The sequence below is a fragment of the Serratia aquatilis genome (genome assembly GCF_044865145.1).
Taxonomy (GTDB): domain Bacteria; phylum Pseudomonadota; class Gammaproteobacteria; order Enterobacterales; family Enterobacteriaceae; genus Chania; species Chania aquatilis.
The window spans coordinates 230685-346027 of sequence record NZ_CP173186.1 but is presented as its reverse complement, the minus strand read 5'-3'; the positions used below and the strand labels follow the sequence as shown (position 1 = coordinate 346027).

Annotated in this window: 103 protein-coding genes and 1 pseudogene (1 of these 104 only partly in view); 37 read left to right on the top strand and 67 right to left on the bottom strand. The window is 52.3% G+C overall.

Going from position 1 to position 115343, the window contains the following annotated elements; translation table 11 throughout:
* From ubiB to udp, 9 genes are all read right to left on the bottom strand, one after another.
* Positions 1-1252 carry the 5' portion of a ubiquinone biosynthesis regulatory protein kinase UbiB gene (gene ubiB, locus SAQUA_RS01525; protein ID WP_380673667.1) on the bottom strand. 380 nt of this gene lie to the left of the window's left edge, so only the first 1252 of its 1632 coding nucleotides appear in the window; the start codon lies at positions 1250-1252; its stop codon lies beyond the left edge, outside the window.
* Complete coding sequence (locus SAQUA_RS01520) at positions 1249-1857, bottom strand: SCP2 domain-containing protein (protein WP_380673668.1); 609 nt, start codon at positions 1855-1857, stop codon at positions 1249-1251. Before SAQUA_RS01520 ends, ubiB begins: the two co-directional genes overlap by 4 nt.
* A 14-nt stretch (positions 1858-1871) precedes the next feature.
* A complete protein-coding gene (ubiE, locus tag SAQUA_RS01515) occupies positions 1872-2627 on the bottom strand; it encodes a bifunctional demethylmenaquinone methyltransferase/2-methoxy-6-polyprenyl-1,4-benzoquinol methylase UbiE (protein WP_380673669.1) in 756 nt (251 codons plus the stop codon).
* 84 nt (positions 2628-2711) lie between these two features.
* Entirely contained in the window at positions 2712-4247 is a 1536-nt protein-coding gene (rmuC, locus tag SAQUA_RS01510) for a DNA recombination protein RmuC (RefSeq protein ID WP_380673670.1), read from the bottom strand.
* Between the two features lie 141 nt (positions 4248-4388).
* Positions 4389-5702 carry an OprD family outer membrane porin gene (locus SAQUA_RS01505; RefSeq protein WP_380673671.1) on the bottom strand — a complete coding sequence of 438 codons (1314 nt, stop codon included), beginning with the start codon at positions 5700-5702 and terminating at the stop codon, positions 4389-4391.
* A gap of 102 nt (positions 5703-5804) precedes the next feature.
* Positions 5805-6587: a histidine phosphatase family protein gene (locus SAQUA_RS01500; RefSeq protein WP_380673869.1), complete on the bottom strand. Its 783-nt coding sequence runs from the start codon at positions 6585-6587 to the stop codon at positions 5805-5807.
* Positions 6588-6907: 320 nt separating this feature from the next.
* Positions 6908-7438, bottom strand: a complete 531-nt coding sequence (locus SAQUA_RS01495) for a DedA family protein (RefSeq protein ID WP_380673672.1) — start codon at positions 7436-7438, stop codon at positions 6908-6910.
* 69 nt (positions 7439-7507) lie between these two features.
* Entirely contained in the window at positions 7508-8290 is a 783-nt protein-coding gene (locus tag SAQUA_RS01490) for a tyrosine-protein phosphatase (RefSeq protein WP_380673673.1), read from the bottom strand.
* Positions 8291-8585: 295 nt separating this feature from the next.
* Positions 8586-9347 (bottom strand): uridine phosphorylase, encoded by a 762-nt coding sequence (gene udp, locus SAQUA_RS01485; protein WP_380673674.1) that lies wholly within the window; start codon positions 9345-9347, stop codon positions 8586-8588.
* 260 nt (positions 9348-9607) lie between these two features.
* Here udp and SAQUA_RS01480 point away from each other — a divergent pair, with 260 nt between their 5' ends.
* Positions 9608-10444: a dienelactone hydrolase family protein gene (locus SAQUA_RS01480; RefSeq protein ID WP_380673675.1), complete on the top strand. Its 837-nt coding sequence runs from the start codon at positions 9608-9610 to the stop codon at positions 10442-10444.
* A 37-nt stretch (positions 10445-10481) separates the two neighbouring features.
* Here the strand turns inward: SAQUA_RS01480 and fsa are convergent, their stop codons facing one another.
* Both fsa and ptsP read right to left on the bottom strand, forming a co-directional pair.
* Positions 10482-11147, bottom strand: a complete 666-nt coding sequence (fsa, locus tag SAQUA_RS01475) for a fructose-6-phosphate aldolase (protein ID WP_380673676.1) — start codon at positions 11145-11147, stop codon at positions 10482-10484.
* Between the two features lie 76 nt (positions 11148-11223).
* Positions 11224-13725 (bottom strand): phosphoenolpyruvate--protein phosphotransferase, encoded by a 2502-nt coding sequence (ptsP, locus tag SAQUA_RS01470; protein ID WP_380673677.1) that lies wholly within the window; start codon positions 13723-13725, stop codon positions 11224-11226.
* Positions 13726-14087: 362 nt separating this feature from the next.
* Here ptsP and SAQUA_RS01465 point away from each other — a divergent pair, with 362 nt between their 5' ends.
* The 5 genes from SAQUA_RS01465 (at position 14088) to SAQUA_RS01445 (ending at position 19134) form a co-directional block, all read left to right on the top strand.
* Complete coding sequence (locus tag SAQUA_RS01465; RefSeq protein ID WP_380673678.1) at positions 14088-15167, top strand: PTS fructose transporter subunit EIIC; 1080 nt, start codon at positions 14088-14090, stop codon at positions 15165-15167.
* Between the two features lie 74 nt (positions 15168-15241).
* Entirely contained in the window at positions 15242-15562 is a 321-nt protein-coding gene (locus SAQUA_RS01460) for a PTS fructose-like transporter subunit IIB (RefSeq protein WP_380673679.1), read from the top strand.
* A gap of 40 nt (positions 15563-15602) precedes the next feature.
* Positions 15603-17900, top strand: coding sequence for a formate C-acetyltransferase (locus SAQUA_RS01455; protein ID WP_380673680.1), 2298 nt, complete (start codon positions 15603-15605; stop codon positions 17898-17900).
* On the top strand, positions 17866-18762 hold the full coding sequence (locus SAQUA_RS01450) for a [formate-C-acetyltransferase]-activating enzyme (RefSeq protein WP_380673681.1): 897 nt from the start codon (positions 17866-17868) through the stop codon (positions 18760-18762). Before SAQUA_RS01455 ends, SAQUA_RS01450 begins: the two co-directional genes overlap by 35 nt.
* A 27-nt stretch (positions 18763-18789) precedes the next feature.
* A complete protein-coding gene (locus SAQUA_RS01445; RefSeq protein WP_380673682.1) occupies positions 18790-19134 on the top strand; it encodes a PTS fructose-like transporter subunit IIB in 345 nt (114 codons plus the stop codon).
* Between the two features lie 4 nt (positions 19135-19138).
* Here the strand turns inward: SAQUA_RS01445 and SAQUA_RS01440 are convergent, their stop codons facing one another.
* The gene (locus SAQUA_RS01440; RefSeq protein WP_380673683.1) at positions 19139-19999 is read right to left on the bottom strand and encodes a helix-turn-helix transcriptional regulator; all 861 of its coding nucleotides are present in this window, start codon (positions 19997-19999) and stop codon (positions 19139-19141) included.
* A gap of 165 nt (positions 20000-20164) precedes the next feature.
* On the opposite strand from SAQUA_RS01440, the gene SAQUA_RS01435 reads away from it, so the two are divergent.
* Complete coding sequence (locus SAQUA_RS01435) at positions 20165-20965, top strand: AraC family ligand binding domain-containing protein (protein ID WP_380673684.1); 801 nt, start codon at positions 20165-20167, stop codon at positions 20963-20965.
* A gap of 82 nt (positions 20966-21047) precedes the next feature.
* Positions 21048-21689 carry a B3/4 domain-containing protein gene (locus tag SAQUA_RS01430; RefSeq protein ID WP_380673685.1) on the top strand — a complete coding sequence of 214 codons (642 nt, stop codon included), beginning with the start codon at positions 21048-21050 and terminating at the stop codon, positions 21687-21689.
* A 493-nt stretch (positions 21690-22182) separates the two neighbouring features.
* Here SAQUA_RS01430 and metE read toward each other — a convergent pair whose 3' ends face one another.
* Positions 22183-24459: a 5-methyltetrahydropteroyltriglutamate--homocysteine S-methyltransferase gene (gene metE, locus SAQUA_RS01425; protein ID WP_380673686.1), complete on the bottom strand. Its 2277-nt coding sequence runs from the start codon at positions 24457-24459 to the stop codon at positions 22183-22185.
* 105 nt (positions 24460-24564) lie between these two features.
* Between metE and metR the strand changes: the two genes are divergently transcribed.
* Complete coding sequence (metR, locus tag SAQUA_RS01420) at positions 24565-25509, top strand: HTH-type transcriptional regulator MetR (RefSeq protein ID WP_380673687.1); 945 nt, start codon at positions 24565-24567, stop codon at positions 25507-25509.
* Between the two features lie 24 nt (positions 25510-25533).
* Here metR and SAQUA_RS01415 read toward each other — a convergent pair whose 3' ends face one another.
* The gene (locus tag SAQUA_RS01415) at positions 25534-26394 is read right to left on the bottom strand and encodes a carboxylate/amino acid/amine transporter (protein WP_380673688.1); all 861 of its coding nucleotides are present in this window, start codon (positions 26392-26394) and stop codon (positions 25534-25536) included.
* Positions 26395-26669: 275 nt separating this feature from the next.
* On the opposite strand from SAQUA_RS01415, the gene SAQUA_RS01410 reads away from it, so the two are divergent.
* Entirely contained in the window at positions 26670-28055 is a 1386-nt protein-coding gene (locus SAQUA_RS01410) for a DUF4459 domain-containing protein (RefSeq protein WP_380673689.1), read from the top strand.
* Between the two features lie 223 nt (positions 28056-28278).
* On the opposite strand, the gene SAQUA_RS01405 is transcribed toward SAQUA_RS01410, so the two are convergent.
* The 8 genes and pseudogenes from SAQUA_RS01405 to SAQUA_RS01370 all read right to left on the bottom strand — a co-directional run bounded on the left by SAQUA_RS01405 (position 28279) and on the right by SAQUA_RS01370 (position 36231).
* Positions 28279-28965, bottom strand: coding sequence for a hypothetical protein (locus SAQUA_RS01405; protein ID WP_380673690.1), 687 nt, complete (start codon positions 28963-28965; stop codon positions 28279-28281).
* A 164-nt stretch (positions 28966-29129) separates the two neighbouring features.
* Positions 29130-29798 (bottom strand): fimbrial protein, encoded by a 669-nt coding sequence (locus SAQUA_RS01400; RefSeq protein ID WP_404413228.1) that lies wholly within the window; start codon positions 29796-29798, stop codon positions 29130-29132.
* A gap of 18 nt (positions 29799-29816) precedes the next feature.
* Positions 29817-29933: pseudogene (locus SAQUA_RS01395) on the bottom strand (hypothetical protein); the annotation flags it as partial.
* A 244-nt stretch (positions 29934-30177) separates the two neighbouring features.
* Positions 30178-30924 (bottom strand): molecular chaperone, encoded by a 747-nt coding sequence (locus SAQUA_RS01390; protein WP_380673692.1) that lies wholly within the window; start codon positions 30922-30924, stop codon positions 30178-30180.
* 4 nt (positions 30925-30928) lie between these two features.
* Positions 30929-33301 carry a fimbria/pilus outer membrane usher protein gene (locus SAQUA_RS01385; protein ID WP_404413128.1) on the bottom strand — a complete coding sequence of 791 codons (2373 nt, stop codon included), beginning with the start codon at positions 33299-33301 and terminating at the stop codon, positions 30929-30931.
* 223 nt (positions 33302-33524) lie between these two features.
* Positions 33525-34316, bottom strand: coding sequence for a fimbria/pilus periplasmic chaperone (locus SAQUA_RS01380; protein WP_380673694.1), 792 nt, complete (start codon positions 34314-34316; stop codon positions 33525-33527).
* Positions 34313-34852 carry a fimbrial protein gene (locus SAQUA_RS01375; protein ID WP_380673695.1) on the bottom strand — a complete coding sequence of 180 codons (540 nt, stop codon included), beginning with the start codon at positions 34850-34852 and terminating at the stop codon, positions 34313-34315. The genes SAQUA_RS01380 and SAQUA_RS01375 overlap by 4 nt, the downstream gene beginning before the upstream one ends.
* Before the next feature lie 698 nt (positions 34853-35550).
* Complete coding sequence (locus SAQUA_RS01370) at positions 35551-36231, bottom strand: hypothetical protein (RefSeq protein ID WP_380673696.1); 681 nt, start codon at positions 36229-36231, stop codon at positions 35551-35553.
* Positions 36232-36636: 405 nt separating this feature from the next.
* On the opposite strand from SAQUA_RS01370, the gene SAQUA_RS01365 reads away from it, so the two are divergent.
* Together SAQUA_RS01365 and SAQUA_RS01360 are read left to right on the top strand one after the other, a co-directional pair.
* A complete protein-coding gene (locus SAQUA_RS01365) occupies positions 36637-37428 on the top strand; it encodes a transcriptional regulator (RefSeq protein ID WP_380673697.1) in 792 nt (263 codons plus the stop codon).
* Positions 37421-37888: a hypothetical protein gene (locus SAQUA_RS01360; protein WP_380673698.1), complete on the top strand. Its 468-nt coding sequence runs from the start codon at positions 37421-37423 to the stop codon at positions 37886-37888. The genes SAQUA_RS01365 and SAQUA_RS01360 overlap by 8 nt, the downstream gene beginning before the upstream one ends.
* Before the next feature lie 44 nt (positions 37889-37932).
* On the opposite strand, the gene SAQUA_RS01355 is transcribed toward SAQUA_RS01360, so the two are convergent.
* Positions 37933-39708 (bottom strand): ATP phosphoribosyltransferase regulatory subunit, encoded by a 1776-nt coding sequence (locus SAQUA_RS01355; RefSeq protein WP_380673699.1) that lies wholly within the window; start codon positions 39706-39708, stop codon positions 37933-37935.
* A gap of 515 nt (positions 39709-40223) precedes the next feature.
* On the opposite strand from SAQUA_RS01355, the gene hdcC reads away from it, so the two are divergent.
* The 4 genes from hdcC to hisS all read left to right on the top strand — a co-directional run bounded on the left by hdcC (position 40224) and on the right by hisS (position 45764).
* The gene (gene hdcC / locus SAQUA_RS01350) at positions 40224-41576 is read left to right on the top strand and encodes a histidine-histamine antiporter (protein WP_380673700.1); all 1353 of its coding nucleotides are present in this window, start codon (positions 40224-40226) and stop codon (positions 41574-41576) included.
* Positions 41577-41739: 163 nt separating this feature from the next.
* Entirely contained in the window at positions 41740-42876 is a 1137-nt protein-coding gene (locus tag SAQUA_RS01345; RefSeq protein ID WP_380673701.1) for a histidine decarboxylase, read from the top strand.
* Positions 42877-43044: 168 nt separating this feature from the next.
* Positions 43045-44481, top strand: coding sequence for an amino acid permease (locus SAQUA_RS01340; protein ID WP_380673702.1), 1437 nt, complete (start codon positions 43045-43047; stop codon positions 44479-44481).
* On the top strand, positions 44478-45764 hold the full coding sequence (gene hisS, locus SAQUA_RS01335; RefSeq protein ID WP_380673870.1) for a histidine--tRNA ligase: 1287 nt from the start codon (positions 44478-44480) through the stop codon (positions 45762-45764). The genes SAQUA_RS01340 and hisS overlap by 4 nt, the downstream gene beginning before the upstream one ends.
* Positions 45765-45820: 56 nt before the next feature.
* On the opposite strand, the gene ugpQ is transcribed toward hisS, so the two are convergent.
* The 11 genes from ugpQ to SAQUA_RS01280 all read right to left on the bottom strand — a co-directional run bounded on the left by ugpQ (position 45821) and on the right by SAQUA_RS01280 (position 57394).
* On the bottom strand, positions 45821-46558 hold the full coding sequence (gene ugpQ, locus SAQUA_RS01330; RefSeq protein ID WP_380673871.1) for a glycerophosphodiester phosphodiesterase: 738 nt from the start codon (positions 46556-46558) through the stop codon (positions 45821-45823).
* A complete protein-coding gene (locus SAQUA_RS01325; protein WP_380673703.1) occupies positions 46558-47631 on the bottom strand; it encodes a sn-glycerol-3-phosphate import ATP-binding protein UgpC in 1074 nt (357 codons plus the stop codon). Before SAQUA_RS01325 ends, ugpQ begins: the two co-directional genes overlap by 1 nt.
* Positions 47632-47645: 14 nt before the next feature.
* Positions 47646-48491 (bottom strand): sn-glycerol-3-phosphate ABC transporter permease UgpE, encoded by an 846-nt coding sequence (gene ugpE / locus SAQUA_RS01320; protein WP_380673704.1) that lies wholly within the window; start codon positions 48489-48491, stop codon positions 47646-47648.
* Positions 48488-49375 carry a sn-glycerol-3-phosphate ABC transporter permease UgpA gene (ugpA, locus tag SAQUA_RS01315; protein WP_380673705.1) on the bottom strand — a complete coding sequence of 296 codons (888 nt, stop codon included), beginning with the start codon at positions 49373-49375 and terminating at the stop codon, positions 48488-48490. The genes ugpE and ugpA overlap by 4 nt, the downstream gene beginning before the upstream one ends.
* A 139-nt stretch (positions 49376-49514) precedes the next feature.
* Positions 49515-50834 (bottom strand): sn-glycerol-3-phosphate ABC transporter substrate-binding protein UgpB, encoded by a 1320-nt coding sequence (gene ugpB, locus SAQUA_RS01310; RefSeq protein WP_380673706.1) that lies wholly within the window; start codon positions 50832-50834, stop codon positions 49515-49517.
* Between the two features lie 190 nt (positions 50835-51024).
* The gene (locus SAQUA_RS01305) at positions 51025-52212 is read right to left on the bottom strand and encodes a PLP-dependent aminotransferase family protein (RefSeq protein ID WP_380673707.1); all 1188 of its coding nucleotides are present in this window, start codon (positions 52210-52212) and stop codon (positions 51025-51027) included.
* A gap of 62 nt (positions 52213-52274) precedes the next feature.
* The gene (gene livF / locus SAQUA_RS01300) at positions 52275-52976 is read right to left on the bottom strand and encodes a high-affinity branched-chain amino acid ABC transporter ATP-binding protein LivF (protein ID WP_380673708.1); all 702 of its coding nucleotides are present in this window, start codon (positions 52974-52976) and stop codon (positions 52275-52277) included.
* Positions 52977-52991: 15 nt separating this feature from the next.
* Positions 52992-53759 (bottom strand): high-affinity branched-chain amino acid ABC transporter ATP-binding protein LivG, encoded by a 768-nt coding sequence (livG, locus tag SAQUA_RS01295; protein ID WP_380673709.1) that lies wholly within the window; start codon positions 53757-53759, stop codon positions 52992-52994.
* Positions 53756-55039 (bottom strand): high-affinity branched-chain amino acid ABC transporter permease LivM, encoded by a 1284-nt coding sequence (locus SAQUA_RS01290; protein WP_380673710.1) that lies wholly within the window; start codon positions 55037-55039, stop codon positions 53756-53758. Before SAQUA_RS01290 ends, livG begins: the two co-directional genes overlap by 4 nt.
* Entirely contained in the window at positions 55036-55962 is a 927-nt protein-coding gene (gene livH / locus SAQUA_RS01285; protein WP_380673711.1) for a high-affinity branched-chain amino acid ABC transporter permease LivH, read from the bottom strand. Before livH ends, SAQUA_RS01290 begins: the two co-directional genes overlap by 4 nt.
* Before the next feature lie 316 nt (positions 55963-56278).
* Positions 56279-57394: a branched-chain amino acid ABC transporter substrate-binding protein gene (locus SAQUA_RS01280; protein ID WP_380673712.1), complete on the bottom strand. Its 1116-nt coding sequence runs from the start codon at positions 57392-57394 to the stop codon at positions 56279-56281.
* Positions 57395-57857: 463 nt separating this feature from the next.
* Here SAQUA_RS01280 and panM point away from each other — a divergent pair, with 463 nt between their 5' ends.
* Genes panM through SAQUA_RS01265 form a run of 3 tightly spaced genes read left to right on the top strand, consistent with a single transcriptional unit; the run spans position 57858 to position 61511 of the window.
* Positions 57858-58250, top strand: coding sequence for an aspartate 1-decarboxylase autocleavage activator PanM (panM, locus tag SAQUA_RS01275; protein WP_380673713.1), 393 nt, complete (start codon positions 57858-57860; stop codon positions 58248-58250).
* Positions 58247-59458: a DUF3142 domain-containing protein gene (locus SAQUA_RS01270; RefSeq protein ID WP_380673714.1), complete on the top strand. Its 1212-nt coding sequence runs from the start codon at positions 58247-58249 to the stop codon at positions 59456-59458. Before panM ends, SAQUA_RS01270 begins: the two co-directional genes overlap by 4 nt.
* Positions 59445-61511, top strand: coding sequence for a hypothetical protein (locus SAQUA_RS01265; RefSeq protein WP_380673715.1), 2067 nt, complete (start codon positions 59445-59447; stop codon positions 61509-61511). The genes SAQUA_RS01270 and SAQUA_RS01265 overlap by 14 nt, the downstream gene beginning before the upstream one ends.
* A gap of 65 nt (positions 61512-61576) precedes the next feature.
* On the opposite strand, the gene uraH is transcribed toward SAQUA_RS01265, so the two are convergent.
* From uraH to ftsY, 6 genes are all read right to left on the bottom strand, one after another.
* Positions 61577-62017, bottom strand: a complete 441-nt coding sequence (gene uraH, locus SAQUA_RS01260) for a hydroxyisourate hydrolase (RefSeq protein ID WP_380673716.1) — start codon at positions 62015-62017, stop codon at positions 61577-61579.
* Positions 62018-62047: 30 nt separating this feature from the next.
* A complete protein-coding gene (locus SAQUA_RS01255; protein WP_380673717.1) occupies positions 62048-62872 on the bottom strand; it encodes an ankyrin repeat domain-containing protein in 825 nt (274 codons plus the stop codon).
* A 468-nt stretch (positions 62873-63340) separates the two neighbouring features.
* Positions 63341-64198 (bottom strand): RNA polymerase sigma factor RpoH, encoded by an 858-nt coding sequence (rpoH, locus tag SAQUA_RS01250; protein WP_380673718.1) that lies wholly within the window; start codon positions 64196-64198, stop codon positions 63341-63343.
* 303 nt (positions 64199-64501) lie between these two features.
* Positions 64502-65455, bottom strand: a complete 954-nt coding sequence (gene ftsX / locus SAQUA_RS01245; RefSeq protein WP_380673719.1) for a permease-like cell division protein FtsX — start codon at positions 65453-65455, stop codon at positions 64502-64504.
* On the bottom strand, positions 65445-66116 hold the full coding sequence (ftsE, locus tag SAQUA_RS01240; RefSeq protein ID WP_380673720.1) for a cell division ATP-binding protein FtsE: 672 nt from the start codon (positions 66114-66116) through the stop codon (positions 65445-65447). The genes ftsX and ftsE overlap by 11 nt, the downstream gene beginning before the upstream one ends.
* Positions 66117-66121: 5 nt before the next feature.
* Entirely contained in the window at positions 66122-67519 is a 1398-nt protein-coding gene (ftsY, locus tag SAQUA_RS01235; protein ID WP_380673721.1) for a signal recognition particle-docking protein FtsY, read from the bottom strand.
* A 245-nt stretch (positions 67520-67764) separates the two neighbouring features.
* Between ftsY and rsmD the strand changes: the two genes are divergently transcribed.
* The 4 genes from rsmD (at position 67765) to SAQUA_RS01215 (ending at position 71894) form a co-directional block, all read left to right on the top strand.
* Positions 67765-68388 carry a 16S rRNA (guanine(966)-N(2))-methyltransferase gene (rsmD, locus tag SAQUA_RS01230; RefSeq protein ID WP_380673722.1) on the top strand — a complete coding sequence of 208 codons (624 nt, stop codon included), beginning with the start codon at positions 67765-67767 and terminating at the stop codon, positions 68386-68388.
* Complete coding sequence (locus SAQUA_RS01225) at positions 68378-68650, top strand: DUF1145 family protein (RefSeq protein ID WP_380673723.1); 273 nt, start codon at positions 68378-68380, stop codon at positions 68648-68650. Before rsmD ends, SAQUA_RS01225 begins: the two co-directional genes overlap by 11 nt.
* 151 nt (positions 68651-68801) lie before the next feature.
* A complete protein-coding gene (locus tag SAQUA_RS01220) occupies positions 68802-69428 on the top strand; it encodes a lysoplasmalogenase (RefSeq protein ID WP_380673724.1) in 627 nt (208 codons plus the stop codon).
* Positions 69429-69569: 141 nt separating this feature from the next.
* Positions 69570-71894: a zinc/cadmium/mercury/lead-transporting ATPase gene (locus SAQUA_RS01215; RefSeq protein ID WP_380673725.1), complete on the top strand. Its 2325-nt coding sequence runs from the start codon at positions 69570-69572 to the stop codon at positions 71892-71894.
* A 38-nt stretch (positions 71895-71932) separates the two neighbouring features.
* On the opposite strand, the gene tusA is transcribed toward SAQUA_RS01215, so the two are convergent.
* Entirely contained in the window at positions 71933-72184 is a 252-nt protein-coding gene (gene tusA / locus SAQUA_RS01210) for a sulfurtransferase TusA (protein ID WP_380673726.1), read from the bottom strand.
* A gap of 200 nt (positions 72185-72384) precedes the next feature.
* On the opposite strand from tusA, the gene SAQUA_RS01205 reads away from it, so the two are divergent.
* Both SAQUA_RS01205 and SAQUA_RS01200 read left to right on the top strand, forming a co-directional pair.
* Complete coding sequence (locus SAQUA_RS01205; protein WP_380673727.1) at positions 72385-73050, top strand: 7-cyano-7-deazaguanine/7-aminomethyl-7-deazaguanine transporter; 666 nt, start codon at positions 72385-72387, stop codon at positions 73048-73050.
* A 121-nt stretch (positions 73051-73171) separates the two neighbouring features.
* Positions 73172-73735 carry a DcrB family lipoprotein gene (locus tag SAQUA_RS01200; RefSeq protein ID WP_380673728.1) on the top strand — a complete coding sequence of 188 codons (564 nt, stop codon included), beginning with the start codon at positions 73172-73174 and terminating at the stop codon, positions 73733-73735.
* 26 nt (positions 73736-73761) lie between these two features.
* On the opposite strand, the gene glpC is transcribed toward SAQUA_RS01200, so the two are convergent.
* From glpC to glpA, 3 genes are read right to left on the bottom strand one after another with little or no spacing between them, the layout of a single operon-like run.
* The gene (gene glpC, locus SAQUA_RS01195) at positions 73762-74961 is read right to left on the bottom strand and encodes an anaerobic glycerol-3-phosphate dehydrogenase subunit GlpC (RefSeq protein WP_380673729.1); all 1200 of its coding nucleotides are present in this window, start codon (positions 74959-74961) and stop codon (positions 73762-73764) included.
* The gene (gene glpB / locus SAQUA_RS01190) at positions 74958-76229 is read right to left on the bottom strand and encodes a glycerol-3-phosphate dehydrogenase subunit GlpB (protein WP_380673872.1); all 1272 of its coding nucleotides are present in this window, start codon (positions 76227-76229) and stop codon (positions 74958-74960) included. Before glpB ends, glpC begins: the two co-directional genes overlap by 4 nt.
* Positions 76219-77868 carry an anaerobic glycerol-3-phosphate dehydrogenase subunit A gene (gene glpA, locus SAQUA_RS01185; RefSeq protein ID WP_380673730.1) on the bottom strand — a complete coding sequence of 550 codons (1650 nt, stop codon included), beginning with the start codon at positions 77866-77868 and terminating at the stop codon, positions 76219-76221. The genes glpB and glpA overlap by 11 nt, the downstream gene beginning before the upstream one ends.
* A gap of 419 nt (positions 77869-78287) precedes the next feature.
* On the opposite strand from glpA, the gene glpT reads away from it, so the two are divergent.
* The 3 genes from glpT to SAQUA_RS01170 all read left to right on the top strand — a co-directional run bounded on the left by glpT (position 78288) and on the right by SAQUA_RS01170 (position 81802).
* Complete coding sequence (gene glpT, locus SAQUA_RS01180) at positions 78288-79640, top strand: glycerol-3-phosphate transporter (protein ID WP_380673731.1); 1353 nt, start codon at positions 78288-78290, stop codon at positions 79638-79640.
* A gap of 239 nt (positions 79641-79879) precedes the next feature.
* On the top strand, positions 79880-80959 hold the full coding sequence (gene glpQ / locus SAQUA_RS01175; protein WP_380673732.1) for a glycerophosphodiester phosphodiesterase: 1080 nt from the start codon (positions 79880-79882) through the stop codon (positions 80957-80959).
* Positions 80960-81091: 132 nt separating this feature from the next.
* The gene (locus SAQUA_RS01170; protein WP_380673733.1) at positions 81092-81802 is read left to right on the top strand and encodes a hypothetical protein; all 711 of its coding nucleotides are present in this window, start codon (positions 81092-81094) and stop codon (positions 81800-81802) included.
* Between the two features lie 5 nt (positions 81803-81807).
* On the opposite strand, the gene SAQUA_RS01165 is transcribed toward SAQUA_RS01170, so the two are convergent.
* The 10 genes from SAQUA_RS01165 to pldB form a co-directional block, all read right to left on the bottom strand.
* On the bottom strand, positions 81808-82716 hold the full coding sequence (locus tag SAQUA_RS01165) for a LysR substrate-binding domain-containing protein (RefSeq protein ID WP_380673734.1): 909 nt from the start codon (positions 82714-82716) through the stop codon (positions 81808-81810).
* Between the two features lie 120 nt (positions 82717-82836).
* Positions 82837-84081, bottom strand: coding sequence for a cytosine permease (locus tag SAQUA_RS01160; protein ID WP_380673735.1), 1245 nt, complete (start codon positions 84079-84081; stop codon positions 82837-82839).
* A gap of 84 nt (positions 84082-84165) precedes the next feature.
* A complete protein-coding gene (locus SAQUA_RS01155; RefSeq protein ID WP_380673736.1) occupies positions 84166-84558 on the bottom strand; it encodes a glutamyl-tRNA amidotransferase in 393 nt (130 codons plus the stop codon).
* A 17-nt stretch (positions 84559-84575) separates the two neighbouring features.
* Positions 84576-85535, bottom strand: coding sequence for a carbamate kinase (arcC, locus tag SAQUA_RS01150; protein WP_380673737.1), 960 nt, complete (start codon positions 85533-85535; stop codon positions 84576-84578).
* Complete coding sequence (locus SAQUA_RS01145) at positions 85532-86953, bottom strand: DUF1116 domain-containing protein (RefSeq protein ID WP_380673738.1); 1422 nt, start codon at positions 86951-86953, stop codon at positions 85532-85534. The genes arcC and SAQUA_RS01145 overlap by 4 nt, the downstream gene beginning before the upstream one ends.
* Positions 86950-88509, bottom strand: a complete 1560-nt coding sequence (gene fdrA, locus SAQUA_RS01140; RefSeq protein WP_380673739.1) for an acyl-CoA synthetase FdrA — start codon at positions 88507-88509, stop codon at positions 86950-86952. Before fdrA ends, SAQUA_RS01145 begins: the two co-directional genes overlap by 4 nt.
* Positions 88510-88609: 100 nt before the next feature.
* Positions 88610-89506, bottom strand: coding sequence for a DUF2877 domain-containing protein (locus SAQUA_RS01135; protein ID WP_380673740.1), 897 nt, complete (start codon positions 89504-89506; stop codon positions 88610-88612).
* A gap of 30 nt (positions 89507-89536) precedes the next feature.
* Complete coding sequence (locus SAQUA_RS01130) at positions 89537-90205, bottom strand: cysteine hydrolase family protein (RefSeq protein ID WP_380673741.1); 669 nt, start codon at positions 90203-90205, stop codon at positions 89537-89539.
* A gap of 276 nt (positions 90206-90481) precedes the next feature.
* Positions 90482-91282: a sugar/pyridoxal phosphate phosphatase YigL gene (gene yigL, locus SAQUA_RS01125; RefSeq protein WP_380673742.1), complete on the bottom strand. Its 801-nt coding sequence runs from the start codon at positions 91280-91282 to the stop codon at positions 90482-90484.
* 11 nt (positions 91283-91293) lie between these two features.
* Entirely contained in the window at positions 91294-92331 is a 1038-nt protein-coding gene (pldB, locus tag SAQUA_RS01120) for a lysophospholipase L2 (RefSeq protein WP_380673743.1), read from the bottom strand.
* A 205-nt stretch (positions 92332-92536) separates the two neighbouring features.
* On the opposite strand from pldB, the gene rhtB reads away from it, so the two are divergent.
* Positions 92537-93157, top strand: a complete 621-nt coding sequence (gene rhtB / locus SAQUA_RS01115; RefSeq protein ID WP_380673744.1) for a homoserine/homoserine lactone efflux protein — start codon at positions 92537-92539, stop codon at positions 93155-93157.
* Between the two features lie 12 nt (positions 93158-93169).
* Here rhtB and rhtC read toward each other — a convergent pair whose 3' ends face one another.
* The 3 genes from rhtC to pldA all read right to left on the bottom strand — a co-directional run bounded on the left by rhtC (position 93170) and on the right by pldA (position 96584).
* Entirely contained in the window at positions 93170-93796 is a 627-nt protein-coding gene (gene rhtC, locus SAQUA_RS01110; RefSeq protein WP_380673745.1) for a threonine export protein RhtC, read from the bottom strand.
* A 15-nt stretch (positions 93797-93811) separates the two neighbouring features.
* Positions 93812-95644 (bottom strand): ATP-dependent DNA helicase RecQ, encoded by a 1833-nt coding sequence (gene recQ, locus SAQUA_RS01105; protein WP_380673746.1) that lies wholly within the window; start codon positions 95642-95644, stop codon positions 93812-93814.
* 61 nt (positions 95645-95705) lie between these two features.
* Positions 95706-96584 carry a phospholipase A gene (gene pldA, locus SAQUA_RS01100; protein WP_380673747.1) on the bottom strand — a complete coding sequence of 293 codons (879 nt, stop codon included), beginning with the start codon at positions 96582-96584 and terminating at the stop codon, positions 95706-95708.
* Between the two features lie 203 nt (positions 96585-96787).
* On the opposite strand from pldA, the gene SAQUA_RS01095 reads away from it, so the two are divergent.
* A complete protein-coding gene (locus SAQUA_RS01095) occupies positions 96788-97258 on the top strand; it encodes a thioesterase family protein (RefSeq protein WP_380673748.1) in 471 nt (156 codons plus the stop codon).
* A gap of 170 nt (positions 97259-97428) precedes the next feature.
* Positions 97429-98316 carry an EamA family transporter RarD gene (gene rarD / locus SAQUA_RS01090; protein WP_380673749.1) on the top strand — a complete coding sequence of 296 codons (888 nt, stop codon included), beginning with the start codon at positions 97429-97431 and terminating at the stop codon, positions 98314-98316.
* Here the strand turns inward: rarD and SAQUA_RS01085 are convergent.
* From SAQUA_RS01085 to ysgD, 3 genes are all read right to left on the bottom strand, one after another.
* The gene (locus tag SAQUA_RS01085) at positions 98308-99369 is read right to left on the bottom strand and encodes an AbrB family transcriptional regulator (protein WP_380673750.1); all 1062 of its coding nucleotides are present in this window, start codon (positions 99367-99369) and stop codon (positions 98308-98310) included. The genes rarD and SAQUA_RS01085 overlap by 9 nt on opposite strands.
* A gap of 127 nt (positions 99370-99496) precedes the next feature.
* Positions 99497-100447, bottom strand: coding sequence for a magnesium/cobalt transporter CorA (gene corA, locus SAQUA_RS01080; protein WP_380673751.1), 951 nt, complete (start codon positions 100445-100447; stop codon positions 99497-99499).
* Between the two features lie 169 nt (positions 100448-100616).
* Complete coding sequence (gene ysgD, locus SAQUA_RS01075; RefSeq protein WP_404413227.1) at positions 100617-100688, bottom strand: YsgD/CorL family protein; 72 nt, start codon at positions 100686-100688, stop codon at positions 100617-100619.
* A gap of 198 nt (positions 100689-100886) precedes the next feature.
* Between ysgD and SAQUA_RS01070 the strand changes: the two genes are divergently transcribed.
* The gene (locus SAQUA_RS01070; RefSeq protein ID WP_380673753.1) at positions 100887-101360 is read left to right on the top strand and encodes a WbuC family cupin fold metalloprotein; all 474 of its coding nucleotides are present in this window, start codon (positions 100887-100889) and stop codon (positions 101358-101360) included.
* 164 nt (positions 101361-101524) lie between these two features.
* On the opposite strand, the gene uvrD is transcribed toward SAQUA_RS01070, so the two are convergent.
* From uvrD to SAQUA_RS01040, 6 genes are all read right to left on the bottom strand, one after another.
* On the bottom strand, positions 101525-103687 hold the full coding sequence (gene uvrD / locus SAQUA_RS01065) for a DNA helicase II (RefSeq protein WP_380673754.1): 2163 nt from the start codon (positions 103685-103687) through the stop codon (positions 101525-101527).
* Positions 103688-103765: 78 nt separating this feature from the next.
* Positions 103766-104482: a 5-amino-6-(5-phospho-D-ribitylamino)uracil phosphatase YigB gene (yigB, locus tag SAQUA_RS01060; RefSeq protein WP_380673755.1), complete on the bottom strand. Its 717-nt coding sequence runs from the start codon at positions 104480-104482 to the stop codon at positions 103766-103768.
* Complete coding sequence (gene xerC, locus SAQUA_RS01055) at positions 104482-105393, bottom strand: tyrosine recombinase XerC (RefSeq protein WP_380673756.1); 912 nt, start codon at positions 105391-105393, stop codon at positions 104482-104484. Before xerC ends, yigB begins: the two co-directional genes overlap by 1 nt.
* A complete protein-coding gene (locus SAQUA_RS01050) occupies positions 105390-106094 on the bottom strand; it encodes a DUF484 domain-containing protein (protein WP_380673757.1) in 705 nt (234 codons plus the stop codon). The genes xerC and SAQUA_RS01050 overlap by 4 nt, the downstream gene beginning before the upstream one ends.
* Positions 106091-106915 carry a diaminopimelate epimerase gene (dapF, locus tag SAQUA_RS01045; protein ID WP_380673758.1) on the bottom strand — a complete coding sequence of 275 codons (825 nt, stop codon included), beginning with the start codon at positions 106913-106915 and terminating at the stop codon, positions 106091-106093. The genes SAQUA_RS01050 and dapF overlap by 4 nt, the downstream gene beginning before the upstream one ends.
* A gap of 71 nt (positions 106916-106986) precedes the next feature.
* The gene (locus tag SAQUA_RS01040) at positions 106987-107169 is read right to left on the bottom strand and encodes a lipoprotein (RefSeq protein ID WP_380673759.1); all 183 of its coding nucleotides are present in this window, start codon (positions 107167-107169) and stop codon (positions 106987-106989) included.
* Between the two features lie 77 nt (positions 107170-107246).
* Between SAQUA_RS01040 and cyaY the strand changes: the two genes are divergently transcribed.
* Positions 107247-107567 carry an iron donor protein CyaY gene (cyaY, locus tag SAQUA_RS01035; RefSeq protein ID WP_380673760.1) on the top strand — a complete coding sequence of 107 codons (321 nt, stop codon included), beginning with the start codon at positions 107247-107249 and terminating at the stop codon, positions 107565-107567.
* A 43-nt stretch (positions 107568-107610) separates the two neighbouring features.
* Here the strand turns inward: cyaY and SAQUA_RS01030 are convergent, their stop codons facing one another.
* Complete coding sequence (locus SAQUA_RS01030) at positions 107611-110169, bottom strand: class I adenylate cyclase (protein WP_380673761.1); 2559 nt, start codon at positions 110167-110169, stop codon at positions 107611-107613.
* A gap of 311 nt (positions 110170-110480) precedes the next feature.
* Here SAQUA_RS01030 and hemC point away from each other — a divergent pair, with 311 nt between their 5' ends.
* Genes hemC through hemY form a run of 4 tightly spaced genes read left to right on the top strand, consistent with a single transcriptional unit; the run spans position 110481 to position 114503 of the window.
* Entirely contained in the window at positions 110481-111422 is a 942-nt protein-coding gene (gene hemC / locus SAQUA_RS01025) for a hydroxymethylbilane synthase (RefSeq protein ID WP_380673762.1), read from the top strand.
* Complete coding sequence (hemD, locus tag SAQUA_RS01020; protein WP_380673763.1) at positions 111419-112159, top strand: uroporphyrinogen-III synthase; 741 nt, start codon at positions 111419-111421, stop codon at positions 112157-112159. Before hemC ends, hemD begins: the two co-directional genes overlap by 4 nt.
* 22 nt (positions 112160-112181) lie before the next feature.
* Positions 112182-113306, top strand: coding sequence for a uroporphyrinogen-III C-methyltransferase (gene hemX / locus SAQUA_RS01015; RefSeq protein WP_380673764.1), 1125 nt, complete (start codon positions 112182-112184; stop codon positions 113304-113306).
* 3 nt (positions 113307-113309) lie between these two features.
* Positions 113310-114503, top strand: coding sequence for a protoheme IX biogenesis protein HemY (hemY, locus tag SAQUA_RS01010; RefSeq protein ID WP_380673765.1), 1194 nt, complete (start codon positions 113310-113312; stop codon positions 114501-114503).
* Positions 114504-115343 lie beyond the last annotated feature (840 nt).

Genomic DNA, 115343 nt, shown 5'->3' with positions numbered 1-115343 from the left:
ACTGACGGCCTAGACCTTCAACATACAGCAAGGTCTTCTGCAATAAAACCAACTGCGGCTGCACTTCCATGTTGAAGCGACGCGCAGTATTGAACAGATTCAACAACACGTAGCCAAACGAAATCTCCGCCAACGGTTTTTCAAAAATCGGCTCGCAGACGGTACGAATGGCAAACTCAAAATCTTCCACATTGGTATCGCGCGGCACCCAACCGGAATCGACATGCAGCTCAGCCACTTTACGGTAATCGCGGTTAAAGAAGGCGATAAAGTTCTCCGCGAGATAACGCTTGTCTTCCTTGTTCAGAGAACCAACGATGCCACAATCAATACCGATGTAACAGGGATCTTCCGGGTGCTCGAAGCTGACAAAGATATTGCCAGGGTGCATATCCGCATGGAAGAAGCTGTCGCGGAATACCTGGGTAAAGAACACCTGTACCCCACGCTCTGCCAACAGTTTCATATTGGTCCCCTGTTTTTCAAGGGCCTCAATATCCGACACTGGGATACCGTAAATCCGCTCCATGACCAGCACGCTTTCACGGCAGTAATCAGAGTAAACTTCGGGAACATAGAGCATTGGGCTGCCATCGAAATTGCGGCGTAGCTGAATGGCATTTGCCGCTTCGCGCAGCAGATTCAGTTCATCAAGCAGGGTTTTCTCGTACTCGCGAACCACTTCACGCGGACGCAGACGGCGGCCATCGGGCATCAGTTTTGGCACCCAACCCGCCAAGCGGTACATCAGACGTACGTCAGCCTTGATAATCGGCACAATATCCGGGCGGATCACCTTCAAAACCACTTCCTGTCCGGTGCTTTTCAGCAGTGCGGTATGCACCTGAGCGATTGAAGCCGACGCCAGCGCCTGCGGTTCAAAATCATCAAACCAGGTTTCCAACGGCCCGCCCATCGCCAGTTCGATATGTTTGCGCGCCAATGCACCATCAAACGGGGCAACCCGATCCTGCAACAGCATCAGTTGATCGGCAATATGCGGGGGAAAAAGATCGCGGCGTGTCGACATCATCTGGCCAAACTTGATCCACACCGGCCCCAATTCCTGCAGAGCCAGGCGCAGGCGCTCGCCTAACGGTTTGTCTTTATGGCGATTCGGCATCCAGAATAGCAAACGGCGGCCAAAACGCAGCGGCAGCGTCAAACGCATCTTGGGGATCAGTTCATCCAGGCCGTAGCTGAGAAAAACGCTGACGATCAGATAGAAACGACAGATTTCACCAGGGGTCATCGCTTGCCCTCCAACTTGTCCATACGGGCAAGCAACACATCGGCACTGCGGGCAGCAGCATCAACTTCTTCGTTAAACCACACCACTTCAAGTGGCCCAGGTGCCATTCGCCACTCTTCAGTCAACGTCTCCGCCACATAGCGTTGTTGGCTATGCAAACCTGACTTTACCAACCTGAGACCTTTACTGGCGATCTGACCGATCCCTTGCGCTGCAATATCGCCGAAGTAAGGCGCCAGCCACTCTGCCGGATCCCACTCTGCCAGATCGAGCAGCGCCACTAACTGCTGCAACACCTGAATATCGCCTTCGACGATCAGTTCACCACTGCGCATCATCGGCGAAAGCTGCTGACGATCGCGCAATTTCATTAGAGACGATACACCGGTTTGCAAGGTGCAATCTGCTTTGTCCTCGGACTGCCCAAGCACATCCACGCGCTGTTCACTGAAGATCAACACCAAAGGCGTGGCAAGTTCCTGCAGTTCAATTCGCAGCACCTTACCTACCAACCGTTGGCGCACAGATTTCATGCTGCGGTCGCGAAACAGCAGATTATTGAGCGAGGTTTCCAGCACACCGGTCAGTAACGGGGTTAGCAGCATCGGCATTTCCATCATCAGAACTTGTAGCCCCGGTGTAATGCGACGATACCACCGGTCAGATTGAAATAGGTGACGCTTTCGAAACCAGCCGCGCTCATCATCCCTTTAAGCGTTTCCTGGTCGGGATGCATACGGATAGACTCAGCCAGATAGCGATAGCTGTCCGGATCTTTGACCACCAGCTCACCAATTTTAGGCAGCACGTGGAAGGAATAGGCGTCGTAAGCTTTACTCAGCGGTTCCATTAACGGTTTGGAGAACTCCAGCACCAGTAGACGGCCACCCGGCTTGAGCACGCGGAACATAGAGCGCAGTGCTTTGTCTTTATCGGTAACGTTACGCAGGCCAAAAGAAATGGTAATGCAGTCAAAATAGTTATCAGGGAACGGTAGGGCCTCGGCATTTGCCTGCACATAACTGATATTGCCCACGATGCCATGATCGCGCAGTTTTTCGCGCCCCATTTTCAGCATCGAGTCATTGATATCCGCCAGTACTACCTGCCCCTGTTCCCCAACCATACGCGAGAACTTGGCAGCCAGATCGCCCGTTCCCCCAGCCAGATCCAGCACACGCTGACCACGGCGTACACCGCTGCAATCAATGGTAAAACGCTTCCAGATCCGGTGAATACCAAACGACATCAGGTCGTTCATCACGTCATACTTTGCCGCTACAGAGTGAAAAACGTTTGCCACCATGGCCTGCTTCTCGTCTCTTGCTACAGTACGAAAGCCAAAGTCGGTGGTTTCCTGCGCTTGATCTACCATTGTCCTGCCTGCTATTCAGTCAATTTAGTGTTTGGGAGTGTACCAGAAAGCGGCAAAATACCCCACCTTGCACGGGTATAACCTCTACGAGGCAGAACCAGGTTCCTCCGCGTCTTCATCGTCTTCACGCAACGCAGCACCGCCATCGTATTGCACTGCCGGATCATCATTGTCACGTTGGGTATCGGCCTGCTGGGCCAACAATGGGTTAATTGGCCGTTTAACCTCGACCCCCAGTGCCCGGAAGCCCTCAATCTGGCCGATAAGATTACCACGCCCTTCGCTCAGTTTGTTCATTGCCAGACGAAAACTGCCCTGCGCTTTATCCAGGCTTTGCCCCAGTGCCGACATGTCGTCAACAAACAGGCGCATCTTGTCGTACAGCCGCGCGGCGCGATCGGCAATACGCTGTGCGTTCTGACTCTGATGCTCATAACGCCATAGATTGCTGATAGTACGCAGAGCGACCAACAGAGTGGTAGGGCTGACCAGCATGATGTTGTGCCGCAACGCTTCACCAATCAGGTCCGGCTCGCGGTCTATCGCCAACAGAAATGCAGGCTCCACCGGGATGAACATCAACACGTAATCCAGTGAGCGTAAACCCGGCAACTGCTGATAGTCCTTGCGGCCCAACAGCCGGATATGCCCACGCAGCGAACTGATATGCTCATTCAACGCCGCCTCACGATCGCTATCATCCTCACTGTTAAAGTAACGTTCGTAGGCCACCAGCGACATCTTGGCGTCGATCACCACGTCCTTGCCCTGAGGCAAGCGCACAATCACATCGGGCTGCATACGGCTTTGATGATCCACGCGCACATTAACCTGTGTTTCATACTCGTGTCCTTCGCGCAAACCAGAAGCCTCCAGCACCCGGCTCAGAACCACTTCTCCCCAGTTGCCCTGAGTTTTGTTATCGCCTTTCAGCGCCTTGGTCAGGTTGAGTGCTTCACGCGCCATTTGCGCATTTAGTTGCTGCAGGTTTCGGATCTCATGGGTTAACGTATGCCGCTCACGGGCCTCCTGACCAAAGCTATCCTGCACCTGACGGCGAAAACCGTCCAACTGCTCGCGGAGCGGTAACAACAGACGATCCAGACTCTGTTTATTTTGCTCATCCACCTTGCGGCCACTGTTTTCAAAGATACGGTTCGCCAGATTCTCAAACTGGGTGGTCAGGCGTTGTTCACTGTTGATCAATAGCCGCTGCTTTTCTTCCGCCGCCATACGGGTCTCTTCCAGACGAATAGTCACTTCACGTAGCTCGGCTTCTTGTGCACTGATGACTTCACGCTGCGCCCGCAGTTCCTGATTCAACAGTTCGCACTCATTACGCCAGTGGTTGAGTTGCTGCAACCTCTCCTGCCCGGCAGCAAGTTGGCTATGTAACGTACGCAATTCCAGATCGTTTTGCCGCAGTTGCTGATCGCGGCGCTGTAGCTTTTCCTGGCAGGCATCGGTTTCGCTTTGTACCTGCCGCAGAGATTGTTCCAGCAAGCGCAAATCGGTTTCATGCTGAGCGCTGTTCTGCTGCGCCTTCAAGCTGGTAATCAGCCACCCCAGCAGCAGGCCTATCAACACGCCACCAATACCGTAAACCAAACTGGTATCCACCCTGCCTCCCATTAACTATGCAATTCCAGCGCATGTTGCGCCCATTGCCTGCAACGTTAAAGTGAGGCTGTATGGATGTCCAGCCTATTTTCATGCTGGAACGCGCGGTGACCGACGGGAATACCGCGCTGATATAGAGGACTAAAACAGTTTGAAGCGATACTCGGCGATAAACTCGGCCGCCAGCGAATGGGAACGGAAGTAACTCCCGTCGGATATTACTGGCGTTTTATTCACGTTCTTATAGGACCATCCTGGGCCGATCCTGCTGAAAACCGTCAGATTTTTCAGCGCCGGGTGTGAAGGAGCCCAACTGCCAAAGGCGTTGACCTCACCGGTATGCACCATCGTCCCTTGGTAATTGAACTGGCCATAGTTGCCAGCAAGCCCTGCGCTAAACTCAGGCGTAATATGGTACTCGGCCAGCACTGCCAGCATGGTTTCCCCATCACGCAGATAGTCCTCACCAACATGGGACATTGAGGTGTAAGTCCCGCGAGTGTTTCTGGTCAAGTGCCGGGGAAAAAAGCCGAGTTCTCCTTCGCCTTTCGGTGCCCGCGTGTAGGAGACACCCAACTTGATGTTCCAACGCGGCTCCTGCCATTTGGCGTCGAAGGCATAGTGATTGGCGTTACGATCAAAATTACGTCTATCCAGCGCCATTACCTTGTAATCGTCCAACGCTTGGGTGGCATAAATCTGGCTACCAAGACTGAGTTTCTGGGTTGGTTTAAGCCCCAGGCGCAGGGTCTGCCGGCGCAAGTAATTATGTGATTCCCCGTAGGTCAACTGCCCAGTAAACAGGTCGCTTTTATAACCCAACTCCCCTGTAACAAGATGATTGATATAACGCCTATCATTGGTTTGCAGACGCAGGCTGTCTGGCGAGTTGCGCTCCATGGAGCGTTCAACATAGGCACCTTGCAAAGAAAATCTCCCCCCCGTTATCCCCCCCGACCAGCCCAGGTAAGCGGTGGGTGATAAATGCGTAGAGTTGGTGATAACGCCATAGTTATGCAGGGTTTGCCAACCCCACTGCGCATTGAGCGCTGCAGCGCCAACCTCCCCTTTCAGTTTGATATAACGTTGCCCAATCTTGCTGAAACCTGTTGCATTGCTTTTACTGTTACCGGACCCATTGTTGTACAACACCCCGCGACTGTTGAAGTAGTCGCTGGCACCCAGCTTTACCGCACTGTAGTAATCAAGGTTAAAACCGAGAGTATCTGCCAGATAACCGGATTGATAACTCAGCGCCAGCCCTTGCCCCCAGGCGTTATGAACCCTTTTGGGATTCGCAGCGTCTTCCTTGAGGTATTTCCAGATATTTTTCAGTGAAATTTCCGCATGGCTATCACTGAAGATAGGTGAAGAAAATACGTTTTCCTCCGCTGCCTGAGCCGCAGCAGATAATAGTGAGACAGTAATAAAAAAACACAAGACAGACCTTTTCATTTATTGTCATCCCTGAAATAGACATAGTGAAATCCGACCGGGGAATTTACGCCCCGGAAATCAGCTTCATGAATGGTATATTTATTTATTGCACAGAAAGAATTAATGATTATTCTTTAGGGCTTCCTGACCTTTTGAAACATAACTCATGTCGCCAACATCGGTGACCGTATATTTGCCATTTTTGTAAATAATCTTCACTACTGCCGCATTTTTCAGCGGTTTATTTTTATTCGGATTATCGGTCATATCTGAAATCATCATCAATATCGATAACCCTGAGGAGACAACCAGAATATTTTTATCTCCACTCTTTAAAGCGTCCTGTACCATGGTATTGAGTGCCCGCTGCATACGCGTTTTCACCTGAACAGCATCCTCTGCTTCTTTCTTGTCATCGCTCTTGCTGATGGTATTAACCATAGTGATAAGGTCAATTTTGCCTTCAGTTATCTGCTTAAACATGGTGGCACCAGAATCCAGGCCCAGTGTTTTTGCGGAAGCGTTAGCCATCTCCTCATTTGGCAACCCTTCAAATCCGCCGAAGAACTCCTCACGTAAATCAGTCAGTTCCGTCGTTTTAGCTTGCGGCTGCCCGATTTCCTGCAGGATGGTTTGCATCGTTTCGCGTTGGCGCCCTGCATCGCTGGTGTAAAAACGATCAAATTCAATCCCTTTTAAGCCAGCCCCCAGATAGCGGGCCACTTCAACGCCAGCCGGTGTCAGTGGTGAATCTGCCCAGCCCTGTACCCGATCATAGGTATTGAGTATCGTTTTACCGTGGCGGGCAAAGTAAATGTTAACGCTATCGGTTTCAGCAGCAGAAACATTAACCACGGATAGCGAAGAGAATGAAAGTAGAGAGGCCAGCAACCATGTTTTAATTTTCATTGATTATTCCTTAGTGAAAAACATTACGCCTATACGTTAATTGGTTAATTGATTAATTATCAGCAGATCGTCACTTGGCTTAAGTACAAAAAAAAACCCAAACCCGTGACGATTTTTCGTCAATGGGTTTGGGTTTTGCCTGTTTATTCACAGTAACAATCCACTTACTGGCAAAGTAACATCACCAAAAAATAAGGGGAAGAAAAAAACTCAGATAAAGAGAAAATCGTGATCGAATTCTCACTTACCCTTAATTATAAATAAACAGGTTGCAGCAAGGGTAAATAATTAACTGAGGGCTGCGGCATCGGCCCTCAACCCATCCACTGCGTCAGCCACTTAATCCCGTATGCCCCAGGAGCCAGAATACCGAATGCCCAGATCATTGCTGAGGTAATATTGGCAATCTGGAATGACATTTGTGGCATGGCGCAGATCCCGCCAACTAGAGGCACTACCGCCCGCAGTGGCCCGAAGAAGCGGCCAAAGAAAATACCCAGCACGCCCCAACGTTCAAAAAACGCATGGCCACGCACCAACAGCTGTGGATTGCGCGACAGCGGCCACATATGGGCAACGCGATCCTGATAGTGGTATCCCACCCAGTAAGAGAGCCAATCACCAAAGAACGCCCCCGCAGCGGCAGCGGCCCAAATCGGCCATAAAGCGATACCGCTTTCGCCGATCAGTGCGCCCAAAGCAAGCAAAATGACCGTTGCTGGCAGTAGTAAAGAGAGAAAAGCCAGTGACTCGCCAAATGCCAGAAAGAAGACAATGGGCACAGCCCAGCCTTCATGCTGGCGCACTACTTCACTCACCCAATCGACAATGTCATTCAGGTTCAATCCTCTGCTCCTGTTTAGAGAAATAATCAACCGCAAGGATACGCAATATCGAACCTCACTAGCTATTCATCATTCAAGATAGAACGCCTGCAATGCTTGGCGCTGGCTTTGCCCCAGCCCGTACTCAGCTTCCAACCAACGATCGGTAGAACCATACTGCTCACGAATACAGCCCAACGCAGTCATTAGAAATTCTTCCCGAGCACTCAATACTTGGGTGAATTGAGCCAACGCAGCATCATTCAAACGCATGGAAAGTTGCTCCAGCATCTGTTGGCGAAAAGCCGCCAGCGTCGTTTCGGTCAGTAGATAATCTTCCACCACCGTAGCCTCATCTGCGCCCAGCGCAAATAGCACCAGCGCTGAACCGACACCGGTACGATCTTTGCCTACGGCACAGTGCTGCACCAGAGCGCCATCTTCCGGCTGTACCAACAGTTGAGCCAACTGGTGATATGCAGCATTGTTGAATGGCAGGCGACGGTAAAGCTCCAGCATAAATTTCTGGGCATTAAACCCGGCAAGGGTTTCACTGGTCAGTTTTTCCAGGTTGGCATTCACTTCATTACTGAGCGGATTTGCTGGAACGTGGTGATAGTCTGCTCCTTCCCATAGCACATCCGGCTTGGCTTGAACTTCATCAGCATCACGGTAATCCAGCACCGAACGCACCGGAACACCCGCCAGGAAACTACAGTCTTTCTTCGTCAGGCGTTCCAGAGAACCAGAGCGAAACAACAGCCCCCGCTTGATACGACGACCATCAGCAACGCTGTTACCACCTAAATCGCGAAAGTTGATACCACCATCAAGCGGCGCCAAGGAAGGATGTTGCAAGATCTGAACAGTCATAAACGTCCTCATGTAGATTGACTTGAGATAGACAGCCGCGCTGACCGTATGGCAGTGGACTGCATGACGCAGGTGAGTATAACCGTACCAGATTAGTGCAAAATGACGAAACGGGCCGTTGAACGGCCCGTCAGACTGCTGACAAACCCCGTTATTAGGGAGAGCGTGCCGATGGGGTCGTAACGGCGTAAGCCGTCGGAGCGCCCCTCGGTGCGCTAGACCCGGGTATCTCGGGTCGGAAGGCGACTTTGTCATCAACCTCACGGGCCGTTGAACGGCCCGTATTTGGCAGGAGCTACAGCAGGCGACGAGCGGCTTCAACCACGATCTGCACCGCCTGGCTTTCAGTTTTCTTCATGGTTTCCGCGTTGGGGATCTCTTGTTGGGTGCGATTGACTATCACACCGGCAACCATTCCCGCACGCAGTCCTTGGCTGGCACACATGGTCAGCAAGGTGGCGGACTCCATTTCATAGTTCATCACGCCCATGGATTGCCACTCGGCCATCGAACCTTTGAAACGGCTGACCACACGACCAGAATAAGTATCGTACCGCTCCTGACCGGGGTAGAAAGTATCGGAAGAAGCAGTGACACCGATATGCGTGGTTGCACCGCAAGCCTTGGCGGCTTCAACCAGCGCAGTAGTACAGGCAAAATCCGCTACTGCCGGGAATTCCATCGGGGCAAAGTGCAAACTGGCACCATCGAGGCGCACCGCTGCTGTGGTAACAAGCACATCGCCAACGTTGATATCGGCTTGAATAGCACCAGTGGTACCAATACGCAGGAAGGTGCGAATGCCCAGTTGCGCCAGTTCTTCAACGGCAATCGAAGTAGATGGGCCACCAATACCGGTTGAGCAGACGATCACCGCTTTGCCATCCAGTTCCGCACGCCAGGAGGTAAATTCGCGATGAGAGGCCAGATGCACCGGGTTTTCCATCAGCTTGGCAATTTTCTCTACACGCTGTGGATCACCGGGAACAATGGCCAGTGTAGCCCCTTGTAAATCATTCTTAGTTAGGCCAAGGTGAAAAACGTCAGACTGAGACATAGGAATACTCCTCATGGAACCCGTTTGTGGGAGGAACAAAAATGTACTCTACTGAAAATTCCAGGCAAATTTAGTGACCGTAGTCACCATATATAAAGAAACGAAAATTAACCTACATTATTTATGTGATTTGAATCACAAATAAAAATCACCAAGGGAAATGTTTTCGACAAGTTCAGGCTATACCGACCATGGCATGAAAAATAAGCGGTAATCTTGCCTATAGTTAAGCTCAGCCGCGTTATCGCATGGAGACTGTAATGAAAACCGAACCAGAAATGATACTCAACCAGGCCAAGGGGGGATTCACCCCAGCCGTTGCTCCGTTGGCGACTTCAACTATCCAGACTGATGAACACGACATACATGTTGGCGAGACCACTATCCCTTCGCAGGGGGACGATCTTCCCGCCTATATCGCCAAACCGGCCAACCATCCTGGGCCACTCCCTGTCATTCTGGTAGTGCAGGAAATCTTTGGCGTTCACGAACATATTCAGGATCTGTGCCGTCGCCTGGCAAAACAGGGCTATCTGGCCATTGCGCCAGAACTCTATTTCCGTCAGGGGGATGCCAGAGATTTCAGCGATATCGGTGAGCTGGTACAAAAACTGGTGAGTAAAGTTCCGGACAACCAGGTATTAGCCGATCTGGATCATACCGCTCACTGGGCAACGCGCCACGGTGGCGATGCCAGTAAGCTGGCGATCACCGGTTTCTGTTGGGGCGGGCGCATTACCTGGCTGTATGCCGCCCATAATCCGCAGTTGAAAGCCGCAGTAGCCTGGTATGGCAAACTGGTCGGCGAGAAGACCCTGAATTCACCGAAGCATCCGGTCGATATTGCCACCCATCTTTCAACTCCGGTACTGGGGCTATATGGCGGCCAGGATGCCAGCATTCCATTGGATACGGTGGAAACCATGCGTCAGGCAATCCGCGCGGCCAACGCCGATGCCGAGATTGTAGTTTATCCGCAGGCAGGCCATGCTTTCCATGCCGATTACCGCCCGAGTTATAATGCCGAAGCTTCAGCGGATGGCTGGCAGCGTATGTTGGCGTGGTTCATGCAGCACGGTGTCGTTGGCGTGAGGTAATTGTCAGTTCAGGGGCAACCACTGCCCCTTTTTCTCCTTAGCACAGCGTCAATGTGCCGAATGCGCTGTGCCAATCACCCTCAAACTTGTCCACTGCGGCCAGTACTGCCGGGGCGCTGATAAACTGCTCAGCCACGTCCACCGGCAAAGTAATGGCCTCACAGCCTGCCAGCAAGCACTCCAATGCCTGACGCGGTGTTTTGAAACTTGCCGCCAGCACTTTCGCCTGTGGAGCATGTAATTCAAGCAGTTGCTGTAGCTCCTTTACGGTAGCGGTCCCACTGCCCCCCTGAGCATCCACCCGGTTGACATAAGGCGCCACATACTCGGCTCCAGCCAAGGCAGACAGCAGCCCCTGAGCCGCGCCATAGACCGCAGTGCCTAGCGTCGGGATCCCCATACCATGCAATATTTTAAGCGCCGCCAATCCTTCTCCAGTAACGGGCACTTTCACCACCAGCCCAGAAACCCGCCGATTGAGCAAAAGCGCTTCTTCTACCATCAGGTCTGCCTTTGTGGCCAGCACTTGAGCAAACAGTTTGCCCTGCCCGCCTAACGCATCACGCAGAGCAGGTAATACTTCCCATAGCGAGGTGCGTGATGCGGCGACAATACTCGGGTTGGTCGTTACCCCTTGTAACGGTAAAAGGCGCGCCAGACGCTTCACCGCATTGACATCGGCAGTATCCAGATAGAGTTCCATGGTTGTACCTCAAAGCGAAAATGGAGGGCGCCGCAGCGCCCGGAATGGATTGGGCTAATTCCCTTAACGGCAAAACCTAAAGTTCTAGCTCCTGTTTCAACAATGTTTCCACCTGTTGGGCGGAAACTGCGTTCACCAATGCTTCACGGAAAGCTTCGTGCATGATGCGCCGCGCCAGTTTGGAGAAAATACGCATATGCTGATCCCCAGCGGCATGTTTATTGAGGGTCAGCATGATGACAAATTGCGCCTGCTCCTCGCCCCAGACCACCGGCTGCGCCAACTTGGCAACGCTGATTGTCGACTGCTCAATATGCTCAGATTTGGTATGTGGAATAGCGAAGCCAAAGCCCAACCCAGTGGAAAACACTGCTTCACGCGCCCATAAATCGGCGGCCAGCTTGCGTGGATAACGGCAACGGCCAGACAGCAGCAGGTTATCCGCCATGCCTTTGATCACCTCTTCTTTGCTGCGCCAATCCACCCCCAGGGCAATGCAGTCAGGGGTAATCAGCGGAGCATCGCTCTGTTCCATACGGAACTGCGCCAACAGGTGTTCCACCTCCAGTGAAGTACGGCAGGCCATCGCACGGTTCAACAACAGGCGGCATTCACGGCTATCCAACTTGGCCAGACGAGTTTTGGTTGCTGCAATAGCAGGAGCACTCATGCTGATCTCATCGAGCCCCATCCCTACCAGCAGGGGTAGCACCGAGCCTTTGGCCCCTAGCTCGCCACACAGGCCAATCCATTTTCCGTGACGGTGCACTTCGCGGACCGCGTGATCCAAACTGCGCAGGAATGCCGGGTTCAGGCTGTTGTAATGCTTGATGACTTTGGCGTTATCCCGGTCCACCGCCAGCAGATACTGCGTCAGGTCATTGCTGCCAATACTGAAGAAATCTATCTCTTCACAGCACTGATCGATGATAAACAGCACCGAAGGCACTTCCAGCATGATGCCGAGCGGGATTTTTTCATCGAATGGGATCTGACTACCGCGCAGGGATTGCTTCACCTCGGCCAGTTGATCCTTCACCCAGAGGATCTCCTCCATTGAAGAGATCATTGGGATCATGATCTTCAGCGGGCCATGTGCCGAAGCACGCAGGATCGCACGTAGCTGAGTACGGAACAGCGGCAGAAACTCCTGATAGATACGCACCGCACGGTAGCCGAGGAACGGGTTGTTCTCTGCCGGAATGTTCAGGTAATCCACCGGCTTGTCACCACCAATGTCCATGGTGCGTACGATGATCGACTTACCCGCCGCCGCCTCCACCGCCTGGCAATAAATGTTGTACAGCTCATCTTCTGAAGGGGCGGATCCACGGTCCATATACAGCATTTCCGTGCGGAACAGGCCAATCGCCTCTGCACCGCCGCTGAATGCCGCCTCAGCCTCTACCGCATGCGCAATGTTGGCCGCCACTTCCATACGAACACCGTCCGCCGTGCGCCCCGGCAGATCCAGATAGGCGCTCTGCTGGTGGCGGATCTGCTCACTCAACCACTGTTCCTGCTGGTAATAACGGCGAACCGGCTCGGTAAGATCGCAGGCGACCAGCCCCAGATCGCCATCGATCTGTATCTGCTGATGCAAATATGGCAGTAAGGCAGTAGCCTCTACCCCCACCAGCGTGGGGATGTTAAATGAACGGGCCAGGATCACCGTATGCGAAGTGCTGCCACCGCTGCCTAACAGCAAACCTTTCAGATAGCGCTTGTCCAGTTCCAAAAACTGGCTGGGGGTAAGTTCATCGGTAATGCAGATGCTGTCGCTAGTCAGCGCTTGCTGTACCGGGAAGCGATGTTCGCCGTAGATATGCTGTAGGAGTTGAAAGCTGACGTCACGAATATCCAGCTCTCGTTCGCGCAGATAGGCACTGGCAGACTGCGCCAACTGTTGGCTGAAGTGGGCAGCCGTAGCGACGATCGCCGCTGCACAGCCCACTCCGTTTAAAACGCCGTCCAGCAAGTGTTGGCGAAATGCGCCGTCACGCAGTAACGAGCTGTGTGCTTCCAGCACCGCTGTCGTTGTACCGTTACCGGCCATCAGTTGCAGATCTAACGACTTACCCAACCGTGCCAGACCATCGGCCAGCCGATCCTGCTCCTGCTCAACGCTGTTGGCTGGCGGTAGAGCCAAGGCATGCAGATCCACCCGCGCCAGATGCACCAGCTTACCGCTGGCGGTTCCCTGGCTGACCGAACGAGCACGAAACAGCGTCGGCTGCAGATTGGCAAGGGACTGAGGGATCGGCTCCAGCTCCGCATGGGCATCTACCTGGGGCAAGGCTTCGTCACAGAGTGGCAGCTCATGCTGAATAAACTGGCTCAGGCGTTCGAACGCCGCCTGCTCATCTTCACCTTCAATGGTAACCCGGCACTCATCGCCGAGCAGAATATCGGTACCGATCAACGAGAGGACACTCTTACCGTCCCCACGGATGCCACTGCGTGGGTTATGCCATTCAAAGCGTGAACGGAAACCGTTGCACAGGGTTTCGATATGGCTGGCTGGGCGCGCATGGATCCCATTGGGCAGCACGCAGGTAAACGTCACGATTTTAGCCATCACTCTTTCCTCATACCAAAGCAGCGGTGAACAGCACCGGTTTGCCACAAGGATAAAAGTGCGGTGTACACCACGGCTAGCGGATAAAAATGTCAAACACTGGACAAATGTATTCTTACCACATAAATGCGATACCGCTCACAAAGCCTATTCGAGCAATCCGCGTTTATTCCGTCTGACACTTTGAGTTTGATCGCACTTTTCTCCTGACATTACAAAAATCCAGTAAATGGCAACTTTGTCCACTGTCGGTAGCGCAGGCAGATGCCTATTGTGATAGGCAACAACCTTTCTCCATCAGGGGTTATTTCTCAGGTGGTTTTTATCTCAGAAGCACGCTGGTTGCTGCCAGGGAGTGAACGATGAAAGATCTGCTCAACATACTTAAAAATACACGCCAGCATCTGATGACTGGCGTTTCCCATATGATCCCATTTGTAGTCGCTGGCGGTATTTTGCTGGCCATCTCCGTCATGCTGTATGGCAAAGGCGCCGTGCCCGATGCGGCCACCGACCCAAACCTGAAAAAACTGTTCGACATTGGCGTAGCCGGTCTGACGCTGATGGTGCCTTTCCTGGCCGCCTACATCGGCTACTCCATCTCCGATCGTTCCGCGCTGGCTCCCTCGGCAATCGGGGCCTGGGTTGGCGCTTCTTTCGGGGCCGGGTTCTTTGGCGCGATTATCGCCGGCCTGCTGGGGGGGATTATCGTGTTCTACCTCAAGAAGATCCCGGTGCCGAAGATCCTGCGTTCGGTGATGCCGATCTTCGTGATCCCAATTGTCGGCACCCTGCTCACCGCGGGCATCATGATGTGGGGCCTGGGTGAACCGGTTGGCGCGTTGACCCACGGCCTGACCGAGTGGTTGCAGGGCATGCAGCAGGGCAGCATCGTCGTGCTGGCGATTATCCTGGGCCTGATGCTGGCCTTCGATATGGGTGGCCCGGTCAACAAGGTGGCCTATGCCTTTATGCTGATTTGCGTCGCTCAGGGTGTTTACACGGTCGTTGCCATTGCGGCAGTGGCCATCGCCACCCCACCGCTTGGCCTGGGGCTGGCCACGCTGATTGGCCGCAAATACTACACCGCCGAAGAACGCGAAGCGGGCAAAGCGGCACTGTTAATGGGCTGCGTCGGCATTACTGAAGGGGCGATCCCGTTTGCCGCTGCGGATCCGTTGCGCGTCATTCCTTCCATCATGATCGGCACCGCCTGTGCTGCAGTAACTGCGGCATTGGTCGGCGCACAATGTTATGCCGGTTGGGGCGGCCTGATTGTACTGCCAGTGGTTGAGGGCAAGCTGGGCTTCATAGCCGCGCTCTTGGTGGGCATGGTGGTCACCGCGCTGTTGGTTAACTTACTGAAAAGCTTTGCTACCAAGAAGCAGAGTGCACAAGCGGCACAGGAAAGCGATCTGGATCTGGATTTTGAAATTAACTGAACAAATACCCTTGCACGCGGTGGCCAGTCAAAGCGGTCGCTTGCAAGACAATAGGTATCATTGAGGAACTTATTATGACGACGATTATCGCGGTTACCGCTTGCCCATCCGGCGTTGCTCACACCTACATGGCTGCAGAAGCCCTTGAGCGTTCCGCCAAAGCTAAAGGTTGGCAATGCAAGGTTGAAACTCAGGGATCTATCGGCCTGGAAAACGAATTGACCGCCGAGGAAGTTGCCGCTGCCGATCTGGTGATCCTGACCAAGGACATCGGTATCAAGTTCGAAGAGCGCTTCAAAGGGAAAACCGTGGTGCGCATAGGTATCAGCGACGCGGTAAAACGTGCTGATGCCATTATGGACAAGATAGAAGCCCATCTGGCGCAGTTGGCCTGACAGGCTTACCGTTCAACCCTGCAGCAAAAAGGAACACGTGATGATCTCCCGTATCGAACGCCTGAAAGCCGCTCTGTTCTCCGCTCCACGTGAAATTTCACTGGAACGCGCACTGCTCTACACTGCCAGCCATCGGCAAACCGAGGGGGAGCCCACCATTATTCGCCGAGCCAAAGCCACGGCCTATATTCTGGATCACGTTGAAATAGCCATACGGGAAGACGAGTTGATCGCGGGCAACCGCACGGTAAAACCCCGTGCGGGGATCATGTCGCCAGAGATGGATCCTTACTGGTTGCTGAAAGAGTTAGACGCTTTCCCAACGCGCCCACAAGATCGCTTTGCCATTTCTGAAGCCGACAAACAGATTTACCGCGAACAGCTTTATCCTTACTGGGAAAAGCGTTCGATGAAGGATTTCATCAACAGCCAGATGCCGGAAGAGGTTAAAACGGCAACCCAGACCCAAATCTTCAGCATCAACCAAACGGACAAAGGCCAAGGGCATATCATTATCGATTACCCGCGCCTGCTGAACCACGGGCTGGACAACCTATTAGCCGAGTTGCAAACGCTCGCCGCACGGCAGCCGGATAATGCGTTCTACACAGCGGCACTGTTGCTGTTGCAAGCCTCACAGCGCCATATCCTGCGCTATGCCACCCTGGCACGGCGCATGGCGGCAGAATGTGGCAACGATGCCCGCAGCGCCGAGTTGCTGCGCATCGCCACGGTTTCCAGCCAGATTGCCCACCACCAACCGCAGGATTTCTATCAGGCTTGCCAGTTGTTCTGGTACATGAACATTATTCTGCAGTACGAATCCAACGCCAGCTCCCTGTCTTTGGGCCGCTTCGACCAGTACATGCTGCCGTTTTATCAGGCTTCGCTCAATCAGGGGGAAGATCCCGCTTTCCTCAAGGAGTTGCTGGAAAGCCTGTGGGTTAAGTGCAACGACATCGTACTTTTGCGTTCCACCTCCAGCGCCCGTTACTTTGCGGGCTTCCCAACTGGCTATACCATTTTGCTGGGCGGCCTGACGGAAACTGGCCGTAGCGCGGTCAACGTGCTGTCGTTCCTGTGTCTTGATGCCTACCAGAATATCCGCTTGCCGCAGCCAAACCTGGGGGTGCGGGTCAACGAATTTATTGACCGGCCATTCCTGCTGAAAACCGCCGAAACCATCCGCCTTGGCACCGGTATTCCACAAATCTTCAACGACGAAGTGGTGGTGCCGGCCTTTCTCAACCGTGGCGTTTCGCTGGAGGATGCCCGTGACTACGCGGTGGTCGGCTGTGTTGAACTCTCGATCCCAGGGCGCACCTATGGCCTGCACGACATTGCCATGTTCAACCTGCTGAAAGTGATGGAACTGACGCTGTTGGACAATGAGGGCAACAGCCCCCTCACCTACCCGCAGTTGCTGGAACAGATCCGGGAAAAAATCCGCCATTACGTCCAACTGATGGCTCAAGGCAGTAATATCTGCGATATCGGCCACCGCGACTGGGCACCGGTCCCACTCCTCTCTTCATTTATTGACGATTGCCTGCAAAACGGTAAAGACATTACCAAAGGAGGGGCTCGTTACAACTTCTCTGGGGTTCAGGGGATCGGTATCGCCAACCTGAGCGATTCACTGCATGCTCTGAAAGGCATGGTTTTCGAACAACAACGGCTGAGTTTTGACCAGCTATTGGCGACGCTGAAGGCCAACTTCGCCACCCCGGAAGGGGAAAAGATCCGCGCACGGCTGATCAACCGCTTTGACAAATACGGCAATGATATTGATGAAGTTGATTTTATCAGCGCCGATCTGCTGCGATTTTACTGCAAAGAGGTGGAAAAATACCGTAACCCGCGTGGCGGCCAGTTTACGCCGGGCTCTTACACCGTGTCTGCCCACGTCCCACTGGGTGCAGTGGTCGGCGCAACGCCAGACGGGCGCTATGCCGGTGAGCAATTGGCAGACGGTGGCCTTTCGCCGATGCTCGGCCAGGATGCCCAAGGGCCAACGGCGGTACTGAAGTCGGTGAGCAAGCTGGATAACTACCTGCTCTCCAACGGTACGCTGCTGAACGTAAAATTCACCCCAAGCACCCTGGAGGGGCAGCAAGGGTTAAACAAGCTGGCAGACTTCCTGGGTGCTTTTACCAAACTCAAGTTACAGCATGTTCAATTCAACGTGGTGAATGCCGAAACGTTGCGCGAGGCGCAGGCTCGGCCACAGGACTTTGCCGGATTGGTGGTGCGGGTCGCAGGTTATAGCGCATTCTTCGTAGAGCTGTCGAAGGAGATCCAGGATGACATCATCCGCCGCACAGCGCATCAACTATAAGCTTATTCAGCCTGGGCTACCCCAGGCTGCTAACGCTGTGCCGCAGGGGCGCATCTTCAACATTCAGCGTTATTCACTGAATGACGGTCAGGGCATCCGCACCGTGGTGTTCTTCAAAGGTTGCCCGCATACCTGCCCATGGTGCGCTAATCCAGAATCGATGTCCGGCAAGATCCACCGCGTGCGGCGCGAGGCCAAGTGCCTGCATTGCCAACCCTGCCTGAACGATGCGCAGGAGTGCCCAAGCGGCGCAATGGAGCTCATCGGCCAGAACATAACGCTGGATGCGCTGTTACAGCAAATCCTCAAAGATGAGGTGTTTTATCGCACCTCCGGCGGTGGTGTGACGCTCTCCGGTGGGGAAGTATTGATGCAGGCAGCATTTGCCACCCAGTTGGCACAACGGCTCCAGGCTCTGGGCATCAATACCGCAATAGAGACCGCTGGGGATGCACCGCTCGCCAGCCTGATGGCTTTGGCGGAACACTGCGATCAGGTGCTGTTCGATTTGAAGATCATGGATGCAGATACGGCCAAACGGCTGCTGAATATCGATCAGCCACGGGTATTGGTAAACTTTGCCGCGCTGGCACAGCGTGGAGTTCAGCTAATTCCGCGTCTGCCGCTGATCCCGGGCTACACTTTGAGCAGGGAGAATATGGAACAGGTGTTGGCATTCCTCGCGCCTTTCGAACTGCCCGAGATCCACCTGTTACCTTTTCATCAGTATGGAGAAGCCAAATATGCTCTGCTGGGGCGCGAATATGCGCTGCATAATATGGCACCTCCCTCCGAGCAGGAGATCGCCCCCATACAGGCCATGGCGCAGCAGGCCGGTTATCGGGTGGTGATTGGCGGTTGAACGCAGTTAACAGGGTAAGAGGCGCTTATGACGATCAAACTCGTGGCGGTCACCGCCTGCATCAGCGGCGTCGCCCATACCTACATGGCCGCAGAGCGGTTGGAAAAACTGTGTGCGCTGGAAAAATGGCCGGTCAAAGTCGAAACTCAGGGGGCGTTGGGGATTGAAAACGCGTTGACCGCAGAGGATCTGGCCCAGGCCGATGTGGTGCTGTTGATCAGCGATATCCTGCTGGCGGAAAGTGAACGCTTTAAGCACCACCGCTCCGTACATATTGGTATCAACACCTTTCTACGCACCCCGGAGAAAGCGCTTGGTGCAGTACGTAAAGCCGCAGCTTCACCGCAGGAAACGCATATCCGCGTGGTTTAGGGCGCTATTCCCGTTCTTTCAATTCGCTATGGTACTGACCACGATATTCCGAAGGAGAACGCTCGGTGTTTTTACGAAACAGCCGGCAGAAGTAGTTGCTGTCAACAAACCCACAGGCATGCGCCACCTCTTTCACCTTCATGTCATAACGTTTCAGCAGATGTTTTGCCTGCTCCAACCGAACGTGATTCAAATACTCATTGAACCCTACGCCACCAGCCTTTTGAAACAGGTGGGAAAGGTAGTTGGGAGAAATATAAAACGCCTGAGCAACCGATTCGCGGGTCAGCGGTTCGCGGTAATGCTCTTCCAGATGGCTGCGTACCGCATCAAACAGCGCCTGGCTGCGGGAAGCGGTCTTTACCGAGGTTCCAAACAGATCGAGCGCATGGCTTAGCAACCCTTTCACCAGAAAACGTGCGGTGACTTGATCGCTCTGATGCCAGGCCAGTTCGTTGAGTGCCTGCAGCATAAACGATCCCACGCGCGGCCCACGGCGCGCCACGTTATCCTTACCCAACGGCTGCGTATTCTCGCCATCCCATCCCAACAGGCTGTAGCCCAACTGCTGTTTGCCGAATAACAGGCTCAGCGTGGTAACAGGGCGTTGCCAGCATGGGTTATTCCAACCCTGAGCCGGGACAAACAGCACATCACCCGGCTGCAAACACTGGCGTTGCCGAGTTCCCTGGCTGCCTTCCCACTCCATCTCCTGCTCACCGTCGATCACCAATTCAAGACGCGGAAAGTTCACCTGATACGCCAGCTCAGGAGCGGGTAACTGATTACCAGCGAAGTAGACCTGGCGGATCCCCTGCACATCATCAAGCAACGGGGTCAACACAGCCGAGAGCGGGTGTTTCATCAAACAAGATCCTTCAAACCGGGTGAAAAGCCATAGCCGATAATAGCGAATAGCGGCCAGAAAAACGTAGCAACAGGGCAAAGAATAGCACTGGTGGTGGCTCTGAATAGTGGTAGGCTAAAAACTCGTGGTGCCGTCGCAAACCCCAAGGAGAGGAGATATCGAATGCCGGGCCAATTCAGTATGCCGCCCTGTTCCGTGCCGGGTATCGAGGTGGTGATCGCCGCCACCGCGCACCGCTATCCCAAACACTTTCACACCCAGTTTGGCATCGGCCTGATTACCCATGGAGCACAAAAATCACTCAGTGGCCGTGGGCTGGTGGAAGCCCGGCCAGGCGACATCATTACCGTCAATCCTGGCGAAGTGCATGATGGTCGTCCCTTGGGTGAAGGAACACGCTCATGGCGCATGCTCTATCTGGACCCTGCGCTGGTCGAAGCTGCCACCAGCGAACTTGCGGCGGGTAAATCGTCATGCAGTGAGTTTTCATCGCCAGTGCTGACCGATCACCTTGCCGCCGACGGTTTTCGCACCCTGTTTAACAGCATGATCCAACGCCAATACGGCGGGCAACTGCAGCAGGAACAATCGTTGCTCCTGTTGTTGGCCCGGCTATTTCATCAGCGAGAACCAACGGAACTTTCACCAACAATACGTGTGGCAAGGGAACGTCTTGACGATGATCCAGCCAATCCGGTTTCTCTGGCGGAGCTGGCTCAGCTCTGTGGCATCGGCCGTTATCAACTGATACGCAGTTTTCAGCGCGCCACCGGCATCACGCCCCATGCTTATCTGGTCCAGCGCCGTATCCAACTCGCCAGACAGCTTATTGCCAACGGAACCCCATTGGCGGAAAGTGCCGCAGCAGCCGGTTTTGCCGATCAGAGCCATATGACTCGCCAATTCACCCGGGCGTTAGGCGTCTCCCCCGGTCTCTATGCCAGCACGAGTAACCCGGGCTGAGCGACTGCAATTTTGTTCAAGACGCCAAGCGCAATCAGCAGCAGAGTAGCGAGACTGAACTCAACTCAAATTACGGTGGATCATGAACTTTAGCTATGCAAGCCCTCTGCGTGCCGACTTCCCTTCATTGGTTTCTTGCTGCTTGCTGGTCGAGGGTATCGATCAGCGAGTGAACGTCAGCCAGACGGTCGCCGATTTCAGTTCCCGGGCCTCAGCCAGATTAACTGCGGGTAGCGAAAGCGATTTGCCAGAAATTCAAGCCTGGCGGCGTGCGTTCGTGCAGATGGGCCTCAAGCCAACGCAGTATCGCTGTGCGGCAGAGTCTCTGCTGCGCCGCTTGCGTAAAGAGGGAGCTTTACCCGCCATTTTTCCCCTGATTGATTTATGCAATGCACTATCGGTGGCCTTCGCTATTCCTATCGCGGTTTTTGATCGTCAGAAGATCGCTGGCGATCTACAGGTACGTTATGCACAAGGCAATGAAATTTATCAGACTTTCTCTGGCAGTACCGAGTCTCCTTTACACGGTGAAGTCATATTTGTCGACGCTAGCGGTCAGGCCCATGCCAGGCGTTGGACTCATCGGCAAAGTGGTTACTCCGCCATTTCCGCACACACCACCCAGGCGCTGATTGTGGTGGAAGCCATGCACAGCACGGCAGCAACGGATGTTGCCGCCCTAATTGCCACACTGACGGAGCAGATACTAGGCTGTGTCCCTTAATTGCCCGTGGTGCCGTCGCAGACCCAAAAGCCCGTTATCAAGGCGGAGGGTGAAGGGCAGAGTGGCCCTCTGTTCAAGCCCGACAACACAGAGAACGGGCTTTTGGGGCGCGACCCTTCGGGCTGGGGCCATTTGCGCGCATTGCTGCGTTGTTCGCCGCTTATTTGGTCCACCAAACCTCGCGGCTCTCGCCTTGCCCTGTGCGCAAATGACCGCCAGCGGCGCTCGCGTGCAATTAAGGGACACAGCCTAAGCCTCTGGCCCGGCAGTTCGCTAACGCCTGTGGAATGACAAAAGGGCGCCGCAGCACCCTTCAGACTGCTGACAAACCCCGTTATTAGGGAGAGCGTGCCGATGGGGTCGTAACGGCGTAAGCCGTCGGAGCGCCCCTCGGTGCGCTAGGCCCGGGTATCTCGGGTCAGAAGGCGACTTTGTCATCAACCCCAAGGGTGCCTCAGCACCCTTGGTCAGATCCTATGCATGTCAACAGCGATCAGGCTTGCGGCTCGCGCAGACGCTGTGCCGCCAACACCATGTTAGCCAGCGACTGGCGGGTTTCCGCCCAGCCTCGGGTTTTCAGGCCGCAGTCCGGGTTAACCCACAGACGTTCCGCCGGGATATTTTGCGCCGCTTTGCGCAGTAACGCCTCGATCCATTCCACGCTGGGCACGTTAGGCGAGTGGATATCGTAGACACCCGGCCCAATTTCGTTCGGATAATCAAACTCTTTGAACACTTCCAGCAGATCCATATCAGAACGCGAGGTTTCGATGGTGATCACATCGGCATCCAGCGCGGCGATAGCATCCATGATGTCGTTAAACTCGCAGTAACACATGTGGGTATGGATCTGCGTGTCATCCTGCGCCACGGCAGCGTTGAGTTTGAACGCATCCACCGCCCAGTTGAGATAGGCCGCCCAATCGGACTGGCGCAGCGGCAAGCCTTCACGCAGTGCCGGTTCGTCGATCTGGATGATACCAATACCGGCCTGCTGCAAATCCGCGACTTCGTCACGCAGCGCCAAAGCAATCTGTTTGGCAATCACTTCGCGAGTCACATCTTCGCGTGGGAATGACCAGCAAAGAATAGTCACCGGGCCCGTCAACATGCCTTTTACCGGTTTGTCGGTCAGCGACTGAGCAAACTTGGCCCACTCAACGGTGATAGCATTCGGGCGGCTGATGTCGCCAATGATTACCGGAGGTTTCACGCAGCGGGAACCGTAGCTCTGCACCCAACCGTTTTGGGTAAACACAAAGCCATCGAGGTTTTCGCCAAAGTATTCCACCATGTCGTTACGTTCAGCCTCGCCATGAACCAACACATCCAGCCCCAAACGCTCCTGCTCGGTGATGGCCTGCTTGATGTGTTCACCAATGCTGGTGCGGTAGTTTTTGGCATCCAGGCGGCCCTGTTTGAAATCCAGACGCAAGCCACGGATCTCAGTGGTCTGTGGGAAGGAGCCGATGGTGGTGGTTGGCCATGCGGGCAGATTGAAACGATCCCGTTGAGCCTGAGCGCGCTGCACATAAGGGTGCTGACGCTCGGTATCCTTGGCCGTGATAGCCGCCAAGCGCTGTTCAACCTTGGCATTGTGCACTCGGCTTGACTGGCGACGAGCACGAATTGGGGCACTGTAGGCGTCTAGTTCCGCCAGTTTGGCTGCCTGTGGGGCATTCAGGGCACCACTGAGCAACGATAACTCGGCACACTTCTGCAAGGCGAAAGCAAACCAGCTCTTCACTTCCGGGTCCAAACGGCTTTCCACACTCAGATCGATTGGGCTATGCAGCAATGAACAGGAGCTACCAATCCAGAGCGGACGAGTATTGACCAACGGTTGCAAGCGTTCGAACCAACTGCTTAGGTCAGCACGCCAGACGTTACGGCCATTAATCACCCCCAAGGACAACAGCCACTGTTTCGGCAGTGCGTTATTCAGTGCAACAACATCATCTGAACCGGCTACCAGATCCACATGCAGCCCCTGAACCGGCAATGCCTGGATTGTATCCAGATTATGACCGATGCTATCGAAATAGGTGGTCAGCAACAGTTTCACCTGCCCCTGAAGTGCCGTATACGCCGGTTTGAAGGCATCCAGCCAGGCCTGCGGCAACTCCAGCACCAGTGCAGGCTCGTCGATCTGCACCCACTCAATACCCCGCTTGGCCAACTCCGCCAGCACTTGCTGGTAGACGGGCAAAATTTCATTGAGCAGTGATAGGCGATCAAACGGCGTGCCCTTCACTTTACCCAACCATAGATAGGTTACCGGGCCCAGCAATACCGGTTTGATTTTATGGCCCAAGGCCAACGCCTCATCGACCTCATCCAGCAGTTGAGTCCAGGTCAGTTTGAACTGCTGGCCGAGGGTAAACTCGGGCACCATGTAGTGATAGTTGGTATTAAACCATTTGGTCATTTCAGCCGCCGCCGCCGGTTCACCGGTTGGTGCACGCCCACGGCCGATGCGGAACAGTGTATCCAGATCGACAGAGTCATCTTTATTCTGGTGGCGTGCGGGAACGTTGCCCAACAGCAGGCTGGTGGTCAGCACATGATCGTACCAGGCGAAGTCACCCACCGGCAGCAAGTCCACCCCGGCCTGCTGTTGCTGCTGCCAATGGCGAGCACGCAGCTCGCGGCCTACGGCCAGCAGTTCTTCCTGCGTTGAATTTCCGGCCCAGTAACTTTCCTGTGCTTTTTTCAGTTCACGACGCAGACCAACGCGTGGAAAACCCAGTGTGTGATTCAGAACTGTCATCGTCATATTCCTCATTTAGCCATCCAGATGTTTACACATCCATAATCCGCAGGTACTGTATCAATCACAAGCGCAATATTTTCACTGTTACTGTGAAGGACTCTCATGATCGAACTGAAACACTTACGGACGTTACAGGCACTGCGTAATACCGGCTCGCTGGCGGCTGCCGCTGCGCAACTCCATCAGACACAATCTGCACTTTCACATCAGTTCAGCGATCTGGAACAACGTTTGGGCTTTAAACTGTTCGTTCGTAAAAGCCAGCCACTGCGCTTCACACCTCAGGGAGAGATCCTGTTACAGCTGGCAGAGCAGGTATTGCCGCAGATCCAGCAGGCACTCCAGGCGTGCAGACAACCGCATCAGGCCACATTACGCATTGCTATCGAATGCCATAGCTGCATTCAATGGCTAACCCCAGCGTTGGATAACTTCCGCTCAGGTTTTCCGCAAGTAGTGATGGATTTCAAATCTGGCGTAACGTTCGACCCGCAACCGGCTCTGCAGCAGGGCGAGTTGGATGTGGTACTCACCTCGGACATTCTGCCGCGCAGCGGACTGCACTATTCACCGATGTTTGATTTTGAAGTGCGGTTAATATTGGCTACAGACCATCCGTTAGCGGCCAAGCAGCACATTGAACCTGAGGATTTAAGTGACGAAACGCTGATGATTTACCCGGTACAGCGCCAACGGCTGGATATCTGGCGGCATTTTTTGCAGCCAGCGGGCGTTAGCCCGGCATTGAAAAATGTCGATAACACGCTGTTACTGATCCAGATGGTTTCCGCCCGCATGGGCATCGCGGCGCTTCCGCACTGGGTGGTAGAGAGTTTTGAACGCCAGGGATTGGTCGTCACCAAAACGCTGGGTGAAGGGCTTTGGAGCCGACTCTACGCCGCAACACGCGACGGTGAGCAGCGCCAGACGGTGACCGAAGCATTTATCCGCTCTGCGCGCCAACATGCCTGCGATCACCTGCCGTTTGTGCGTGATGCTGCCCGGCCTGACATTGCCAGCGTCAGACCGCTGGCACCGCAGGTTTAAGGCACGCAGATGCAGAGGTTGAGCTCACACGGCGCTACCGGGAGCGACCCAGCGGCGATGTACCCAAAGAGAAGCCACAATCACCGCACCGCCGATAAGAAAACTGGCCCAGTGTGGCTGTTGATGCCAAACGGCAAAGTTAACCAGCAGGCCAGCGGGCACGTGCATGTTATTCATGATACCCAGCGTGCCAGCGTCCACCTGGGTTGCCCCGTAGTTCCACATAAAATAGCCTAGCCCGGAAGCCACCACACCCAGCCAAACCAGGATCCCCCATTGCAGGTTGGTGGTCGGCAGTTGATTCGGATTCCCCCATAGGCACCAGGCGATCGCGGCTATCGCCAACGCCCCCAGATAGAACCAGGAAAATGCGGTGTGTTGGGGGATCGGATGCACTTCCATCAGCCGTTTATACCCCACCATACCGATGGCAAAGCTGATGTTTGCCGCCTGTACTAACAACAGCCCCCACCAGAAATGTTCGCTCACCTGATGGTAACGGATGATTGCCGCCCCTAGCACCGCCAGCAGCGCACTGAACAGATAACTCCAACGCAGGCGATGGCCACTGATCAGATCATAAATCAGTGTGATATAAAGCGGCGTCAGCACCGTGAATAACAGAAATTCCGCTACCGTCAGATACATAAAAGCGCGGAAGCTCAACAGATACATGATGCCAAGCTGACACGCGCCGACAGCCATATACAGCAGGATCACTTTCAGTTTGATATTGCGCCAACGCAAAAACGGCAGGAATACCAATGCCGCTAGCCCAACGCGCATTAATACCGAAAACCAGCTGTCGACATGGCCTGCCAGATATTCGCCTATCAGGCTAAAAGAAAATGCCCATAAAATGGTGGTAATAACCAGAAGCCACACGTCAAATCACCCTAAAAGATCGGAAAAGACGATTGTAGCGGAAGGCAGGAAATGAAGTGATGGAAAGTGGGTTTACGATTGATTAATTAACAGGCAAGAGGTGTTCATCTCTTTCGCCTTTAGCGCCAATCTATTTTAAGCCACTACACTAGTCGATAACGGCTACTGCGACATCACTGGCTTTAAGAAGTAACATTTCGCCAAGGATCTGCGTCTAGCCGCCGGTAGTCCTACGCTGAGGCAAGATAAATAAAGGAATATCCATAAGGAAAAGTGTGAAAAAGTCTATTTTCTTAATCTCCGCGATGCTGCTGTTCTGCCACATACAAGCCATAGCCCAATCGCCGCAGATCATTTTTTATCGTGGTCTAGCAACCGACTATCACGTTGCCGATTTTGCAATGTGGAGCAGCGATAGCGAAAACTATGCTTTCTCCGCTGACCAATGGTTGGGGATCTACGCCGACGCGGAAGGATCGCCGAGCTGGCATCGTGTTATCCCAGACGTCCGTTCGATCTCCTATGGTGCCCCTTGGTGCAGTTTGCAGAGCTATACAGAAAAAGAACAGACGTTGGAAATTTACAACCAGCACCTTGCCTGCAGGCAGATCCTGGCTGAATCTAAACGTAAAGGGGCAATCCCGGTTGGCACCAAAGGAATGCTGGCGAGTTTTGATGGGATGCTCACCTTCACGCCATTGCTGCGTAATGAGAAACTCGCCGGAAAATACCCTGAAATATCAAGAACCGGTATTCGAATGCAGTTGGAAAACCTGCTGCCAGACCAAACCTCATTGCCAGATAAACGTATTATGCTCAATGAGATATACGCACGTTACGGCTACAGATTCAAACCCGATGGCGATATGGATAAGTATTTCAGAGCACAGCCTTGGTACACACCGAGCTACGATAATGTCGATGCATTTTTAACCTATACAGAAAAGGAAAATGCGAAGCTGCTCAGAGAGTTACTATCCCCAGCAACTGAAAAGCTAAAAGCGCTGTATATACAACAGATGACGGCATTCTGCCGGGCCCTAAAAGAGAATGATATCGATTATATTAAAAACAGTACCGCAGATAGGCTGACTACCGGCGCAGATACGCCTGTGTCGTGGGAGAAGTTTAAAACGCTGCTCCCCGAATTCAGCAAGCTGATGCTAGGCAGCTATAGTAACTGCCCCAAAGATGTACCAGAGTTTATCTCCTATAATGCATATTATCCGCAGTATCCAGATATCTATAGCAATGCACATTTTGATTACGATGAGCAACGGCAAAGATATCTGCTGACCTACTTCACACTGGATGACAACTGCATCGTCGAGAATAGTAAAATAAATGTCAGGGGCACGCTGATTAATAAAGACTACATCGATATCACTCAAGGTGAAGACGATAGTGCAAAAACCAGCGTCATGGTATTAAAAACCGTGGAGATGCCTGAATGTATTAACGGTGCGGCAATCGATCAGCCTGAGTGGAATCGTTATGTACAACTGATTATCAGGCAAAATGACAGGAAGAAATTCGATGATTTGGTAGGCAAAACGGTCACGCTGAACGGTAAGGTCTTTTTAGCCGTCAGCGCCGGGCACTATACGCCGGTATTACTTGAAAACATTGTTATCAAATCGGTAGAAACAACCGATAAATAATGGTTCTGTCAAGGCAGTAAAAAGGGAGAAAAAGCACAAGGTTCGGCCAACTGCTTAGCCAAACCTTGTGTTATCACTCCATTCGAGGTGCGAGGATCGCGCCATAAAAGCCCCTTCTCTGTGTTGTCGGCCTTGAACAGAGGGCCATTCACCCTCCGCCTTGATAATGGGCTTTTGGATCTGCGACGGCACCACGGACAGTTAAGGAACACAGCCTAATACCTTATTCAGATAGCTGACCCACTATCTTTGATAGATAGCGAGAGTATTGTCTGACATTCTTACAGCCAATTTTCGCTATGGTGTTATATCGCCTGGAGTAAAAGGTTTTATACTTGCTATCAATCCGCCGTGAACTCAACGAAAGCCGGTGCTCACCTATTTCGGAAAAATAACCCCTTAACTCATCACATGACGACTTTTGTGGTTTATAACTCGCTAGTAACTCTCGTGCTTTCGCACTCAATACCACGCCATTACTGTGCCCAATAGCATACAACACGCGCAGCATAGAGAGAACTGGCTCACTTTTAAAAACAATACCGCCAGAGATAAATTTCGTCATCGAAGAAATAAAAAAACGGTCCTCAACGGAGGTATAGACAAGTACTTTTAAGTCATGTTTTTTTTGAGCGGAGAAATGCACGCTCATGGTATTAAAGAACAGCAATGGGGAGTTTTTATCCCCAGAGAATTCGATAATTGCCAGAGAGGTGTGCTGCATACAATGTGTTCCAGTAATGAACTTCATCGTTTTAGCAATACAGTCAAAACAAAACACATTACTTTCCGGATAGATTTTCTCTACAGCATCAACAATGGCATTTCTTGAAAAAAGATTCTTTTCAAAAATAACAATATTATCTGGATACCATGTTGCTGGCAAAGAATGGTCCATTCCAATATCCATCAAGATCTCCTTTCAGCAGAATTTTCAATGAATTTCAAATTTCACGGCGCGAGTGGATTATTAGTTCTTGGAGCTACTTAAGCGAACACCAAAAATTGAATAGTATTTTTCGTTAATCCTTTAACCTCACATCCCTATTTGTTACTCGTTAGCGATGGCAACACTTAGCGATATGTCATAGTAAAAGTAAGAGGAGCATGAACTACCCCGGCGACAACCGGAACCGCTGAAGTACGATACATTGCCGCCTGGAATGGGATGGTCACGGCCTGGCTCCCTGGAACAAACGAGGGGACGTGGGTAACACTGTTGAAACGTACCGGAGCCCCGTTTTGATCCATCACCTTTACGCCAACCCCTGCGGCAGCTTCAGGCTTTGAAGTTATTGCCATTACCGCCTGATTTGCATCAACAATATTGTTCAGTGGCGATAAGGTATAAGAGATAGTTGATAGCCCTTTTTCTGAACAACCCGTTAGCTCAATATTGAAACTCTTCTTCTCTGTGGTACTGCCCTGTGCCGGGAAGTCTCTCTTACTGTGTTTACCCAAATCCACCACTGGCTGAGTCGTCGATGCGCTGCAACTACTGGCAGTGATAGTGAAAGGCGCAACCCGGAGATTAAGCACGGTTAACTTATCCAGGATAAATACCGCCATTAAACTTCCGTCATAGGTGCCACTGCCGATCGGCCCGGTAGGGACAATTTCAGCCCCCCAAAAAGTATTCCCATTCTGGCTCCACCCCCACCTAAAAGCACTACTTAACCCCACCGTTCCCTGATTACCAAAACGATAAACGGTCCCGGCATTATCACGGGAAAAAAATCGCAAACCAACTCCCGGTATATTAGTAGGGAAAACATTCCTCAAACCGCCTACGGTAGACCCCGTTGCGCCTGTGACGTAATAAGAGTAGGTGTTATTTCCCAAGCAAATTGCGTAGTCTCCATTTACGCTATTAGGCATTTGCCCCGATGCAATAGTGCTACCCAAGCTGAATTGATCGCGAGCCAAAATAATATTATCGCCAATCACATTGGACGAATTTAATTTTATCAAATAGCTTTGCAGGCCATTACCATTATAAAATGAACAACTCGCCATCGCCGGACGCAGTTGAAGAAAAACCGCTAAGACAAGCGCAGTGAAATATATACTTTTCTTGTAAGCACTGGATATAGACATAACCTGTTTCCCAAAAATTTATAATTTAGTTCAGAACAATGTCTCGCTGTTGATGTATCTCGCCAAAATCATCTATCCATTGAAACTCAATACGGGCCTTTTCTGAAGGCGTTGAGCTTAACCCGTGCAAGATAAAATCTACGCTGCCTCTCGGCGCTATCATTTCACCTGCATAGCTATAACGTTTACCGATATCCGTCAGCACAACACGATTCAGAGACACATAGTAAGGGCTGCTATTAATCCCCCTTAACCTAAAACCTTTATTATCAGCAACCACTTTCCATCTGACGGACTCCCCGGCATGATTGGCGCTGTCCGCAAGAGCGACGGGCCGATAAAACAGCTTGATTCGCGTGCGATAATTAAACTCCAGATAATTGTCAGTGCCCATGTTATGTATTGGGGGAATGTCCAATACGTTAAACCAGAACAGCGACTCCCTATCTTTGGGTAAGACGCTCTGCTGCGTAAACATCAACCTGAACCGGTGTGTTCCCTGCCCTTCAATACGCGTTAATGGCGGCATAATTAAAAAAGGAACATCAGAGTTATCAGCCAAGGCATCAGGATCGCCAGCATCAATCCAGACCTGAGCCAACTTCTCTTTTGGTTCCGGATTGGTGAGCTGTACCGTAATTTCTTTGGCATTTTCCGGATAAATCAGCCGGGTACTGCTGACCACTAAACTAGCCTGAGCTTGCATCACACCGGGTAACACGCCCCCTATCACAAGCAGCATAAACAAGCAGATATTCACCACTCGCTTCATGTTGTTATCCTGTACGCTGGCAGATCGCGGTGATATGAATCATTTCCGTACTCTTATCATCGATATTGGCAGGCAAGTTATAATTAGCCCGGCATTGTCGATTTGCCCCTTGCCCCCATTGGATCTGAATATGCCCACTCAATGCGTTTGTACGCATAAAGACCCGGCTTCCCTGGCCAACGAATGTCAAACTGTTACCTTGATAATCGAAAACCTCAGCCCCCATGGGAAGCGGATTTCCAGCATCATCATGCAATACCAGTAGTAGCGGATGGCCTGAAACCGTGGGGTAATCCAGCATAATAATTGCCCCGTATTGCGGTGCCGTTTTTTGCTCGGTCACTTTAAGTTCAATACTGTTAGAAATATCTTTCGGATCGAGCGTGACCGTATTCTCTCGATAAGGTGTCAATCCAGCAGTAATGGCATAACCACGGTTGCCGATGCGCACACCTTTACTGTTAAGCAATGCCGCGCCATTGGCACCCGGCGCGAAAACCACAGCCTTGGTTTCCCCCTGTGCCTGGCCGAGTGTTATTCCGCCAGGGTGCATCACCACACTACCGAGAGCCCCCAAGCCATATTGCGAATATCCGCTACCGTGGCTGGTGCTTGCCATCAGCATGGCTTTATCAGCCCGGTACTGAGCATTCCCACCATAGTTATTAGTGTTATTGCGGTAATTACGGCTGGCATAGGAGCCATAACTGAACAGTTTTTCTTCGCCCAGAGAGCCTGAAATACCGGTCTGCGCATTCCATCCCCCTGAAGCACTGTGTGTCAGCGAGTTTGTCAGATAAGTCGAACTTCTACCGCGCCCGAGAGGCAGCGAAATGTTCAGCATATATTGTGTTTCATCCCCACCATACGCAGAACGGCTGCGCCCTGCGGACAAATTAAGGCTTCCCCAGGCAAATGCATTTGAGTAACCCAGTTGATAAGTCATATCTCTGCCTTGATCGACGTTCCAATAATTCTGAACCGAACCACTCAGATAAAAACTCCCGAACCCCTCAGGCAAACTTTGGCTGAGATTCACCTGCACGCGGCTGCGTTGACGAGCAGGTATCACCACATCACTATCCACGCTGCCAGTAGACTGCGCATAATCGGTGAAGCTGTAATAGCCCTTGCTGGAAAAGCGATAGCTGGCAACCGTGAAGTTGGTTTGCGTCGTTTCCAGCAATTTGCTGTAGGTGAAACGATAACTTTGCCCATGAGCTCTGTGCTGGCTACCTGCAACAGGAACGGTGGCATCGGAGTGCGTTACATCCACCGCGAACGCACCTAATCCGGTACTCAGCGCCAATCCTATCTGCCCAGCCTGATAATTCTGCGACAGGGTGCTACCGGCATATCCCGTCCACAAGTTGGAAAACCCGCGTTGATAGGTACCGAGTAAAAATGTGGGTGTTTCAGTTAATCGCTCGTCGCGATATTTACCAATCACCAGGTTGTAACGCGCAACCGCTGGGCGCAATAACTGCGGCACCGTAGCAAAAGGCACGGTAAAACTACGCTGGCGCCCATCGGCTTCGGTCACCATGACTTCCATATCCCCGGCATAGCCGCTGCCATAAAGCTTATCGATGACGAAAGGCCCGGGCGTCACACTGGTTTGATAAAGAATATTGTCACCCTGCCGTACCGTGATCTGCGCATTGGTTTCCGCCGTGCCGTAAATTGTTGGAGCAAATCCCCTTTGAGAATCCGGCAGCATACGGTCATCCGAAGCCAATTGGAGACCGCTGTAAGAGAAACTGTCGAACAAATCTGGTGCCGTATAGTATTGGCCTAACGTCAACTGAGCCTTCAGGAAGGCGATATCACGCTGCAAGTAATTACTGTTCGATGTGTATTTTCTCTTGGTTGCCATCGAACCAACGCTCTGGTTATAAAAACCATTATGGCGCAAGCGCCAATTGGCCAGATTGAGCCCGGCATTCAACCCTGCATAATATTGCGTCTGCGTATTCCCTGGTGAAGATGCACGCCAAATATTGGTGTTATAGTCAACAAATGCCGCCATAACGCCAGCGTCGGCTTTATCAGGCGCGACGTAGTTATGGTCAAATTTGCGTAAATATGCCTGGGGAATATTTACATCCAGTTTTAAACCTGACGGTTCAAAATTAACCTTGCTGTAAGGCACCCATTGTTGAATATCAATACACGAGGCATTTTCATGCTTATCAAGCGGCTTATCGATACCTAAACTTTCGATATTCTCCGGATTAAAGCAAAAAACTGGCTCGTTATTGTTGTTCAGTTTAATGGTAATTTCTTGTATACCCACAGACCTTTGGTTGATATAAATATCCAACCGGTATTTTCCGGGGACCAATGGGTTACCACGCTCAAAGCGAGACAAATCCACGGGTGTGCCATTTTTATTAATGAGAAAATCCGTATTGAAACGAGTTGGAATTCCAGCATCTGCAATCGCGGGCACTAATGCGCTATCAATGATTATCATTGATAAGCAGAACGCAGCCCAAGAGATAATAGGAAAAACCGGCGTAAAGTCAAAAACGCTACGCTCACCCACAAGGGGCGCCCTTATTTCATCGCACATGTGAAATATCCTTTTCAATTACACCTCAGCGAACAGAAGACGTCTTTTCAGCCCCCACACCATAATCAGTCATGGGCAGATAAATAAGCTGAAGTTTTCCTGAGTGATTGCGCATTCCTTTAATATCGAAAGTTTCACTTGAGAAAGGGTCGATCATCCCTGACCCCAGATTATAACTCTGCTTACCCATTTTCAGCTCAAGTTTGCGATAGGTAACATAATAAGGCGTCGGATTTTTTCCACGCAAAGCATACCCGCCTTCAGCCAAGGGGATCACTTGCCAATCAACCTGGTTTGGTGCATCAGCAACTTCTCCCGCCAACTGTGCCGGGCGATAAAACAGTTTCAAGTGAGAGCGAACGGCAATCTGCAATACGCTTTTATCCTGAGCTTCAGTGGCTGGAGGGATCTCCAATGTGTTTAGCCAAAAAAGTGTTTCACGATCCTTGGGCAACTTTTCCCCGGTAAACGTAATACGTACGCTCTGCCCATTTTTGGGATCAATCCGGACGATCGGTGGTGAAACCAAAAAAGGAGCGTCGCTATCCTGGGGTTGCACTGTAGAGTCCCCACGATCAACCCATAACTGCATCAGCGATGGTGTTCCACCTTTATTAACCATTTTTATAGTTATTTGATTGGCTTTTTCAGGGTAAACAAAGCGGATACCATCCACCGCTACGGCCGCATTTACAGCATTAGAGATTGATAAAAAGGAAAATGCACTAAGCAGTACTGCGCTGCCAATAAAAGATGGAACCGTCATAATAAACCTTCGAGATAAACCCCGGGAAAAATCTCGGGGTTTCAGGATCACAGATATTTCATGCTGTATTGAATGCTGGTTTTCAACACGCCAGCAGTCGGTTTGTTACTTTTGCTAAAGTAGTTGGCGTAGAAGTCAATGGTAACTTTATCATCGGCAATATTACCGAGGTTACTTGCAGATTCGCCGTAGTTGGCCAAATTGATAGGCGTAGTGCCGTCGGCCTTATAAATACGGATCTGCGCATCAGTTCCACTCGAGAGACTGTTATTCAGGTTACCATTCGTGCTATCGACATTACCTCCGGTGGCAAATAAAACCGAAGCACTAACAGCACCGGCATCACAGCCATTGGCACTCAGGCTAAATTTAACCGCCGGAATATTGGCTGCGGCATTAGCAGCAGTGAAGTTGGCAGCAGTTACAGAAGGTAGAAGAACAGTCATATTTTGGCTGTCGGTTTCCAAAGTACAGGTTGTATCGTTAACCACACCTTCAAAAGTAATTGTGCCATCAACGGCTGCTACGTTAGCCGCAAATCCCAGACTCATCGCGGTCAAAACGCTAAGATAGAGATTCTTTTCCATAAGTAAAACTCCAGAAATTAATAGTTAGTTAATAAAGACAATGGTGTTACCACGGTAAAGCAACTCACTTATTACGTGAATATACTTACCGCACTCCAGGTGGCACGTTTTTCTGCTGTCCTCGTAAGTAACGATTACATAGCTATCTATACTCGTCATACTTCAAGTTGCTTGTGCGTTGGCTTTCCTCGTTCACCCCAGTCACTTACCGGAGTAAGCTCCTGGGGATTATTAGTCTCATTAATGAGACCTACCCTACGGGCCAGCGCAAGCGCTGTTCAAAAACGCATTGCGTTTTTGTCATGCAACTCGAATTATTTAGAGTATATGCACCTGGAAAGTGACGAGTTTGCAGCTTTCATGCAATTCGAATTTTTTAGAGCGCATCGGCCATATTAATAACTTACAGCCAGAGTAAGACCAATATAAAAATGGCAGCCCCCTAAAAAATCCTTTTTACCACGTATCGCAGATCATTATTGATATGCGGTCACTTTAAACTCAACGCATAATATACTCACAAAAAAACAGTAATCATAGATAGAAAACAAAGAATATTCTTAGTTCTAAGCCATAAAACAAAAGAAAATTCCTAATGAACAATCATTAGTTAAAGAAATATCTTAACAAGAGATAAAAACCTCATCATATACCAGGTTAATAGGGTGTATTCAAAGTAGATAAAAGATAAATAAACCTTATCTATATAGCATATCGTTTATCTTGGACAGATAAACGTAATACTGCCGCATACTTCTGAACCCTAATTTCTCTACTGTATTAAAGCGTCTGGAATAAAAAGTTTTATATTTACTTTCCGTGATCCTTGAGCTAGCCGACAGCTGATTCTCTGCAAGCTCAGCAAAATACCCTTGAATTGCTTTTGGGGAGATCGATGGCTTTCGATAGTTCTCAATAAGTTGGTGTACTGAATCACTGAATAGCACCTCATTGCTTTTACTTAGAGAGTACAATAGTTTTTTTATTGATTGCACTGGCTCTTTCTTTAATATAACCGCCCCAGAAATAAAGCTGGAAACTGAACTAATGAAAAAACAATCTTCAACAGAAGTGTAAATCAAAACCTTCAGGTTCGGCTTACAATAAAAGTATTTACTCATGGTATTATAGAACGCTAAAGGTGTTTTTTTGTCACCAGAAAAGTCAACAATCAGCAGCGATGAGGACTGCGGTTTACACTCTTCTGCAATTAGCCTTATGGCATCACTAAACTCATTCCCCACACTTACTCTACTTTCAGGATAAATCTCATGCAATATTTCCAGCATGGCATTTCTTGATAAGAAGTTGTTATCTGAAATAATTATTTTTTCAGGAACCCATGTTGGGTAAACAGAAGAATTGATATTGAAGCTCACACAACTCCCCTATTATTTATAAAATTCATTTTTGCCTTACCTGTTAAAAAACTTAATGCAAAATACTCGTCTTGTTTCAAGTTGCCTGCGCATTGGCTGTACTCGCTCTCCCAGTTACACAGAGAGCCTGTTAACAACGTCCATGCTGTTGATTAGCGGGTTGGCGAAATCAATGCTACGGGGAAGTACCGAAAACCTGTAGTAAATCTTGTTCTGAATAAGTCCAATTCAAACCAATACCACGATAAACATAAATTTACATTAAAATCAATAAGATATGAGTCTTTGATTTTTCTGATTAAGAAAATTATGCTGCTGGAAATTTTTCTTAACCCTAAAAATTAAGATATAATTGATTTAGCTATGCAGCACTTGGTAAAAAATGTGCAAAGATCGGGAGCAGCAATGGGTAAAGCCTACCTTATTGATAATTGTGTTATTTATAACCCTGAGCTGCACTCTCTGCGGCGCTGCTCTCCATCGGTACCGCAAGATATTATTCAGCTAAACGTTCCCGCTAGCCGTTGCTTGGAGCTTCTGCTGACCAATCGCTATAATGTTATGAACCAAAAAGCTTTTTTTAAGTTTGTCTGGGAAGATAATGGCGTATATGTAAGTGCGAATACGCTCTATCAGAACATCTCATTGTTGCGTAAGGCGTTCAAAAACCTGGGTCTGGATGATGTCGTGAAAACGATATCAAAACAGGGGCTAGTTATCACAGAGACAGTATCTGTCGAAGAAATAGAGGAAGATCGTATCGACCTTCCCCTTGAGCCCCCTCCATTGCAGGTTCAGTCACGTCCATTTGGTAGCCATCCGCTAGCGAGGAAGAGGCTACTGTTGGGTTCAAAACTCCTGTTGACAGTTCTTGTGGCTCTGATCATCGGTTTTATCATCATTTCAATTACCGATCGTTATCAACACAAGGGACATAAAGGATATTTTGATCCCTACGTAAAATTTGCCGAAGTTAACAATTGCCTGCTGTTCAGAGCAAGCACGGATAAGACAGATGATAAATATTTATCTTTTATCAAGCAAAAACCCATACAGTGTGAAGAGAAAAGCTGGGTCTACCTGACAATACCCAAAGGCCGCCCCCAGGTCTCGATCATTACATGTAATAAAAACATCCTGGAATCTGGCGTAAAATGCCGCTCCTTCGATAGACTGCGGGAGTTGAATTATGACTAGGCCCCAGGTAGTAAAATGGTTACTCGTGTTATTTTTATTAACGGCCATCAGCGTCATCTCTTTAGGATACTATCGTACCTATCCTATGGAGCATTTTTCTTGCGAAGGTAATTTCGAAGCAACATTAGATAACAAGGCTGTTCGCGGTATATTATCTTTTAAATTCAATGAGGGCCGAGGCCGCATGGAGGGTACATTTTCATTACTTGAAAATGGGGAAAGAATAGCCAGGATTAACCGCGTGTTAAATTTCACATACACCAGGTCAGGCAATAGTTACATTCTGATATCGCAAGATGCTTATGACTCCAAGTATGCCGGTTTTATGAGCGTGCTATTGCCCGATTTCTATTTATTTGAACACAGTGGTTTGCAACTTGAGATTTACTCGCAAAATACTTCCGGTTTTGTTTTTGTCAAAGCCAATACCCCGATGTTCTATTGCGATAAAACGCCCTGAGGGGCCAGCACAGGAGTGGCTGGTCACTCGGCCTTACGTCTGGCCTACGAATTCAGGCTGTGGCTCAAAATACCTATCATGGTGCTCATATTACCCTCACGATATTGCTCTGCATCTTTATCAAATATTTCGATTTGCTCACTGGCTTCTGCCGGTACTGTCAGGATAAAACGGCAACCTTGACGAATTGCATTTTTCTTGCAAGTTTTGATCTGCATATAAGAAAAGTCATTAGTAATGCTTAACTGCGGGAAGGCCTTCCTTAAAGTACATCCGATAGTTAAGGCATAATCTTTTGCCACCGCGCTGCTGGGAATGATGACAACATCAACCAACCGCTGTTTCAGCATATTCCCGTGGGTGAGCTTCAACAGGCGCATAATCGGATCCAGCATAAAGGCAAAACCGCAGGCAAACACCGGCTTGCCAAGCTGCTGGCTGGCGCTGGCATCATAGCGCCCCCCACGGCAAAGCAAGGTATCAGCCTCCAATTTGTCAGAGTGCCATTCAACCAGGGTATGGCAATAGTCATTGGCGGGGTAAAGGTCTATATCTACAGTAAAAGGGATGCCCATCCGGCTAAGTGCCTGGGTGAGTGACTCAAAGCGCTGTCGGGAAGCTGGTGAGATAAATTCATCGCGTTTAGGTGCCTTGACCTGCAAAATTTTCAGCAAGGCGTCCGTCTCTTGCAGCAACCTCTCCGGCGTATGCTGCAACCACCTTAGCCATATCTCGTTGAACAAAGGGGTAAATGGTTGGTAATACTGCCGCAGTGCTTGACGAAAACGGCTGAATTCAACGCTGCTGCCAAGCGTGTTTATTTTTAGCTCAACCTGTGGCCTCAGCTGTAGCGCTTGGAATAAATCGTACTGCATCATGATATGTTCCAGTTCGATATCAATATGCTGATAGCCAAACGCCTCAACCCCCACCTGCTGGTATTGTTCAATATGATATTTCTCTTTGGGTGAGTCCCGGAACATGGTGCCACTGTACCAAAGCCTGCTGGTGGCCTGTAAATGCTGATGCTGAGCGATCGCTCTCAGGCTGCCCATGGTGCCCTCACCACGCAATAGTGCCTGGTGATTACAAAGAAAATGGCTACCCAACCTGTGATCGTTAGGGAAAGCGCTTTGCACGTTCTCATCTACCCATTTCTCCAACAATGGCAGACGGATTTCCTGATAACTGTAGCGCTGTAACAGTCGTGAAGCCTGATTTTCCAGCCAAACCCAGTCAGCCACCTGGTTATGGTAATGCTTGCGGGGGCGCCCACGGTTGCGTGGCCGGACATGGCGATGAATCAACGCTTCAAGCTGTTGGCAATACTTGGGTGTACCTAGCACACAGTTCTGCTCCAGACAGGTTTGGATCCGTGACTGAATGACTGGACTGAGCGGCACTTGTATAAACTGACGATAGCTGGCAGTTTGCTGTTGAACGCTATCACCTAACTGCAGGTACTCGTTATGCGGGGTAATTCTGGCCAGTTCGATTTCCCCCGTGTTGTGACCATAACTACTCCAGGTCAGGTTAGCCCCTAAGCCCTCAGGCTGTAATTTTGCATAAGTATCAGTGAATTGCTGAGCCAATAAAAAATAGGCACCGGATTCGATCAGGCAACTGTTATAACGCCCCTCCCACAATGAACCACTGCGGTGATATTTATGATTGTAATAAGGGACATAGCTACGCCCAATATGCTGGATGAGACGGCTGAGGGCCTCTTTGCTTTCTGGTGTTAACAGCAATAACAATTTTTGTGGTAGCAGGGTATAGGCATGCAATTGGCAGGGGTATTGCTTCAGTGCATTATCCATACAGTTTAGGAATGACTGGTAATCATCGTCATTAATAAATAGACGTTCATGGTTGTGCCCCTTTAACTGAATGAGTTGAGGCAACCCTGGTATATAAAGCCTCTCTTTTCTAGACATTTTATTTTAGTATATTTAGATGTTGATTTATCGGTGTCGCACATTAATTAAATTTTAAAAAAACTTATATAACCTGCTGAAGTCAAGATTTAATACTTAATTACTTACACCTGATTGTCAATACAATTATTTATTGAAAGATCAATGAGAGTGATTTGTGATAAATATGTTCCCAGAATGTTGTTATCGACAAAATATAATTCACCATGGAGCGGGGATGAAATTGCAAAATAAAAATGGGACGGAGTGCTTTTATTATATTAAACGATAAAAATGGGGTGAATTTGGCAAATAAAAACCCTTCTAGTTTATCACTGTGAGCGCTGTCACACTCCGCTCCCTTTCAGCTCTTAGAATCCAATCTCTTCCTTCTAATCATTAGTTATAGGACATTTAATATGGGATCAGTAAGTGCAAGCTCAGCCCACAAAATGGGGGTTGTAGCGCTTACACTTGTCACCGCATCGAACATGATGGGGTCAGGTGTATTTATGTTACCGACCAACCTCGCCGGGGTGGGTTATATATCTTTGTGGGGCTGGTTATTCACCATCATCGGCGTTATTGCTCTGGCACTGGTTTTTGCAAAAACCAGCCTGATAACGCCACGTAACGGGGGCATTGTCGCCTATGCCAGCGATGCCTTCGGCCCATTTATCGGTTTCCAGACCACCATGTGCTATTGGATTAGCGCCTGGGTGGGCAACGTTGCCCTACTGGTGGCAGGGGTAGGTTATCTGAGCTATTTCTTTCCTCAACTGCGGGATCCGAGCATTGGCAGTATTGTGGCTATCGCCATTCTGTGGGGCTTCGTTGTGCTTGCCAGCTTTGGTGCCAAAGTGGCTGGCCGCGCTCAATCCTTTACCGCAAGCTGCATGCTGGTCGTCGTGCTCGGCGTTGGCGTAGTTGGCTGGTTCTGGTTTGATCCGCATATGTTTACCCAGGTCTACAACGGAACCGGGAAAAGTGATTCATCCGCCATTATCACCGCTGCATCAATAGCGCTATGGGGTTTTCTGGGCGTTGAATCTGCCGTTGTCTCCACCGGACAGGTTGAAAAACCGGAATACACGGTCCCCAGAGCGACGGTATACGGCCTGCTGATTGCCTCCGTCTGCTACGTGGGCAGTTGCTCGGTCATTATGGGGTTGGTTCCCCATAGTGAGTTGGTAAACTCCGCCGCCCCCTTTGCTGATGCCGCTCGTTACATGTTCGGTGAAACCGCCGGTAATATCGCCTCTGCGCTCAGTATCATTGCCTGCTTCGGCTCCATTTCCGGTTGGCTGATTCTGCAGTCTGAAGGGCCACGCGCAGGTGCCGAGCAGGGGTTGTTTCCTAAGTTCTTCGCCGACACGAATAGAAATAATGTACCGATGAAGAGCCTGATATTCACTGGCGTACTGATGAGTGCCGTCTTGCTTATGACCGCGTCGCCAAACCTGGCTAAGCAGTTCGAGGTCGTTATCCTGATGTCGGTATTCGCATCATTATTACCCTATATGTACGCCTTGATTTCCCTCCCCATCATCATGGTCTCCAAGAAGTTAAACCGTGGCAGTACCTTTATGTTTTATAGCGTCATGGTCGTGATCGGGATGATCTACAGCATATTTGCCCTGCTTGGTTCGGGTTCTGATTCCATGTTCTGGGGCATTGTCATGATGATGTTGACCATTCCACTTTTCTGTTTTGTTGCCGCAGGGCGAAGTAAAAAAGGAGCTGACGTACTTTATCTTGATAAAAACCCATGAGTTATCACCATTATATTTTCAGTTGTTCATAGGTTGATTACATTCACCAACTCTAATACACAGTAAGTCATTCTACTGGCGGATGAATGCATCACCTTTGTGCAGTACGAATCATTACGGGCATATATTGATCAAATTAATAAATAAACGGAGAGGTTAAGAAATGACTTTATCAATCAACGATCAAAATAGACTGGATGCGTTTTGGTCTTATTGTGTAAAGAACCAATATTTTAATATTGGCTACCCTGAATCAGCAGATTTTGACTATACATTACTGGAACGCTTTATGCGTTTCTCCATTAATAACTGTGGCGACTGGAATGAATATTGTAATTATCTTTTGAACTCATTTGAGTTTGAAAAAGAGGTCATGGAGTACTTTGCCGACCTGTTCAAAATTCCATTTGAGGAAAGCTGGGGGTACGTCACCAATGGGGGAACCGAAAGTAATATGTTTGGTTGCTATCTGGGGCGCGAGATTTTCCCAGAAGGTACGCTGTACTACTCCAAAGATACCCACTATTCAGTCGCAAAAATTGTCAAACTTTTGCGTATTAAATCACAGGTTGTTGAATCCCTGCCGAATGGTGAAGTGAATTACGATGACCTTATGGCCAAAATTGCCAAAGATAATGAGAAGCATCCGATTATTTTTGCCAATATCGGTACTACGCTGCGGGGAGCCGTCGATGATATTCACCTTATCCAACAACGCCTGAAAGAAGCAGGGGTCAAACGTGAAGACTACTACCTGCATGCTGATGCCGCTTTAAGCGGGATGATCCTGCCGTTTGTCGATCAACCACAAGGCTTCACCTTCGCCGATGGTATCGACTCGATCGGGGTCTCCGGCCACAAAATGATCGGCTCACCCATTCCTTGTGGGATTGTCGTCGCCAAGAAAAAAAATGTCGACCGTATCTCGGTTGAAATTGATTACATCTCGGCACATGACAAAACGATCAGCGGTTCTCGCAACGGCCACACGCCAATGATGATGTGGGAAGCCATCAAAAGCCGGAGCTTTGAAGATTGGCAACGCCGTATTGAGCGCAGTTTACACATGGCGCAGTACGCGGTTGAGCGTATGCAAAAAGCGGGGATTGATGCCTGGCGCAACAAGAACTCCATCACGGTGGTTTTCCCTTGCCCATCGGAAACCGTGTGGAAAAAGCACTGTCTGGCTACCTCGGGCGATGTCGCTCACCTGATCACCACGGCTCACCATTGGGATTCAAGCCAGGTTGATGCATTGATCGACGACATCATTGCCGATAGCCGCTCCAACGCAGCATAAAAAAAGGCAGTGATAACCCATCACTGCCCATTTCTGCTTCCGTTGCCGGAACTGACGCCAATCACACCGGCAACGTCTATTAACCTAAACAGATTAGGCCAATGATGCAATCTTTATAGCCTGTATCTTCGCCTTCTTCTGTAGCCACTTTCGCGAAGATAAAATGACATGGGTGCAAAAAACCAAACCACCAACCGAATGGGGCTGACGGCGCTAACCATAATGACAGCGTCAAATATGATGGGTAGCGGCGTTTTTATGTTGCCGAGCTCATTGGCTCAAATCGGATCAATTTCCATTTGGGGGTGGACGTTAACTTTCTGTGGTGTGATGGTGCTTGCGCTGGTATTCGCCAAAGTCAGCGAGTTGGCACCCTGCAAAGGGGGGGTTATTGCCAATGTTGGCAACGCCTTTGGCCCGTATATCGGGCTACAAACGACACTATTTTACTGGCTTTCCACCTGGATAGGTAACTGCGCGCTGCTGGTTTCTGGCGTTGGCTATCTCGCCTATTTCTTCCCGATACTGCATCAGCCTCTGTATGCTGCCTTAACCTGCATCGCTATTCTGTGGATCTTTGTTGCTCTGGGATTGCAGGGAGCCAAGGTCGTCGGTTATGCCCAAATCTTTACCGGTTCCTGCATGCTGATAGTGGTACTCGGCATCGGCTTTTCAGGCTGGTTTCATTTCGATTACAGCCTGTATGCCCAAGCCTATAACGTCACCAGCCAAAGTAATACCCAAGCCATTATGGCCGCAGCGGCTATTTCACTGTGGGGATTTTTAGGCATCGAATCCGCCTCGGTTTCAGAAGCTCAAGTGATTAATCCTAAACGTAATATTCCACTGGCGACTATCTGTGGTTTGGCGATTGCCGCACTCTGTTACATCAGTTCCAGCAATGTGATTATGGGAATTTTACCTCACGCGGAGCTGGTTACCTCAACGTCCCCCTTTGCCGATACGGCGCGTTTTCTGTGGGGACCTACAGTTGGGCAGTGTATTTCAGCCATGGCGATCATCGCTTGCCTGGGTGCTATGCCGGGCTGGCAAATCCTGCAAACTGAGGTACCACGTTCCGCAGCGGAGGCAGGCTTATTCCCACGGATGTTTGCCGCAACCAATCAACGTGGAGTCGCTTATAAAGGGCTGATTTGTACCGCCTGCCTGATGACCGGCGTTCTCCTACTGACTATTTCCCCCAACCTGGAGCAACAGTTCCGGACGATCATTATTCTGGCTATTTCAGCCTGTCTGATCCCCTATGCGTTTGCCGCCGTTTCTCTTCCCGTGGTGATGGTAGCCAAGCAACTCAGGCATGGCCGGCAATTCGTTATTTATAGCTGCCTGAGCCTGTGCGGGCTGGCTTTTGTCGTTGTGGCACTGATGGGGGCGGGCACTCAACCTCTCTTCTGGGGAGTCATGTTGCAGATGGTCACCATTCCCCTATATCTGCTTTTTGTCATGCGCCAGCAGGCCCTCAAAGGATCGCCAATTACCCCGATTTTTTCAGAACAGCGCTTTGGGCATGGGCCCTCGGCGTCGATCTCTGCTGGCAACACTGACGGCAGATTTCGTGTTGATACAGTGTATAAGGGAAAATAATGATGAAGATTCAGTCAATTAGAGGAATGCGGGATATTCTTCCGGAAGAAACACCTCTCTGGCAGTGGCTGGAAAGCAAGGTGCGGAATATTACCTACCGCTATGGCTATCAGGAAGTGCGCCTACCGCTGCTGGAACCGGTTGCGCTGTTTGAACGCGCGGTAGGTCAGTCCACCGATATCGTCTCAAAAGAGATGTATAACTTTCGCGACAAGAATGGCGAACATATTACTCTTCGCCCTGAAGGGACCAGCGGTTGCGTGCGCGCCGTGATCGAAAACAATATGTGTTACAACACCACGCAGCGCCTCTGGTACCAAGGCCCGATGTTCCGCTATGAGCGTCCGCAGAAAGGCCGCCTACGTCAGTTCACCCAATTTGGCGTCGAGACCTTCGGCATGGCAGGGGCGGATATCGATGCAGAACTCATCTACATGGCCAAAGACCTGTTTAAAGCATTAGGGGTAGACCGCTATCTGCGCCTGGAGATTAACTCCCTTGGTACTCTGCCAGAACGGAAAGAACACCGCCAAAAACTGGTCGCGTATTTTAATCAGCACAAGGCATTACTTGATGAAGATAGTTTGAACCGGCTGGAAACCAACCCACTGCGTATTCTGGACAGTAAAAACCCTGCCATGCAGGAGATGCTTGAAAACGCACCACGGCTGCTGGATTTTCTGGGTGAGGAGTCGATGCAACATTTTACCGAGCTTTGCCAACTGCTGAAGTCGGCAGAAATTGAGTATGTGGTTAATCCACGCCTGGTCAGAGGGCTGGATTACTATACCCGAACGGTTTTTGAGTGGATCACCGACGAGTTAGGCTCTCAAGGTACGGTCTGCGGCGGCGGGCGCTATGATGGTCTGGTCGAACTATTCAGTAACAAAGGGCTACCGGCTTCCGGCTTTGCTATCGGCATTGAGCGCCTGTTGCTGTTGATCCAAACGGTGGATGGTGACAAAAACATCACCAACAAGCCTGATATTGTCGTGACCTATGAGGAGGCGAACGCCAATATCACCGCCCTGCTTCTGGCTAACCGGATACGTCAACGCTTGCCACAGATGAAAGTTCTCAGTGACTTCAGCGGCACCAAGCTCAAACGCCAGCACAGTAACGCCCTGAAAACCGGCTGCCGCTATATCGTGACGCTCAATGCTGACGGCCAGATCGGCCTGTGGGATTTGCACAAAGACCGAAGTGAAACCATGGCGGAGGAGAAAATCTGGGCAATTATTGCGGCCGATGCAAAAACACCGGTGGTTACCGACAGACGCTAACTTAACCACACCGTGTAAGCCCCAGCCAAGCGGCTTACACGGCAGAAGAGTGGTGATCAGAAATCCGCACCAATCAGATCGATACGATCGGTACAAATACTGTCGACCCCCCAGTTCAATAATAAACGTGCTCGCTCGGGGCTGTTGACGGTATACACCAGAATACGCAACCCAGCGCCTTTCAGCAGCGCAACGCGCTCTGCGGTCAGTGTATTGTGGTTAAGATGTATCGAAACGCAGCCGAGGCGTTCGGTTTGCTCACGCCAGTTATCATCCCATTCATCCAGCAACAAACCACGCGGCAGTTCCGGGACTGCTTGCTGCGCCGCCGCCAGTGCTTCCACGGAGAACGAGGAGAGTAACGGATCGGTTTGGCCTTCCCACAGCAAGCGTGCGGCCATCGCAACAACGCGGCCGGTTTCTTCATCGCTACCGGTAGTTGGCTTGATTTCAATATTCGCCATCATACCGTGCCGCTTGCAGCGTTCCGCGACCTCTGACAGCAGCGGCAAGCGCTCCCCTTTGAAGGCGGCGCTATACCAGTTGCCCGCATCCAACTGCACCAGCTTATCCCACGGCAGTTTGCCCGCTACTCCCCAACCATTGCTGGTGCGGTCGAGCGTGTCGTCGTGGAGCAGGAAGATTTGCCCGTCCTGCGTCAGTTTGGCATCAAACTCGATCATGGTGTGGCCGTGGCGCGCACCAACGTCGATTGCCGCCAGGGTATTCTCAGGAGCCAAAGAACCGCCGCCACGGTGGGCGACAATATGAGGGTAAGGCCAAGCTGTGGTCATCATTCCATCCGTATCCCGCTATGTGTATCAAAAAAGTGCAGCGCCTTGGCAGGCAGTTGCAAATATAACGTGCTGCCTACCGGCGGCAAGGTTTCGTGGGTCAGGCGCACAATCACTCCCATGCCGCCCCACTGGCCATGGGCCAAGTTATCGGCACCGAGCAGTTCCAACGTTTGCAGTTCCAGCGGAATGCCGCCTTGTTCACGCGAGCTCAGTTGAATATGCTCTGGGCGAATACCCAACGTCAACTCACGATCTCCCCACTGTGGGCGCGCTTCTGGCAAATGTAATACTACCCCTTCGGCAATCTGCAATTGGCTACCGTCGCCATTCAGCGTACCCGGCAGCAGGTTCATTGCCGGGGAACCGATAAAGCTGGCAACAAACAGCGAGGCCGGGCGGCGATAAACTTCACTCGGCGTGCCAATCTGCTCTGCTACGCCTTTATTCATCACAATCACCCGCTGTGCCAGCGTCATCGCTTCAACCTGATCGTGCGTCACATATAGGCTGGTGGTTTTCAAGCGGCGATGCAACTGCTGAAGTTCCAGGCGCATCTGCACACGCAGTTTTGCATCCAGGTTAGACAGCGGTTCATCAAACAGGAACACTGCCGGTTCACGTACAATCGCTCGCCCCATAGCTACCCGCTGCCGCTGCCCGCCGGAAAGCTCGCGCGGTCTGCGTTGCAGCAACGGTCCCAACTCCAGAATACGTGCCGCCTCCTCAACCCGCTGGCGGATATGCTGCTTGCCAAAGCCTCTAATTTTCAGGCCGTAGGCCATGTTGTCGTACACGCTCATATGCGGGTATAGCGCGTAGTTCTGGAACACCATGGCAATACCACGATCCTTCGGCTCCAGCTCGGTTACCCGCTCCGCATCGATGTAAATATCGCCACTGGTGGTACGTTCCAGCCCGGCCACCATTCGTAACAGCGTCGACTTGCCGCAGCCGGAAGGACCAACCATCACAATAAACTCGCCGTCAGCCACGTCGAGATCAAAAGGCTTAATCACCGATGTTTTACCGTCGTAGGATTTGGTGACTGCCTGTAGTTTTAAACCTGCCACTATGGGGTGCCCTCTTACTTCTCACTATCAACCAGGCCGCGCACAAACCAGCGCTGCATCAAAAGAACCACCGCCAAGGGCGGGATCAAAGTCAAAATCATCGCTGCCATTACCTGATTCCATTGGGTCGGAGCACCTGAAGTGGAAATCATGCTCCTGATACCCGCTACCGCAGTGCCCATCGAGGCATCGCTAGTGACCAGGAGCGGCCACAGATACTGGTTCCAACCGTAGATGAACGTGATCACAAACAGCGCCGCCAGATTGGTTTTTGACAGTGGTAACACAATGTCCCAAAAGAAACGCATCGGCCCGGCGCCATCGATGCGGGCCGCTTCCAGCAACTCGTCCGGTAGAGTCATAAAAAACTGGCGCAGCAGGAAGGTCGCCGTCGCCGAGGCCATCAGCGGCAACGTAAGGCCGGTATAGCTATCCAGCAGGTTGAGGTTGGAGATCACCTCAACCGTGGGGAAGATACGGACTTCTACCGGCAGCATCAGGGTGATGAAAATCAGCCAGAAGAACAGACTACGCAGCGGAAAGCGGAAATAGACAATCGCATAGGCAGAAAGCACCGAGACCACGATTTTGCCGGTGGTGATCGCCAGCGCCATGATCACACTGTTAAGTAATAGCTGCGAAAATGGCACATTGAGAATACCCACGCCGTCCTGCCAGATATGACGCACGTTATCCCACAGGTGGCCGCCGGGGATCAGTTGCATCGGGACTGCAAATATCTGCTTATCATCCAGCGTGGCCGCAATCACCGCCACATACAGCGGGAACAGTATTATCAGCACGCCAATAATCAGCATGGCATGGCTGAAGATGTCCAATCCACGTCGATTCTCAATCATTGGTAGCGCACCTTACGTTCAACAAAGCGGAACTGAATCACCGTCAGGCCAATCACCAGCAGCATCAGGATCACCGATTGCGCCGCAGAACTGGACAGATCCAGACCGGCAAAACCTTCACGGTAGATTTTGTAAATCAGTGTGGTGGTCGATTGCCCCGGTCCACCGGCAGTGGCGGCGTCAATCACCGGGAAGGTATCGAAGAAGGCGTATACCAGGTTGACCACCAGCAGGAAAAAGCTCACCGGCGTAATCAGCGGCAACACAATATTGAAGAAGCGCCGTACCGGCCCCGCACCGTCGATAGCCGCCGCTTCTACCAGCGAACGCGGAATGGATTGCAATGCCGCCAGGAAGAACAGGAAGTTATAGCTAATCTGCTGCCACACCGAGGCCAACACCACCAGAAACATTGCCTGACCGCTGTTTTGCGCGTGGTTCCAGTCATAACCGAAGCTGGCAAGCACATGGGTGATCAAACCCATACCAGGGCTGAACAGGAAAACCCACAACACCGCAGCGACGGCGGGAGCAACGGCATAAGGCAGGATCATCAACGTCTGGTAGAAGCGGCTGGCGCGCAGCACATAATCCACCAGCGCAGCAAAGAACAGCGAGACCAGCAGACCAATACCGGCTACCAGCAGACTGAACACCAGCGTGGTGTAAAAGGAGTCCAGATAGTACGGATCCTGAAACAGTTGGGTAAAGTTCTCCAGCCCGACAAACTCACTGGAAACTCCAAAGGGATCGATACGTTGTACCGAATACCAGAGCGCCTGACCGGCAGGCCACAGGAAGAATATTGCGGTTATCAGCAACTGTGGCAGCACCAACACATAGGGCAACCAACTGCAGCCAAAACCGGGACGATGTGATGACATTAAAGTTAACCGTTTCTAGAGGTGAGCGCAGAATAAAGCCCAGACCACGGCCCTCTCCGTAGGGGAGAGGGTGTAGATCGTTATCGTTTGACAGAGCACTGGCTAATCCCAAGATGGCAAGCGCAGTAATCAACCGGGATTATTTGGTGGAAGCCTCGAAACGGCGCAGTAACACATCACCACGTTGCACAGCGGTATCCATTGCCTGCTGTGGCGTTTTCTTTCCGGCCCATACGCTTTCGAACTCTTCATCCACCACGGTGCGGATCTGCGGCATATTCCCCAAACGTAAACCTTTGGTGAATGGCAATGGTGGCTTGTTCAGCATCTGACGCGTTGGGATGTCGGCACCGGGAAACTTTTCGTAGAATCCCTGCTGTTTGGTCAGTTCAAAAGCAGCTTTGGTGATCGGCAGGTAGCCGGTCTTCTGGTGCCATTCGGCAGCAATCTCCGGTTGCGCCAGGAATTGCATGAACTCCGCGATCCCTTTGTATGTGGCCGCATCTTTGCCTTTCATTACCCACAGGCTGGCACCACCGATAATGGCATTCTGCGGCGCATTCTTTTCATCGGCATCGTAAGGCATCATGCCTACGCCGAAGTCGAACTTGGCATACTTCCTGATGCTGGCCATTGAACCAGAAGAGGCGGTGATAATGCCGCAGTCACCACCGTAGAACTTCTCGGTAGGTTCGTCTTTACGTCCGTAGTAGGTAAAGTCACCTTTTACGTTCATGTCTTGCAGCAGTTGTACGTGCTTGACCTGTAGCGGTTTATTGAATTCCAACTTGGCGTTGGTGCCAGCAAAGCCGTTGTTTTCGCTGGCGAAAGGTACTGCATGCCAGGCGCTGAAGTTTTCCAGTTGGATCCAGCCTAACCAGCCGCTGGTGTAACCACACTTCATACCGGCTTCACGCAGTTTGGCGCTGTACGCCGCCAGCTCCTGCCAGGTTTTCGGCGGTTGCTCCGGGTTTAAACCGGCTTTTTTGAAGGCTTCTTTGTTGTAATACAACACCGGAGTGGAACTGTTGAATGGCTGAGAGATCAAGCGTCCGGTTTTATTATCTGAGTAGTAACCGGCAACCGCAGGGACAAAAATCGACTCATCAAATGCTATACCCGCCTCTTTAAACAGCTCATTAACTGGCTTGATGGCTTGGCTTGCCATCATGGTGGCAGTGCCCACTTCGTAAACCTGTAGGATCGCCGGAGCCTTACCAGAGCGATAGGCCGCAATCCCTGCCGCCAGACTTTGTTCATAATTGCCTTTGTAAACCGGAACGATCTTCACATCGCTGTGAGATTGGTTAAAGCGCTCAGCCAGAGAGTTTACTTCTTTGCCCAGTTCGCCTTCCATTGAATGCCAGAATGGGATTTCGGTCGCGGCTAATGCCTGGCCGCTGACAGCCAGCGCTAACGCCACACACAGCGCAGTATTTTTAATCGCTTGGGTAAGCATGACTAACTCCTGAAAAAATCTGGTAAAAGAACGCCTGAGCGAAAAGAAACAGTCTTTATTCGAGAGTTAAAATGCCATGCGCTGATGACAGAAAAACAACTTTCCAGTGACAAAATAATGACGGGGGAGTGAAGTGCGGATAACCACTAGATATCGGCGGCATGGAGTACTCCACGCCGCCGTAGAAAAATTACAGCGAGCGGCGCAGGCGAGCGACAGCCTCTTGCATCTGTTGTTCAGTGGCGGTGGCGAATGACAGGCGGAAAGTGGAACGGTCCGGCTTGTCGGAGAAGAAGTACTCTCCAGGCACGAACACCACACCTTGCTCCAGCGCCGCTTTCAACCATTCGGTGGCATCATACGGCTGACGGAAACGCGCCCACAGGAACATGCCGCCTTTGGGCATATCAAAGCTGATCACATCACCCAGCTCTTTTTCAACCAATCCGGCCAGGATCTCGCATTTCTGCTTATAGGCAGCGCGGATCTTCTCGATCTGCGCAGGCAGACGCCCTAGGCCCAAGTAGCATTCGGCAACGCTCTGCGACAATGAGCTGGCATGCAGATCCGCCGCCTGCTTGATGATCGCGACCTTATGCAACAGGAACGGTGGTAGGATCGCCCACCCCAAACGCAGGCCCGGTGCCAGGATTTTAGAGAAGGTGGAGGTGTAGATAATGTTCTCGGTGTGGCCCAACACCTGCTGCGAAACCTGATACAGCGTGGCATTGCGCTCTTCGGTGAAGCGCAGTTCGCCGTAGGGATCATCTTCAACAATCAGGAAATTGTGTTCGGCGGCCAGCTTCACCAACTGTTCACGGCGTGGCGCGCTCAGGGTCAAACCGCTCGGGTTGCCGAAGTTCGGCACCACGTACACCCCTTTGATTTTCTGGGTTTTCAGCAACTCGGCAAGTTCTTCAACCACCATGCCATCGCTGTCTGAAGAGACAGACATGATGTTGGCTTCTGCCAGCTCTAACGTCTGTAGCGCCGCCAGATAGGTTGGGCGTTCCACGACAAATACGTCACCTGGGTTAATCACCGCACGCATCACCAGATCCAGCGCCTGTTGAGACCCGGCGGTGACCAGAACGTTCTCCGGCTGCGCCTCAACGCCACGATCTGCACAAAGTGCGCAGATACGTTCGCGTAACAGGTGGCTGCCTTCGGTCAATCCGTACTGGAAGGCGCTTTTCGGCTGTTCGGTAATCGCCTGTTGGGTGGCAATATTCAATCCTTCGAAGTCAAACAGCGCATCAGAAGGAATACCGCCCGCCAGCGAAATGACGTTCTCCATCTTACTGTGCTTGAGCAATTCACGGATTGCCGAGCTTTTTACTTTTACGATGCGCTGCGCGAGTAATCCTTCTGTCTTCATTGCTTATTCTCGTAATCGTCAAAATACGGGTGCAGTCCAATCTGGTGCACCCCCATATATACTCAGCCGCCAAGATAGGCTGACCTCACTGCTTCGTTTGCTAACAATGCGGCCCCGGTATCTTCTAATACCACGCGGCCATTTTCCAGCACATAACCGCGATCTGCCAGTTTTAGTGCCTGATTGGCGTTTTGCTCCACCAGGAAAATGGTCATGCCTTCTTCACGCAGTTGTTGGATGATGTCGAAAATCTGCTGGATGATGATCGGGGCCAGCCCTAGCGAGGGCTCATCAAGCAATAGCAGCTTAGGCTGGCTCATCAGTGCGCGACCAATCGCCAGCATCTGTTGCTCACCACCGGACATAGTGCCGGAACGCTGATTACGGCGCTCAAGCAGGCGAGGAAACAGGCCGAATACCCGCTCAATGCGTTGTTGATATTGCTCGCGATTGGCAAAAAAGCCGCCCATCGCCAGATTCTCTTCCACCGTCATGCGCGAAAATACGCGCCGCCCTTCAGGCACAATCGCCACCGCTTCACGCATGATACGCGCAGTCTGCCACTGGGTGATGTCCTGATCCAGCAGGGTAATGGTGCCTTCGGAAGCACGCGGCTCGCCGCATAGCGTTCCTAATAGCGTGGTTTTACCCGCACCATTGGCACCGATCAGGGTGACGATCTCCCCCTGCTGAATGTTCAGGCTCACCTGATGCAGTGCCTGAATTTTGCCGTAATGAGCGGATACCTGATTAAATGACAACATATTATGATTTACCCACTATTCGCCCAGGTAGGCCCGGATCACATCCGGGTTATTACGGATTTCTGCCGGTACGCCTTGTGCCAACGGCGTTCCCTGATTCACCACGTAGATCCGATCGGAAATCCCCATCACCAGTTTCATATCATGCTCAATCAACAGCACGGAGACCTTGTGTTGGTTACGCAGCTCGATAATCAGATGGTCCAGCTCGTCGGTTTCTTTCGGGTTCAGGCCCGCGGCTGGCTCGTCGAGCATCAGTAATTCCGGGCGTGTTACCATGCAACGGGCTATCTCCAACCGCCGCTGTTGGCCATAGGCCAGGTTACCTGCAGTGCGGTTAGCCATTTCCAGCAGGCCAACACGCTCCAACCACACAGCCGCACGCTCCAGCGCATCCGCTTCGGCACGGCGAAACGCCGGAGTTTTCAGCAAACCGGCAAACACACCGCTTTTCAAATGTTGATGCTGCGCCACCAGCAGGTTTTCAATCACCGTCATTTCGCGGAACAGCCGCACGTGCTGGAAGGTTCGCACCACGCCCATTCGGGCAATACTCTGGCCGGAAAGCCCTTCCAAATGGCGATCGCGCAGTTTGATGCTGCCGCTGGTTGGGCGATAGAACCCGGTCAGGCAGTTGAATACCGTGGTTTTGCCCGCACCGTTTGGACCAATCAGCGAGACAATCTCGCCTTCGTTCAGTTGCAGGGCGACATTGTTTACCGCCAGCAAGCCACCGAAGCGCATGCAAAGCCCTTCTACCGCCAGTAAAGGTTGAGCACTCATGCCTTTTCCCCCTTCACGGCCTTAATATCCGCTACCTTCAGCTTCAACTGCGGGCGCTTCATCGGCAACAGCCCCTGTGGCCGCCAAATCATCATTAACACCATCAACGCACCCAGCAGCAACATGCTGTATTCATTCAAATCACGCATCAGTTCACGCGATACCACCAGCAGGACAGCCGCCAGGATCACCGCAAACTGCGACCCCATGCCACCCAGTACCACAATCGCCAACACAAAGGCTGATTCCACAAAGGTGAAAGACTCCGGGCTGACAAAGCCCTGACGCGCGGCAAACAGCGTCCCGGCGAACCCCGCAAAAGCGGCGCTAATGGTAAAGGCGGTCAGTTTGATTTTGGTCGGGCTGAGGCCCAATGAACGGCAAGCGATCTCATCTTCGCGCAGCGCTTCCCAGGCCCGGCCCAGTGGCATACGCAGCAGGCGGTTAATCACAAACAGCGTCAGTATTACCAGCAGCAGGGCCACCAGATAAAGGAAAACAATGCGGTCGCTGGGATCGTACTTCAGGCCAAAGAAGTTGTGGAAGGTATCCCAACCGCCATCACGGGCGCTGCGGCTAAACTCCAAGCCAAAGAGCGTCGGTTTCGGGATCTGACTGATACCGTTCGGCCCACCGGTGATTTCGGTGTTATTCAGCAACAGGATACGCACGATTTCACCGAAACCCAGCGTAACAATTGCCAGATAATCACCCCGCAGGCGTAATACAGGGAAACCAAGCAGGAAGCCAAAAATGGCGGTAACAATGCCCGCCAGCGGCAGACTTTCCCAGAACCCAAGACCGTAATAGTGGTTCAGCAGTGCGTAGGTGTAGGCACCAATCGCGTAAAAACCGCCGTACCCCAGCACCAGCAAGCCGGAAAGGCCGACCACAACGTTCAGCCCCAGCCCCAGCATGACGTAGATTAGCGTCAGAGTGGCAATATCCACCGAACCGCGCGACACCAGAAACGGCCACACTATCGCCGCAATGATCAGCGCTGCCGCCAGCAGCTTCTGGCGGGGAGTAGTGCCGTCAAAACTTGGCAACACCATCGTTGGACCGGAAATTTTCTTCAGCCCCTGTTGCATCAATGGCCGCAACAGTTGGAAGAAGAACACCACCACACAACCGATGCCAATCCACATCCAGCGAACTTCAGCGGCTCCGTGTACCACCAGTTTGGTGCCATCCAGACTCAGTTGCATCCCCATCAGGAAGGATGCCATGACAAACAGCACCAGCGTGGCAATGCAGGCGTTAAGCAGACCGAGTTTCATACTTTCTCAACCTCCGGACGCCCAAGGATACCGGTCGGCATCACCAGCAACACCACAATCAGCAGCGCAAAAGACACCACATCTTTATATTCGGTGCTCAGGTAAGCCGAAGTCAGCGCTTCTGCCACGCCCAGCACCAGGCCGCCAATCATCGCCCCTGGAATACTGCCAATGCCACCCAACACCGCTGCGGTAAAGGCTTTCATCCCAGCCATAAAACCGATGTAGGGGTTGATGACGCCGTAGAACTGGCCGAGAAGCACCCCAGCCACCGCCGCCATCACCGCACCGATCACGAAGGTGAGCGAAATCACCCGGTCGGTATTGATGCCCAGCAGGCTGGCCATTTTTAAATCTTCCGCACAGGCACGACAGGCTCTGCCCATACGCGAATAACGGATAAACATTGTCAGTGCCAGCATCGCCAGGAAAGTGACGATCCAAATGGTGAGCTGCATGGTGCTGACGGTTGCAGCAAAGCCGTTGCTCTCACCCAATACCCACTGGCCTGTGACCAGGCTCGGCAATGCCACGTCGCGTGAGCCTTGCGTCAGGCTGACGTAGTTTTGCAGGAATATCGACATCCCGATGGCGGAAATCAGCGCAATCAGGCGCTTGGAGCTGCGTACCGGTTTGTAGGCTACGCGTTCGATGCTCCAGCCATAGGCGCTGGCAATCACGATAGACACCAAAAAGGCGCAACCGATCAACAACCAGCCGACGTCGATCCCCATCATCATCAGTGCCGCGATAACGATAAATGAGACATAACTGCCGATCATATATACCTCGCCATGGGCGAAGTTGATCATGCCAATAATGCCGTAAACCATGGTGTAACCAATGGCAATCAATGCATAAGTGCTGCCCAACGTCACGCCGTTGAACATCTGCTGCAGAAAATAGAGAAACTGCTCTGACATACTCTAACCTTCTAAGGTGTTGTCGCGGCTGCAAGATAGCAGCCCAACAGCCTGCTGGAGAAGCAGGCAACCCATAGCCTTGCAGGTTTATACCCAAGTTACTTCAAGTTGCATGTAGGCGGCCACTGAACGAAGCCCCAGGAGCTTGGTAAACCAAGTGACTGGGGTGAGTGACAAATCTGCCAAGCAGATTTGAACGCTGCTTGCAGCGGCCCCGAAGGGGCGAGGCCCAGCATGGGCCGAGTAACGCAGCCAACACCCATGCAGCTTGAAGGGCGACGGGTATAGCCCACAAGACTATAGATATTATTATGGCTTACTTAATCGGCGTTGATGAACCATCGGCGTGCCATTCAAACACACCAAATTCGAAACCTTTCAGATCGCCTTTTTCATCCCAGCTTAACGGCCCCATGACCGTTTCCACCGGTTTGCCGGTTTTCAGATCTTTGACGATATCCGCAGGTTCCTGGCTGCCGCTACGTTCCATCCCGGTGACCAGCGACTGCAGTGCAGCGTAAGTGGTCCAAACGAACGGCCCGGTCGGATCCAGCTTCTTGGCTTTCAGCGCATCCACAATAGGTTGGTTGGCTGGGACCTGATCGTAACGTTTCGGCAGAGTCACCAACATGCCTTCAGAAGCGGCACCAGCAATGTTGGACAGTGAGGAGTTACCTACCCCTTCCGGCCCCATAAAACGGGTTGTCAGGCCAGCCTGCTTCGCCTGGCGCAGGATCTGCCCCATCTCTGGGTAGTAACCGCCGAAGTAGACGAAATCCACGTTCTCTTTCTTCAGACGCGCAACCAGCGTAGAGAAATCTTTGTCACCGGCGGTGACGCCTTCAAACATCACCACATCGGTACCCTGCTGTTTCAGGCTGTCGCGCACAGAACGCGCCAGGCCTTCGCCATACTGCTGCTTATCGTGTACCACGGCAATACGCTTCGGTTTAATCTCTTCGAGGATAAACTTGGCCGCCGTTGGCCCCTGATCGGAGTCCAGACCGGTAGTACGCTGGATCATCTTGTAACCACGGGTGGTCAGATCGGCGTTGGTTGCCGCCGGGGTAATCATGATCACACCCTCGTCTTCATAAATATCTGAAGCCGGTTGGGTTGAGGAAGAACACAAATGGCCGATCACATAACGGATACCGTCATTGATGACCTTGTTAGCCACCGCGACCGCCTGTTTCGGGTCACAGGCATCGTCATACTCTACAGCGACCAGCTTATCGCCGTTTACACCGCCTTTGGCGTTGATATCGGCAATCGCCTGACGTGCACCGATGAATTCCATATCACCATACTGGGCTACCGGGCCGGACATCGCGCCAACAACCGCCACCTTGATGTCTTTCGCCACGGCAGCATGGCTCATAGCCATCGCGATACAGCCAGCCAGCAGCACTTTACCCTTAGTTAATTTCATCCGCATAATCCCCATCTGTCGTTGTGAGTTTGACTGTTGTCTTTGCCGCTGCCAATCATTGTTCCCAGCCAATCGATATCAAGTGCGGCTGACAGCGCTGCGGCTTGAGAACGACAATAGACGGCTTTTATCTATAAGTAATAATGATTTAGACGAATTCGCGACAATATTTTCTAATAAGACTTTATTTTTCATGTTATTAAACAGGAATTTTCTTCTGTAAATCAACTGCCACAGTCAGAAACAAGCGGTGTAAACAGGATATAATTCGGATCACTTCGACGCTGTTTCTCACCTTAAACAGCGTGATGTGCTGGTTAACATTCCATTTACTAATTTTTTACTCGGAAAATGCCCACCGAAAAAAACATTTCGCAAAGTCAAAAGTACATAAAAACTTACACAACGCTGTGAGTAAGATCTATTACACTGTCGGCATCATTCATAGGTGCGGAAATCGGGTATGAAACTGACCATTGAGCGCTTAACCTCGTTATCCCCGCAAGATGTTATCGACCTGGGTAAAATCTGGCCGCATCAGCAGCCAGCACAGTGGCAAGTCTGGCTGGATAATGGCAAGGCACTGTTCGCCGCGCGGTTCAATGATCGGTTGCTGGGCGCGGTGAAAATTGATCTTCAGGGAGATTGCGCACACTTACACGATCTGATGGTGCGCGAGGTTACCCGCCGCCGTGGTGTGGGGCTGTACCTGGTACAGGATGCACAACGCCAATTGCCGCAAGTCCTGCACTGGCAGCTTTCTACCGCAGGCTTGGCGCCCCGCGAACGCGGTGAAGTCGAAAACTTTATGCGTGCCTGTGGCTTTCAGATGCAAGGCGATACCTGGCGAAAATGAAGCGTTGGGCGGCAATGGCTGGGGCGTTATTGCTCGCGCTGGCAGCCTGGGCTGCAGGCCACTACCAGGCTGTACACTCGCTGAAAACCTGGGATCAGCAAGTTTATCTCTGGCAAAGAGTCTGGACACCTGAACACGCCACCGCTCTGGCTGCCAGCCATGAGCTGTTTTCCACCCTGCGCGTACTCGGTTTGCAGGTACATCCGCGTGATGGCTTGCGCGAGGTCGCGGTTAACAGGGATTTACTGAGACAGGATGGCCGGCCATTATGGCTGGTAGTGCGCCTGGACGGGCAACTACAGCAACTAAATGTTACGGTGATCCACCAGCATCTGCTGCAACAGCTACAGCGCTGGCAAAGTGCGGGGTTGACGGTCATTGGTATAGAGATTGACCACGACGCCGCCACCGCCCGGCTAGCAGAGTATCAGCATTTCCTGCAGCAACTACGTCAGCAACTCCCCGCTTCGTTACAGCTTGGTATTACCGTGCTACCGACCTGGCTCACTTCGCCAGTATTACCCGATGTTTTGCAACAGGTCGACAGCTCAGTGTTGCAGGTTCATGCCGTACTATCCCCGGAACAAGGTCTGTTTGATGGGCAGTTGGCGTTGAGTTGGGTTCGCCAGTTCGCCCGTATCAGCCCCCGCCCTTTCCGCGTGGCCTTGCCTGCATATGGGATCGGCCTGATTGGGTTCGATGCACAAGGGGCGCAGGTAGAGAGTGAAGCCTCTTTACGCGTGGCGGGCCATACTGAAGAACTCACCGTCGCACCGCAGCAGATCGCCAGCTTCCTGCAGCAGCTTGCGTTGCTCAAGCCACGCCACCTGCGCGGTATTGTCTGGTTCCGTTTACCACTGGAAGGCGATCGCCGAGCCTGGTCAATGGCCACGCTGCGTGCCGTGATCCAGCAACAACCGCTGAGCACTCGCTGGCGGGTAGAATTTCTACCACAGCAAAACGGGCTGTATGATCTGAACATTCAGAATAGTGGACCGATTGATGCGCCGTTGCCTAGAGAGATCCGCATCCAGGCAACCGGCTGTCTGGCCGCCGACGCGGTAGGCAATTATCAGTTGGCAGGCGCATCGGAACCACTACGCTTTATCCGCATTCGCGGCGATCAGCTTCGGGCTGGGCAATCCCGCCCACTGGGTTGGTTGCACTGCCAAGAAATCACGCCAGGAGACACTCATGTCATACCCTGATACTCCCTTCATCCCCAGTGGGCATTATCGTTACCTTCCTTTAGCTGCAATCATTGCTGCGGTATTAATAACGCCAGTCAGCAGCTACGCTTGCGGACCTGACTTCCCCAACCGTTTGTTGATCGACCGTAACGGTACTTTGCTGTATATGCCGGAAGGCAACTTCGCGTTCGAGGCAAGCCGTCTGGTGCCGGTGGACAAACAGTTACCGCAGTGGAAAGAACCGCCGCCGGAGATACCGGCAAAGCCGATGCCGCTCTCGCCGGAGCAACAGACCATCAACCAAATGCGAGCCGCCCGTACGGTGGAGGAAGCCGACGCGGTCAATACGCAAGGGATGCCGCATGCTGCCCATCTGTATACGCTGGGCGCGGTAGCCTTTGCCGGACAAGATCCCCGCACCGAAGCCTATTTCCAGCAGGTTCTGGCACTGCCAGTCGCCGAACAGGGCGATTGGGGCCTACGGGCACAATACTCGATTGGCCGCCTGTTAATGGGCGATTATGGCACGCCTGAAAATGAATCAGACTCGCCCAGAACGGTGATAAAACGCCCGGAAAAAGCGCAGCTCGATCGGGCAATGGCGGCATTCCAACAGGTGATCGACCAGGTGAAAAGTGGCACTGCCGATCCCGATCAACTGGCGCTGAGCAGTCTGGGCCAGCAGGCACGTATTCATTTGTGGCAAGGGGAGATTGCGCCCGCTGTCCGGCTCTATGCCCAGCAGGCTGCCCAAGGGGATACTGATGGCGGGCTTTCGTTGCAATACGTCGCCAGCTATTTGATCAACCCGAATCATTTGTCCGTGTTAAAACAGGCGATTAGCGATCCGCTGGTACAGCAGTTAGTCACTATCGAACTGTTCGCCCGCAGCAGCAACCTGCAAATGGCCGACTCTGAAAGCGTAAGAGCAAATGCCAAACAGACTGTCGCCCAGATCCTGACGTTGTTGAATGAGTCGGCACACAGCGGTTTTCCTGGCAGCGACCGGCTCGCGGCACTGGCCTACCGTTCCGGGCAATATGCCATGGCAGCCAGCCTGCTGAAAAATGCCGGTAATAGCGGCCTGGCATGGTGGCTGCGCGCCAAAATGGCGCTGCGTGATGGCGATGTGAAAACCGCTACAGCAGCCTATGCCAAAGCCGCAGCCGCTTTCCCTTCTGATGAAAGCTGGGGGGAACAGCGCAACGACGACTTCGCGGCGGAAATGATCGTTCCTGACTGCCGAGTTTCTGGGGAACGTGCCATTCTGGCGCTTAACAGGGGAGATTATCTGCAAGCCATGGATCTTATGTTCCGTGGTAAAGAGATTTACTGGGCAGACGTGGCGGATATTGCCGAACGGGTGCTGACCGTTGATGAATTAAAAGGCTTTGTGGATAAACACGCACCACCACCGGCAACACCGCTGAAACCGGTCAATCCTGACGAGTACAACGGCCAACCAATCAGCCCGGAAGTCCAACTGCGCGAGTTACTGGCCCGGAGGATGATGCGTGCAGGACGTTATCAGGAAGCACTTAACTACTTCGCCATACCCAATTACAGCCAGGCAGCGCAGCTGTTTGCCGAACACCTGAAAACCGCACAGGATAAATCGGCGGACAAGACTGCCCGCGCTCAGGCCTATTATCAGGCAGCAGTTCTGTTACGCTCACAGGGGCTGGAACTCACCGGTTACGAAATGACGCCGGATTACGCTATCTATGGCGCGAGTTACTCCTATTTGGGGGATGCATTCAAGACTAAGGATCTGCAGCACAAAAGCTGGATCGGCCCAGCGGAAACGGTGCGAGCAGCCAAAAACCTGCCCGAAGGGGATAATCGCTTCCTGCACTATCGCTGGCAAGCCGTTGACCTGGCGCTGAAGGCCGCCGATCTTTTGCCGCCGAAGAGCCAGCCCTATGCCGCCGTACTCTGTAATGCTGCAGGTTGGGTAATCGCGCGTGATGCCAAGACGGGTCGGGCGCTGTATCAACGCTATATCAAGCACGGCACGCAATACGACTGGGCTGCCCACTTTGGCTACGACTGCCCTGCTCCGGTATTCTAGGCGGTGCCCGTATGAAGCAAAGAACCGGGCATTGCGCTCCGGTTCTTTGTGCTTATAGGCTGAGATCAACTACCACGGTAGGTCGAGTAACCAAAGTTACTCAGCGTAATCGGCACATGGAAGTGGCTACTGCCATCAAGTTGAAAAACAACCTCGATAAACGGATAGAAACTCTGTTGCTGCTGGTTTTTGAAATAAGGCTGAGTCAGAAATTTGAGTTTATAAATACCCGCATTGTCCTTGCCTGCCTGCTTTTCAAGGAACGTTTTGATTCGGCCATCTTTATCCGTCGTTCCTTTACCCACCACTTGCCAGTTTTCCTGTTTTCCCGCCGCGTCCAGTCGATAAAGTTCAACATCCACATTGGCAGCAGGACGCCCTTGAGAGATATCAAGAATATGCGTACTGAGTTGATACTGTACTTCTGCAGCCTGCAGCGGTGCGGTACACAGGAAACTGCCAACAATCATGGCGGCCAGCCACCACACTCTTTTAATCATAGTCATATCGTTATCCTTTAAATTAAGATTTAGCCATTAGCAGGAGGTTTTTTTAGTCCGATGGTTAACCGCTCCCGAATCTATCAATAATTTGATCATGTCTTGGTGACCACGCTGGCAAGCATAAGTCAATGCGCTCTGGTCTAGTTGAGTGCTTACCAGATTAAGATCTGCCCCCAGACTAATCAGGTATTTAACAACATCGATTCGGTTATTACTGGCGGCGATCATTACCAGCGATTCCCGCTCGTTATCTAAACTCTGATCGTTAACATCAATTTTGTCTTTAACCAGAGGGTAGAGATATTTTACCACCTCGACATTTTTCCCTAGCACCGCTGATTTGAATGCACTTTTCACATCGGCACGATCGGTAGCAAATAAATCCGCGCCTTGTTTGACCAGATATTCCACAATATCCTGATAACCGATGAACGCCGCCCAACCGAGTGCTGTCTGGCCATACATTGTTTCATCTTTGGCTTCCAGGTTTTGCCCGGCAGCGACCATTTTTTTTACTTCAGCAAGATTGCCTTTTTTCACCGCATCAAACCAAGCAGCATCAGGACCAACGGAGGGGATATAAAAGACGCGGTGAGGCAGTTTTTTGGCATCAGCAATATCACGCATTTCCGCATAGTTGAGACGATAATCTGCCAGTGCGGGCGGATTTTCTGCATTTACCTGTGGGATTGTCACGTCTTTAGCAAAAGCACTAACGGATAGTGTGGCAATAAGACCGATAATATACGCCGATCTCCTAATGAGCATTTGCAACTCCTTTTTTAACATTACCAGAAGTAGCAATACTATTTTTAAAGTAAAATAAGGAAAGCGAATATTACTGATAGTATCCTTCAAATATACTCGCCATAGATTAATTAACGATGCGTTAGCTGTTGCCAATTACCCAAAGCACTTACCATTAGGTATATACCCTAAATAATTCGAGTTGCATGACAAAAACGCAATGCGTTTTTGAACAGCGCTTGCGCTGGCCCCGCAGGGGCGAGGCCCAATTTTGGGCTGAGTAACGCGGCAACGCAGTAAGTGACTGGGACGAGCGAGGAGAGCTAACGCATAGGCAACTTGAAGTATGACGAGTATAAACCTTTAAGGTTAACGCTGATATTTTATATGCGCAGAATAAATGCGGGGCACCCTCTCTTCAGCAAGAATTTTAAGCTTAAAAGCGAAGTGAAGTTTAAGAAGTACTACATAATAAAACGCCCCCGACCATTATTAATGGCCGGGGGCGATTAAGAGATTGAAAAACCGCAGCCCTACTGAGCCCACGAGTCACATCGGGCTTTTCGATTGGCAAACTGGTTACGCTTCGATCGCCATTTTCAGTTTTTTCATTGCGTTCTTTTCAAGCTGACGCACACGCTCAGCGGAAACACCGTACTGATCGGCCAGTTCCTGCAACGTGGATTTGTTGTCATCGTCCAGCCAACGGGCGCGAATGATATGCTGGCTACGCTCGTCCAGACCTTCCATCGCAAGGGCCAGTTTGTCTGCTGCGCTGCTTTCCCAGTTATCTTCTTCGATCCCTTCGGCGAAGTCGGAACTTTTGTCCTGCAGATACAGCATCGGGGCCATGGCATGGCCGTCACGCCCTTCATCTTCCGGCGTTGGATCGAAGGTCATATCCTGCGCCGCCATGCGGGATTCCATCTCACGCACGTCTTTACTGGTTACCCCCAGCTCGCGCGCTACCAGTTCAACTTCATCCTGATTGAACCAGCCCAGACGTTGCTTGGTTTTACGCAGGTTGAAGAACAGCTTGCGCTGTGCTTTGGTGGTTGCGACCTTGACGATACGCCAGTTACGCAACACGTACTCGTGAATTTCTGCCTTGATCCAATGCACTGCAAAGGAGACCAGACGCACACCAACCTCTGGGTTAAAGCGGCGAACTGCCTTCATCAGGCCGATATTACCTTCCTGGATCAGATCTGCTTGTGGCAGGCCATATCCTGAATAATTACGGGCAATATGAGCGACAAAGCGCAGGTGAGACAGGATGAGCTGTTTAGCTGCTTCCAGATCGCCCTGATAATGCAGCCGTTCAGCCAGTTCCCGTTCTTCCTCAGCAGTCAGCATTGGATAGGCGTTGGCTGCCCGCAGGTAGGCTTCCAGGCTGCCCTGTGGGACTAAGGCTAAAGTTTGCATTTCTTTAGTCATTCAAACCCTCTCTTGATAAAACAGGTCATGCAGGTGATTTCACGGCGGGGAGCTTACTGGCCTTACGACAATTGATGTAGCAAAAACGGTTCCACTCGCCGAGCACCCGAACATTTTGCTGCAGTTTTGGACCGTAATCTACCCTAAAAGTTCACTATTTTTCGAACACAACGTCCCTGACAATACGCCACGAAAATTAAGGTCGATAGGGAATTTGTGCGCTTAATCAGAAACCGGATATTTGAGGCTCTTCTCCTGTGGTTTGGGAGAACACAGCAGGAGAAGAGTATACCAAATAAATCATTATTGTGGTGTAAATCGGCGTAAATGTTGCACCGTGGCAAGCCAGGCGGCTATCCAGCCGATCATGGCTGAGATCAGTAACAGCAGCAGAGCTTCATCCCAACCCAGGCCGTGCAGGGTAAAAGTGGTACCGAACACTTTCGCCACGCCAGTGACCACGGACTCCAGCTTCCACACCAACGCCCCTGACAGAAACAGCGAGAACAGAGCCCCAAAGAAGCCAAGCATCGCACCACCGTTCAAGAACGGGCGCAAGATAAAACCATCGGTGGCCCCGATCAACTTCATGACGTTAATAGTGTCGCGGCGGCTGAAGATGCTCAAGCGAACGCTGTTACCAATCACCAGGAATACCGCCACAATCATCAGTATGCCGATCATCAAAGCCACCTGCCCCACCAGCCCGGTGAGAGCAGCAAGACGGGCGAACCAACTGTCATCCATGCGCACGTCATCCACGCCCTGCACCGCGGCTACGCGGTCTCGCAGCGTGTTCAGCGTTTCGGAACTTTGGAAACTCATTTTCGGAGTGATGATCGCCACGGCGGGCAACGGATTTTCCTCCAGCATGTCCAGCGCACCACCAAAACCAGACCAGTTGCGGAACTCCCCTCGCGCTTCTTCCCGTGAGAGATAGTTCACCTTCTCCACGCCCGCTTCCACCTTAATGGCATCCAGCACTTTGACTGCGGCGTCATCATCGAGGGATTTATCCAGATAAACCGTCAGTTGAGGCGTTGGATACCATTGAGTGGCCGCAGTACTGACGTTCTTCCATACGATGTAGCAAACGCTTGGCAGCGTGAGAGAAATGGCGATGACCATCACGGTCAACAACGTTGCCAACGGTTGGCGCAGCATGTCGGCAATGGCATTCATCCAGGCATAGCGCCACTGTTCGCGCCATCCGCCACGCAAGGCTTTGCTCTTGGCCGTTTTAGCATTATCCGCCATGGTGTGCGCCTCCTGTCATACGGCCCTGGCTCAGCGTCAGGATTGGGTAATTGCGGCGGGCGATCAGCCCAGTGTCGTGGGTTGCCATCAATACCGTCACCCCAACACGGTTAAATTCTTCAAACAACCGCAAGATCCCTTCTGATAATGCATCGTCGAGGTTACCGGTCGGCTCATCAGCCAATAGTACCGACGGTTTATTCACTACTGCACGGGCAATACCCACACGCTGCTGCTCACCACCGGAAAGCTGTATCGGAAAGTTTTTTGCCTTATCCAGCAGACCCACCTTGTCCAGCGCAGCCGATACGCGGCGGCGGATATCTTCGGTACTGGCTCCGGCAATAATCAGCGGCATCGCTACGTTGTCATACACGGTGCGATCTAACAGTAGGTGGTGATCCTGAAAGATCATGCCGATCTGACGACGCAGAAATGGGACTTCACGGCTTTTCAGCCGGCTAATGTCATGCCCGCTAAACCAGATATGGCCAGCGCTTGGCCGTTCAATGCCACAAATCAGTTTCAGCAGGGTACTTTTCCCCGCACCGGAATGGCCGGTAAGAAACGCCATCTCTGCCGGGCGCAGATGAAAATCTACCCCCTGCAGTGCCTGCCGTCCGCCCAGATAAGCTTTACTGACCTGTTCAAAGCGAATCATCCGTATTAATCCTCTCGGGCAAAAAGTGCCTCAATAAAATCTTCAGCCTTAAACGGCCGCAAATCATCGATGCCTTCACCAACGCCAATGTAACGAATCGGGATATTGAACTGATCGGCGATGGAGAAGATCACCCCACCTTTGGCAGTACCGTCCAGTTTAGTCAGCGTAATACCGGTTAAGCCTACGGTTTCATTAAATAGCTTCGCCTGGCTGACCGCATTTTGTCCGGTGCTGGCATCGAGAGTCAGCATAACCTCATGTGGGGCCTGCTCGTCCAGTTTTTTCATGACGCGCACGATTTTCTTCAATTCTTCCATCAGGTGCGCCTTGTTCTGCAGACGGCCAGCGGTGTCGGCAATCAGCACATCGACATTCCGTGCCTTGGCTGCTTGAACGGCGTCGAAGATCACCGAAGCGGAATCGGCCCCTGTATGCTGAGCTATCACCGGAATACGGTTACGTTCGCCCCATACCTGCAACTGCTCAACCGCGGCAGCCCGGAAGGTATCCCCAGCTGCCAACATGACCGACTTACCCTCGGCCTGGAATTGACGAGCCAGTTTACCGATGGTAGTGGTTTTGCCCACACCGTTAACACCCACCATCAGGATCACGAAAGGCGTTTTGCCACCGACATCCAGCGGCTGATCCACTTTGGACAGGATTTCTGACATCTCTTCTTTCAGCTTGCCATACAGCGCTTCCGCATCTTTCAACTGCTTACGGCTGGCATGCTGAGTAAGAGAATCGATGATTTTACGCGTAGTTTCTACACCAACGTCGGCGATCAGTAGCTGTTCTTCCAACTCATCGAACAGATCGTCGTCAATCTTCTTGCCACGGAACAAACCGAGGAAGCCAGAACCCAGATTCTGTTTGGTTTTCAGCAGGCTGCGCTTGAGACGGGCGAAAAAGCCTTCCTTGGTTGGCCGCTCCTGCTCTTGCGTGACAGCCGGGGCCTGCAACTCAGGTTCTTCAAGCGCTGCTTCAACGACGGGTTCAACGATAGGTTCAATAACCTCAACCGGTTCAATAATCTCCGGTTCAGGCTCGGTAATGGCAGGCGGTTCCTCCAGCACAACCTCAAGCTGTTGCGCAATGGCGGGCTCGTCTACTTCAGGTAACGGCTCTTCCTGTGGAACAGGATGTGTGGTTGGCGCAGGAATACTTTCAGCAATCGGTTCACCGCTCTGGCTGGCGTCCCACTCCCCTGGGATAGTAGAGTCTGCGGCCAGTTCAGATCCCTGGGCAGGGAGTTTGTCATCCAATTGTGGAACGTCGGGTGTCTCGGCGACCTGATGCTCCGCCTGCTCAATGGGCGACTCATCTTGCCGCTGTTCTTCTTCCTTCTGACCAAAACCCAGCCAGGAGAAAAAACCACGTTTTTTATCTTTTGCCATGTTCTGACCTTACTCCGTACCTATGGCTTGCAAATGCGAAAAAATTAATCCGCCGAGTCTATCACTTTCCCTTGCGCAGCAACACGCGTCCGCGAGGTAATCAAGCAACACAGTTTGGCTGCGCCCTGACTGCACGCTGCATCGTCCAGGCTATTACCCACCTGCGCTCTGGCTGCAACTTACGTGCGATTCGGTATAGAATAGCGATAACTTTTCGTTAACTTCGAAACTCATTAAGATTTTCTATGGCAAAAATACCATCACGCGGTACGCTCAAAAAACCACACTCGGCTTCTAGTGGGCAAATTCGCATCATTGGCGGCCAGTGGCGTGGACGTAAACTTCCCGTTCCTGATAGCGAAGGATTGCGGCCCACTACCGATCGCGTGCGTGAAACACTTTTCAATTGGTTGGCTCCGGTGATCCGTGGCGCTCGTTGCCTGGATTGTTTTGCTGGCAGCGGTGCGTTGGGGTTAGAAGCATTATCACGCTATGCCGCAAGCGCCACTTTGTTGGAGTATGAACGCCCGGTCGCGCAGCAGTTGGCGAAGAATCTGGCAGTGTTGCAGGGTAATGGCAGCGTTATCCATACCAATGCCTTAACCTGGCTGGCGAACAAAGGACAACCGTTCGATGTGGTGTTTCTCGATCCCCCTTTCCGCAAAGGGTTACTGGGTGAAGCCGTGACGCTACTTGAGCAACATGGCTGGCTGGCGGATGAAGCCTGGATTTACGTTGAGGCCGAGGCCGAGAGTGCCGCTACGGATGTTCCCGCGAGCTGGACACTGCATCGCGAAAAAGTCGCAGGCCAAGTGGCTTACCGTCTTTATACCCGTACCCTGGAAGAGAAAACCGAACATGCTGATTAATCTGGGCCGTTTACTAATGTTATGCGTATGGGCCTTTCTGCTCACCAACCTGTTTCATCCTTTCCCGAAGCCGTTAAAGTATTTTATCGATGTCGCCCTGTTCTTTATGGTGGTGATGCACGGGCTGCAACTGGTATTACTGAAATCCACGCAGCCCAAAGATCAGCCACTTGGCCGATTGCAGGAAGCAAAAATCTTTATTTTTGGCGTTTTCGAGCTGTTGGCGTGGCAAAAGAAACAACCACCACTCAAGAAGAAATAGCCCTTACGGCTTTTTTGCCGTTAATAACGATGAGAGGACCGCTATAGCATTCAAAAGAAAGCATTGTCGAACCTATGTACACTGCCTAAACTGATGATGTAACAACCTGGAGCCGGTTACTCCGCCTCCCATAATGAATAAGGAAAACAAAATGAGTTGGCCGTTCCTTGCCGTATTTTTTTCTGGTTGGTTGTTCGTCGATGCCTCTTATCGTGGCCCCCGCTGGCAACGCTGGGTTTTTAAACCCGTAACCTTATTACTGATGCTATTAATGGCCTGGCAGGCACCGGTACTGGGTGCGGCAGGCTATCTGATCGTTTTTGGTCTGTTGGCAACGTTAATCGGGGACGCGTTGTTACTGCTGCCACGTGAACGGGTGTTATACGCCATCGGGGCATTTTTCCTCTCGCACCTGCTATACACCCTGAGCTTTGCCAGTCAGATGACTTTCAGCCTGTTCTGGCCTTTGCCGTTGACCCTGTTAGTGATTGGTGCACTGCTGCTGGCAACCATCTGGAGCCGATTGGAAGAGATGCGCTGGCCTATCGCCACGCTGGTGGCCATGACATTGCTGATGGTATGGCTGGCTGGAGAACACTATTTCCTGCGCAGCACTGACTTTGGCTTTTCTCTGCTGGCAGGGGCCTCGTTGCTGTTACTGGCCAATATTGTCTGGTTGCTTAATCGCTACCGTTTCAGCTTCCGTGCCGCAGACGCCATAGTGGCTTTCTGCTATTTCACCGGGCATTTCCTGATCGTACGCTCGCTCTATCTGTAAGCCTTGAGGGTTCGGGCAACCGGACCCCAAAACCCTCCTCCCCCCAATTAGCAATAATTCTCATACGGCGCTTGACTCTGGAGTCAGCTCCAAGGTGTAGAGTCAATAAACTGAACACCGTAGTTTGCCTGAGGGGGCATTATGCATACTCATAAAGAACATAATCATCAAGGATATAGCCATCAAGAAAGGGGTTGTGGCTGCACCCACGATCACGCCAAAACCCAACATGGCTGCGGCAGCGAAAAAAGCACAACTGTCGCAGGCCATAGCCATTCCCACGAACTGGACCATGAACACGGTGCCAGTTGTTGCAGCAGTGACGGCCATGAAGAGCCTGATGAGGAAAGCGACAGACTCGCTGCCGCCTCCCCTTCCGGCAGCCAAAGGTTCAGTTGGCAAGTAACGGGAATGGATTGCCCCAGTTGTGCCAAAAAAATTGAAAATGCTGTGACATCAATTCCCGGAGTCGATAGCGCACGTGTACTTTTTGCCACCGAGAAACTGGTGGTAGATGCTCAACTCGATGTCAGTACCCGTGTACAGGATGCGGTAAAACAGGCTGGTTTTACCCTGCTGAGTGCGGCACCGGCAGCAAAGAACGATAAACCAAAAACTTCCCATCTGCGCGAGTTCGGTCCTTTACTGTTGCTCTCCGTGCTGATGGCGATCAGTTGGGCCCTCGACTCTTTCAACCCGCAGTACGGCCAGATTGCCTTCATCGCGACGACGCTGGTAGGCCTGGCACCGGTTGCCAGCAAAGCGCTGCGACTGATGCGTTCAGGTACACCGTTTGCCATAGAAACGCTGATGTGCGTTGCCGCTATCGGCGCGCTGTTTATTGGTGCTACCGCCGAAGCGGCCATGGTGCTGCTGCTGTTCATGGTAGGGGAATTACTGGAATCCTACGCGGCCAATCGCGCTCGCCGTGGAGTGAAAGCGTTAATGGCTCTGGTGCCGGAGGATGCCTTGTTGATCCACAATGGCGAACGCAAACGCGTTTCGGTCGCCAACCTGCGCCCAGGCGATGTGATAGAAATCGCTCCGGGTGGCCGCTTGCCTGCAGATGCCCAGTTGCTAAGCCCGTTCGCCAGCTTTGACGAAAGTGCGTTAACCGGTGAATCTGTGCCTGTGGAGCGTCACCTGGGTGAGAAGGTCGCCGCTGGCAGTTTGTCTGTCGATCAGGCGGTGCAGATGAAGGTGACTTCCGAACCTGGCAAGAGCGCTATCGACCGTATTCTGCAGTTGATTGAAGAGGCTGAAGAACGCAGAGCGCCGATTGAACGCTTCCTCGATCGCTTCAGCAGTTATTACACACCGGCGATCATGCTGTTGGCTATCGCAGTGATCCTGGTGCCTCCGCTGTTCTTCGCAGAACCTTGGGAAATGTGGATCTACCGTGGTCTGACACTGTTGCTGATCGGTTGCCCATGCGCGTTAGTCATCTCTACGCCAGCCGCCATTACTTCCGGGCTTGCTGCAGCAACACGTCGTGGAGCACTGATCAAGGGTGGTGCAGCGTTGGAGCAACTGGGGCAAGTACGGACTATCGCATTCGACAAAACCGGTACGCTAACCAAGGGCAAACCCACAGTTACCGACGTGCTGCCGACCGATGGCCTCAGCGAGCAACAATTACTTGCCGTGGCCGCCGCGGTTGAGGCGGGTTCACACCACCCGCTGGCACAGGCGATTGTCAATCGTGCGGCAGAAAACGGCGCCGAGTTGCCACTGGCTGCTGACCGCCGTGCACTGGCAGGGATCGGCGTAGAGGGCGTGGTAGCTGGTAAAACCATCCTGATCAGCGCGCCGAGCAAGCTAGTAGAAAATCAGTTAAGTAGCGCATGGTCCGCCCGTGTAGAGCACTTGGAAACAGCGGGTAAAACCGTGGTTGTGGTGCTGGAAGAGGGGCTCCCTATTGGGCTGCTCGCCCTGCGCGATACGTTACGCGACGATGCTGTGCAGGCGATTGTCGAATTGGCCGAGCTGGGGGTTCGTGGCGTGATGCTCACAGGTGATAACCCACGCGCAGCGGCAGCCATTGCCAATGAACTAGGGATCGACTACCGCGCTGGATTGATGCCGGAAGATAAAGTGAAGGCAGTCACTGCGCTGAGCAAACAGCAGCCAACGGCAATGATCGGCGATGGAATCAATGATGCCCCAGCCATGAAAGCGGCGAGCATCGGCATTGCTATGGGCAGCGGTACAGATGTCGCGCTGGAAACGGCTGATGCCGCCCTAACGCACAATCGTCTACTGGGGATCGCTGAGATGATCCGCATCTCACGCGCCACGCACGCCAATATCCGCCAGAATATTACCATTGCGCTAGGGCTGAAGGGGATATTCCTGATCACGACCCTGCTGGGTATGACCGGCCTGTGGCTGGCCGTGCTGGCGGACTCTGGCGCGACAGCGTTAGTCACCGCCAACGCGTTGCGGTTACTCAGAAAACGCCGCTAATCGTGGTTGACTCTGTCAGGCCCACCACCGTGTGGGCCTTACTCCACCAGCCCCTTGCGCAGCAGATAGCGGTAGGGTGCCTTCTCGGTCTCCTGCGCCACCAACGTATGTTCCATAAAGCGGCAAAAGCCGGGAATATCGCGCGTTGTGGCCGGGTCGTCGGCAATGATCAACAACGTTTTACCGTTATCCATATGGCGCACGGTCTTACGTACCATCATTACCGGTTCTGGACAGCGGAGCCCCATTGCGTCAAGCGTTTGGTCTGCCTGGGCAAAAATATCAGTCATGCATCTCTCTCGATCAAAAACGATCGGCGAATTATCGCCGGATCTGGCTGGCGTACAGTTTACGCCAGTAGTTTTTCTGCGCAAGATACGTTAACGTTTGCCTTAAATTTAACCATTGCATTGGTTGCGCAAACGCGTATCATGCGGCCGCGCAGTTAAACATGGGTTCCCTCACCCCATTAACCTAAAAAGGCTACATTATGTATTCGTTTACCGTTCAACAACGCTCAAAGGCGTTGGTTTTGCTTTCGCTATTCCATATTGCGATTATCACTTCAAGCAACTATCTGGTGCAGTTGCCGATCAGTATCTTCGGTTTTCACACCACCTGGGGTGCTTTCACGTTCCCGTTTATCTTCCTGGCCACGGATTTAACCGTGCGGATCTTCGGTGCTCCACTGGCACGCAGAATTATCCTGGCGGTGATGATCCCCGCGCTGTTTATCTCTTACGTGATCTCCACCGTCACATTTCAGGGCGAATGGCAGGGCTTTGCCGCTTTAGCACACTTTAATCTGTTTGTGGCACGCATCGCGGTTGCCAGTTTTATGGCCTATGTGTTGGGCCAGATCCTGGATGTGCACGTTTTCAATCGTCTGCGCCAACGCAGCGCCTGGTGGGTTGCTCCCGCAGCGGCCATGTTCTTTGGCAACATTACTGATACCTTAGCCTTCTTCTTCATTGCATTCTACAGAAGCAGCGATGCCTTTATGGCCGCCAACTGGGTGGAGATCGCGCTGGTGGATTACAGTTTCAAAGTGATGATCTGCATGCTGTTTTTCCTACCCATGTATGGGGTACTGCTCAATATGCTGCTCAAGCGTCTGGCGTCACGAAAGCCAGACAGCCAGTTGCAACTGAGTTAATTGAGCTTATTGATTGTAAAAGGCTGTCGGCAACTATCTGTAACATCATGCCCTTTGAATTTCAGTGTAGAATGGGTTGCTATACGGTAGAAGAACGCCAAATAAGCGATAAGGAATCCCGATGCATAAAGTAACAAAATTGATGGGTATCAGCCTGTTGGTGCTTGGCCTGGCGGCTTGTGACGGCGAAACCAAGGACAACAAAGCGCCTGCGGATAGCGCAACAGCCAACGCACCGGCAGGGCAACAGGTCAGTCTCCTGAATGGTAAACTGGCCTTCACTCTCCCTAATGGCATGGCCGATCAGAGCGGTAAACTAGGTAATCAGGCCAATAATATGCATGTCTACGCCGATAGTACTGGCCAACGTGCGCTGATCGTGATCCTTGGGGATAATACCCCGGACAGTCTGGAAAACCTGGCAACACGCCTAGAAGAGCAGCAACGCTCACGTGACGCTAATCTCCAGGTGATCACCAATAAAGCCATCGATATCAATGGGGTATCACTACGCCAGTTGGACAGCATCATCACCAGCGGTGGTCAGAAGGCCTATTCTTCGATCCTGCTTGGTACGCTGGATAACCAGTTGCTGACCATTCAGATCACACTACCAGCAGATAACCAGCAGCAGGCGCAAAGCGAAGCTGAAGGTATTATCCACGCTCTGAAGTTGAACCAGTAAAACGGTGGGGCGCAGTGCGCTGCGCCCTATGCCAAGGCCTGCGCCAGCAGAGTAATCGGGTGTTCGCAGCGCTTACTGGTGGACATCTCGATCTGCCATTTGCAGGTTTCACAGTCGGTGATCACCATATCTACCCCGCTCTGTTCAATCTGGCGGAACAACGAAGCCCCAATCCCTTGTGACGTTTCGTAGTTTTCTGACTTGAAGCCATAGGTTCCGGCGATCCCACAACATTGTGAATCCAGCACCACCAGTTCCAGCCCTGGGATCTGCCTGAGCAGTTCCAGCGTATAAGCGGTCCACCCCATTTTTTCCATATGGCACGGCGTATGATAAGCCACGCGCAACGGTGTGTGTTTGAGGGGTAACGTGCGGCCCTGATTGATCAACCGATAGAGATAGCGCGTCGCCAACTCCACACGCTCACGCACCGCTGAAGTGTCCACTTCCAGTAAGTGCGGATACTCGTCACGTAGGGTAAAGGTACAGCTGGAGGAGGTGGCCACTACCGATATCCCCTGCGTCAACACCGCGTCATGCAGTGATTTGACATTCACATCGGCCTGCTTCTTGGCCTGCTCAATAAAACCGTTGGCGATCAAGGGGACACCGCAGCATTTTTCACGTTTCAGCAGCTGTACGCCGATGTTCATGGCGTTAAACACCTTGATCAGGTCTTTGCCAAGCTGTGGGTGGTTGTAGTTAACAAAACAACCGTGGAAAAAGGCCACCTGCTCGGCATAGCGCTTTTGCTGTTCTGCCTGCTGACGGTACCAGCGGCGGAAGGTCCCAAAAGAGTATTTTGGCAACTCACGTCGATGGTCGATCTTCAACGCTTTATCCAGCAACTTACGTACCGGTTTCAACCCGGTTGTCGCATTGACGATTGGCGCAAACGGTGTCGACAGTGATCCCATAATATCGGTATGGCTGAGAATGGCGTCACGTAGTGTCGGTTTGTGCTGGCTGAAGTTGGCACGGGCACGCTGAATAATGTCACCAATCTTCACATCTGAAGGGCAAGCCACTTCACAACGTTTGCAGTTGGTGCAATATTTCAGCGCTTCGTCATACAGCGCCGGATCTTTCAGCCGCAACCGCTCACCGTCTGGACCGGCCTGCTTTGGCCCTGGATAGAGCGGATTCACCTTGGCCACCGGGCAGAAAGTGGTACAGACGGTGCATTTAATGCAGCTCTCGAAGCTGTTGTCTTTTAACAGGCTCATGCTGATTTCTCCTGTGCCAGGATCTGCTGGGCGACATGCAGTGCGCCAATCAGCGAAACTCCCGCTCCACAGCCTTGCTGCAACGGGTCGTAGCCGCCGGTCACGGCACCGATAGCGTACAGATTGACGATCGCTTCACCTTGCTTTAACGCACGCAGGCAGTGATCCGTTCGTACTCCGAATTGCAGATAGGGTTGTGAGGCAAACAGGTCCGGGTGGCACCAGTCGGCACGTTCGGTTTTGCTAAAGACATCCAGGCCAAACACCGGCTCACGGATGCCATCAAATGCAGCCACCAAGCCGTTGCTGAAGAAGCTGCCACTGGCTAATACCACCTGCTCTGCCCGCAGTGGGATATCGGTATGGTTGCGGGTATAAAGACCGGTGATACGGTGCCCGTCGAAACTTGCCTGCAATACGCTATCCCCTGGCATGAATTCCCCACCTAGTTGCTGAAAACGCTGGCGCAATGCCTGGTGGAGCCTCATCCCCAATACGGAAGGAGGGAGCGTCGGCAGCAGGCAAATCACCTTGCCGGTGGCCTGGCGCAGAGCCTGCAGCGGTTCATCACTCTCCAACCCCAGACAGGCTGGCAGGAAGATGGCCTCTGCCTCACCCGCCTGACGTTTCACTTCCTCCGCCAGTTCTGCCAGATGCTCTGGCAGATCCAACACACGGGCAATGTTCACCGCACGAAACTCACTCGGGTTATTACGCAAGCGGTCGAGGATCGGCAAATGCATAAATGCCACTTCTGCCGTGACGCCCAGTTCCTGGATCAGTGCGCTTGCCGCCATCTGCGGTTGGAAGTCTAAAAATCCTTCAATGCCCAGCACCGCGATGTTCTGCCAAGGCAGTGTTCCGCCAAGCGGTGAAACCGGGACCGCTTCTGGGCTGAGCCAGGTTGCACGACGAATCCCCAATGGGGTAACTCGTAGGTGATTCCGCTCACTACTGCCCTGCATCTGCACACCGCAACGTTGCAGTAATTGTTCTGCTTCGGTTGCCAACGCCGCCACTTGAGTAGCGCCAATCAGACTATAGGGATGTTGCGGTGCCTGCTGCGCCAGATCGGATAAGGCAGATAGCGGCGACGCCACCGATGTACCATCGGGCAGTTGTGCCAGAAGATCGAGCGAGCCGGAAGAAAAATAGAGTGCGCTCTGGCCAGCACTGACCACCGCACAGCGCTGGCCTTGCTCTGCCAGACGGATGGCACAGCTTAAACCAGCCAATCCACCACCAATCACTACCGTATCAAATTGCATCATCCGCCTCCTGCTTCTGGTCACCGCAAGCATCCAGTCCGCATAGTCCTTGATAGACCCAACTGGTGAATTCACTTTCCCGCAGCGCGTCACCCCAAGCGATAGGGCGCACGCCTTTCCAACGTTCATTCAGGAAGTGAGAGAGCTGTGAGATAGATTGCTGTGGCGTTGTTACATTAAAGTGCGTCAGCAAACCGGCAGCGCGGCAGGCACAAAGTTCCCCCTGGCAGGTTCCCATACCGACACGGGTACGGCGGCGCAGGTCAACCAGGTTATTGACGGTCAGCGAGTTTACCGCATAACGCACCTCTCCGGCGGTGACCGCCTCACACTCACACACCAGACTGTTATCCAACCGATTACCCGACGGCACCAGGCTGGCACGATCGCCATGACGATACACTGCCGAACCGCGAATACTGGCCGGCAACGAAACCACGCTGCGCGCCGTTTCCTCCGCCGACTGACGGGAACCCGGTAAGGGTTCTTCAGCAGTGGTACAAGGCGTGGTGACGCCCAGTTTGGCGCATACGCTATCCGTCGCCCATTGCGCCATCAGCCGGTAGGTCATCAGCTTGCCGCCGGTGATAGTGATAAAACCCTCCAACCCATCACGCTGCGCGTGATCGAGCAACACGATGCCACGGCTGACGCTACGCCCAGAAGGGTCATTGTCGCTGGCAAACAGTGGCCGCACCCCTGCATAGGCGCGCAGGATGCGGGTCTGCGCCAATTTAGGTGCCAGTAACGAACCTTCACGGATCAGCACATCGACTTCCTGCGGTGTAACCACCATGTTGTCGATCTGATCGTAATCAATGCGGGTAGAGGTAGTGCCGATCAGTGAGATGGTATCGCCCGGTACCAAAATATCGGCGTCTGCAGGTTTACGGCAGCGGTTAATCACCATGTTATTAATGCGATGGCCAAGGATCAACAGCGCCCCTTTGGCGGGGAGCATGCGAACCCGCAGATCGGCATATTCCGCAATCTGCTGGCCCCAAATTCCGGCGGCGTTAACCACCACCTGCGCATAAATGTCGTACTGGCGTGTCGCTTTATGGTCGAAAACGCGCACGCCGGTCACACGATCGCTCGTACGCAGTAAACCAATCACCTGATGATAGGTAAGAACCTGTGCACCATGCTCACGGGCATCGAGCATATTGGCAGCGGTCAGCCGGAAAGGATCGACAGTGCCATCCGGTACGCGGACGGCACCGATCAGTACCGGGTTGGCAGCCGGTTCCAGCCGCAGTGCCTGTTGGGGGTCTATCGCTTCAGCATCAATCCCGGCGTCATGGCAAGCGGTAATGAATTGCTGCTGATAACTGATTGAATCCTCAGGCAAAGTAATAAAGAGGCCGTCGGTACGCTCGATACAATGATGGGCAATACGTTTGAGAATGCGGTTTTCCTCAATACATTCACGAGCCGATTCACCATCGGTCACCGCATAGCGCGCCCCACTGTGTAGCAACCCATGATTGCGGCCCGTTGCGCCAGTGGCAATGTCATGCCGCTCCAGTAAAACACAGCGCAAACCACGCCGTGCACAATCACGAGCAATCCCTGCACCGGTGGCTCCGCCACCAATGATGATCACATCCGTTTCGGTCACTGGTGAGTTGTTGCTCATCACGCCCCCTAAGCCTGTGGTTATGGTTTTATAGAACCACACTTATTAAGGTTTTTGTTTGATAAGGAACAATAACGAGCAAAAAACGAAAATAACATGTCAATGAAAAACGCTAGTTGTGATCTAAATCACAAGTTTTAGGTGTTTAGCTGTTTCATAAAGTTAACCAATCGCTCAAAATCCGCCACTGAGTCATAAAAGTGTAACAAATGAGCCATCCATCACAGTGACTATCACCACTCTTCACTAGGATGACGCTCGTTATAGAACAATTTAACGGCATTTCCTGGAAGTTTCTCTCGATTGCACGTGAGTATAGCGAGCGATCAACTATGGAATGGCCCTGGTTCCCATTCGAACATCTTCAAGGCATCCGTTTCCTGTTGATGTAATAACTGATAAAGCCATCGGAGGCGCTCATGTTGAGTATTTTTAAGCCAGCCGCACACATTTCCCGTGTGCCGCTAGATAAGGTAGACCCGCTCTATCGCAAACTGCGCTGGCAAATTTTTATGGGGATCTTTTTCGGTTACGCCGCTTACTATCTGGTGCGTAAAAACTTTACCCTGGCGATGCCCTATCTGATCGACCAAGGGTTCAGCCGTGGCGATCTGGGGTTTGCGCTTTCAGGCATTTCCATCGCCTATGGCTTCTCCAAGTTTATTATGGGTTCGGTTTCTGACCGCTCCAATCCACGCGTATTTCTTCCTGCTGGCTTGATCCTCGCCTCCGCCGTAATGCTGTTTATGGGCTTCGTCCCTTGGGCTACCTCCAGTATTGCCGTGATGTTTGTGCTGCTGTTCCTGTGTGGCTGGTTCCAGGGGATGGGTTGGCCGCCCTGTGGCCGTACCATGGTGCACTGGTGGTCGCAGAAAGAGCGCGGCAGTATTGTCTCAGTATGGAACTGCGCCCATAACGTGGGTGGCGGGTTGCCACCACTGTTGTTCCTGTTAGGTATGGCGTGGTTCAACGACTGGAAAGCGGCGCTGTATATGCCCGCTTTCGGTGCGATCCTGGTGGCATTGATCGCCTTTGCCTTGATGCGTGACACCCCACAATCCTGTGGGTTGCCTCCTATCGAAGAGTACAAGAACGACTACCCGGATGATTACAGTGAAAAAGCGGAAGAAGAGCTGACAGCCAAGCAGATCTTCATGCAGTACGTCCTGCCTAACAAGTTGCTGTGGTACATCGCCATTGCTAACGTGTTCGTATATCTGCTGCGTTACGGCATCCTGGACTGGTCGCCAACCTATCTGAAAGAAGTGAAACACTTCACGCTGGATAAGTCTTCCTGGGCCTATTTCCTCTACGAATACGCCGGTATCCCTGGCACCCTGCTGTGTGGCTGGATGTCTGACAAAGTATTCAAAGGCAACCGTGGTGCAACCGGGGTGTTCTTTATGACGCTGGTTACCATTGCCACCGTCGTTTACTGGCTGAACCCGGTGGGCAACCCCGGTATCGATATGGCTTGTATGATCACTATCGGCTTCTTGATCTACGGCCCAGTGATGCTCATTGGCCTACACGCTCTGGAGCTGGCACCGAAAAAGGCAGCGGGTACCGCCGCAGGCTTCACCGGTCTGTTCGGCTATCTGGGCGGTTCGGTAGCGGCGAGCGCCATTGTGGGTTACACCGTTGACTACTTCGGTTGGGACGGCGGCTTCATGGTGATGATTGGCGGTAGCATCGGTGCCGTTATCCTGCTGCTGCTGACCATGATCAGCGAGAAGAAGCACCATGCCGACATCGCCGCCAAACGCGGTTAATTCCCGCAACGTTTTTGCATAACTGTAAAGGCCACGCATCGTGGCCTTTCAGACTGCTGACAAACACCGTTATTAGGGAGAGCGTGCCGATGGGGTCGTAACGGCGTAAGCCGTCGGAGCGCCCCTCGGTGCGCTAGGCCCGGGTATCTCGGGTCAGAAGGCGACTTTGTCATCAACCTCAAAGGCCACACATCGTGGCCTTTTTCCATCCTCTACCTAACAACATGGAGTACAACAGAATGCGAATTCAAACTACAGCCCTGCTGACAGGGGTCATTCTTGCCACCTCAATGTTCAGCGCTGCACAAGCAGCGGATAAAGTGGTGATTGCTCACCGTGGTGCCAGCGGCTATCTGCCCGAACATAGCCTACCCGCCAAGGCCATGGCCTACGCACAGGGTGCAGATTTCCTGGAACAAGATCTGGTGATGACCAAAGATAACGAACTGGTCGTCCTGCACGACCATTATCTTGATCGCGTTACCGATGTCGCCCAGCGATTCCCGGACCGGGCACGTAAAGATGGCCGCTACTACGCCATTGATTTTACCCTGCCTGAAATCAAGTCACTGAAGTTCACCGAAGGTTTTGATATCAAAGACGGTAAACAGGTGCAAAGTTACCCTGGCCGTTTCCCGATGGGTAAATCCGATTTCCGCGTACACACCTTCCAGGAAGAGATTGAGTTTGTGCAGGGTCTGAACCATTCGACCGGCAAAAACATCGGTATCTATCCGGAAATCAAAGCACCGTGGTTCCACCGCCAGGAAGGCAAAGACATCACCACCAAAGTGCTAGAAGTGTTGAAGCAATATGGCTACACCAGCAAGAGTGACAACGTCTATCTGCAATGCTTTGATGCCAACGAGTTGCAGCGCATCAAGGAACAGCTGGAACCCAAGATGGGGATGGACCTGAAGCTGGTGCAACTGATCGCCTATACCGATTGGAATGAAACCTACGAGCAGAAAGCCGACGGCAAGTGGGTGAACTATGACTACGACTGGATGTTCAAACCGGGCGCGATGAAAAAGATCGCCCAGTATGCCGACGCTATCGGCCCCGACTACCATATGCTGATTGCCGAGAAAGGATCCAAGCCAAACCATATCGTACTGACCGATATGGTGAAAGAGGCACATGCCAGTAATATGATGGTGCATCCGTTCACTATTCGCGCCGATAAACTGCCGAAATATGTGACCGATGTGAATCAGCTATTCGACGCTATTTACAATCAGGCTGGGGTTGACGGCGTGTTCACCGACTTCCCGGATCAAGGCGTGCAGTTCCTGCAAAAACAGGGGCAACATAAATAGCATTATTTCTCCCCACCGGATATTTCCTGTGGGGTAGAAACCATTGTTAATGATCCCCCTTCCTTGCTTATTACGTCATGTGATGAAAGGATACCGTCGATAACCATGACAGCGGGTGGGGAGAAATCAATCGTGGAACGTCCGATCTTACTGCATCATATAAAAACATCATGCTACGCCTTATCCGCCATCGTATTGACCGGTTGGGTCACCGATGCGCTGAATGAAGGGCTTATTTTCAAAATGATATTGCGCTTTTTCCGCCCGGATGATGTTGAACGTTATTCCCACCCGCTCACCGACTTGGTGAGTTTTTTTATCTGGTTTATCCCCTTACTGTTTACCGCGATGTTATTACTGTTTGCTTCGGTCATGACATTGCATCATGTTAAACAGCCCCATCTGTACCGTATAACCAAGAAAAAATCCTTGCTGCATGGCCCTCACGTTATCGGCACACCGGTTTTAGGCCAGGTATCCGCCTTCTTACAAACCTATGCCGCCGCTGAGAAAATATCGCTACTCATCCCTCAAGCCTTACAGCAGGAATATCAAAGCGAACTGGCGAATATCAGATCGAATAAAGATGTTGAGGTCCACCTATTGAAAGAAAACGATGACCTGCAAAAAATTGCGCTTGAGCTCGAACAGTGGATTAAAAAAGAAGTGAAAAACAGCCAAGGCGAAAATGCCACTCGCCTGTTCCTGGATATTAGTTATGCTTCACCGCTGCACAGCAGTGCCGCTTTATTCTGCAGTCTTGATCAAGATATAGAACTGATCCAGGGAACACCTGACGGGAAGTTATCTTCGTATGATTTAGTCTGCAAGGTTCAGCAGTAACTGCCTTATATCTGCCCGTGTAATCTGGCGCGGAACGACGGTGCCAAAAGATAATCCATACACCAGCGGCTGACTTTGCCCATACCGTCGGAGCGGGCTGCTAAAAAGATCTGCGTGGCATGCTTATGTTCCTGCATCGGTTTTTTCACCATTGAACCTGCATTCAGCAGCGGTAATGCCAGATGATGCGGCACATAACCGATGCCGACGTTACGTTGGATCAGTTCAATAGCGGTGGCAAAATCGGGCACGAACATTGGCTTTTGCCCTTCCAGCAACCAGGCCTGCTGCGGCACGAAGTTCACTGCGGTATCACGAATACAGATCGCCGGATACTGCCTCAATTCAGCGTTTTGCAACGGCTGAACCTGGATCGCCAACGGATGCCGTGGCCCAACAACAAAATCCCACTCCAGATGGCCGATAGACTCGCTGATAATCCCTTCACTACTGGGCACCACATGCGGCGCACCGATCACCAGATTGGCCCTTTTGCCATAGAGCGCGTCCCAGCAGCCATTATACACTTCGGTATCAATCGTCAGACGGGTGGACGGAAACGCCAGCTCAAAATCACAGATAAACTCGACGATAGCCGAACGAGGGACGATGTTGTTCACCGCTATCGTCAGTTCCTGCTCTACACCGCCGTGGATCAGTGCCGTATTACGTCGTAACGCGTCCAGATCGTTAAGAATGGTTTTACTTTGCTCGATAAAATACTCACCTGCCGGGGTAATTTCGATATAGCGGCCTTTGCGCAAAAACAGCTCAACGCCAAAACTCTCCTCTAATTTTTTAACCGTGTAACTAATTGCTGAAGGGACTTTATTCAGGTGTTCGGCGGCTGTAGTAATGCTCTGGTATTTCGCAACCAGATGAACAACCCGCAATGTTTCGTCGGAGATAAACATAATGATTCCCTGAATCAGCCTATAGAGGAAAGACCACCTGCACAGAAATGCCGATGGTCTATTCATTATGCTGATTATACCTTAGGCTGCGCACCTTGAGAGCACGCCAGCGACGATAGATTAAGCCGCACGCCCAGGTTTGATCTTTTGCCTGTCGATCCGGCTCAACAACGTATACCCCACACAGGCCACCAGGATAGAGTCCACCGAAGGGATGGTGGTCAAGGTGAAGATACCTTTGACGGTCATAAAGCCTACCGCCGAGCCAGCAACCCAGGCCACAAAGGTCAGTAGCTTGATCGGTGGCTCAGTAGCCAGTACCGCGTCCTGGTAACCGTGACGGCGATAGAGGAAAAAGTCGGCAATGTAGATACCGGCTACCGGCGGTGTGGCGATGCCCAGGAACAGCAGGAACGGAATAAACCAGCCCATGATATCCATACTGCCGACAATCGCCGACAGTACGCCTAACGCCAGGGTGATCTGCCATTTAGGGAAACGGGTCAGCAGGGTTGAAACCACCAGCGTGCCCTGAAACATATTGCCTGCGTTACCGGTGATACAGGCAAACACCAGCAACAGCGCCGCTGGCAATACCGAACCGAATGCCGCCATCGCTGCCAGCAGTGAGCTTTGACCACTCAGAGCACTTGGCGTTGCACCTACCCAGTAGAGTAACGGATAGGCAACCAGAAAGGTGATAAATGCACCAATCAGCGCATGTTTGCGGTTATGCACAAAGCTGCCGAAGTCCGGTAAGGTGGCAACCAGCACAATAATCGTTCCCACCACGGTAGACACGGCAACCCCAACTTCCATGTTGCCAACGCTCTGCACCAGTTCCACCTGACCGTTCGTCGCCACATACAGGATATAGCACAGTACCAGTGCGATAACCGGCACCGCGATTTGTGCCACTTTGCCCAGTACGGCAAACCCAAAGGCCGTAGAGGCGACAAAAATGCAGCAACCCAAGGCAACCAACAGCGGCGTTGGCAGATCCATGCCATGCTGTGCCAGCAGGTCGTGTACCGAGTGGCCAAACATGTTAGCCGTTACGGCAATCCATCCGAACAGGCTGATTGCCATCAGGATGTTGATGGCAATCGCCCCACGCTCACCGAAAGGGTATTTCACGATGCCGTAGGTCGGTAGCCGGGCCTTTTCCCCGACGCAAATGGTAATGGCCGCCAACACCGCCAGGATCACACCGCCCAACGCCACCACGGTGATCAATCCGGAGCGAGATAGCTGACTGCCCAAACTGGAAGATGAGAGCAGTACCGGCGTAACCGCAATCCCCAACAGGATCATCGCAATGTGAAAACCGGATGAAGTATTGATGCTTTCGTCTGTTTTACGCATACATTATTCCCTGTAAACCAGGCCGAGCCCTAAGCGCCATCGTGTAGTTAAGGCGCTCGGCCTTTGTCTTGAACATCAATAAATTCAACCGGTAAAGGTTTCGCCGGTATATTGGCGCCAGCCGCCGTGTTCGGTGATTTCCTTCTGTCCCTCGACCAGCCAAGGTTCCGCCAGCACGCCCAGTACTTCGCTACCGTCAAGCAACTTCACCTTGCCAATCGCCAGCCCGGCCGGTTCGCTCAGCAACAGGGTGGCAAAAGAAGCCATAGGCAATTCCCAGATTTCCAGCGCGACAGAAACACCACCTTGCATTACCCGGATCATGCCAGGGTGACGATCGTTAATACTCCACAGCCGATAATGGGCATCGGTTTGATCTTCGCGCACAAAAACCCCGCCAGCCGAAATCATATTGCCGTTCAGTTCCAGGCCACGCATCAATGTGCCGTTAACGGCGACTACAGTTGTCAGACTCATTATTCTTTCCTATTTTCTTATGACTTAATCCAGGTGCCGGTCTGGTGATTCAGTGCGGCTTTAATCGCCTGTGGGCTGGTAATCAAACCCTGGCCGTGTTTTCCCTGTCGCAAGCTATTGCTGACAAAGCGCAATATGGCTTCTATTTTCGGCTGCATACTGCCTGCGCCAAACTGCCCCTGCTGCAGTAAATCCTCTGCCTGCTCAATGCTTAACGTATCCAACCACTGCTGCTGTGGAGTACCAAAGTTAATGGCGACCTGCTCAACACCGGTAGGGATCATCAACAGATCCGCGCCTAACTGTTCTGCCAGCAGCGCAGAAGCGAGATCTTTGTCGATCACTGCTTCCACGCCCTGCAACTGCTGATGCTCATCGCGTATCACCGGAATACCGCCACCGCCACAGGCAACCACGATGCACCCTTGAGCCAAGAGCTGACTTATCACCTCACGTTCAATGATTTCCAACGGTGCGGGAGATGGCACGGTACGCCGCCAGCCTCGGCCTGCGTCTTCCATCACTGTCCAGCCCAACTCCTGCTGACGATCCAATGCCGTCTGACGATCAAAAAATGCGCCTACCGGCTTGTTGGGATGCTGGAATGCCATATCATCGGCATCCACCAGCGTTTGCGTCACCAGCGCCACCACGGGCCGCTGAATACCACGCCGCTGCAGCTCGTTATGCAGGGCTTTCTGGAACATGTAACCAATCGCCCCTTGCGTATCGCCAACCGCGTAGTCGAGCGGTACCGGTGCCACTTCTTCTGCGGCCAGCTCCGAGCGGCGCAGGATAAAGCCAACCTGTGGCCCGTTACCGTGGGTCAGTACCAGATCCCAACCGGCTTCGATCATCTCTACCACGTGCCCCACTGTCTCCATCACTGCCTGATACTGGTCGGGAATACTGGTATGCCGATCGCTCTGGATCAGCGCGTTGCCACCAACGGCAACCACTGCTAAAGGCCTGCTCATGCTGATTCTCCTGCTGGCAGTGACTGGGCTAACGCCTGAACGGCTTCGACAAAGCAGGGCATTGGTGCGGTGGTAATGCCAGCACCGATCTGCCCCACTCCCGCCTGCTTGTGGGCAATTCCGGTATTAATCACCGGCAGGATCTGGCGGTCGGCCACCTTACGGGCATCGATCCCTGCTGCCGTTGGCGCAAAGTTAAGCGCTGGTAGCGTGAAGGCTGGGTTAGCCCCGATGGTGATCGCCTGCATACGGCGGCTGTTATTGGTGGCATCGGCTGGCGTGCCGCCAACAAATTTCACGATGGCCGGTGAAGAGGCCATGGCAAACCCACCCACACCTGCGGTTTCGGTGATTGCACTGTCCCCCAGATCCGCTGCTGCATCGTCGACGCCGAAACCAGGGAAGAACAAACCCTCGACCGCGTTGGCAGGAGCCTGGAACCAGCGCTCGCCAGTCCCGGACAGACGAATACCAAAGTTGACCCCGTTGCGGGCCATCACGGTGACCATTGAGCTGTACGGCACACCGGTGGCAGCATCCATCATCGCTTTACAAGCAGCCATCGACAGGTTGAGGAAAAAGTGATCGTTACCGGTAATAAACGCTACAACACGCTGCAGCGTTTCCAACGGCAGATCAGAGACCAATAACGCTGGCACCAGGCGCTTGATCAGCAAGCCGGTAGCAGCAGAGTTACGGTTGTGAACCTCATCACCCATATGCAGCGCCTGTGCCATCAACGGTTTCAGCTCCAGCTCACCCATCTGACGAACCGCCGCTTTTAGCGCTGGGGCCAGTTCCTGTTTCATCCACTGCAGACGTTGCAGGACCTCTTCGTTATTGGCACCAAAGCGCAGTACCTTACCCAATCCTTCGTTGAAGTTGCTGAACGCGCGTTGACCGTTGGTTTTATTCTCAATCACCCACAGCGGCATCGACGGGCTGATAATCCCGGCCATCGGACCAACGGCCTGATAATGGTGGCAGGGTTCCAGATCAATCTGACCTTCATCTACTAAACGCTCGGCGCTTTGGTGGTCGCAGGCCCAGCCCTCGAACAGGATCGCGCCAATGATTGCGCCTTTCACCGGGCCACACATATCTGGCCAGGCTATCGGTGGCCCAGAGTGTAGGATCAGCTTGCGTTGGGCCATTGCAGGGATGGCTTCATCGGCACTTAGCACGTCGATCAACACTGGCTGAGCGTTCAAATAACGTTCCAGAGCGATCTGATTGGCTTGCTCAACCAGTGGATGACGGATCAGCGCCGCCAGATCCAGTCCAGCCTGGATGTTGCCCATGGCTGGCGGCTGCCAGTTCAGAGCGATCACATCACCGTTAGCCTGTTTCAAGTTGTCGGCAAAGCCAGCCAACCCGGCGTTAACCACTTTCAGTGGCTGCTGAAATAATGGGTTCATGCTGTTTCTCCGTTTTTCTCAGCCTGAATATGAGCAATCTGGCTGGCCCACAGCGCCGCCTCGGCGTTGCAACCGGCAACCAGCACACCAGCCTGACGCAGCGCGGCAACCTGACGTGAACGTTGTTGAGGATCGGCTTCGGTGCCGCACACGTGGGCAATCAACAGTGGCCCGTTCTGGCTCTGATGTTGGCTTAGCAGCGTGAGCAATTCGCTTGCGGGTTCGGCGGCTGCGCCATAACCCAATACCAGATCAAACAGCACGACAGCGGTCTCTGCGTCGTTCAGCTCCGCCACAATGCGTTGGTTACGTAAGGTTGGGTCGATCATCGGATGCGGTCTGCCACGAGTAAAATCATCGTCTCCCATGTCGATCAGCGTATGGCCTTGGCTACGCCAGATGTCTGCCAGCTTGGCGTTCCCTTTGACCGGGGTATTGGAAGCTGCGATAAATCCCTGCTGTTGGCACAACAGCTGTCCTTCGTAGCAGAAGGTACCGCCAGCAAAAACACCGCGGATCGCCCGGCGCGTGGCAGGTAAACAAGCACTGGCCTGTTGCAGCATCTCTACATCCTGATGCGGGATCAGCGTTACCGAATCCGCTGCTGGCTGGCCATTAGCCAGTGCAACAGCAAGCCCGGCTGCGTCGGCCAACGTTGCCGCAGCGGTGACCCCAGTACGGCTAACCTCTTCAGGCGCCGCCCCCAGGAAGTTGACCACCACCGGTTTGCCACACGCCTGAGCACGTTCAAGAATACGTTCCGCCACCGGGCGAGCTGGCGGTTTGGAAATCAGCACAATCACCTGTGTTGCCGGGTCGCTAGCCAGCGCCTGTAGCCCGTGTAACATTGAAATCCCGCCGATCTCTTCATGCAGATCGTGACCACCGGTACCCAACGCCTGTGAAATCCCCGCACCAAGCTGATCGATACGGCAGCTCACTTCCTGCAAACCGGTGCCCGATGCCCCAACAATGCCGATCGAACCAGCTTTTACCACGTTGGCGAAACCCAGTGGTAGCCCATTGATAATGGCTGTGCCACAATCCGGCCCCATCACCAAACGGTTTTTCCGTTGGGCCAGTAACTTAATCTGCTTTTCTTGCGCCAAGCTGACGTTGTCACTGAACAGCATGACGTTCATACCCAGATTTAATGCCTTGATGGCTTCCGCCGCCGCATAATCTCCAGGCACCGAAATCAGCGCCAGATTAATATCGGCCTGCTGTTCGGCTGCCATTTCCAGGCTGACCAACTGCGGTGCTCGTGGGCCATCAGCGTCATTGTCCTGCGGTTTGCTGTTAAGGCGCTGATGGGCAATTTCCAGCGCTTCGGCGCAAGCGTCAGCTTCCCCCCGGACGGCAATAATCAAATCGTTAGGTCCGGCTTTACAGCCATCATCCAGACCGGCATCCCGCAGTTGGGCCAGATTGGTTTCCGTTCCCATCACTACCGATGCCTGTTCAATACCGGATAATTTGCTGATTTGTGCCGAAATCTGCATCAGCGAAACCGAGTCCTGGTAGAGATTGGCAAAAACTTTATGCATTACACTCATCGTATTTACCTGTTCGAAATTTACCCGCCACTGAAATGCGGGCAAAAAGCTCCCCTGCTGAAAAATATAAAATTTCAGCACGTTAAATTCATTAAGTTGGTCAGAGCAGGCTTTCTAACGTTCGCAAGCCATGCAATATCCCGGCTAAACAGTCCACACCGGATGAAGCGCCAAACTGCATCACCTCGCGTGCTGCGGCCTGAACCTGCACGATAGAGGCGGTGGAACCGAGCAATGACATCAACTGGCAGATCGGGGCTGAAAAATGGCCCTCCAACGCGCGCGCCAGATAATGTCGGCTGATATCGTTGGTTCGAACCAGTTGGCTACCGATCAGGCGACGTAGCGTATCGTCATGGCTGGCAAGCAGGGGATGCTGCCGCCACGGCCACAGTGCAGCCATATAACCCAATAGATAATCATCGCCGTCTGGCGTCAGCCCACGCCCATAACCAATCAGTGCTGTGACCTCTGCTGCCAGCCGTTCAGCGCTGTCTGTCAGCCGAAGCTGTACCAAACGCGGTGGCGGATTGCGTGAAGCTCCGCTTTGCTCCATGTCGGGCAATAGCTGTAAATCACTTTCGCAATCGTGCAACTGGCAATAACGGCCAAGTTGCCACGCCAGATTAGGGTAGTGGCGGTTGGCAGCCAGCAAGGCAAGATGCCACCCCTGCGCCAGCCCCTGTTTCGGCTGCCAACACGGAGCACCGCTTAGCACGACGCTCCAACCTACTCCTTGCAGCACACCGTGGTGAAAAGTGGCAACCTGTCCAACTCGCGCATGATGACGCCAATCCCACCCGTCACCTATCGAGATGCGGATAGCATCCGGCAAATCCTGAAAGTCCCCACTCAGCAATGGCAGCAGGTAGCCATCGGGGTGAGAGAGATTGACCGAGCGCTGAAAACAGCTGTGCACCTGAAGGCGCTCCCGATCTGACAGCCTGCTGACCGCCAGATAACCCACAGAAAGTGCCGAAAACACCCTGACTGTCATGCTCCCCTCTCACCACCTACTTCCAGCGGTTCAGTTTTGTAAACCATCCACAATCGCCGATGCATCACTGACCCAGCCAAAAATCGCTCCCTGGGCTTTGATCATCTCTAAAGCGTATTTCTGGAATTCAGGGAAATAAGAACCGACGCAATCCTGAGGGATGATACATTCGTAGCCGCGATCGTTGGCTTCACGCACAGTGGTATTGACGCACACTTCGGTTGTCACACCACAGACAATCAGCGTTTTGATGCCACGGTTCTGCAGGATCAGGTGCAGGTCAGTCTGGTAGAAAGCGCCTTTACCCGGTTTGTCGATCACCGGCTCACCGGCTTGTGGGTAGAGCTCGGGGATAATGTCGTGACCCGCTTCGCCCCTGACCAGAATGCGCCCCATCGGCCCGTGAGTACCGATAAAGGTTTGTCCGCCACGGGTCAATTTGGCAGGAGGACAATCGCTCAGGTCAGCCCGGTGCCCTTCACGGGTGTGGATCACCAGTAATCCTTTACGACGCGCGGCATCAAGCACCCGTTTGCAGGGTTCGATGGCGCTTCGGACGAAAGAAACATCGTTGCCCAATGCTTCACCAAAACCACCTGGTTCAACAAAATCTCTCTGCATATCAATCATCACCAGTGCAGTACTGGCGATATCGAACGGTAGGGGGAAAGGTTCTGCGTGAAAATTTTTCCGTGTCATGGCATCTCTCCTGGATCATTATTTTGTTGTCTGATTGGAGTATAAGGGGCAGCGCCAGACATAACAGATAAAGGATTTCGCGTGCAGCAACGAAAAATTTGCAGCAGCCAAATACCCTGATACTTTGTGTGAGATTAGCGCCGTACGCGGTTTTGGCTGCAATGAAGTTGATGCAGGAAAGGGAATAGAATCGAAAAAATCGTTGATGGAATGTGAGCTGAGTCTCTTAGATTAAACCTGAGGGGCGCAGCCAGATTAAGGCTACGCCCTGATGCATTAAGCCAGGAACATCTTGCGCAGATAGTGCGGCACAGCGTCATCAGCATTGGAGCCAATCACCTCAAGCTGCGGTAGCGTGTCCTTCAGCCGTTGGTGGGCATCACGCATGATGCAACCCTTCCCTGCCATCGATAGCATTTCCAGATCGTTCATGCCGTCACCAAAGGCAATGCACTCTTTCAGCGAGTAGCCGATGATCTTGGCCACTTCTTCCAGCGCATGCCCTTTCGATACGCCGCCCGCCATCACTTCAAGGCAGGTAGGTAATGAGAAGCTGACGTTAACCCGATCGCCCCAGCGGGCATTGATGGCGTCTTCCAGAGGCTGCAGTTTTTCATGATCGTCGCTGGTGAAATACACCTTACACACGCCATCCGTTTCCAGCAGACCTGGCTCAAACAACTGATATTTAAAGATCGACTCTTGGAAGAACTTTTCCTGCTCTGGGCTTTCGCGGTTCATGAACCATTCGTCGTTGCGGTAGACGTTGGTCAGGATATCCTGGTTATCATGCATCATGCTGTAAAGATCGCGGGCAATGTCCTGATCCAGGTTGTGGCTGAAGATCAGTTCACCTTCGGTGTTATGCACCCGCGCACCGTTGGAGGTGATCATAAAAGCGCTAATGCCAAGATTGTCGCGGATCTGGGAAACATCGATATGATGGCGTCCGGTGGCGAAAATAAAGTGTACGCCGCGCTGTGTGAGCAGTTGCAGCGTTTCTTTGGCATAAGGCGTCAGGTTATGCTCGGGAGATAGCAGCGTGCCATCTAAATCGGAAGCAACGACGTGATACATAGCGATATGTTCTAACCTCTGATGGAGTTGTCGGCGGCAACATTACCACCTAAGTGCTGAGCAAAGAAACACAGGATTGCGTTCAATGCCTCGGCGCGCATCGCGTCCCGCTCGAACAGGATCTCATGGCGTGCGCCTTTGATAACCCGCGGTTTTCCCCCTTCACAGGGGCGCCCCGCATCTGAAAGTGCCTGACAAAAAGACCAGTGGGAGCGGTTATCAACCACCCGATCCTCACTGGCCTGTAATAATAAAATCGGCGTGGTGATTTTAGCCGCCTGGGCGATGATCTGCTGGCAAGCCTGAATACTTTCCCACACCCAGTGATAGGTTGGCCCACCGACTCGTAGCTCGGGATAATCTGCGTAACAGCTCAAACTGCGGCGATAGCGCTCACGGCTATGGGTTAACACATTCACCACATAGGGTAAGGGGCGCCACTGCCCTGTACCTACCGCATAATAATCACGTAGCATCGGCTGCTTCTCTGTCCAGCTGAGAATACGGTTGGCCATCCAACCCGGCATCGGCAGATAAATACCCAACATCGGCGCACAGAGCGCCGCTGCCGCAAAAGCCTGCGGTTCTCGTATCAGGAACTGTGCCAGTATCGCTCCCCCCATTGAGTGGGCCAGCGCCACACGCTGTTTGTAACCACGAGGTTCAACTTCTTGATGGTAAAACTGAGCAAAATCATCCACGTAATCGGCAAAGTTCACCACATGACCACGATGTGGGTCCGGCAGCATGCGGCCTGAACGCCCCTGCCCACGGTGATCGATAATCATCACGTCGTAACCGCTGTGAAACAGGTCATAGGCAATTTCAGGATATTTGACATAGCTTTCGATGCGTCCGGGGCTAACGACGACCACGCGCTGATGCTGTGGCGAACTGAAGCGCACAAAACGGATTGGCACCTCGCCGACACCCGCAAACTCACCTTCTTCCCGCTGACGCCAAAAATCCAGCAACGGCCCGGTGGCAAAAGCAGAAAACTGCTTTTCGCGGTTTAACCATTCATCTGAATTAAGTTTGAAAGACGTCATTGCCTGCCTTTTAACGGGGATAATGCCTACAGAGATGTTTACTCTATCGATTGCAAGTTACAGCCAGACGGCAAGCTTGGTTATCCCATTGAACTGACTTCGGTAAGTGGCTCGGGTAACGACAAAAAGCCAACAACGCTGTAGCTTGAAAGACGACGGATATAGAGTATTGTGGCACAGATTAGCGTATTCAGGGAGCATTACGATGACCTTAGACTGGTGGTTAACCTATCTGCTGACAACCCTTATTCTTAGCCTTTCTCCCGGTTCCGGTGCCATCAATACCATGAGCACCGGCATCAGCCATGGTTTTCGTGGTGCTTCAGCATCAATTGCCGGGCTACAGGTGGGGTTGAGCATCCATATCGTGCTGGTGGGGATTGGTCTGGGCGCCATTGTCTCGCAGTCGTTACTGGCTTTTGAACTGCTGAAATGGTTCGGCGCGGGCTATCTGGTATGGTTGGGGATCCAGCAATGGCGTGCCGCTGGCGCGTTGGACTTACACACGTTGGCAGGCACCATGCCTCGTCGCCGCCTGTTTCGTCGGGCGGTATTGGTCAACCTGACCAACCCCAAAAGTATTGTGTTCCTGGCGGCACTGTTTCCACAGTTTATCCTGCCCAATCAGCCCCAGACTGAGCAGTACGTCATTCTGGGCGTCACCACGGTAGTGGTCGATATTTTCGTGATGATTGGTTACGCCACGCTGGCAACGCGTATTGCCAGTTGGTTGAAAACACCGCGCCAAATGCGGTTGCTGAACCGCATTTTTGGCACATTGTTTATTCTGGTGGCTGGATTACTGGCAACCGCCAGAAAGGCGTGATGCCAGATTGTATCAGCGGGTAAAGATCAGATGCAGGCCAAAGCCGGTAAACAACACCCCCGCCAAGCCATCGATCCATTTTGCCATGCGCTGATAACCCCGGCGCATGGCAGGCAGCGCGAACACTATCGCTACCAGAGTGAACCAGACGAAAGTCTCACCGGTGATCAGAGCAAATAATCCCCAACGGGCACCAGCACCTACCTCTTCGCCGACAAACAGCGAGAACACGCTACCGAAGTAAATAACCGCTTTAGGGTTGGAAAGGTTGGTCAGCAAGCCACGGATAAAACTGCGGCCAGGCTTCGGTAACACCACTTTCACCTCATCCACTGGCGCAGCTTGACCATTCTGGCTGCGGGCGGATCGCAACAGTTGCCAGCCCATCCAGCACAGATAGAGGCCACCACCAACCATAATGATCTGATGAAGCCATGCCATCTTCTGCAGGATCAGATTCAACCCGAGCAATGCCACTCCGGCCCAGACCATGACGCCAAGAGAAATCCCCATCACGCCCATCATCGCTTCACGACGCGAACGGCTGACCGCAGTTTGCGATACGAAGAAGAAATCTGGCCCTGGGCTCATCAATGCAATCAAATGCACCGTCGCCACCGTCAAAAACAACATCAACATGATTGCTTATCCTTATTATTCGTCACCGTCATCGAGGTGATCGCGGATCATCGCCATAAAGGGTGCGCCAAACCGTTCCAGTTTACGTTGACCTACCCCGTTGACACTCAACAGTTCACTGGCCCTGATCGGCATCTGTTCTGCCATCTCCAACAGCGTCGCGTCGTTGAACACCACATAGGGAGGAATATTCTCTTCGTCGGCAATCGACTTACGCAGCTTGCGCAGTTTGGCAAACAGCTTGCGGTCGTAATTGCCTCCGTAAGATTTTTGGTTGGCACTGCTGCGAACCTTAAAGCTCTGAATGCGCGGTACCGCCAGTTGCAGCGCCACTTCCCCCCGCAACACCGGGCGCGCGGCTTCTGTCAGTTGCAGCGCTGAGTGCATCGCAATGTTCTGGGTGATAAAGCCCAGATGGATCAGTTGACGCAGCACGCTGGTCCAGTGCTCGGTGGTTTGCTCGCGGCCAATGCCATACACCGGCAACTTTTCATGGCCAAACTCGCGAATACGCTGGTTATTCGAACCACGCAGCACTTCCACTACGTAGCCAATACCGAACCGTTGACCAACGCGGCCAATCGCCGAAAGGGCTTTGCGTGCATCGTCCAGGCCGTCATAACGCTTAGGAGGATCGAGGCAGATATCGCAGTTACCGCAGGACTGTTGCTTACCCTCACCAAAGTAATTCAGTAACACCAGCCGACGGCAGGTCTGCGCTTCAGCGAACGCCCCCATGGCATTCAGCTTGTGCCGTTCAATATCCAACTGCTGACCGGCAGGTTTCTCTTCCAGGCAGCGACGTAGCCAGGCCATATCAGCCGGGTCATACAGCAGGATCGCTTCGGCAGGCAGGCCATCGCGCCCTGCACGTCCCGTCTCTTGATAATAAGATTCAATGTTGCGCGGAATATCGAAGTGAACCACAAAACGCACGTTAGGTTTGTTGATCCCCATCCCAAAGGCAACGGTAGCCACCACTACCTGCAGGTCATCACGCTGAAAGGCTTCCTGCACCTGCGAACGGCGCTCATTCTCCAACCCGGCATGGTAAGCCGCCACGCTTAACCCGCGGCTCTGCAATCTTGCCGTGGTATCTTCCACCTTGGCGCGGCTGTTGCAATAAATGATGCCACTTTTACCACGCTGGTCCTGCACAAAACGCCACAGTTGCTCAAGCGGCTTAAACTTTTCCACCAGCGTGTAACGGATGTTAGGACGATCAAAGCTGCTGATCTGAATCAGCGGATCCTGCAGCGCCAGCAGGCGCACAATATCCCCCCGCGTGGTTTCATCCGCCGTGGCCGTCAGCGCCACAACCGGCATTGTCGGAAAGCGTTGCTTCAACTGACCAAGGGCACGATATTCCGGCCGGAAATCATGACCCCACTGGGAAATACAGTGTGCTTCGTCCACCGCCAGCAGCGCGGGTGGGCAGTGATCGAGCAAATCAAGGAAGCTGTCCATCATCAACCGTTCGGGGGCGATATACAGCATTTTGATCTTGCCACTGCGGCAACCAGCCATCACCTCCAACTGTTGTTCCCGCGTTTGCGTCGAGTTGTAGCAGGCAGCGGAAACGCCATAGGCAAGGAGTTGATCGACCTGATCTTTCATCAAGGAAATCAGCGGGGAGACCACCAGCGTTAAGCCATCCATCACCAGCGCCGGGATTTGATAGCACAGCGATTTGCCACCGCCGGTCGGCATCACTACCAGGCAATCCTGACCACCGATAACTGCGTTGATAATCGTTTGTTGACCCGGACGGAATCGCTGGTAGCCGAAAGTATCACGCAATACCTGTTCTGCCAGCAACTCTCTGTTTATCACTGCTGCGGTTGACACACACTTCCCCATTTTTACGCAACAACGGTGCCAAAATTAGCACCGTTCCTGAACTGCAAGCTTACATAATATCGTTAAGCATGACACCAACGCCAAGCCGTGTCTGCCTGAAGTTATAATCAATCATCGATTCGCCGTAACCACTAAATAATTGGGTATAGAAACGCACATGGCTGGTGATTGGATAACTCCATCCCAGCTCCGCGCCACCAAAACCGGTATTCCAGTTGTAGTGACCATCAACGCTGAGCACACTTTCTCCCAAGGCATAACCGACTTTCAGACGATAGTAACCCATGTACTTGGTAATATCGGGGTTATCGTCGTTGCTATCCCTTTCGGCAAAGCGGAACCAGGGTTTGATTTCGACCTGCAAGTCACCGTTTTGGGCCATCAAACGCGCATAGCCCCGGTTCCAACTGCGGGAAGTGGGATCTTCGCGACCGTTGGACTCATGGTTGATGCCGACTTCAATATCACGCAGCGTCCATCCGGCAAACGAATATGCGGTGGCCCAGCCGAGGAAAATTTGTGGCTCGTAGTTGGTTTCACGAAATGGAGATGACTCATCGTGATTAGAAAGCTGCCACCAAGAACGTTGGGTATAAGAAGCTCCCAAAAGAGAATTATCACCAGCAATACCCCGCCAGATGGGGAATGCCAAACTAAGCTGGAATTTAACCTCATCTTTACGCGCATTTTCCGCCCAGTTATAAGATTCGATTGCTTCTTTATTCAAATCGCTGGTATCTGTGTAAATCAGATAGTTAGGTTCATACGGGTAAAAATGGAAAGGGTTATCATAATGCTGCAGCATGTTGCCAATAATGCTGCCACGGATCTCTGGCTTTTGTAGATTCTTTTTATCACTGACCTCATTGGCCTGCACGACGATTGGCGCACACAGCATCGCCATCACTACCCCAGATAGAACACGCATAGTTTTGCTCACTCCAGAAAGATTAAAAAAAGGCCTGAAATTAGAAGCAGGCCATTTTACACGCAAAGAAAGATTTACCGCACTACGGAATACATTTATTGGTTGGGCCTGGAAAGCAACAAACAATAAGCATAAAATCTACAATTAGTTAACCTGGACCGACCAGTGAACCCATTGGCAACACTAAAATGAAGAATGAGACTATGTCACACACACTTATGACCCTGGAAGCTGCCCGTCAGAGAATAGGCGAAATTTTTGTCTATCACATGCCATTCAATCGCGAATTGGGGCTGGAACTACGCCGTTTTGACGACGACTACGCTGAACTGACCTTTACCAATCAGGACAAACTCGTCGGTAATGCCGCACAAAACATTCTGCACGGTGGCGTGATCGCCTCGGTGCTGGATGTTGCCGCCGGGCTGGCGTGCGTGGGTAGCGTGTTGATGCGCCAGGATCCACTGGTTGAAGAAGAACTGGCCACCCGCCTTTCACGCATGGGGACTATCGATCTGCGCGTCGACTATCTGCGTCCAGGCCGAGGGGAGCATTTTATTGCTGCCGCTAGTATGCTGCGCAGCGGTAATAAAGTTGCTGTAGCGCGCGCTGAGCTGCACAACCAGGATGGTCTGCATATCGCCAGCGCTACGGCGACCTATCTGGTGGGATAATCAAGCTGGGGCCATTTGAGCAACGCTTATTTGGTTCCCCAAATCTCATTGCTCACAAGTTGTCCGGCGTTTTTACACCATTGAGGCCCGCTATCCGCACCCAAGTACGCGACATAACCGGTTATTTTCAGTAAAATCACTGCATCCCACTTCCCCATCCGGTAATCGTCATGGACGCGCAGCAAACGCGGCAAGGCATTTTCTTCGCCTTGGCCGCCTATTTTATTTGGGGCATTGCCCCGGCTTATTTTAAATTGATCCAACAAGTACCCGCTGACGAGATCCTGACCCACCGGGTGATTTGGTCGTTCTTCTTTATGCTGGTGCTGGTATCGTTGGGCCGCAATTGGCCAACGGTGCGTGCCGCCTGCAAGAACCGTAAACGGTTACTTTTACTGGCCGTGACAGCATTACTGGTGGGAGGAAACTGGCTGCTGTTTATCTGGGCGGTGAATAACCATCATATGCTGGAAGCAAGCCTGGGATATTTCATAAATCCGCTGGTAAACGTCTTGCTGGGAATGCTATTTCTGGGTGAGCGTTTCCGCCGTATACAGTGGGTGGCCGTAGCTCTGGCGTTTACCGGGGTATTGGTACAATTATGGCAGTTTGGTTCACTACCGATCATCGCGCTGGGGTTAGCCTTCAGCTTTGCCTTCTACGGCCTGCTACGCAAAAAAATCGCCATTGATGCCCAAACCGGTATGCTGATTGAAACGCTCTGGTTGCTTCCCGTTGCGGCTATTTATCTGTTCCTGATTGCTGATAGCCCAACCAGTCACCTGAGCGCCAACCCCTGGTCACTGAATCTGTTGCTGATTGCTGCTGGTGTGGTAACCACCATCCCACTGCTGTTCTTTACCGCCGCCGCAACCCGCCTGCGCCTTTCCACCCTCGGGTTCTTCCAGTATCTGGGGCCAACGCTGATGTTCCTGCTGGCAGTGACCTTCTACGACGAAACCATTGGCCAGGATAAGCTGGTGACCTTTGGCTTTATCTGGGCTGCGCTAGTGTTGTTCAGCCTCGACGGGCTCTATAGCCAGCGCAAACTACGTTGATTGGGCTGGCGTAGCGTAGTTAGAAATAAACCGCGCCATCGCCGGGCCAGTAAACAGAATAGTGAACAGGCGCAGCGTCTGCATCGCCATGACGAAGGTTATATCGACCCGGCTGCCAGCTGCGATGATCGCTACCGTATCCATCCCGCCGGGGCTGGTTGCCAGATAGGCAGTCAGCAGATCGACCGGCATGAATTGCGTCAGCATCCACGCCAAACCAGCGCAAAACAGCATCAACGCCACAATAGATACCACCATCTGCGGCAAGGTACGCAGCGCTAGCAGGAAAATCGGTCGGGTAAAGCACAAACCGACGCTCCAACCAATCAGGGTATAGGCCAGCGCCAGTAACCATTCAGGCACCTGTAGCGTCATGGTACCGGTAGAGTGTAATGCCGCCCCCACAATCATCGGCAGCAACAGTGCACTGGAGGGAATTCGCAGTCGTGGTCCGAGCCAAGCCCCACCAAAAGCAACACACAAAGTACCTAAAAAACGCCAGTCGAGCGATGGGAACCACTCCAGCGCCGCATGGCCTTGCATCGCTTCGCTACCCAGACCGATGCGTGCAACCATTGCCGCCGCCGTGGCAACAAATAACACGCGTAGATACTGCATAAACGCCACCAGCCGCACATCCGCGCCAAAATCCCCTGCCATCGCGACCATCGCCGAGGCACCGCCAGGGGAAGATCCCCAAGCACCGGTTGGCCCAGGTAATCCGCTGAAACGCACCAGGCACCAGCCGGAGAAACCGCTCGCCAACAGCGTAGCGATCAGTACAACCAGCACCAGCGGCCAATCAGCCAGTAATGGAGTGAGAATATTTGGGGAAAGACTTTGGGCAATCATGCAGCCCAGGATAGCCTGCGCGCCAATAAAGTACGGTTTCGGGATGCGTACCGAAGCACCGAGTAAACCCATTGCTACACCAACAATCATCGGCCCTAGCAGCAGTGCAGCTGGAACGTGAAGAGCCAACAGGCCAAACCCCAATAGCAGCGAAGCCAGCAATAGGATCAACCATTGAATGGCGCGGGGAAGATTCTCCATCAAAAAATTTGCCTTAGGGAGCGATAAGCAGGGGCTATATTCTACCCCTATTTAGCAGGCTGAAGATGAGATTATCGAAGAAAAACGAAACCGCGAACCACAACTAACAAAATGCGCGTGGCCTTGCTTACAGCCAGTTTTTACGTTTGAAATAGAGGTAAGGAGCCAATCCTGCCACGATCATCAAACCGATAGCGCCAGGATAACCGAATGACCAGCGCAACTCGGGCATGAACTCAAAGTTCATGCCATAGCTTGAAGCGACCAGCGTGGGCGGCAGGAACACAACGGAAACCACCGAGAAGATCTTGATGATACGGTTCTGTTCGATATTGATAAAACCCATCGCCGCCTGCATCAGGAAGTTCACCTTCTGGAACAGTGATTCGTTATGAGGCAGCAGGGACTCGATATCACGCAAGATTTCCCGCGCCTGATCGAGCTGGCTAGTTGGCAAACGCGCCTTGCGTACCAGGAAATTCAGTGCGCGCTGGGTATCCATCAGACACAGACGCACCTTCCAGCCAATGTCTTCCAGTTCCGCCAGCGTTGACAGGGCTTCATCATATTCGTCGCCCTGACGGCCTTCCATAATTACACGGCTCAGTTTTTCCAGATCGCTGTAAACGTTCTCGATCTCATCAGCCAACTGTTCAATCTTGGTTTCAAACAGATCCAGCAATAGCTCGTAAGCATTGCCATCAACCATTTTCATGTTGCGTGCACGCATCCGGTAAAGACGGAAAGCGGGCAATTCACGCTCGCGCAGGGTGTATAGGCGACCATCACGAATAGTGAATGCCACGGTGGAGTTACCCGCATGATCTTCCGCATCTTCAAAATAGAAAAAAGAGTGAATATGCAGGCCATCATCATCTTCGAAAAAACGCGCGGATGCTTCGATATCATCCAGTTCCGGGCTGGTTGCCAGGCTCTGGCCCAGCTCATTTTGCACGCGCTCGCGTTCGCCTTCTTCCGGCTCAACCAGATCAACCCACAGTGACGAGGTCAGATCATCGGCATCATCCAACTCCAAACGGGATAACCGGCTGTTTTCTAGTTTAAAAGCGCTTAGCATGTGCCAGAACTCCCTTATGATGACGGGGTTATAAACAACGCGTTGAAGCACAGAAATCGAGGGGGAATGTAAATACCAGCTCGTTCCAGACCATAAAGAGAACTGGCTCAGAGCGACACTAAAGAAGGTCGCCGACAACCACAAAGGGTATCAGCGCAATGGGATAGCCTTAGAAGTTGTACCTGTAGTTCAGGTCAGTGAGCCAGTATCTACTGGGTGTGTCCAAGGCATATGTCCTCATTGATAATAGTTCGCGCATGTTACGCCGAGACGAAAAAGTCTGTCAACACGTAAGGCAGCATAATCGCGCAACATTCCATCACTGTGTCTCACGCTTTACCGGCTAAGATTAGACCATGCAGAAAAACATGCAGCGATCTCTGCCCGCTCGCAGGAAAATTGCTAAGATTAGGCCACAAAAACATTGCGGAATGACGACATGAAACAGATTACTGCCCACGACCTGACAACAATGAGCGAACAGGCAGCCACCTTACCACGTCTGCGTGCCCATCGCACTTTGCATGAAGAGTTAAGCGACACGGTACAACGCCTAGCGATCGCCATGGAGCCAGGTACCTATATTCGCCCTCACCGCCACCCGCAAACCTGGGAATTACTCACCCCATTACGTGGCCGCTTTGTGGTATTGCAGTTCAACGACGATGGTGTTGTCACGCAGCGCACCATGCTGGGTGAAGAAACCAAAGTGCTGGAGATGCCTGCTTCTACATGGCATGCGGTGCTGTCTGTCGATCCGGGCGGCGTGGTATTTGAAGTGAAACGCGGCCCGTACCAGGCTCTGTCCGAGGAGGACTGCATGGATTGGGCACCACCGGAAGGCGGCCAGGGTATTGAAGCCGTTATGCGCTGGTATGCCACCGCCAAAGTCGGCGACCGCTTTACCCACTGAAAAACGGTAAACGAAACACTTCAAACATAGCGCGAATATACTCTAAATAATTCGAGTTGCATGAAGGCGGCAAGGCCGTGAGTCCCCAGGAGCTTACTCAGGTAAGTGACTGGGGTGAGCGGGTGCAGCCAACACACATGCAGCTCGAAGTATGACGAGTATATTTATACCGTTTCCAGCTTGGCATAGGCAGCCACCAGCCACTTGATACCTTCCCCCTGAAATGCAATCTGCAAACGGCTGTGTTCGCCACTGCCTTCCAGGTTAACGATGGTCCCCTCGCCAAACTTCGCATGGCGCACGCGCTGGCCCAGTTTATAGCCCGTATCGTTTTCGCTGATGGGAGTACCCATCCGGCGGTGGCTTACCGAACGGGAAACGCTGGCTCGCAGGCGGACCTCCTCCACACACTCTTCCGGGATCTCACCGATAAAACGGGATGGGCGGTGGTACACCTCTTTACCATAAAGGCGGCGGGTTTCTGCGTAGGTCAGCGTCAATTTCTGCATTGCACGTGTCAGGCCAACGTAGGCAAGACGGCGTTCCTCTTCCAGCCTGCCACCTTCATCCAATGACATCTGGCTTGGGAACATGCCCTCTTCCATGCCAACAATAAATACCTGACGGAATTCCAGACCTTTGGCAGAGTGCAAGGTCATCAGTTGCACCGCATCCTGATAGGCATCGGCTTGCCCCTCTCCCGCTTCTAGCGCCGCATGGGACAGGAACGCCTGCAGTGGCATCAGATCCTGATCTTCATCCTGATAGCTGTATTGGCGCGTTGCCGTCACCAGTTCCTCAAGGTTTTCGATACGTGCCTGGCCCTTCTCACCTTTTTCCTGTTCATACATGATAAACAGGCCCGAATCGCGGATCACACGATCGGTCTGCACATGCAACGGCATTTCTGCCGTTTCTTGTGCCAGCGAGTCCACCAGTTCGATAAACCGCTGAAGGGAAGATGCCGCGCGGCCAGCCAACACTTTATCCTGCAGCAGCGCACGCGTAGCCTGCCACAGCGTCAATTGGCGGTCCCGCGCCGTTTGCCGCACCACGTCGAGTGTACGATCGCCAATACCACGCGTTGGAGTATTCACTACGCGTTCAAAAGCGGCATCGTCGTTGCGGTTGGCCATCAGGCGCAAGTAGGCCAGCGCATCTTTAATCTCTTGCCGTTCAAAAAAGCGCATGCCGCCATAGATTCGGTATGGCATGGAGGTCTGTAGCAGAGCTTCTTCCAGCACCCGCGATTGGGCGTTGCTACGGTATAGGATGGCACAATCGTTCAAGGCACCACCGTTGTCCTGCCAAGCCTTGATGCGGTTGACCACAAAGCGTGCTTCATCCAGTTCGTTAAAGGCGCAGTAAATCGAGATCGGGTCACCCTCGGCCCCTTCGGTCCACAGGTTTTTCCCCAAACGGCCGTCATTGTTGGCAATCAACGTATTGGCGGCCTTCAGGATATTGCTGGTAGAACGGTAATTCTGTTCCAAGCGCACCGTTTCCGCAGCCGGGAAGTCCTTCAGGAAACGCTGGATGTTTTCCACCTGCGCACCGCGCCAGCCATAGATTGACTGATCGTCGTCCCCCACAATCATCACATTGGCTTTGTCGCCCGCCAACAGACGGATCCAGGCGTACTGAATACGGTTGGTATCCTGAAACTCGTCAACCAGAATATTGGTGAAGCGCTCGCGGTAATGATTGAGGATATGTGGCTTGTTCAGCCAAAGCTCATGGGCGCGCAGCAGTAACTCGGCAAAATCGACCAACCCTGCGCGGTCACAGGCCTCCTGATAGGCCTGATAAATCCGCAGCCAGGTAGCTTCCACCGGGTTGCCATAGCTTTCAATGTGTTGTGGGCGCAGGCCGTCGTCTTTCTTGCCGTTTATGTACCACATCGCCTGACGCGGCGGCCACTGCTTCTCATCAATGTTCAACGCCCGGACGATACGCTTGAGCAAGCGCAGTTGATCTTCGCTGTCGAGGATCTGGAAATCCTGTGGCAGCTTGGCATCCATATGGTGGGCGCGAAGCAGGCGGTGTGCCAGACCATGGAAGGTGCCGATCCACATGCCGCCCTGGCTGGTACCAATCAGGTGCTCGATACGATGACGCATTTCCGCCGCCGCCTTGTTGGTAAAGGTCACGGCCATAATTGAATAGGGTGAACAGTTCTCTACCGCCAATAACCAGGCAATACGATGCACCAGCACCCGCGTCTTTCCACTGCCTGCACCGGCCAGCACCAACAGGTTGCTGCGTGGCGCGGCCACGGCTTCACGTTGTTTATCATTCATGCTGTCGAGCAGATCGGAAACGTCCATAAGCACCATTGATTGGTAAAGGGAAAACCCGTGTTGAACGGGCTCTCCACTGTGAATTTATACAGATTTCTGGTGGGATTATAACAATGCTGTTAGCGATGCCAACTGCGAAATCTCAATATGTGGCAGCAAACGGCTATCGCTGGCCTGCATCAGACTGCGTTGGCGGTCATTGATCCAGCAGGCTTGCAGGCCTGAGCGCAGTGCTCCGGCAACGTCGGTGGTCAGATCATCCCCCACATGCAAGATATTTTCGGGCGCTATCTCCAGCTTCTCGGCAGCCAACTGATACATATCACCATACGGCTTGGCACGGCCATCTGGCCCCGAACGCAGCACAAACTGGAAGTATTCCCCCAGACCACACTGAGCCGGATCGGCATTACCGTTGGTGATCGCCACCAGCGGATAACGCTGCCCTAGCACCTGTAATGTCTTATGGGTGGCTTGCGGTATATCGATGCGGCTGCGCCACAAGGCAAAGTTCTGCATTGCCGCGTCCGCCCCGCGGGATGCCTCTACGTCGCACACCCCCTGGCGACTCAACGCCAGATGGACCGCTCGCCAGCGCCATTGGGTGACGTCGTGGTAAATCTCGGGATCCTGTTCACGCAGTTCCTGACGCAAACGATGAAAATCCTCCGATTGGAAGTGGCTCAGCCCAGGGTGGTAATTCTGCAGAAAAGCCACAGACTGCTGTTCAGTCTGCTTGATCACCGGACGATTGTCATACAGCGTGTCGTCCAGATCGAAAGTTATTGCTGCAAACGGACGCAGCGGGCGATAGAAATGCATCAGGATTTCCCCCGTTTGGCGCGCGGATGCGCGGCATCATACACGTTCGCCAGATGTTGAAAGTCGAGGTGGGTATAAATTTGCGTGGTTGTCAGGTTGGCATGGCCCAATAATTCCTGCACCGCACGCAGATCGCCACTGGATTCCAACATATGCGTGGCAAAGGAATGGCGCAGCTTGTGCGGGTGGATATGGCTGTTAACGCCCTGTTTGACGCCCCATTCAGCAAAACGTTTTTGCACATTGCGGGCCGAGATCCGCTTGCCTTGATTGGAAAGAAACATCGCATCATCTGCCGGTGCAAACAGCTCGCGCAACGCCAGCCAATGCCCCAACCAGGTTACCGCCGTGCGGCCTACCGGTAATTTACGCTCCTTGCTGCCTTTACCCATTACCCAGATTTCGCCGGCCACCAGATCGACATGGCGGCAATCCAACCCCACCAGTTCCGAAAGACGCAACCCGGCGCCGTACATCACTTCAAGCATGGCACGATCGCGAACCGCTAAAGGATCATTGAGATCGATATCCAGCAGTTGGTTCATTTCATCAACGTCGATATTCTTGGGTAAATGACGGCCACTGCGAGGTGTGCGGATGCCTTTGGCAGGGTTAGCACTCAGCACGCCTTGGCTGACCAGCCAATTGAGAAAGCTGCGCAACGCTGAAAGGCGCAATGCCCGGCTGGAAGCGTTCAACCCGGCGCGTTTACTGCGAGCCGCCAGTTGTCGCACTCTGGCTGCATCGAGCATCGGCCATTCGCTAACGCCCAACTCACTCGCCATGACGATCAACGCCTGCAGTTGGCGCGAATAGCTGATTTGTGTCAGCGGGCTAAGTTGGCGCTCAACCTTCAGATAGCGCAGGAATGCGTCCACCGGCTGCTGCAGGTTGGCCGCTAAGGTAGTCATGCGCGTTCTATCCAGCGTGCAAGCAGTTCCGGCAGCGAACGCGTGAGTTGGTTGAGCATCGCCGTGCCCATTCCTTGCTGATAGTGCTGTGCATCTCGACTGCTGAAAATCACCAGGCCAAGATCGCCATGCTCCCCCAGCAACGACAAGGCAACGGATCCCACCTGCCTGGCCTCGGGTAATAACAACAGCAGTTCGGAGCCATTAAGGCCGCCGAGGTAGTGGTTCCGGTTACCCAGACGTTGAATACGCAACGGTTCAAATGAAGATCGCGTCAAGCCAAGATGGGTAAAATCTGACGGTGCCCCGATATTCCAACGGTCGGTAAACAGGCGAATACTCGCCCCTGCCAGACCCAATCCGCGTGCCCACTGTTGCAATCGCTCCAGCATATCCTGCAAGCTACTGGCAGTGGCCAGATCGGTATGCAAAAGCAAGAGACGGGAAAACAGTTGCTCATTGGCGCTAGCCTGCTCCATCAGCAAGGTGATCTCTTCTTCCAACTGGGCGATATGGTTGCGCTGACGCGCCAGATGCCACTCCACCAGCGATACCGTGCCACGAACCGGATGAGGCACCCGCATCTGTTCAACCAAACGCGCATTACGGATAAAAAAATCCGGATTCTGCTGCAAGTATTGCATTACCGTATCGTCATCAAGCTCAACGCCTGCCGTTACTTGCTCTTCAAACCGCTTCATAGATGAATAAACCCGTCATAAACATGGGTTGCCGGGCCAGTCATAAACAACGGATTCCCAGGCCCTTTCCAGCGAATATGCAGACTGCCGCCGGGAAGTTCTACATGAACCTCTTCTGACAGCAACTCCTGTTGGATCCCAACCGCTACCGCGGCACAGGCCCCACTTCCGCAAGCTTGCGTCTCGCCTGCCCCACGCTCATAAACGCGCAGTTTGATGTGTTCACGGCTGATCACTTGCATAAAGCCGATGTTGGCACGCTCAGGGAAGCGCTCGTGCCCCTCAAGGACCGGGCCCAGCAGTTCTACCTTGGCAGTTTTCACATCATCCACCTGTAAAACACAGTGTGGATTACCCATGGAAACCACACCGCATAACACCGTATGTTCAGCAGCGCGCATAATGTAGGTTTTTTCCGCTTTGGTAGCGCGGAACGGAACAACCTGCGGTTCGAAGTTAGGTTCGCCCATATTGACGCAGACCCGATCATCATCGGTTACGCTTAACACCATACGCCCGGTCTGGGTGCTAACCCGGATATCACGTTTGTTAGTCAGCCCTTTTAACCGCACAAAGCGAGCAAAGCAGCGGGCTCCGTTGCCACATTGTGCCACCTCGCTGCCGTCCGCATTGAAAATGCGGTAATGAAAATCGAGTTCAGGGTCGTAGGGGGGTTCAACCAGCAACATCTGGTCAAAACCGACGCCCAAGTGCCGGTCGGCCAAACGGCGGATCAGCTCAGGTGAAAAATAGACATTCTGTGTTACGGCATCGACCACCATAAAGTCGTTGCCCAGACCGTGCATTTTGGAGAACTGCATATCATACTCCGCTATCTGGACGCGCTATCCGTCTGATACCCACGGTGACGCTGGCCACCAAAATCAGGCCGCTACTGGTTCTTTTGCTGAGTCCCGGTGGATCCTTGCTGGTTTTGACCTACGCTGTCTGCGTTTGTCGTAGGTTGTTTTGCCGGTTTGTCATTCGGCGGGAAATACAGTGGGCCTTTCATGCCGCAGCCAGAGAGCCCTGCCAGCACAACGGCCATCAGCGCATAGCGTAGTTGTTTTTTCATTTGCATTAATGCCTGTCATTCATGCGTCCAAGCTCACTATAATCGCAGGTGGATCATGAAAAGCAATAGGAATCGAAATGAACGATAGCGAGTTTCACCAGTTGGCCGACCAACTAATGCTGAATATTGAAGAGACACTGGACGAATTCGATGGTGATGCGGATATCGATTACGAGACCAATGGCGGCGTAATGACGCTGAGCTTCGAAAACGGCACCAAAATTGTTATCAACCGCCAAGAACCACTGCATCAAGTGTGGTTGGCCACTAAAGCCGGGGGGTATCACTTTAACTACCGTGAAGGTGTCTGGCTCTGCGATCGTAGTGGCCGGGCCTTTTACGAATTACTGAGCGAAGCTGCCAGCGCACAGGCTGGAGAGGCGATCGGTTTTAGCTGATATTACACTGAGAGGCGCGACATTCTGGCACCCTCAAGGTTTCTCAGTGTAACTGGAATTGTTTCTTAAGCGGCAGCACAAGATTGCTTTCAGAAACGGTGACACAGAGGTTCGACAACGCATTGCTGCGGAAGGGGATCACTTGGGTACGGCCATCAAGCTGAACAATCTGGTAGAACTGCGGCAAATTGAAGTTGATGAAGCTGGAACCGTAGGTGAAGCGGTCGTGCGATGAGGAGTAAAAACGGCTCACGTCGCGCACCAACTCTTCTTTGCTGCCTTCACAATGGTGATAAACCTCAACCCGGTTCGATTCGTCCAGAATATAAATATTGAAGCCTTTATCATCCCTGGTATCTTCGAAGAAGAACTGGATAATCCCCTCACTGGCAAACCCATCAATAACAGGCGGTAAATGCACCTGCTCGGTTTCGACTTTAATCGATAAGCCATGCAGTTTGTTATGGGAGATGGCCCCATAGAACTCCACCGCATTTTCAAGTTTTTGCACCGAAACGCTCAGCCGTTCAAAGAATAGGCCCCAGGTTTGCCCGGCAACGCGTACTGCTTTAAAACGGCCCGGTTCGAGACGAGTACTGGAAAGGCGCAGCTCAATACACTCGGAAACCAACTGCTGGATACGGGTACGGATCAGACCACGCAGGTGTTGACTGTAACAGAACACCTCCACCGACTCTGGCGGCGCGGCATCCTGGTGCATTTTACCCAGAATGGTTTTCAACGCCTCAAGCACCGCCTGCTCACCGCTGAAGTGCAGTGTGCGCACTTCATTCCACGAGTTGCGATAGAGCAGATCAATGCTGCCAACCAGGCATTGTTGTTGCTGGCCGAAACTGAACACGTCAAGTTTGCGGAAGTCAAAATGCACCACCTGATTGCGGAAAACCGCCGTCGGATCGCTCTCCAGATTGACGATAATCGCCAAATGGCGGATCTCACACGGACTATAGAGTGCTTTCGGCGTTGGAGAAGCCAGGCGCAGCGGGAAATGATGCGATACATCCGCCACCAACTCCTGCAATTTAGCAATATCGCAAATACTGCCGCTCTTGATATGCAGACGAGTCCGTGGTGTCAACAGGCCGTTGAAATAGGCCCAGGCCACCAGCTTATTAAGATAGCGGTTATATTCCAGTGGCTGATGGCTGACGATCGAGCTCATATCTGGCGCCTGATTATACAGATACCAACCCGTACGGTTGGCACGCCCAACCGGCACATGAATAAAGGTTAAGTCGTTTTCGGACAAATCCGGTGAAATCTGCGGATTTACCAGCGTCACTTTACCCGGCAGCGCTTCAAATGCGGCGTAAAGTTTACGGGTCAATACCCCGATATCCTGCGGACTGGCACTGACACTGAGATTGTTACGGCGAGCAAAGCGGATCAGATTACGATAGCTTTGCATCATTGCATCCAATAGTTCGTTATGCGCCTCGCGCACACGTTCGATTTTCCAGTTAGCCCGGTTATCCAATATCTCTAACCGCTCTTGGCTCCAACCCCAATCGCTGACCAGTTGGTTGAGAATTTCACGCCGCCAAACGATACTGGCATTGTTATACAGAGAGAGTTTTTCGCAGACTTTCAGGTAGAAACAGCGGCGGACAAGATCAAGGCGGGCAGTGTCATTGATTTCAGTCAGGTAGTGGGTAACCCGTTCCAGCATCATACAATAGGCATCCAACCCAAAGCAGACGATCTCACCCCGATGAAAGCGATGCTTAATACCCATCGCCAACAGTTGAGTATTGGGGTATTCCCACGAATACGCTTCAAGCAGGAGCGTTTTCAACACGGCCTTGTAGGGCGAGTCGATACTCTTGTACAACTGCCACAGGCTGGCACCGAAATACTCTTCAGCAGAGAGCGTGCTCAATCCACCGAGATCCAGCCATTCATTTGGCGTTAACACACCCTGCGCATACAACGAAAGCACATATTCATCGTAATGATGTTCTTCATCGCCCGGGACTATATTCCACAGAATACGTTTACCCGCCAGACGCACCGCCGTACGGTAGAACTCATCGAGCAACAGGATATGTTGGGTCGAACCACAGTCCTCCCCGCCCAAGCTTCCACTTTCGTTATGGCGGAAACGGTTTTCGTCGATCAGGAAGAAGCTGACTTCCACCCCCATCGATGCCGCCCACTTCTCTAATAAAGTGCATTTTTGCTGCAAGCGGCTGCGTTCTTCATTATCGAGCCAGGATTGGTGGCATACCCAGATATCCAGATCCGAGGTGCAGCTCTGGCCGATTGATGAGGTACTGCCCATGGAATAAAGGCCGGTAATCGGCAATTCTCCGGTAGCCATTTTCTCAAACGGACTACCCCATTTCTCTTCCAGATCATTGAGATAATCTGTTTGCGTCTCATCAGGCGTATAAAGACAGATGCCATGGGGAACGTTACCGTTGAGGTAGCCCGGCATCAGTGGGTGATGGTGGTGTAATAAAGTAGGCAGCAAACTGTAAACCCGTTGGAACGCAGGCTTCATGGCTGCCAGAGCGCGATCGACACGTAGTTGGTTGATCGCATCCAGTCTTTGTTTCAGTGTCTCGATGTAGAGGTACAAGACGTCTCGCCCAATTATCCCGATGCTTGAAAAAACCCCGTATTCCGCAGGCGCCTTTAGTTAGAAGATTATTTGACGACTTATTGCTGGAAACGTGATCAATCTAACACCTTGCGCATTGACCGTAAAGGAGGTAAAGCGACACACTTACCCTACCGCTTTTTTAAAAAATTTACCTGTGTCGTTTGCCAGCATAAAAGTCCCTCGTGTTCTATTGATTCCGTTATCCTTTCTCCGCCTGTGGCTTCTAGCACTGACAGTTTTGGCACTCAGTGGTAGGATAGACGGCGAATTATAAAACGGTAACAAACATGCTAGACAAAATCATTCGGATTGCCACTCGGCAGAGCCCTCTGGCCCTCTGGCAAGCATATTATGTGCAAGAGCGCCTGGTTGCAAACCACCCAGGCCTACAAGTAGAACTCGTACCAATGGTCACGCGCGGCGATATTATTCTGGATACCCCGTTGGCCAAAGTCGGAGGCAAAGGCCTGTTCGTGAAAGAACTGGAGTTGGCTCTGCTGGAGGACCGGGCTGATATAGCTGTGCACTCGATGAAAGATGTGCCTGTCGCCTTCCCTGAGGGGTTGGGGCTGGTGACCATCTGCGAGCGTGACGATCCGCGCGATGCTTTTGTTTCTAACCGGTTTAACTCTCTCGATCATCTGCCACAAGGCAGCGTAGTCGGCACCTCAAGCCTGCGCCGTCAATGCCAGTTGCGTGAACGCCGCCCAGACCTGATCGTGCGCGATCTACGGGGTAACGTCGGTACCCGGTTAGCCAAACTGGATAATGGCGATTACGACGCCATAATTCTTGCCGTTGCCGGGCTAAAGCGTTTAGGACTGGAGCAACGTATCCGCTGCCCAATGAGCGCGGAAGAATCTTTACCGGCAGTCGGTCAGGGCGCAGTTGGTATCGAATGCCGCCTTGACGACAAGGTAACGCGTGCACTGTTGGCACCACTCAACCATAGCGCCACCGAGATCCGCGTTCGTGCCGAGCGCGCAATGAATACCCGGCTTGAAGGGGGATGCCAGGTGCCCATCGGCAGCTATGCCGAATTGGCAGGCGACCAACTTTGGTTGCGTGCGCTGGTTGGCGCTCCCGACGGTAGCCAAATGGTTCGCGGTGAACGCCGTGGGCCAGTTACCATGGCAGAACAGATGGGCATAGAGCTGGCTGATGAGTTGCTGAATGCGGGTGCTCGTGAGATCCTGCACGCTGTTTACCACGGAAATCCCCCGTTATGACTATTCTGGTAACCCGGCCCTCTCCAGCAGGGGAGCAACTGGTGGGCCGCCTGCGCACACTTGGCCGTGTTGCCTTTCATGCACCGCTTATCGATTTTACGCCCGGTGCCGACCTGCCGAAGCTACCTCAGGCATTGGCACAACTGAATGACGGCGATCTGGTGTTTGTGCTATCACAACACGCGGTAAGCTATGCCGATTCGGTGATCAACCGTGCCGGGCTTCGGTGGCCCAGTCATCTGTCCTACTATGCTATAGGCCGTACTACTGCCCTGGCGATGCACCGTATTTGCAGCCAACCGGTCGAGTACCCGCGTGGACGTGAAATCAGCGAGACACTATTACTTATGCCGGCGCTGCAACAACTTGCCGCTAAGCAGGTGTTGATCATGCGCGGCAATGGTGGCCGCGAGCTGCTCGGTAATACTTTGACCGAGCGCGGGGCTATTGTGAATTATTATGAATGCTATCGGCGCAGCCCGGTGCACTATGATGGTAGTGAGCAAAGTGCATACTGGCAGCGTGCCGGTGTTGATACGCTGGTGGTAACCAGCGGTGAAATGTTACAACAACTCTATACTTTAGTTCCTGATTACTATCGTTCTTCCTGGCTGTTACGTTGCCGTCTGATAGTAGTAAGTGAACGCCTGGCTACCCTGGCCCTGGAGTTGGGCTGGAACACGATTCGGGTAGCTGATAACGCCGATAACGACGCGCTAATGCGAGCGCTACAATAACCTGACTACGGGATGTGCCACTATGACGGAACAAAACACTCCATCCGCCCCGGTTGAAGAGCCAACCCCAGCGGTCGAGAAGAGCCCTCAGCAAGACGCTGACAACCGGAAAGGTAGCAATACCGGCCCAGTGCTGGGCGCGATTGCTATCGTGCTGGTCATCGCGTTAGGTGCTGGTGGTTATTATCACACGCACAATCAAGCGCAGGCATTGATTGCCGCCAACCAGGCCTTGCAATCGCAACTTGCCGATCTGAAACAAAACCAGCAGCAGGAAAAAAGTGCGCTGGAAGGGTTGCTGCAACAACAGGGGAAAACGCTGGATGCCACCGATCGCGAACAGGTAGCTCTGGCCCGCCAACTGAACGAGCTGCAGGATAAAATTGCCACTATTTCCGGTAGCGATGCCAAAACCTGGTTGTTGGCTCAGGCCGATTTTCTGGTGAAAATGGCTGGCCGCAAGTTGTGGAGCGATCAGGATGTCACCACTGCCGCTGCGCTGTTGAAAAGTGCTGATGCCAGCCTGGCAGAGATGAACGATCCGAGTTTGATCGAGCTCCGCCGCACTATTACCGAAGATATCAGCTCACTTTCAGCCGTGGCTCAAGTGGACTTTGACGGCATCATCCTGAAGGTTAATCAACTGTCGAATCAGGTGGATAACCTGCGTCTGGCAGACAACAACAGTGATGAAGCACCAATGGATCAGGATGACGGTGAGCTGTCCGCCTCCTTGAGCGAATGGCGCCAAAACCTGACCAAGAGCTGGCACAACTTTATGGCGGAATTCATCACTATCCGCCGCCGGGATACCGCTGCAGAGCCGTTGTTAGCACCAAATCAGGATATCTACCTGCGTGAAAACATCCGTTCACGTCTGCTGATCGCCGCACAGGCCATCCCTCGTCATCAAAACGAAGTGTATAAACAATCGTTGGAAACTGTATCTACCTGGATACGCGCATACTTTGATACCACCGATCCGGCCACCAAGGCTTTCCTGGAAGAGTTGGATAGTCTGAGCCAGCAACCGATCTCCATGGACGTACCGGCCCAATTGAAAAGCCAGCCAATGCTGGAAAAACTGATGCAGACCCGGGTACGTAACCTGTTAGCACAGTCCCCAGTCACTCACCAGGAGGGGTAAGCCATGTTACGCATGTTTTTCCTGTTTCTGGTGTTAATCGCCAGCGTTGTGGTAGGGCCGATGCTAGCCGGCCACCAAGGCTATGTATTGATTCAGACCGATAACTACAATATTGAAACCAGCGTTACTGGCCTGGTGATTATGGTCATTCTGCTGTTTCTGGTGCTGTTTATCATTGAGTGGATCCTACGCCGTCTCTTCCGTACCGGTGCTAGGACCCGAGGTTGGTTCGTTGGCCGCAAACGCAGCCGCGCACGTAAGCAGACCAAGGCGGCGTTCCTCAAACTGGCCGAAGGTGATTACAAACAGGTCGAAAAGCTGCTGACACGCAATGCCGACCATGCTGAGCAGCCGGTAGTTAACTACCTACTCGCGGCGGAAGCGGCGCAACAACGCGGCGATGATTTCCGTACCAACCAGTATCTGGAACGCGCCGCCGAAGCTGCCGATACCGATCAACTGCCGGTCGACATTACTCGTGTACGTATCCAAATAGCTCAGGGTGAAGCCCATGCTGCGCGTCATGGTATTGATCGCCTGCTAAACCAGGCTCCGCGTCATCCGGAAGTGTTACGTTTGGCCGAACAGGCTTACCTACAAACGGGTGCTTACAGTTCACTGCTGGAAATTCTCCCTTCGATGAGCAAAATCAACTTGCATAGCGAAGAGGAAATTCAGGCGCTGCAGCAACAGGCTTATATTGGTCTGATGAATCAGGCCATGGCTGATGAAGGCAGTGAAGGTCTGAAAAGTTGGTGGAAAAATCAGAGCCGTAAAACACGGCATGAAGTTCCTCTGCAGGTAGCGATGGTGGAACACCTCATCGAGTGTGACGACCATCAACTGGCGCAAGAAATAGTGCTGAGCAGCCTGAAACGCCAGTACGACGAACGGCTGGTATTACTGATCCCACGTATCAAGTCTGGCATGCCGGAACAGTTGGAAAAAGCCTTGCGCCAACAGATCAAGCAACACGGTGCCACACCGCTGTTGAGCAGTACTTTGGGGCAGTTGCTAATGAAACATGGCGAGTGGCAGCAGGCCAGCGATGCATTCCGTGAAGCCCTGCAGCAACGTCCTGATGCGTTTGACTATGCCTGGTTGGCAGATGCATTGGAAAAACTGCACCGCCCCGATGAAGCCGCGCAGATGCGTCGGGAAGGGCTAATGATGACGCTGAAGCAAAACGGCGAATAATCCTTCACATCAATCATTCCATCAGGGCGCGCCATTTGGCAGCGCCCTTTTTTTGCCTCAATATCTACAACCCGGCATAGCAGTTGCGGGAAAACGCAAAGTGATCCAGCCAGTCTTCAGGCAAAAAAAAACACTTGCCTCGCGGCAAGTGTATAAAGAAGCAATCAGGTCTAGGACAACTGAGGTGGTGCCTCACTCAACGTTATGCCCGGAGTTTGATGAAGCCGTTGCAAGCAACTCTTTCATCGTTCAGGTGGGCAATAGGCACCTTAAAATCGGCTCTGCATCATTCCCGGGTTTATGAGGCCTAAGGCGAACATAAGAAATGGAATGAGCATCTACAATAGAGATATTGCACTTGGCGTGCCAACTCCTGATGGTTCGATGCCAGCAAGATTAATAAAAATCTATCTCACTGAATTTTAATAATTTATATTTTTTCTCTTTATTCGCTTCAGCGCGAGCTACCCAGTTGGCATTTTTTGGAACCACACTGATTTTGTCGCTTTAAAACGACGGGTTAACGATAATTCATTTTTATTAATTGAAATCAGCAAGTTAAATGTCTCAAGTCGACGACAACAACCCTTCTTGTCAACGCTAAAAAGAGACAGGTTGAATAGGTCAAACAACAGGGTGTTACCGAAGTGAGATTTTAAAATTAAAACGACGGTTTGATATTTTTGTGATTTGCATCACAAAATAATTGATCGGATTCGCAACAGGGTGTAATTTATTAATTGTGACTTGTATCACATTATCAATGACTCTACGGAACCGCCATTATGAAACTGATTAACAAAATCATCAATGCTTTCAATGCAGTAGACTTTTCTTTCG

What these genes read in the sequence shown, in the direction of transcription:
- ugpB (WP_380673706.1), bottom strand. Translation starts at nt 50,834, where the DNA reads ATGCTTACCCAAGCGATTAAAAATACTGCGCTGTGTGTGGCGTTAGCG.
- SAQUA_RS01220 (WP_380673724.1), top strand. Translation starts at nt 68,802, where the DNA reads ATGAGTTGGCCGTTCCTTGCCGTATTTTTTTCTGGTTGGTTGTTCGTC.
- SAQUA_RS01290 (WP_380673710.1), bottom strand. Translation starts at nt 55,039, where the DNA reads ATGAAACTCGGTCTGCTTAACGCCTGCATTGCCACGCTGGTGCTGTTT.
- SAQUA_RS01205 (WP_380673727.1), top strand. Translation starts at nt 72,385, where the DNA reads ATGTATTCGTTTACCGTTCAACAACGCTCAAAGGCGTTGGTTTTGCTT.
- ubiE (WP_380673669.1), bottom strand. Translation starts at nt 2,627, where the DNA reads ATGGTAGATCAAGCGCAGGAAACCACCGACTTTGGCTTTCGTACTGTA.
- SAQUA_RS01085 (WP_380673750.1), bottom strand. Translation starts at nt 99,369, where the DNA reads ATGGAGAATCTTCCCCGCGCCATTCAATGGTTGATCCTATTGCTGGCT.
- glpQ (WP_380673732.1), top strand. Translation starts at nt 79,880, where the DNA reads ATGCGAATTCAAACTACAGCCCTGCTGACAGGGGTCATTCTTGCCACC.
- glpC (WP_380673729.1), bottom strand. Translation starts at nt 74,961, where the DNA reads ATGAGCCTGTTAAAAGACAACAGCTTCGAGAGCTGCATTAAATGCACC.
- SAQUA_RS01200 (WP_380673728.1), top strand. Translation starts at nt 73,172, where the DNA reads ATGCATAAAGTAACAAAATTGATGGGTATCAGCCTGTTGGTGCTTGGC.
- glpA (WP_380673730.1), bottom strand. Translation starts at nt 77,868, where the DNA reads ATGAGCAACAACTCACCAGTGACCGAAACGGATGTGATCATCATTGGT.
- SAQUA_RS01375 (WP_380673695.1), bottom strand. Translation starts at nt 34,852, where the DNA reads ATGGAAAAGAATCTCTATCTTAGCGTTTTGACCGCGATGAGTCTGGGA.
- SAQUA_RS01505 (WP_380673671.1), bottom strand. Translation starts at nt 5,702, where the DNA reads ATGAAAAGGTCTGTCTTGTGTTTTTTTATTACTGTCTCACTATTATCT.
- uraH (WP_380673716.1), bottom strand. Translation starts at nt 62,017, where the DNA reads ATGACTATGATTAAAAGAGTGTGGTGGCTGGCCGCCATGATTGTTGGC.
- SAQUA_RS01145 (WP_380673738.1), bottom strand. Translation starts at nt 86,953, where the DNA reads ATGAACCCATTATTTCAGCAGCCACTGAAAGTGGTTAACGCCGGGTTG.
- SAQUA_RS01435 (WP_380673684.1), top strand. Translation starts at nt 20,165, where the DNA reads ATGCCGGGCCAATTCAGTATGCCGCCCTGTTCCGTGCCGGGTATCGAG.
- SAQUA_RS01365 (WP_380673697.1), top strand. Translation starts at nt 36,637, where the DNA reads ATGGGTAAAGCCTACCTTATTGATAATTGTGTTATTTATAACCCTGAG.
- tusA (WP_380673726.1), bottom strand. Translation starts at nt 72,184, where the DNA reads ATGACTGATATTTTTGCCCAGGCAGACCAAACGCTTGACGCAATGGGG.
- livH (WP_380673711.1), bottom strand. Translation starts at nt 55,962, where the DNA reads ATGTCAGAGCAGTTTCTCTATTTTCTGCAGCAGATGTTCAACGGCGTG.
- SAQUA_RS01490 (WP_380673673.1), bottom strand. Translation starts at nt 8,290, where the DNA reads ATGACTGTTCAGATCTTGCAACATCCTTCCTTGGCGCCGCTTGATGGT.
- SAQUA_RS01440 (WP_380673683.1), bottom strand. Translation starts at nt 19,999, where the DNA reads ATGAAACACCCGCTCTCGGCTGTGTTGACCCCGTTGCTTGATGATGTG.
- SAQUA_RS01405 (WP_380673690.1), bottom strand. Translation starts at nt 28,965, where the DNA reads ATGGATATTGGAATGGACCATTCTTTGCCAGCAACATGGTATCCAGAT.
- dapF (WP_380673758.1), bottom strand. Translation starts at nt 106,915, where the DNA reads ATGCAGTTCTCCAAAATGCACGGTCTGGGCAACGACTTTATGGTGGTC.
- SAQUA_RS01160 (WP_380673735.1), bottom strand. Translation starts at nt 84,081, where the DNA reads ATGCGTAAAACAGACGAAAGCATCAATACTTCATCCGGTTTTCACATT.
- SAQUA_RS01155 (WP_380673736.1), bottom strand. Translation starts at nt 84,558, where the DNA reads ATGAGTCTGACAACTGTAGTCGCCGTTAACGGCACATTGATGCGTGGC.
- fsa (WP_380673676.1), bottom strand. Translation starts at nt 11,147, where the DNA reads ATGGAACTCTATCTGGATACTGCCGATGTCAATGCGGTGAAGCGTCTG.
- SAQUA_RS01480 (WP_380673675.1), top strand. Translation starts at nt 9,608, where the DNA reads ATGAAAACCGAACCAGAAATGATACTCAACCAGGCCAAGGGGGGATTC.
- hdcC (WP_380673700.1), top strand. Translation starts at nt 40,224, where the DNA reads ATGGGATCAGTAAGTGCAAGCTCAGCCCACAAAATGGGGGTTGTAGCG.
- ftsY (WP_380673721.1), bottom strand. Translation starts at nt 67,519, where the DNA reads ATGGCAAAAGATAAAAAACGTGGTTTTTTCTCCTGGCTGGGTTTTGGT.
- xerC (WP_380673756.1), bottom strand. Translation starts at nt 105,393, where the DNA reads ATGACTACCTTAGCGGCCAACCTGCAGCAGCCGGTGGACGCATTCCTG.
- SAQUA_RS01050 (WP_380673757.1), bottom strand. Translation starts at nt 106,094, where the DNA reads ATGAAGCGGTTTGAAGAGCAAGTAACGGCAGGCGTTGAGCTTGATGAC.
- rsmD (WP_380673722.1), top strand. Translation starts at nt 67,765, where the DNA reads ATGGCAAAAATACCATCACGCGGTACGCTCAAAAAACCACACTCGGCT.
- pldA (WP_380673747.1), bottom strand. Translation starts at nt 96,584, where the DNA reads ATGCGTGTTCTATCTGGGGTAGTGATGGCGATGCTGTGTGCGCCAATC.
- cyaY (WP_380673760.1), top strand. Translation starts at nt 107,247, where the DNA reads ATGAACGATAGCGAGTTTCACCAGTTGGCCGACCAACTAATGCTGAAT.
- SAQUA_RS01270 (WP_380673714.1), top strand. Translation starts at nt 58,247, where the DNA reads ATGAAGCGTTGGGCGGCAATGGCTGGGGCGTTATTGCTCGCGCTGGCA.
- panM (WP_380673713.1), top strand. Translation starts at nt 57,858, where the DNA reads ATGAAACTGACCATTGAGCGCTTAACCTCGTTATCCCCGCAAGATGTT.
- ugpA (WP_380673705.1), bottom strand. Translation starts at nt 49,375, where the DNA reads ATGTCATCACATCGTCCCGGTTTTGGCTGCAGTTGGTTGCCCTATGTG.
- hemD (WP_380673763.1), top strand. Translation starts at nt 111,419, where the DNA reads ATGACTATTCTGGTAACCCGGCCCTCTCCAGCAGGGGAGCAACTGGTG.
- SAQUA_RS01280 (WP_380673712.1), bottom strand. Translation starts at nt 57,394, where the DNA reads ATGAAATTAACTAAGGGTAAAGTGCTGCTGGCTGGCTGTATCGCGATG.
- SAQUA_RS01355 (WP_380673699.1), bottom strand. Translation starts at nt 39,708, where the DNA reads ATGGATAATGCACTGAAGCAATACCCCTGCCAATTGCATGCCTATACC.
- SAQUA_RS01465 (WP_380673678.1), top strand. Translation starts at nt 14,088, where the DNA reads ATGAAAGATCTGCTCAACATACTTAAAAATACACGCCAGCATCTGATG.
- SAQUA_RS01445 (WP_380673682.1), top strand. Translation starts at nt 18,790, where the DNA reads ATGACGATCAAACTCGTGGCGGTCACCGCCTGCATCAGCGGCGTCGCC.
- SAQUA_RS01345 (WP_380673701.1), top strand. Translation starts at nt 41,740, where the DNA reads ATGACTTTATCAATCAACGATCAAAATAGACTGGATGCGTTTTGGTCT.
- ptsP (WP_380673677.1), bottom strand. Translation starts at nt 13,725, where the DNA reads ATGGCTAAAATCGTGACGTTTACCTGCGTGCTGCCCAATGGGATCCAT.
- SAQUA_RS01360 (WP_380673698.1), top strand. Translation starts at nt 37,421, where the DNA reads ATGACTAGGCCCCAGGTAGTAAAATGGTTACTCGTGTTATTTTTATTA.
- pldB (WP_380673743.1), bottom strand. Translation starts at nt 92,331, where the DNA reads ATGACGTCTTTCAAACTTAATTCAGATGAATGGTTAAACCGCGAAAAG.
- yigL (WP_380673742.1), bottom strand. Translation starts at nt 91,282, where the DNA reads ATGTATCACGTCGTTGCTTCCGATTTAGATGGCACGCTGCTATCTCCC.
- SAQUA_RS01040 (WP_380673759.1), bottom strand. Translation starts at nt 107,169, where the DNA reads ATGAAAAAACAACTACGCTATGCGCTGATGGCCGTTGTGCTGGCAGGG.
- ftsE (WP_380673720.1), bottom strand. Translation starts at nt 66,116, where the DNA reads ATGATTCGCTTTGAACAGGTCAGTAAAGCTTATCTGGGCGGACGGCAG.
- metE (WP_380673686.1), bottom strand. Translation starts at nt 24,459, where the DNA reads ATGACAGTTCTGAATCACACACTGGGTTTTCCACGCGTTGGTCTGCGT.
- SAQUA_RS01070 (WP_380673753.1), top strand. Translation starts at nt 100,887, where the DNA reads ATGAAACAGATTACTGCCCACGACCTGACAACAATGAGCGAACAGGCA.
- livF (WP_380673708.1), bottom strand. Translation starts at nt 52,976, where the DNA reads ATGTTGTCATTTAATCAGGTATCCGCTCATTACGGCAAAATTCAGGCA.
- SAQUA_RS01450 (WP_380673681.1), top strand. Translation starts at nt 17,866, where the DNA reads ATGACATCATCCGCCGCACAGCGCATCAACTATAAGCTTATTCAGCCT.
- SAQUA_RS01215 (WP_380673725.1), top strand. Translation starts at nt 69,570, where the DNA reads ATGCATACTCATAAAGAACATAATCATCAAGGATATAGCCATCAAGAA.
- rarD (WP_380673749.1), top strand. Translation starts at nt 97,429, where the DNA reads ATGGACGCGCAGCAAACGCGGCAAGGCATTTTCTTCGCCTTGGCCGCC.
- ugpQ (WP_380673871.1), bottom strand. Translation starts at nt 46,558, where the DNA reads ATGACCACAGCTTGGCCTTACCCTCATATTGTCGCCCACCGTGGCGGC.
- SAQUA_RS01095 (WP_380673748.1), top strand. Translation starts at nt 96,788, where the DNA reads ATGTCACACACACTTATGACCCTGGAAGCTGCCCGTCAGAGAATAGGC.
- yigB (WP_380673755.1), bottom strand. Translation starts at nt 104,482, where the DNA reads ATGCATTTCTATCGCCCGCTGCGTCCGTTTGCAGCAATAACTTTCGAT.
- metR (WP_380673687.1), top strand. Translation starts at nt 24,565, where the DNA reads ATGATCGAACTGAAACACTTACGGACGTTACAGGCACTGCGTAATACC.
- SAQUA_RS01520 (WP_380673668.1), bottom strand. Translation starts at nt 1,857, where the DNA reads ATGCTGCTAACCCCGTTACTGACCGGTGTGCTGGAAACCTCGCTCAAT.
- hemY (WP_380673765.1), top strand. Translation starts at nt 113,310, where the DNA reads ATGTTACGCATGTTTTTCCTGTTTCTGGTGTTAATCGCCAGCGTTGTG.
- glpT (WP_380673731.1), top strand. Translation starts at nt 78,288, where the DNA reads ATGTTGAGTATTTTTAAGCCAGCCGCACACATTTCCCGTGTGCCGCTA.
- rhtC (WP_380673745.1), bottom strand. Translation starts at nt 93,796, where the DNA reads ATGTTGATGTTGTTTTTGACGGTGGCGACGGTGCATTTGATTGCATTG.
- corA (WP_380673751.1), bottom strand. Translation starts at nt 100,447, where the DNA reads ATGCTAAGCGCTTTTAAACTAGAAAACAGCCGGTTATCCCGTTTGGAG.
- SAQUA_RS01265 (WP_380673715.1), top strand. Translation starts at nt 59,445, where the DNA reads ATGTCATACCCTGATACTCCCTTCATCCCCAGTGGGCATTATCGTTAC.
- SAQUA_RS01165 (WP_380673734.1), bottom strand. Translation starts at nt 82,716, where the DNA reads ATGTTTATCTCCGACGAAACATTGCGGGTTGTTCATCTGGTTGCGAAA.
- fdrA (WP_380673739.1), bottom strand. Translation starts at nt 88,509, where the DNA reads ATGAGTGTAATGCATAAAGTTTTTGCCAATCTCTACCAGGACTCGGTT.
- hemC (WP_380673762.1), top strand. Translation starts at nt 110,481, where the DNA reads ATGCTAGACAAAATCATTCGGATTGCCACTCGGCAGAGCCCTCTGGCC.
- SAQUA_RS01305 (WP_380673707.1), bottom strand. Translation starts at nt 52,212, where the DNA reads ATGAAGACAGAAGGATTACTCGCGCAGCGCATCGTAAAAGTAAAAAGC.
- SAQUA_RS01340 (WP_380673702.1), top strand. Translation starts at nt 43,045, where the DNA reads ATGGGTGCAAAAAACCAAACCACCAACCGAATGGGGCTGACGGCGCTA.
- arcC (WP_380673737.1), bottom strand. Translation starts at nt 85,535, where the DNA reads ATGAGCAGGCCTTTAGCAGTGGTTGCCGTTGGTGGCAACGCGCTGATC.
- rhtB (WP_380673744.1), top strand. Translation starts at nt 92,537, where the DNA reads ATGACCTTAGACTGGTGGTTAACCTATCTGCTGACAACCCTTATTCTT.
- udp (WP_380673674.1), bottom strand. Translation starts at nt 9,347, where the DNA reads ATGTCTCAGTCTGACGTTTTTCACCTTGGCCTAACTAAGAATGATTTA.
- uvrD (WP_380673754.1), bottom strand. Translation starts at nt 103,687, where the DNA reads ATGGACGTTTCCGATCTGCTCGACAGCATGAATGATAAACAACGTGAA.
- SAQUA_RS01130 (WP_380673741.1), bottom strand. Translation starts at nt 90,205, where the DNA reads ATGACACGGAAAAATTTTCACGCAGAACCTTTCCCCCTACCGTTCGAT.
- SAQUA_RS01135 (WP_380673740.1), bottom strand. Translation starts at nt 89,506, where the DNA reads ATGACAGTCAGGGTGTTTTCGGCACTTTCTGTGGGTTATCTGGCGGTC.
- glpB (WP_380673872.1), bottom strand. Translation starts at nt 76,229, where the DNA reads ATGCAATTTGATACGGTAGTGATTGGTGGTGGATTGGCTGGTTTAAGC.
- SAQUA_RS01390 (WP_380673692.1), bottom strand. Translation starts at nt 30,924, where the DNA reads ATGAAGCGAGTGGTGAATATCTGCTTGTTTATGCTGCTTGTGATAGGG.
- SAQUA_RS01460 (WP_380673679.1), top strand. Translation starts at nt 15,242, where the DNA reads ATGACGACGATTATCGCGGTTACCGCTTGCCCATCCGGCGTTGCTCAC.
- hemX (WP_380673764.1), top strand. Translation starts at nt 112,182, where the DNA reads ATGACGGAACAAAACACTCCATCCGCCCCGGTTGAAGAGCCAACCCCA.
- livG (WP_380673709.1), bottom strand. Translation starts at nt 53,759, where the DNA reads ATGAGTGCTCAACCTTTACTGGCGGTAGAAGGGCTTTGCATGCGCTTC.
- ugpE (WP_380673704.1), bottom strand. Translation starts at nt 48,491, where the DNA reads ATGATTGAGAATCGACGTGGATTGGACATCTTCAGCCATGCCATGCTG.
- rpoH (WP_380673718.1), bottom strand. Translation starts at nt 64,198, where the DNA reads ATGACTAAAGAAATGCAAACTTTAGCCTTAGTCCCACAGGGCAGCCTG.
- SAQUA_RS01430 (WP_380673685.1), top strand. Translation starts at nt 21,048, where the DNA reads ATGAACTTTAGCTATGCAAGCCCTCTGCGTGCCGACTTCCCTTCATTG.
- SAQUA_RS01455 (WP_380673680.1), top strand. Translation starts at nt 15,603, where the DNA reads ATGATCTCCCGTATCGAACGCCTGAAAGCCGCTCTGTTCTCCGCTCCA.
- ftsX (WP_380673719.1), bottom strand. Translation starts at nt 65,455, where the DNA reads ATGGCGGATAATGCTAAAACGGCCAAGAGCAAAGCCTTGCGTGGCGGA.
- SAQUA_RS01225 (WP_380673723.1), top strand. Translation starts at nt 68,378, where the DNA reads ATGCTGATTAATCTGGGCCGTTTACTAATGTTATGCGTATGGGCCTTT.